The sequence below is a fragment of the Streptomyces sp. V4I23 genome (genome assembly GCF_030817975.1).
Lineage (GTDB): Bacteria > Actinomycetota > Actinomycetes > Streptomycetales > Streptomycetaceae > Streptomyces.
In genome coordinates, this window is record NZ_JAUSZW010000004.1 from 5,930,814 (window position 1) to 6,045,902 (window position 115,089).

Here is a 115,089-nt window from a genome sequence, read left to right on the forward strand (position 1 = left end):
GCACCCAGCGGCCCACCGGGGCGTCCCCCGGCGCGCCGGCCTCCTGACCGCCTCCGCCGGTCCGCGGCCCCGGCGCACGACCGGGAGGCGCGCGCTCGTTACCCATACGTTGCCGGGTGGGTTGCCGTACGTCCCACCCGGCACGGTAGCGTCGGTGCTGCCATGGACATCGCCTACATTCCCAGCCCGTCGACCGGAGTGGTGCATCTCGGACCGCTTCCGCTGCGCGGCTATGCCTTCTGCATCATCATCGGCGTCTTCGTAGCCGTCTGGTTCGGCAACAAGCGCTGGATCGCCCGGGGCGGCAAGGCCGGTACCGTCGCCGACATCGCCGTGTGGGCCGTGCCCTTCGGCCTCGTCGGCGGCCGGCTCTACCACGTGATCACCGACTACCAGCTGTACTTCAGCGAGGGTGAGAACTGGGTCGACGCCTTCAAGATCTGGGAGGGCGGCCTCGGTATCTGGGGCGCGATCGCGCTCGGCGCCGTCGGCGCCTGGATCGGCTGCCGCCGCCGGGGCATCCCGCTCCCGGCGTGGGCCGACGCCCTCGCACCCGCGGTCGCCTTCGCGCAGGCCATCGGCCGCTGGGGCAACTGGTTCAACCAGGAGCTGTACGGCAGGGAGACCGACGTCCCCTGGGCCCTGAAGATCACCGAGGGGCCGAACCGCGAGGCGGGCCTCTACCACCCGACGTTCCTCTACGAGTCCCTGTGGTGCATCGGCGTCGCGCTGCTCGTGATCTGGGCCGATCGCCGCTTCAAGCTGGGCCACGGCCGGGCGTTCGCGCTCTACGTCGCCTCGTACTGCGTGGGCCGCGGCTGGATCGAGTACATGCGGGTCGACGAGGCGCACCACGTGCTGGGCCTGCGGCTCAACGTGTGGACCTCGATCGTGGTCTTCCTGCTGGCCGTCGTCTACATGGTGGTCTCGTCCCGGCTGAGTCCGGGCCGCGAGGAGATCGTGGAGCCCAGTGCGGTGGACCTGGCGAAGCCGTCGGGGGACGCCGATCCCGAGTCCGCGGCCTCCGACCCCTCGAGCGCCGATGACTCGGAGGCGGACGGCGTCACCGACGACGCGGCAAAGGACACGCCCACGGACGCCGCCGGGGCGCCGGACGGCGAGGACCCCGCGAGTGCGGACGCGGACGCCAGGCCGGCCGGCAAGGGCTGACGACCGACCCGTGACGAAGACCGCCGGAGGCGATGCCTCCGGCGGTCTTCGCGTTTCCCGGCGTCGGGCCCGCGGGGCCCGTCAGGGATCCCAGTCCCGTGCCGCGAGGTCCAGCGTGCGCTGCGCCGCCGCCACGACCGCCGCGTCGACGAACCGCCCGTCCGGCAGGGCCATCGCGCCCGCGTCCGACGCGGCCGCCTTCACGATCTCCTCGGCTGCCTCGATCTCCTGCGGCGTCGGCCGGTACGCGCGCTCGATGACCGGCAGCTGACGGGGATGGATGGCCGCGCGGCCCAGGAAGCCGAGGGAACGGCCGTGGGCGCACGAGGCGTGCAGCGCGTCGAGGTCGACGATGTCCGGGAACACGGACTGCGTCGGAGGCGTGAGCCCGGCCGCGCGGGCCGCGACCACCGTGCGGGTGCGCGGCCAGTCCAGGCCGGTGTCGCCGCGTACGCCGAGGTCGGCGCGGAGATCGGACTCGCCGAGTGCGATGCCCCGGACCGCGTCGTGGGCCGTGGCGATGGCGTACGCGTGCTCGACGGCGAGCGCCGACTCCAGCAGCGCGTACAGGGGGACGCCCGGTGCCGCGGCCGCGACCTGCTGGATGTCAGTGGCGTATGCGACCTTGGGAACACGCAGAGCTGTCAGACCGGGCAGCCCTGCGAGGGTCTCGACGTCCAGGGGGGAGTTGATGCGGACATGGACCGGCAGGGGCAGGTGGGAGGCGAGCAGTTCGGCCGTGGCGGCGAGGGCGTAGTCCTTGCGGCCCTGGGCCACCGCGTCCTCGAGGTCGACGATGACGACGTCGGCGCCGGAGGCGATGGCCTTGTGGACGACGTCGGGGCGGTCTCCGGGGGCATAGAGCCAGGTCAGGGGGAAGGTCATAGCGCTCCTTCGGTGCGGAGTGCGGTGATGTCGGCCGGGGTGAGGCCCAGTTCGGCGAGGACCTCCTCGGTGTCGGCGCCGTGCGGCCGGCCGGCCCAGCGGATGGCGCCGGGGGTGTCGGAGAGCCGGAAGAGGACGTTCTGCATACGCAGCGGGCCGAGCTCCGGGTCCGGGACCTCGGTGATCGTCCCGAGCGCCTGGTACTGGGGGTCGGAGACGATGTCGCGGATGTCGTAGACCGGGGCGATCGCCGCTTCGGCCTTCTCGAAGGCTGCCACGGCGTCGGCGCGGGTGTGCCGGGCGATCCATCCGCCGACCGCGGCGTCGAGCAGATCGGCGTGCTCGGCGCGGCCGCTGCCCGTGGCGAACCAGGGTTCGTCGACCAGCTCGGGACGGCCGACCAGGTGCATGACCCGTTCGGCGACGGACTGGGCGGAGGTGGAGACGGCGAGCCAACTGCCGTCCGCCGTGCGGTAGATGTTGCGGGGGGCGTTGTTGCGGGAGCGGTTGCCGGTGCGCGGCTGGACATAGCCGAGCTGGTCGTACCAGAGCAGCTGCGGCCCGAGCACGGCGAGGATCGGCTCGATGATCGCCATGTCGACGACCTGGCCACGGCCGGTGGTGGTACGGGCGGCGAGCGCGGTCATGACGGCGTAGGCGGTGGCGAGCGCGGCGACGGAGTCGGCGAGGCCGAAGGGGGGCAGGGTGGGCGGGCCGTCGGGCTCGCCCGTGGCGGCGGCGAATCCGCTCATCGCCTCCGCGAGCGTCCCGAAGCCGGGCCGGCGGGAGTACGGCCCGAACTGGCCGAAGCCCGTGACCCGGGTCAGGACGAGACGGGGGTTGGCCTCGTTCAGTTCCTCCCAGCCGAGGCCCCACTTCTCCAGGGTGCCCGGGCGGAAGTTCTCGACGACCACGTCGGCGGTCCGCGCGAGCCGCAGCAGCGTGGCCCGGCCGCCGGGGGTGGACAGGTCCAGGGTGACGTTGCGCTTGTTGCGGCCGAGGACCTTCCACCACAGCCCGACGCCGTCCTTGGCGGGACCGTGGCCACGGGACGGATCGGGGCGGGTGGGGTGCTCGACCTTGATCACCTCGGCGCCGAAGTCGCCGAGCAGCGTGGCGGACAGCGGACCGGCGAAGAGGGTGGCCAGGTCGAGGACGCGGAGGCCGGCCAGGGGAGCGGACAGGGTGTCCGGTGCGGAGGGCGGGGTCATGAGGCGGCGTCGATCTCGGGACGGTACGGCATGGAGGTGGACGCTCCTGGGCGTTGGACGGACAGGGCGGCGGCGGTGGAGGCCCATGCCAGGGCCTCGGGGACCGGTTTGCCTTCCCCGAGGGCGACGGCGAGGGCCCCGACGAAGGTGTCGCCCGCCGCGGTGGTGTCCACGGCGGTGACCTGCGGTGCGGGGACGGCGACGGGGTCGGCGTCGCGGGCGGCGTACAGGCAGCCCGCCGCGCCGAGGGTGATGACGACCTCGGGGACCTGCCGCAGCAGGGCCTCGGCGGCTCCGTGCGGGTCCGCGACTCCGGTGAGCGTGGCCGCCTCGTGTTCGTTGGGGACCAGCAGATCGGTGACGGCGAGGAGGTCGCGCGGCAGCGGCTGTACGGGAGAGGGGGTGAGCACGGTGCGTACGGCATGCCGGTGAGCGGCCTCGGCGCCGTCGAGCACGGCGCTGAGCGGAAGTTCGAGTTGCAGGAGGAGGATGCCGGCGGTGGCGATGAGGGCTTCGTCGCCGGGGGTGAGACCGGTCACGGTGCCGTTGGCGCCGGGGATGACGACGATGGAGTTCCCGCCGTCGTCGTCGACGACGATGTGCGCGGTGCCCGAGGGGCCCTCCGCGGTGCGCAGGAGGTCGATGTCGACGCCGGACGCGTCGAGGGTGTGACGGAGCACGTCGCCGAACTCGTCGGAGCCCACGGCGCCGATCATGGTGACGTCGCCGCCCGCGCGGGCGGCGGCCACGGCCTGGTTCGCTCCCTTGCCGCCGGGGATCGTACGGAACTCCCGTCCCGTGACGGTCTCTCCCCGCTTCGGGGCCTGCGCGACGTAGGCGACGAGGTCCATGTTGGTGCTGCCGAGCACCACGATGCCGGTCATGGGCGGAGTGCCTCCTTCAGCGTGAGACGGGCGAGGGCGTCGAAGCCGGTGCCGTCGAATCCGGCGACGGACGTGGACAGCCGGTTCTTCAGCGGGGCCGTCCAGCGGTCCGGCAGCCGGTCGGGGTGACCGGCGAGCAGCCCGGTGAGCGAACCGGCCGTCGCACCGTTCGAGTCGGTGTCGAGTCCGCCGGAGACGGCACGGCAGATGGAGCCGGTGAAGTCGCCGTCGGCGTGGGTGAGGGCTGCGGCGAGCAGAGCGGCGTTGGGCAGGGCGTGCACCCAGTGGTACGAGCCGTAGGCCGCGTGGACGAGGTCGACGGCACGGTCGAAGTCGGCTTCCGCACGGGCCGCCCGGACGCCGAACCGCACGGCGCGGGCGAGTCGGGAGCGGGGCGGGACGACGGTCAGGCCGGCGGCGATCGCCTCGTGCACGTCGGCGGTGCCGCCGGCTGCCGCGGCGATGGCGGCGGCGGTGAACATCGCGCTGTACACGCCGTTCGCGGTGTGGGTGAGGACGGCGTCGCGGTACGCCTGCTCGGCCGCGGCTGCGGGATCGCCGGGGTTGGTCCAGCCGTGCGCGTCGGCCCGGATCGCGGCGCCGATCCATTCGCGGAAGGGGTTGCGGAAGGTGGCGGTGAGCGGCGGCTCGATGCCGGAGAGGAGGTTGCGGTAGGCGACGCGTTCGGCGGTGAAGGTCCGTCCGGCGGGCAGCTCGTCCAGCCACAGGGCGCCGAGCTGCGCCGTGGTGAACGCACGGCCGTGGCGCCGGAGGAGCACCAGCGCGAGGAGGGGGTGGTTCAGGTCGTCGTCCTCGGGCATGCCGTCGATGTTCTCGGCGAGTGAGGTGGCGGCGCTGCGCCGGTTCCACGGGTGGGCGGCGGCGAGTTCGGCGGGCAGGCCCCTGGCGGTGAACCAGGTGGTGAGCGGCCAGTTGCCGGTGGCGCGGCCGATGTCGCGGATGGCGTGGAGGGGCAGCTTCTCGACGGGCTTTCCCAGCAGGCATCCGACGGCTCGGCCGAGCCAGGCGGCGTGCAGGGCGTGCTCGTCCACGGCCGGGCGCGCTGCCCCGGCGGACGGATGCCCGTCGGCGTCGCGGACCGAAGGGCCCGCCGGACGGGGTGCGGTGCCTGCCGGGTGGGGTGCGGGCCACTCCGGGCAGGCCGCGACGACCGACGGCCAGTCCGTCGGCTCGTCGTCCGCCGACGGCGAGGGGAGCATGGCCAGTTCGTCGAGCAGCGCTTCCGCGAGCGTCCTCAGTTCCGGGCGCGGGGCCGGGGAGGCGCCCGCGCGGGGCGGGGCGAGCATGCCGCCGGCGGCCAGCCAGCGGGCGCGGACGGCCGTCGTGTCGCGGCCGTCCTGTTCCGCCTGCCGCAGCTCGTGCCCGACGAGGTCCTCGGGCTGCACCCAGGACAGACGCAGCAGACCGGTCATCGCGCGTCCGTCAGCTCGGCGAACGCCGCCTCGTGGGCACGGCGGCGGGCCAGGTCCCGGAGGTGGATCTCGCGGGCCACGGCCGTCAGCTCCAGGGCGGGCGCGTGCAGGTCCACGCGGCTGGCCTCGGCGACCCGCTCCGCCCACTCCCGCGGCACCGCCGCCTCGCCGTGCAGCGCGCCCGCGATCGCGCCCGCCATCGTCGCGATGGAGTCGCAGTCCCGGCCGTAGTTGACGCAGGACAGGACCGTACGGCGGAAGTCGCCGTCGCAGACCAGCAGCATGCCGAGGGCGATCGGCAGCTCCTCGACCGCGTGCAGACGGGACGGCCTCCGGGCCCCCAGGGAGGGGGAGCGGTAGTCGGGACCGACGGTGTCGAACGGGGCCACCGCGGCCCGCAGGGGGCCGAGCGCCGACTCGAAGTCCGAGTGCCCGGCGGCGGCTTCGGCGACGGCCTCGATGGCGGCCTGGGTGCCGTCCTTGGCGAGGGCGAGCGCCGCGTCGACCACGGTGGCGGGTGTCGCCTCCGGCAGGCAGGCCGCGGCGACGGCGGCCGCGAAGACGCCCGCCGCCTCGCGGCCGTACGAGGACTGGTGCGCGCCGGCGATGTCGAGGGCCTCGTGGTAAGCCGCCGTCGGATCGGCCGCGTTGACGAGGCCGACCGGGGCCATGTACATCGCGGCACCGCAGTTGACGATGTTGCCGACGCCCGCCTCGCGCGGGTCGTTGTGCCCGTAGTGCAGGCGGTGGACGATCCATTTCTCGGCGAGGAAGACCCGGTGCAGGGGGAGGGTCTCGGCTTCGAGTTCGGGGATCCAGCGGGTGTTGGAGATCAGGTCCGGGACGAGGTGGTCGGCCACGGCGTAGGCGTCGAGGTGGTCGCGGACGGTGGCGTAGACCCGGACCAGGGCGTGGGTCATCAACGTGTCGTCGGTGATGTGGCCGTTGCCCTTGTGGTACGGGGCGAGAGGGCGTGCGGTGCGCCACTCGTCGCCGTTCCAGGGCCCGACGATGCCGTCGATGCGGCCGCCGTGCCGTTCGACGATCTGCTCGGGGCTGTAACCCTCGACGGGGCCGCCGAGCGCGTCGCCGACGGCGGCGCCGACGAGGCTGCCCGTGAACCGGTCGTCGAGTGAGGGGGGCGGGGGAGTCGTCCGCTCTGCCGGGGTCGCGCTCGTCCCGCTCGTCCCGCTCGTCGCGGTCGCCGCGGTCGCCGCGGTCGCCGTGTTCGCCGTCGCTGTCGTCATGCCCGGATTGTCCCCCTGGTGCGACGGTTGGCGGAGCACCGCGCGCCCGGATTCGGCCGTGGCCCCTCGGCTGCCCTACAGCGCGTCGTCGAGCAGACCGGCGAGTTCGACGAGGTCGGTGCCGGCGAGGTGGGGCAGGGCGCAGCCCGCCAGGGTGCGGCAGGTGTCGCGCCACGTGCCGGGTACGCAGTCGCCGCCGCCGAGCACGCCGGTGAGCGCGCCGGCCAGCGCGGGGGCGGAGTCGGCCACACGGGAGAGGCAGGCCGCGGCGGGCACGGCCTCGGCGACCCGGCCGCGGGCTGCGGTGGTGACGGCGAGCGCGACGGGGACGGTCTCGGCCGCGGCGATGCCGTAGCTGTAGACGTGGTCGACGATCTGATGCTCCAGCAGGGGCACGAGCTCGAACGCGCCGTCGGCCTCGCGGGCGAGTTCGACCGCGTGGCGCGCGTTGCGGCCGATCTCGGTGGACTCCGGGAGCTGGGCGAGGGCGGCCCCGACCGTGGCGTCGACGGACGCGCCGCCGAGCGCCGCGGCGACGGCGGCGGCCATGGCGCGGGCGCCGTGCACGCCGTCGCCGTCCTGGGTGTAGCGGGCGTCGAACTCGGCGAGTTCAGCGGCCGCGGCCGGGTCGCCGGGGTGCACGACGGCGAGTACGGCGGCCCGTACGCAGGCCGCGTCGTCGAAGTAGTGCGGGTTGTCGTGACCGGTGGCGGGCGGGCGCAGTCCGGTCGCGAGGTTGCCCAGCCCGGCGCGTACGGAGATGCGGGCGCGCAGGGGGAGTACGGCGGACTCGACCTCGACGGCGCGGTCGGCGGCCGCGGCGACCTGGCTGGCGAGGGAGTTCCAGGCCAGGTCCACGGCGGCGCGCAGGCGGCGGCCGGGGGCGAGCCCGCGGAAGTGGTCCCCGCAGGCGGTGAGCACGGTCCCGGCGGCGAAGGCGGCCCATTCGGCGTCGTCGGAGGGGCCGAGCCGCAGGGGCTCGGGGGGCTGGTTGAGGGCGATGGGGACGGGGAGGGTGGTGGTGGCGTTGTACTCGGCGAAGGTGTCGAGCTCGCGGGTGAGCCGACGGGTCCACTCGGGCATGCGGCCGGCGCGGTGCCGGGCGGCGGGCCAGCCGGCGGCGTCACCGGCGGCGAGCCCGAGGAGCAGCCCTTCGACGGGGCGCGGGGAGGTGGGGGTGGCGGGCGGCGCCGCGTGGCTTTCCCCCACCCCGCCCCTTGCCGAAACCGGGGTCGGGCCCCCGGACACCCGTGGCCTCCCCGCCGGGCCCGCACCGAGCCGGCCCCCGCACCCCGGGGAGTGCGTTGCGTGCGCTGCCGGCAGCGGGTCTTCGGGTGGGTGCGTGTCGAGGGGGCCGCCGGGCCGCCGGGGGGCGTGGGCGGTGTGCGCCGCCGACGGCGCGTCCGCGCCGAGCCGGCCGCGGGGCCCCGGGCGCCTGGTGTGTGTCGCCGACGGCGCTCCTTCGGACGCCCCCGCGAGCCGGCCCCCGGGCCCCGGGGGCTTCGCGTCCGCCGCCGGCGCCGCGTCCGCGACGGGATGGTTCCCCGAGCCCCGGGGGTTGCGCGCCGGCGGCCCGTCCTCGCCCTGACCGTCCCCGGGGGCCCGGGCCCGCTGCTCGCCGCGGGGGCTGTCGGGCCGGGGTGTCATCGGGCCGGGGGCGGGGTCAGGAGCGTCGCCACGTCCAGGACGTGGTGGCCGCGCATGGACGGGAGGCAGGTGCCGCGGACCGGGCCGATCGCCGACGACCATGCGTCCGGGATCGCCCCCGCCCCGGACACCGCTCCCGCCAGCGCGCCCGCCACCGCCGCCGTCGTGTCCGCGTCGCGGCCCATGTTCACCGCCGTGAGCACCGAGCGGCGGAAGTCCCCGCGCGCCGCCGCGAACGCGCCGAAGGCCAGGCCCACCGCCTCGGGGGCCAGGTCGGTCCAGGGGTAGCCGCCGATCACCACCGTCGAGCGGATCGCCCGTTCCATGGACAGCACGTCCGGGTAGGCGCGGCCCGCCGCCACGACCGCGCGGCGCATCGAGCGGGCCGTCCACGAGTCCATGGGGACCACCGACAGCGCCGCCCCGATCACCCCGGCCGGGCCCGCCCCGCCCATCGCCGCCGCGACCCCGGCCGCGACCGCCCGGCCTCCGTAGATGCCCTCGCCGTCGTGGCTGACGCTGCCGTCGATCGTCACCAGCCGGGCCGCCTCCTCGGGCTGCCCGGCCGCGAAGACGCCGAACGGCGCCGCCCGCATCGCCAGGCCGTCGCTCCACGCGTGCCGGTGCTGCGCCGAGATCGGGGCGGCGAGTCCGCGGCGCAGGTTCTCCAGCGTGCCCCGCTCGCTGAAGCCGGCCCCGCGGAAGGGGCCCTCGTCCAGGTCCGCGATCCACTCGTGCCAGGCCGACTCGACGTGCGCGACGGTCAGCTCCGAGCCGTGCCGGGCGAGCAGCAGGCCCGAGAAGATCGCGTACTCGGTGTCGTCCGTGCCCGCGGGGTCGTCGCTGACGAAGCCCTCGATCCGGCCCCAGCGGCGGCGGATCTCGGAGGGCCGCAGGTTCTCGGCGGGCGCGCCGAGCGCGTCGCCGACCGCGAGGCCGAGCAGCGCGCCGCGCGCGCGGTCGTGCAGGTCCGCGGCGGGAGGCGCGGCGGCGGCCGCCTCGCCCGTGACCACCGGGGCGGCCGTATACGACTCGGTCAGCAACTCCATGGAAGGGGCCCTTTCGCGCGCGCGAGCCTGTTCCCGGATGTCTGCCACGCCCCGCCCGCGAAACAGCCAGAGAAACGTTTCTGTCACCCGGGTTGCCGCACCCTCCCGGTCCGGGTAAGTAAAGCCTGCCTTGCTGGCGCGCCCCTTACATCCTGCGTATTTTCGTGGGTGTTGAGGGGGCGCGGGCCCGTCGGGTCCGCTGCCGGAGAGGGGAGAGCTGTGTCCATCATCGAAACCGAGGCCACGCTTCACGAGGCGCACCGCGACAATCACACGCACCGTGACGTGAACGGCGGCTGGCTGCGCCCGGCGGTGTTCGGCGCGATGGACGGGCTCGTGTCCAACCTCGCCCTGATGACCGGCGTCGCGGGCGGAGCGGTCTCGCAGCAGACCATCGTCATCACGGGACTGGCCGGACTCGCGGCGGGAGCGTTCTCGATGGCCGCGGGCGAGTACACCTCCGTCGCCTCGCAGAGGGAGCTGGTCCAGGCCGAACTCGACGTCGAGCGGCGGGAGCTGCGCAAGCACCCGGTCGACGAGATGGAGGAGCTCGCCGCGCTCTACGTCGCCCGCGGCGTCGAGCCCGCGCTCGCCCGCGAGGTGGCGATGCAGCTCTCCCGGGACCCCGACCAGGCGCTGGAGATACACGCCCGCGAGGAGCTGGGCATCGACCCCGACGACCTGCCGTCGCCCACCGTCGCCGCCGTCTCGTCCTTCGGGTCGTTCGCGCTCGGCGCGCTGCTGCCGGTCCTGCCGTATCTGCTCGGTGCGAGCGCCCTGTGGCCGGCCGTGCTGGTCGCCCTCGTCGGGCTCTTCGCCTGCGGCGCGCTGGTCGCCCGGGTCACCGCCCGCAGCTGGTGGTACAGCGGGCTGCGCCAGCTCGCGCTGGGCGGGGCCGCCGCGGCCGTCACCTACGGTCTGGGCATGCTCATCGGCGGCGCGGTCTGACCCCGACCATGCGGAATCATCCGCACCGGCCCAAGTCAAGGGCCGGTGCGGTGGCATTTTCGGGCTCCGTCACGGACCCTGTGACGTACGTCCTCTCCTCGAACAGGGCTCGGGATGAGACACTATGCACAGAGCTACATAAGTAGCCGTTACCCGGCGGTTTCAATGCTGTAATCGCGGGGCATGAGCCGTAGGCGCTGCGGGCAACGAAGCCCGCTCCTGCGATGGTCCTCCGAATCCCGATCTGTCCGGTTCCTCGGCTGTGACCCACCCTTCACCGCTTGGCGCGGTGTCCGCATGCTGGAATGAGCTATCCGCTTTCCGAGAAGCACTCCATCATGTAACCTGCACGAAATTTCGCGGAGGGCCAACGTCGTCCCTCGGCACTGCACATGCCACGACGACGACGGGAGAGCCGATGCGTTCCGACGCCTGGTCGCCCATGGACGGTCGCCCCGCCCCCCAGGGGATGTACGACCCCCGTAACGAACACGACGCCTGCGGTGTCGGGTTCGTGGCCACCCTCACCGGTGTAGCCAGCCATGAGCTGGTCGAGCAGGCGCTGACCGTACTGCGGAACCTCGAGCACCGCGGCGCCACCGGATCCGAGCCGGACTCCGGCGACGGCGCCGGCATCCTGATGCAGGTACCGGACGCCTTCCTGCGCGAGGTCGCCGGGTTCGACCTCCCCGAGGCCGGCTCCTACGCCGTCGGCATCGCCTTCCTTCCCGCCGACGGCTCCGCCCAGGCCGTCTCGCGGATCGAGACGATCGCCGCCGAAGAGGGCCTGAACGTCCTCGGCTGGCGCGAGGTCCCCGTCACGCCCGACCTCCTCGGCAACGGCGCCCGCGCCACCATGCCCGCCTTCCGCCAGCTCTTCGTCGCCGACGGCGAGAGCAGCGGCATCGCGCTGGACCGCAAGGCCTTCGTCCTGCGCAAGCGCTCGGAGCGCGAGGCCGGGGTGTACTTCCCCTCCCTCTCCGCCCGCACGATCGTCTACAAGGGCATGCTGACCACCGGCCAGCTGGAGCCCTTCTTCCCGGACCTGTCCGACCGGCGCTGCGCCACGGCCGTCGCGCTCGTCCACTCCCGGTTCTCCACGAACACCTTCCCGAGCTGGCCGCTGGCCCACCCGTACCGCTTCGTCGCGCACAACGGCGAGATCAACACGGTCAAGGGCAACCGCAACTGGATGCGCGCCCGTGAGTCCCAGCTCGCGACCGGACTGTTCGGCGAGGGCGCCCTGGACCGGATCTTCCCGGTCTGCACCCCCGACGCCTCCGACTCCGCCTCGTTCGACGAGGTCCTGGAGCTGCTCCACCTCGGCGGGCGCTCGCTGCCGCACTCCGTGCTGATGATGGTCCCCGAGGCGTGGGAGAACCACGACTCCATGGACCCGGCCCGTCGCGCCTTCTACCAGTACCACTCCACGATGATGGAGCCCTGGGACGGCCCGGCCTGCGTCACCTTCACCGACGGCACGCAGGTGGGCGCCGTGCTGGACCGCAACGGTCTGCGCCCCGGCCGCTACTGGGTCACCGACGACGGACTCGTGGTCCTGTCGTCCGAGGTGGGCGTGCTGGACATCGACCCCGCGAAGGTCGTCCGCAAGGGCCGCCTGCAGCCCGGCAAGATGTTCCTCGTCGACACCGCCGAGCACCGCATCATCGAGGACGACGAGATCAAGTCCGCCCTCGCCGCCGAGGCCCCCTACGCCGAGTGGCTCGAGGCCGGCGAGATCGAGCTCGAGGACCTCCCCGAGCGCGAGCACATCGTCCACACCCATGCCTCGGTCACCCGCCGCCAGCAGACCTTCGGCTACACCGAGGAGGAGCTGCGCGTCCTCCTCGCACCGATGGCCCGCTCCGGCGCCGAGCCGATCGGCTCCATGGGCACCGACTCGCCGATCGCGGCCCTCTCCGAGCGCCCGCGGCTGCTGTTCGACTACTTCACCCAGCTGTTCGCGCAGGTCACCAACCCGCCGCTGGACGCCATCCGCGAGGAGCTCGTCACCTCGCTGTACTCCTCGCTCGGCCCCCAGGGCAACCTGCTGGAGCCGACCGCCGCGTCCTGTCGCAGCGTCACGCTGCCCTTCCCGGTGATCGACAACGACGAGCTGGCCAAGCTCATCCACATCAACGCCGACGGCGACATGCCGGGCATGACTGCCGCCACGCTCGCCGGCCTCTACCGGGTCTCCGGCGGCGGCGACGCGCTGGCCGCCCGGATCGAGGAGATCTGCGCCGAGGCGGACGCCGCCATCGAGAACGGCGCGCGCCTGATCGTGCTCTCCGACCGGCACTCGGACGCCGAGCACGCGCCGATCCCGTCGCTGCTGCTCACCTCCGCCGTGCACCACCACCTCATCCGCACCAAGCAGCGCACCCAGGTGGGTCTGCTGGTCGAGGCCGGCGACGTCCGCGAGGTGCACCACGTTGCGCTGCTCATCGGCTACGGCGCCGCCGCGGTCAACCCGTACCTGGCCATGGAGTCCGTCGAGGACCTGCTGCGCGCCGGTACGTTCATCGAGGGCATCGAGCCCGAGAAGGCCATCCGCAACCTGATCTACGCCCTCGGCAAGGGCGTCCTCAAGGTCATGTCCAAGATGGGCATCTCCACGGTCGCCTCCTACCGCGGCGCGCAGGTCTTCGAGGCCGTCGGCCTGGACGAGGCGTTCGTCGAGAAGTACTTCAACGGCACCGCCACCAAGATCGGCGGCGCCGGTCTCGACGTCGTCGCCAAGGAGGTCGCCGCCCGCCACGCCAAGGCGTACCCGGCCTCCGGCGTCCCCTCCGCGCACCGCGCGCTGGAGATCGGCGGCGAGTACCAGTGGCGCCGCGAGGGCGAGCCGCACCTGTTCGACCCCGAGACGGTCTTCCGCCTGCAGCACGCCACGCGCAACAAGCGGTACGACATCTTCAAGAAGTACACGGACCGCGTGAACGAGCAGTCCGAGCGGCTCATGACGCTGCGCGGCCTGTTCGGCTTCAAGAGCGACCGTGAGCCGATCTCCATCGACGAGGTCGAGCCGGTCAGCGAGATCGTCAAGCGCTTCTCGACCGGCGCCATGTCGTACGGCTCCATCTCCAAGGAGGCGCACGAGACCCTCGCCATCGCCATGAACCAGCTGGGCGGCAAGTCCAACACCGGTGAGGGCGGCGAGGACCCAGAGCGCCTGTACGACCCCGAGCGCCGCTCGTCCATCAAGCAGGTCGCCTCCGGCCGCTTCGGTGTCACCAGCGAGTACCTGGTCAACGCGGACGACATCCAGATCAAGATGGCCCAGGGCGCCAAGCCCGGCGAGGGCGGCCAGCTGCCCGGCCACAAGGTCTACCCGTGGGTCGCCAAGACCCGGCACTCCACCCCGGGCGTCGGTCTGATCTCGCCGCCGCCGCACCACGACATCTACTCCATCGAGGATCTGGCCCAGCTGATCCACGACCTCAAGAACGCCAACCCGGCCGCGCGCATCCACGTGAAGCTGGTCTCCGAGGTCGGTGTCGGCACGGTCGCCGCGGGTGTCTCCAAGGCGCACGCGGACGTCGTCCTCATCTCCGGCCACGACGGCGGTACGGGCGCTTCCCCGCTCACCTCGCTGAAGCACGCGGGCGGCCCCTGGGAGCTCGGCCTCGCCGAGACCCAGCAGACGCTGCTGCTCAACGGCCTGCGCGACCGGATCGTCGTGCAGACCGACGGCCAGCTGAAGACCGGCCGCGACGTCGTCATCGCCGCGCTGCTCGGCGCCGAGGAGTTCGGTTTCGCGACCGCGCCCCTCGTCGTCTCCGGCTGCGTCATGATGCGCGTGTGCCACCTGGACACCTGCCCGGTCGGCATCGCCACGCAGAACCCGGTGCTGCGCGAGCGGTTCTCCGGCAAGGCCGAGTTCGTCGTGAACTTCTTCCGGTTCATCGCCGAAGAGGTCCGCGAGATCCTCGCCGAGCTGGGCTTCCGCAGCGTCGAGGAGGCCGTCGGCCACGCCGAACTGCTCGACACCACGCGTGCCGTGAACCACTGGAAGGCGCAGGGCCTCGACCTCGCCCCGCTCTTCCACGTGCCCGAGCTGCCCGAGGGCGCCGTGCGCCACCAGCTGACCGAGCAGGACCACGGCCTGGAGAAGGCCCTGGACAACGAGCTCATCGAGCTGGCCGCCGACGCGCTGAACGCGGCGAGTGCCGAGGACGCCCAGCCGGTGCGCGCGCAGGTCGCGATCCGCAACATCAACCGCACCGTCGGCACCATGCTCGGCCACGAGGTGACGAAGAGGTTCGGCGGCGCTGGTCTGCCCGACGACACCGTCGACATCACGTTCACGGGCTCCGCGGGCCAGTCCTTCGGCGCCTTCGTGCCGCGCGGCATCACGCTGCGCCTGGAGGGCGACGCCAACGACTACGTCGGCAAGGGCCTGTCCGGCGGCCGGATCGTCGTCCGCCCGGACCGCGGCGCCGACCACCTCGCCGAGTACTCGACCATCGCCGGCAACACCATCGCGTACGGCGCGACCAGCGGTGAGCTGTTCCTGCGCGGCCGCACCGGCGAGCGGTTCTGCGTCCGCAACTCGGGCGCGACCGTCGTCTCCGAGGGCGTGGGCGACCACGGCTGCGAGTACATGACCGGCGGCCACGCGGTGGTGCTCGGCGAGACGGGCCGCAACTTCGCGGCCGGTATGTCCGGCGGCATCGCGTACGTGATCGACCTCGACCGGGACAACGTCAACTCCGGGAACCTGGAGGCGATCGAGGCCCTGTCCGACGCCGACAAGCAGTGGCTGCACGACGTCGTGCGCCGCCACCACGAGGAGACGGGCTCGACCGTCGCCGAGAAGCTTCTCGCCGACTGGACCGCGAACGCGGACCGGTTCAGCAAGATCATCCCGACCACGTACAAGGCAGTGCTCGCCGCCAAGGACGCCGCTGAGCTCGCCGGTCTCTCCGAGCAGGAGACCACCGAGAAGATGATGGAGGCGGCGACCAATGGCTGACCCCAAGGGCTTCCTGACCACCGGGCGCGAGGTCGCCAAGACCCGTCCGGTCGAGGAGCGCGTCAAGGACTGGAACGAGGTCTACCAGCCCGGCTCCCTGCTGCCGATCATCAGCAAGCAGGCCGGCCGCTGCATGGACTGCGGCATCCCGTTCTGCCACAACGGCTGTCCGCTCGGGAACCTCATCCCCGAGTGGAACGACTACGCCTACCGCGAGGACTGGTCCGCCGCGTCCGAGCGGCTGCACGCGACCAACAACTTCCCGGAGTTCACCGGTCGTCTGTGCCCCGCTCCCTGCGAGGCGGCGTGCGTGCTGGGCATCAACCAGCCCGCCGTCACCATCAAGAACGTCGAGGTCTCCATCATCGACAAGGCGTGGGACTCCGGTGACGTGACCCCGCAGCCGCCGGAGCGCCTGTCCGGCAAGACCGTCGCGGTCATCGGCTCGGGCCCGGCGGGCCTGGCCGCCGCCCAGCAGCTGACCCGGGCGGGCCACACGGTCGCCGTGTACGAGCGTGCCGACCGCATCGGCGGCCTGCTGCGGTACGGCATCCCCGAGTTCAAGATGGAGAAGGTGCACATCAACCGGCGCATCGAGCAGATGCGCGCGGAGGGCACCAAGTTCCGCACCGAGGTCGAGATCGGCCGTGACATCGACGCCGCGAAGCTGCGGCGGCGGTACGACGCGGTCGTCATCGCGGCCGGTGCGACCGTCTCGCGCGACCTGCCCGTTCCGGGCCGGGAGCTCAAGGGCATCCACTTCGCGATGGAGTACCTGCCGCTCGCCAACAAGGTGCAGGAGGGCGACTTCGTCGCTCCTCCGATCACCGCCGAGGGCAAGCACGTCGTCGTCATCGGCGGCGGCGACACCGGCGCGGACTGCGTCGGCACGGCCCACCGGCAGGGCGCGGCGTCCGTCACGCAGCTGGAGATCATGCCGAAGCCGGGCGAGGAGCGGTCGGCGGGGCAGCCGTGGCCGACCTTCCCCATGCTCTACAAGGTCACCTCGGCGCACGAGGAGGGCGGCGAGCGGGTCTACTCCGTCTCGACCACCCACTTCGAGGGCGACGAGGACGGCAACGTCCAGTTCCTCCACCTCGTCGAGGTCGAGTTCGTCGACGGCAAGCTGGAGCAGAAGCCGGGGACGGAGCGGAAGATCCCCGCGCAGCTGGTCACCCTCGCCATGGGCTTCACCGGCACGGACCGGGCCAACGGTCTGGTCGAGCAGTTCGGCCTGGAGCTCGACGAGCGCGGCAACATCGCGCGCGACGCCGACTTCGCGACGAACGTCGACGGTGTGTTCGTGGCGGGCGACGCGGGCCGCGGCCAGTCGCTGATCGTGTGGGCGATCGCCGAGGGCCGCTCGGCGGCGCGCGGAGTGGACCGCTACCTGACGGGGGCGAGCGAACTGCCCGCCCCGATCCGCCCGACGGACCGAGCGCTGACGGTCTGACGCGGATCCCTTGATCGTCCCGTACAACGGCGTGCGGAACTGATCGCGGCGCCTGCCCCTGTCCCCGACCGGACGGGCAGGCGCCGCGGTGCGTCCGGGCCCGGGGCGGTTGCCCCGGGCCCCTGCGTCGAGGGGGCTGCCCCCGCGGGCCCCACCTGCCGGGCTCGGCCCCCGGGCGCCGGTGCCGGCGGGGCTGTGCGCGGGACGAGGGAGCCGAGGAGGACGAGTACGGGACGGGAAGGACGGCGTGGCTCGGTCATGCGCATCACCCTGATCCCTCAACCTTGCTCGAGGTCAACGGGATTGGGGTGCGGACGCCGGGAAGGTACCCTCGGCACGATCTCCCCGCGCACCTGCGCCCTCGCACGGCACGACGAACGGAGCGCCGCATGGCCCTCGCCGGCACCACCCCGGGCCCGGCCATCAGCCTCCGCAAGGTCGAGGAGCGGGCTCCCGCGCTCGTGAGCCTCTACAAGTCCGCCGGCGTCAGTCTCCACAAGCACGGGCTGCACGGGCAGCGCGCCGCCGTCTATCTCGTCCTCGACTACTCCGGCTCCATGAGGGAGTACTACGAGGACGGCAGCGTCCAGGCGCTCGCTGACCAGGTCCTCGGGCTCTCCGCCAACCTCGACGACGACGGCCGCGTCCCCGTCGTGTTCTTCTCCACGGACGTCGACGCCGTCACCGACATCGCCCTCGACCGCCACCACGGCCGGGTCGACGAGATCGTCGCCGGCCTCGGCCACATGGGCAGGACCAGCTACCACCTGGCCATGGACGCCGTGATCGACCACTACATCGACAGCGGGTCCACCGCCCCGGCGCTGGTCGTCTTCCAGACCGACGGCGGCCCGATCAACAAGCTCGCCGCCGAGCGCTACCTGTGCAAGGCGGCACGGCTGCCCCTGTTCTGGCAGTTCATCGGCTTCGGCAACAAGCGCAGTTCGCAGTTCGACTTCCTGCGCAGGCTCGACGAACTCGCCGTCCCCGCCAGGCGTCCCGTCGACAACGCCGGTTTCTTCCACGCCGGGTCCGACCCGCGCCAGGTGCCGGACGCCGAGCTGTACGACCGGCTGGTCGGGGAGTTCCCGCAGTGGCTCGCCGCCGCCCGCGCCCAGGGCATCGTCCGGTGACCGTGCGCGTCCTGCGTGCCGCGGGCCGCACCGCCGTGCCGTGGAAGAACGGCGGCGGCGTGACCAGCGAGATCGCCGCCTCGCCCGAGGGCGCGCCGATGGACGCCTTCGACTGGCGGATCAGCCTCGCCGACGTCGCGGCGGACGGTCCCTTCTCCGCGTTCCCCGGGGTGGACCGCACGCTCACCGTGGTGGAGGGCCCGGGCATGGACCTCACCGCCGGTGGCGAGAGGCTGCTCGTCGACGAGCGGTTCGTGCCCCGGGACTTCCCCGGCGACCGCGCCACCGAAGGCCGGCTCCTCGGCGGCCCGGTGGTCAACTTCAACGTCATGCACCGCCGCGACCGCGCCGAGGTCGTCACCGCGGTCGTGCGGGGCAGCCTGCCCCTCGTCGTCCCGGACGGCTCGGTCGTCGTGGTCGTGGCCCTGCGAGGGACGACGGTGCTGGAGGCCGGACGCCCCGAAGCCGGGCGCGTCACGCTCGAACGGTACGACGCGGCCGTGGTGGACGGCCGTGCGGGCGTCCTGCGGACGGACGGCGACGCGGCGGTGGTCACGATCCGCGTCCCGGCCGCCTGAGCCCCCATTGGGGCGGACCGCTGCCCGCCGGGCGTTCCAGGCCGCCGGGCCGAACGCGATCCGTACGGATGACGCGGTTCAAAACCCGACAGAAGATGTCCGGTTTCCCTGATGGGATGGGGTCATGACCTTCGCCCCCTGGTCCGCCTTCCGGACCGCCGAGCCCGCCTTCGCCGAGACCGTCCAGCACCGCTTCGAGCACTACAGGCACCATGTGCTCGCCACCCTGCGCAAGGACGGATCGCCCCGCCTGACCGGCCTGGAGGTGGACTTCCGCTTCGGTGAGCTGTGGCTCGGCATGATGCCCTGCTCCCGCAAGGCGCAGGATCTCCAGCGCGATCCGCGCTTCGCCCTGCACGCCAATCCGGGGGCCGACGACTCCATGGACGGCGGTGACGTGCGCGTCTCCGGGCGGGCGGTCGAGGTGACCGACCCCGAGGAGGTGGCGCGCTTCGCCGCCGAGGCCAAGCCGCCCGAGCCCTTCCACCTCTTCCGGGCCGAGCTCGGCGAGGTGGTGCGCACTTGTGTCGAGGGCGACGAACTCGTCGTGCGGACCTGGCGGCCGGGCGCGAAGGTCAGGACGATCCGGCGTCGCTGACCGGCGCGGAGTTCCGGACGATGCGGCGTCGCCGACCGGCGTCTCAGCCGGACAGCACCCGTGCCCGGCACACCGGCGGGCTGCCCCGCACGTCGCAGGTCCGGCTCGTCGGGCGTACCTGACCGGCGAGGTCGTCTCCGTCAGCAGCCGGCATGCGCAACGGGACGGACGGGCGGGACGACAATGGACGCGTGCCCCCGACGAAGAAGAACCAGGTGAACCCGGCCCCGCCCGAGCGGCGCGCCGAACTCCTCGCCACGGCGGCCGAGGTGTTCGCCGCACACGGCTACAACGCGACCACCGTCCGCCGCATCGCCGACGAGGCCGGCATGCTCGCCGGCAGCCTCTACTACCACTTCGATTCCAAGGAGTCGATGCTCGACGAGATCCTCTCCACCTTCCTCGAGGAGCTGTGGGCCGGATACGACGCCGTGCTCGCCGCCGGCCTCGGACCGCGCGAGACCATCGAGGCGCTCGTCACCGAATCGTTCCGCGAGATCGACCGGCACCGGGCGGCCGTCGCCATCTACCAGAAGGAGTCCCGGCACCTGGCCGCGCAGCCGCGCTTCGGTTATCTCACCGAATCCCAGGCCAGGTTCGAGAAGGCCTGGCTCGGAACGCTGGAGCGCGGGGTCGCCGAACGCGTCTTCCGCGCCGACCTCGACGTCCGGCTCACCTACCGCTTCGTGCGCGACACCGTGTGGGTCGCCGCGTCCTGGTACCGGCCGGGAGGACAGCACAGCCCCGAGGAGATCGCCCGCCAGTACCTGTCGATGGTGCTGGACGGTATCGCCGTGCGCACCTGATGCAGGCGCGGAGGTCCGGGGCGGAGCCTTCGGCTAGGTCCCGGCCGCCGGCAGGCCCATCGGGTTCGGGAAGGGCAGCGCACCCGCGCACGCCCGTGACAGCGGCGTCAGCGTCTTCAGCAGCTCATCGGCCGCCCCCGCCCCCACCGCCGCCGCGTCCGTCGCCGCCTCCACCGCGCGGTGGACCTCGCGGCCGGCGTCCGTCGCCGTACCGTCCGGTCCCAACAGCCCGCGGTCGGCCAGGCGTTGGCAGGCCGCCGACCACTGCGCGTCCGACCACCCGCGGTGCGGCTGGAGTTCGGAGCGCGGCAGGTCGATACCCGCCCGCAGCGCCAGGATCTCGCAGCCGTCGAGCCCCGCTGCCACCAGCGTCGCCACATGCCCGTCCCCGCGGTGCTCGCGCAGGAGCGTGGCGCAGTGCCACAGCCGGTCGACCGGGTCGTCGGGCCAGGGCAGACCGGCGTTCGCCGCGGCCAGCGGACGGCCCGCGACGCCGAGGTCCCGGGCGTACGGGGTCAGGAGTTCCGCGGCCCGGGCGGTCTCCGTCTCCAGGCCGGCGAGCAGGCGGCGCAGCGCCTCCCGCGCCCCCGAGCGGCGTACGGTGAGCGCGTCCGCGGGGGAGATGAGGTCCCACACGGACGGCAGCGCGCGGGCCACCATCGCGGGGGCGAACGAGAAGAACGCCGCCACCACCGGCCCCGGGCCGACCGGCCCCAGCGGCGCGGCGCGCCCGGCGAAATAGCCGCGCCAGAATCCGCGCAGCCCGGCCTCCTCGAAGGCGGCGTGGGACTCGGGCGCGAAGTAGGTGACGGCGTGGACCGGTTCGATCAGGGACCAGATCGTACGGGCGGTGTTCTTCGTCGTGTCCATGTCCATGGAGAGATTCTGCCCGAGGAATCCCGACCTTCGCCGCCGATACGTGCTACGGTGAAGGCGTTGCAGTTTTGGTACCCATGAACTTTGTGTGCGCCTGACGGGAATGCTTCGTCAGGCGCATGTTTTGTTTCCGGCACTCTCCGGATGGGGTCAATGCAGCGACAGGGAGTCCGCGCAGTGTGGATTCTCGGCTTGCCCCGTTTTAGGAGAATGACATGGCAACTGGCACCGTGAAGTGGTTCAACGCGGAAAAGGGCTTCGGCTTCATCGAGCAGGACGGCGGCGGCGCCGACGTCTTCGCCCACTACTCGAACATCGCCACCTCGGGCTTCCGCGAGCTCCAGGAAGGCCAGAAGGTCACCTTCGACGTCACGCAGGGCCAGAAGGGCCCGCAGGCGGAGAACATCGTCCCGGCCTGATCGCTGGACGTACACCTCGGCCGGGGCCCGCACCGCACGGTGCGGGCCCCGGCTCGTTCTGTCCACAGGGACCAGGAAGGCACTGCCCATGAACCGCTCCGAACGTCCGGTAAGCAAGCGACCGGCAGGCACCCGCGCCACCTCGCGTGCCAAGGCCCCGGCGAAGGGCGCCGCGAAGTCCGCCGCCCGCCGGCCGGCCGCGCCGCAGGAATTCACGCTGCCGGAAACCGTCACCCCGGCGCTGCCTGCCGTCCAGGCGTTCGGTGAGCTGGACATGCCGGCCGCCCTGCTCAAGACCCTGGACGCACAGGGCGTCACCGCTCCCTTCCCCATCCAGGCGGCGACCCTGCCGAACTCCCTGGCCGGACGGGACGTCCTCGGCCGCGGCCGCACCGGCTCGGGCAAGACGCTCGCCTTCGGGCTCGCGCTGCTCGCCCGCACCGCGGGCCGGCGCGCCGAGCCGAAGGCGCCGCTGGCGCTCGTCCTCGTGCCGACGCGCGAACTGGCGCAGCAGGTCACCGACGCGCTCGCCCCGTACGCGACCTCCGTGCAGCTGCGGCTCGCCACGGTCGTCGGCGGAATGTCGATCAACAAGCAGGCGGGATCGCTGCGGCGCGGCGCCGAGGTGCTCGTGGCGACGCCCGGCCGGCTGATCGACCTCGTCGAACGCGGCGACTGCCGCCTCGACCAGGTGTCCGTCACGGTTCTCGACGAGGCCGACCAGATGGCCGACATGGGCTTCATGCCGCAGGTCACGTCGCTGATGAAGCAGGTCGAGCCGGACGGCCAGCGGATGCTGTTCTCCGCGACGCTGGACAAGAACATCGACCGGCTGGTGCGGCTGTACCTCAGCGACCCCGTCGTGCACTCCGTCGATCCGTCCGCCGGTGCGGTGACGACGATGGAGCACCACGTGCTGCACGTGGCCGACGAGACCGACAAGAAGGCCGTCGCCGTACGCATCGCTGCCCGCGACGGCCGGGTGATCCTCTTCGTCGACACCAAGCGGGCCGCCGACCGGTTCGCCAAGCGGCTGCTGGCCAGCGGCGTGCCCGCGGCGGCCCTGCACGGCGGCCGTTCGCAGCCGCAGCGCAACCGCACGCTGGACCAGTTCAAGAACGGTCAGGTCACCGCGCTGGTCGCGACGAACGTGGCGGCCCGGGGCATCCACGTCGACGACCTCGACCTGGTCGTCAACGTGGACCCGCCCGTCGATCACAAGGACTATCTGCACCGCGGCGGTCGCACCGCCCGTGCGGGTGAGTCCGGCAGTGTCGTGACGCTGGTGCTGCCCGAGCAGCGCCGCGAGATGACGCGGCTGATGGCGGACGCGGGCATACAGCCGCGGACGGCCAGGATCAAGTCCAGCGACGAGGAACTGGTGCGCCTCACGGGGGCGCGGGAGCCGTCGGGTGTGCCGGTCACGATCGAGGTCCCGCAGCCGCCCGCGCCGGCCGCGAAGCCGTCGTCGGCGTCCCGCCGGCGCCGCCCCGCGCCGCGCCACCGCACGGACGTCCCGCGGGCGCAGCGCGACGACTCCCCGACGACGCGGGCCCGTGGTCGCGGACCTGCACAGGGCGAGACGGGCGGCCGCGGTCGTGCGCGTGCGCAGGGCGAGCCGGGTGGCCGTGGCCATGCGCGTGCGCAGGGCGAGGGGCGCGGGCGTGGCCGCGCGCGTCGCGGGGGCGGCGGCGCGGGGGCCTGACGGGCCGTTTCCGCACCGCCCTCCCCCCTGCGGCCTGGCGGCCGTGCGGAGGGGCCCGTCCCGGACCGGGGCTCCGCCCCGGGCTCCTGCACCGCGCCTCGCGCGGTGTCCTCGAACTCCCTGCAGCATGGCGGCCGTTGAAGGGAACCCCGGACGGGCTGGAACATCCAGCCCCGCCGGCGTGTGAGGCGCGCGGGGTTCGGGGGCGGAGCACCGACGGGTGCGCAAGCGCGCAGGAGGCACCTCGCGCAGGCGGCCGAGCCGAGGCCGGTGTGCGGGGCGCGGTGATGCTGTGCGGGGTTCGCGACCGCCCCGCGGACGACGCGTGAAGGCTCGCGGGAAGGTAGCCCGGATCCCGTTGACTCCCGGGAAATTCAACTTAGTTGTCGTTGACGCGGCCGGGTCTACGCGCATCAATGGTTGCCATGCGAATCCCCCCACGAATAGCCGCGGCCGGCGGTGTCGCCGCCCTCGTCTCGACCCTTCTCCTCGGCGGCCAGGCCGCCACCGCCGCCCCCGCGTCCCCCGCGGCGGTCGGCGAGATCTGCTACTCCGCCCTGCCCTCCCAGGCGCACGACACGCTCGACCTGATCGAGCAGGGCGGGCCTTTCCCCTACGAGCAGGACGGCACCGTCTTCCAGAACCGCGAAAGCATCCTGCCGTCGCAGTCGTCCGGCTACTACCACGAGTACACCGTCGTCACGCCCGGTTCCCCCACACGCGGCGCGCGGCGGATCGTCACCGGAGAGGCGGCACAGGAGGACTACTACACCGCCGACCACTACGAGTCCTTCGACCTCGTCGACCACGGCTGCTGACCGCTGAACGGCAGCCCGCCACCGGTATCCTCCGCCCCGTGACGACCACTTACGTGATCGACGGGGCGGAGGTCACCGACCTGGAGAGCTTCTGGACGGTGATCGGCGAAGCCGTGAACGGCCCCGGCGGATACTTCGGCCGCAGCCTGGACGCCCTGGCCGACTGCCTCGGCGGCGGCATGGGCACCCCCGACGACGGCGACTTCGTCGTCGAATGGCACCACCACGAGCTCTCCCGTCGCGCCCTCGGCCGGGAGGAGACTGTACGGCAGCTGGGACTGCGCGCCGGACGTGCGCATCCCGACAACCGCGCCGAGGTCCTCGACCGGCTCGCGCGCGCCCGCGCCGGAGCGGGCCCCACCGTCTTCGACTGGATCGTCGACGTCTTCGAGGAACGCGCGCCGGGCAGGCTCCGGCTGTTGTGAGCCTGCGCGGGTGTCCCGCCGGCCCTACGGCCGCCGTGGCACCGTCGCCTGCAGGCGCCGCCGCAGCCGGTCGTCCCTGATGTGGCGCACCGCGTCCGTCGCCGTACCGTGCGCGGGACTCTCCGGGTCCCCGTCGGCCAGCAGCCTCACCAGCGCGCCCTCGGCGCGCGGATCCTGACGGATCGCCAGCCCGCGTGCCGCCTCCGCGGCGGTGTCCGCGTCGGGGTCGTCGATCCGGTCCGCCAGTGCCTCGCGGATCTCCGGGGTGTCGGCGTCCAGCTCGGCCAGCGCCGTCGTGGACCAGTCCCTGACCTCACGGGCCGCGTCCCGGCTGAGCGCGATCAGCGTCGCGACCGCCTCCGCGTGGTCACCCGGAACCAGTCCGCACAGCGCCAGCGCCACCCGGTGGCGTACCGCCGCGTCCGGGTGCCCGGTGTGCCGCAGGACGTCGTCCAGCGCCGACGGGTCGGCGTGGTGCCCGAGCGCCGTGACCGCCGCCTGGATCAGCTCGGGGTCGCGCGCCTCCCGCGACAGCTCGCGCAGCAGGGGCAACGCCCGCGCCGCGAACGGCCGCGCGATACCGTCCGCGTGCCGGGCGTTGCCCGAGCGGGGTGCGTCGCCGTCCTCCTCCTCCCGCGCGGTGTCGCCGCCGGCTCCGTCCGTGCCGGTGTACGCGAACCCCAGCTGGCCCAGCACGTCCGCGGCGAACGCCTGGTGCAGCGGATCGTCGCTCCCGCACCACGCGGCCGCGGCCTGGAACGTCTCCTCGTCGCCGCGCCGCCACAGCGCCGTCACCGACTCGATCCAGTCGTCCCGGTCCGGGTCGCCCTCGCGCAGAGCCCGTTCGGCGAGACTCGCGTACGGGGTGAGGATGCCGAGTTCCTCCTCCAGGAGGGTGGCGATGGCCCCGTGCCCGGTCTGCTGCTCGTTGCCCGCCGCCGGCCTGCGGTCGCGCAGCACCTCCACCACGACCGTCGCCCCGCCGTCCTCGGCGACGCGCCGCGAGACGGTCTCCGCTCCCGGATCGTGGGCCAGCAGCCCCTCCCGCAGGTGCTGCTCCACGTCCAGGGTCAGCCACCGACGGGCCTCCGCCAGCGCCTCGGGCCGCGCGCTCGCGCCGTACCGCAGCAGCGCCCGCACGGTCGACGGCGACCCCCGTCTGGCCGCCACGACCAGTGGCGGCTCTCCGCTCGGACAGGCCAGATCGGGGTCGGCGCCGTGCTCCAGCAGCGCGTCCGCCGTCCCGGCGTGCCCCTGGGTCACCGCCCAGGTCAGCGCGGTGAAGCCGAGCAGTTCCCGCCGGTCCGGCGTGGCACCCGCGGCGAGCAGGGCCCGCACCACCTCGGTGTGCCCGCCGACCGCCGCCCCGCACAGCGGCAGGTCGTCGCTCTCGGGACCGCTCGCCCGGTCGGGGTCGGCGCCCGCGGCGAGCAGCAGCCGGACGATGCCCGCATCGCCCGCCACGGCCGCCAGGTACAGCGGCGTCTGCCCGTCCTCGTCCACGGTCTCGGCGGGTACGCCCGCACGCAGCAGCCGCACCAGGGCGTCGTCGGCGCCGTCGTACACCGCCGCGAAGAGGGCGCGTGCGTCCGCCGCCCGCTCCGCGTCCGCCGTTTCCCCACCCGTGCGGCCCTCGTCCACGTGACTCTCGTCCATGGCACGACCCTACGGAGGGCGGGTCAGGTGTCGCATTCGAGAATCGTCCGGCACAGGCCGCACCTGGCGCGTACCCGCCCCCGTACGGGCACCCGGATGCGCTGGTGGCACGTGGTGCACGGGAAGGAGACCCGCATCCCTCCGGGGGCCGGCTCGAAGACGTACGCGCCCTCTCCGGCGTGCTGTCGCGAGGGGTCCTCCAGGGCGTGGCGGCGGTCCTTCGCATAGCGGTGGCGGGCGAGGCGGCCGGCCGTGGTGAGCGGCGGGCGGCGGGCGTCGCGCAGGGCCTGTGCGCGTCCGGCGGTGTAGGCGCGGTAGCCCTCGGCGCTGGTGAACCACGGCGAGGGGTCCTCGCCGAAGGTCAGCGCCCGTCCCGCGAGCACGTACCCGAACTCCTCCGGGGTGAGATAGCCGAGCTTCTGGCTGGACACGCCGTCCTCGCGGAACGCGTCCAGCAGCAGCCAGCCCGCGCCGAGGTAGGTGGTCACCGTGTCGGTGAGGATCTCGTTGTCGCGCAGGCCGGGGAAGGAGAGCCCGAGCCGGTGCAGCAGCACATGGGTGATCTCGTGGGCGAGGGCGGCGCCGATGTCGCGCCGGTGCGTGCGGAAGCGGTCGTTCAGTTCGATGAAGTACTCGGGCCCGGCGGCCAGTTCGACGCCGGCCGCGTGATGCATCTCGCGGAAGCTCACGATCATGCGGGCGTCGGGGAGCCCCAGGTGCCGCACCAGGGCGCCGGCGACCCGCTGGGCGCCCAGATGCAGGTCTTCCCGGTCGTCGAAGGCCACGTCGGCCGGCAGCACGCTCGAGGCGTAGGAGTGCACGCCCTCGGGTGAGAGCCGGCGGTACAGGGCGGTGACCGCCGACCGCACCGTGTCGAGGTGCGGGAAGCCGTGCACCACCTCGCTGCCGTTCGCCACGTCCCGTACCCCCATGCACGACAGTCGGCCGCCTTCAACTCTACGGCCGGGCCACGGTCCGCACTCGAGGCCCGGGGCCGGATCAATGGCCGGAATGCACGCCTTGTGGGGTCCGCAACCGGGTGCCCATAATCCGGGACACGACTTGTCGGGCGCATGTCATCCCCCGCACTGCCGCATGCGCTCGGATCCAGGGCGTACACCCAACCCCCCACGGAAGGCAGTCCGTTGAAGCTTCTGAGCGTGCTCAAGAGATGCGCCGCCGCCGGCGCCGTCATGCTCGCCGCGATCAGCCTCCAGCCCACATCCGCGTCGGCCGCCACCCCGCCCGTCGTCGGCGGCACCCGTGCCGCGCAGGGCGAGTTCCCGTTCATGGTCCGGCTCTCCATGGGCTGCGGCGGTGCCCTCTACACCAAGGACATCGTCCTGACCGCCGCCCACTGCGTGAGCGGCTCCGGCAACAACACGAGCATCACCGCGACCGCGGGAGCCGTGGACCTGCAGAGCCCCAGCGCCATCAAGGTCCGCTCCACCAAGGTCCTGCAGGCCCCCGGCTACAACGGCTCCGGCAAGGACTGGGCGCTGATCAAGCTCGCCCGGCCGATCGACCTGCCGACGCTGAAGATCGCCGAGACGACGGCGTACAACAGCGGCACGTTCACCGTCGCCGGCTGGGGCGCGGCCCGTGAGGGCGGCCCGCAGCAGCGCTACCTGCTCAAGGCGCAGGTCCCGTTCGTCTCGGACGCCGACTGCGCGCGGGCGTACGACGAACTCATCCCGGGCGAGGAGATCTGCGCCGGCTACAACGAGGGCGGTGTCGACACCTGCCAGGGTGACTCCGGCGGCCCGATGTTCCGCCGGGACAGCGCGGGCGCCTGGATCCAGGTCGGCATCGTGAGCTGGGGCTACGGCTGCGCCAGGGCCGGCTACCCGGGTGTCTACACCGAGGTGTCGACCTTCGCCTCGGCCATCAAGTCCGCGGCCGCCTCGCTGTAGGCGAACCGCACACGGCGCACCGGGAGGGGCGGGCCGGCGGGCCCGCCCCTCCCCGCCTCCGTCCGTTCCTCTGCTCCGGGGCCGTCAGCCCAGCAGAACCCCGCGGCCGGCCGCGCAGCCCTCCAGCTCCAGCACCCACACCTCGTTCCCGCCCGCGCGCAGCACCGGGCCGGGCACGTACAGCGCCTGCTGCGGACCGTCCGACCGGTAACGGCCGAGGCCGAATCCGTTGACCCACACGAACCCGCGTGTCCAGCCGGGCAGTTCGAGCCAGGCGTCACCCGGCGACGCCACCTCGGCGACGCCCCGGAACAACCCTCTCGCCCCCTCGCCCGGGGGCGCGTCCCGCCACGGCAGCCGTTCGACCGCGCCCGCCGCCTCGAAGGCGTCCAGGCGCAGACCCCGCGCCCGCACCCCGTGCAGATACTGCCGCTCGTGCAGCACCCCGCCCGTGACGCCCTTCGGCTCGCCGGTCCTGGGCCCGTAGTTCACCCGGCCCCAGGACTCCACCCACAGCTCGACCGCGGCCGGACCCGGCACCGGCTCGGGCAGCGTGGCGTCCTCCCCGTCCAGCACCCCGGCCCGCTCCCCGTCGACGTACGCCACGGCCCGGTCCCGCAGGCCCGACACCCGCAGCGGATACGGCCCGCGCGGCCCGGGAACGTCGAACCGGTAGCGCACCAGGCCGCGGTCCACGTCCAGTTCCTCGAACGTCGGCGGCAGCGGGCCCGACCACTCCGGGCCGCCGAGCGCCTCCAGCACGTCATCGGGCGACGCCCACGCGTCGAGGACCGCACGCGCGGGAGCGCCGAGGGAGGCGGGCGGCGGCGGCACGTCCGGCAGCGGACCGTCGTGGTACGCGGCGAGCACCTCGCGGAAGCGCCAGAACTTCTCCGTCGGCCGGCCGGCCTCGTCGACCGGTGCGTCGTAGTCGTACGACGTCACCGTCGGCTGGAGCGCCTCGTCCTGCATCGGTCCCGAACGGTTCGCACCCGCCCAGCCCGCGAAGTTCGTGCCCCCGTGCGCCATGTATACGTTCACCGAAGCGCCGGCCTCCAGGATCTCCCGCAGGGCCCCCGCCGCGTCCTTCGCGTCCCGGACGACATGCTCCTCGCCCCAGTGGTCGAACCAGCCGCACCAGAACTCCATGCACATCAGCGGCCCGCTCGGCCGATGGCGGCGCAGTGCCGCGAACGCCTCGGCCGCCCCCGACCCGAAGTTCACCGTCGCCAGCACCCCCGGCACCAACCCGCCCGTCAGCATGTGGTCCTGCGGCCCGTCGGACGTGAACAGCGGGACCGTCACACCGCAGCCGCGCAGCAGCTCCACCAGGAACCGCAGGTGGTCGACGTCCGAGCCGTAGCTGCCGTACTCGTTCTCGACCTGCACCATCACCACGGGCCCGCCCTCCGGCAGCTGGCGCCGCACCACCTGCGGCAGCAGCCGGGTGAACCAGCGCTCCACGTGACCCTCGTACTCGGCGTCCGACGTGCGCACCCGGCGCCCCAGCCGCCCGGTCAGCCAGTGCGGCAGCCCGCCGTTCTCCCACTCGGCACAGATGTACGGCCCCGGGCGGACGATCGCCCACAGGCCCGCCTCCTGGGCCGCGTCAAGGAACCGGCCGAGCGCCCCCTCGTCCGAGCAGCGGTCCGGCTCCGGTTCGTGCAGGTTCCACGGGACGTAGGTCTCGACGCAGTTGAGTCCCATCGCGCGCAGCATCGCCAGCCGGTGCCCCCACTGCCCCTCGTGCACCCGGAAGTAGTGCAGCGCGCCCGACAGCAGCCGCACCGGCCGGCCGTCCAGCAGGAAGTCCCTGTCACCCACCGTGAACTCGGGCACCGGCCCCCCGTTCGTCCTTCGCTCGTTCATCTCGGAACGATCGCCGTCTGGCGTGCGGCCGGTCCATGGACAAAGATCGGCCTTTCTTGGACTGGGGCCCGAGCGGCGGCCTTCCCGATCGGGTGATCCGGCGGAAGGGTCCTGGGGGAGGGAGCGGAAACGGCATGTACCACACCTGGATGCGATATTTCACCCCGAGGCCGGTCCATCACCGGCTGGGCCTCGTGTGCCTCGGCGTCGGCCTCCAGCACGGGCAGCTGCCCACCGTGGGTCCGCGCACCCTCGATCACCACGTCGCCGTCGTGATCAGCGCCGGCAGCGGCTGGTACCGCGGCGCCGACGGACGGCGCACCAGCGTCACCGCGCCCGCCCTGATCTGGCTCACGCCCGGCGTCCCGCACCATTACGGGCCCGACCCCGCCGCCGGCTGGGACGAGAGCTTCGTCGACTTCACCGGGCCCGCCACCGCCACCTACACCGAGCTCGGCTACATCGAACCCGACCGGCCCGTCGTGCCCCTGGCCGACGCCGCGGGCGCCCGCGCCGCCGTCGGCCGCATCACCCGCGCCGCCCGCCGCGGCAACCCGCTCCTGGAGGTGGAGACCGGCGCGGCCGTCCACGAACTGCTCGTCGCCCTGCGCCGCGCCCGCGCCGACACCAATGCCGACGGCGACCCCGTCCTCACCGCGCTCGCCCGCGACGCCTTCCAGCCCCTGTCCGTCGCCGAGCACGCGGCCCGCCACGGCATGACCCCCGCCGAGCTGCGCACCGTCGTCCGCCGCGGCGCCGGATGCAGCCCGAAGGACTACCTCCTCGCCATCCGCCTCGGCCACGCCAAGGAGCTCCTCGCGACCACCGACCTGCCCGTGGCGGCCGTGTCCCGCCGGGTCGGCTACGAGGACCCGGCCTACTTCTCCCGGCTGTTCACCCGCCGGGTGGGCCTCGCACCGATCCGCTTCCGCGAACAGCAGAGACGCAACGTCCCCGGCGGCTGGAGCAACCGCGTCCCGGACCCTGAACACCCCCCGACCATCGTCGGCACCTGGACGTAAGCTCCATGACCATGACCACGAAGGACATCGACGCGAACGTGCGCGCCGAACTGACCCGCCTGCGCGAGAGCATCGACAACATCGACGCGGCGGTCGTGCACATGCTCGCCGAACGCTTCAAGTGCACCCAGCAGGTCGGCCACCTCAAGGCCGAGCACCATCTGCCGCCCGCCGATCCGGCCCGCGAGGCCCGCCAGATCGAGCGGCTGCGCCAGCTCGCGGAGAGCGCGAAGCTGGACCCCGCGTTCGCCGAGAAACTGCTGAATTTCATCATCGCCGAGGTGATCCGCCACCACGAGACCATCGCGGGCGGGCCGCCGCCGGCGCAGGAGGAGTAGGGCCGGGGCCCCGCACCCGGGCGCGCGGTGTTCCGCGCACGGGGCGCACAGTGTGCGCTGACAGCGGAACACGCCCCCCTGTGCCCTCCCGGGGCCATCGGGCAGCATGGCCCCCATGTCCGTACTGACGCGCGACGAAGCGCAGACCCGAGCCCAGCTGATCGACGTACACCGCTACACGATCGACCTCGATCTGACGACAGGCGAGGAGACCTTCGACTCCCGCACCGTCATCCACTTCACCGCGCGCGCGGCCGGGGACACCTTCGTCGAGCTCAAGCCCGCACAGCTGCGCTCCCTCACCCTCGACGGACAGCCGCTCGACCCCGCGGCGCTCGACGGCAACCGCTACGCGCTGACCGCCCTCACCGCCGGGGACCACGAACTGCGCGTCGACGCGAGCATGCGCTACTCCCGCACCGGCGAAGGCATGCACCGCTTCACCGACCCCACCGACGGCGAGCGGTACGTCTACACGCAGCTGTTCATGGAGGACGTCCAGCGCGTCTTCGCCGCCTTCGACCAGCCCGACCTGAAGGCCGTCTTCGCCCTCACCGTCACCGCGCCCGAGGGCTGGACCGTCCTCGGCAACGGCATCGCGACCCACGACGGCAACGGCCGGTGGACCTGTGCCCCCACACCGCTGCTGTCCACCTACCTCGTCGCCGTGGCCGCCGGCCCCTGGCACTCCATCCGCACCGAGCACGCCGGGCTGCCCTTCGGCCTCCATGTGCGCCGCTCGCTCGGCGCCTACCTCGACGCCGACGCGGACGAGCTGTTCGAGATCACCCGCCAGTGCTACGACCGGTACCACGAGAAGTTCGAGGAGCCGTACCCCTTCGACTCGTACGACCAGGCCTTCGTGCCCGAGTTCAACGCGGGCGCCATGGAGAACCCCGGGCTCGTCACCTTCCGTGACGAATTCGTCTACCGCTCCGCCGTCACCGACACCCAGCGCCAGACCCGCGCCATGGTCATCGCCCACGAGATGGCCCACATGTGGTTCGGCGACCTCGTCACCCTCAGGTGGTGGGACGACATCTGGCTCAACGAGTCCTTCGCCGAGTACATGGGCTACCAGACGCTCACCGAGGCCACCCGCTTCACGGACACCTGGGTCGACTTCGGCATCGCCCGCAAGGCATGGGGCTACGACGCCGACCAGCGGCCCTCCACCCACCCCGTCGCCCCCGACCCGGACGCCGTCCCCGACACCGCGTCCGCGATGCTGAACTTCGACGGCATCTCCTACGCCAAGGGCGCCTCCGCGCTGCGCCAGGTCGTGGCCTGGCTGGGGGAGAAGGACTTCCTCGCCGGCATCAACATCCACTTCAAGCGGCACAGGTTCGGAAACGCCACCCTCGCCGACTTCATCGACTCCCTCGCCCAGGCCACCGACCGGGACGTGCACGCCTGGGCCGACGTGTGGCTGCGCACCACCGGCGTCGACACGCTCACCCCGACCGTCACCGAGACCGGGGGCGGCTGGACGCTCGGCATCGACCGCGACGGCAGCCGCCCCCACCGCATCACCGTCGGCGCCTTCGACGCCGACCCGATCGAGCCGGGCCGCCTGGTCCTGCGGGACCGCTTCGACGTGGACGTACCGCTCACCGAGCACGACGTCCACCCCGGGTGCCGCCCCTCGCTCGTCGTCCTCAACGACGGCGACACCACCTACGCCAAGGTCCGCCTCGACGCCGCGTCCTGGGCCATCGCGCTCCGCTCCCTCTCCGGCATCCCCGACCCGCTGACCCGCGCCGTCGTGTGGAACGCGGCACGCGACATGGTCCGCGACGGCGAACTGGCGCCCACCGCCTACCTGGAGGCCGCCCGCGCCCACCTCCCCCGGGAGACCGACCTCGCCGTCGTCCAGGGCGTCCTGGCCTTCGCCGCCGGACAGATCGCCGACTGCTACCTGCCCGCGGAGCAGCGCCCCGCCGCGCTCGCCACGCTCACCGACACCTGCCGGGCCCTGCTGCGCCACACCGAGGACGGCAGCGACCCCGGCCTGCGCCTGACCGCCGTGCGCCACTTCATCGACGCCGCGTCCCAGCCCGCGTCGATCCAGGAGTGGCTCGCCGACGGCAGCGTCCCCGGCGGCCCCGAACTCGACCCCGAGCTGCGCTGGCGCATCCTCACCCGCCTCGCCGTCCTCGGCGCGGTCGGCGAGAAGGAGATCGCGGCCGAACTGGACCGCGACCCGAGCGCGACGGGCCAGGAGGGCGCGGCCCGCTGCCGCGCCGCCCTGCCGACGGCGGAGGCGAAGGCGGAGGCCTGGTCCCGGCTGTTCGCGTCGGACGACCTGTCGAACTACCTGTTCACGGCGACGGCCCAGGGCTTCTGGCAGCCCGAACAGGCCGCGCTCGTACGGGAGTACGTCCCCCGCTACTACCCCGACGCCGTCGCCCTCGCGGCCCGCCGCGGCCCGGCGATCGCGGAGGCCGCGGGCCGGTACGCCTTCCCGCTCCACGCGGTGGACGCAAAGGCGCTGGCCCTGGGCGAGGACTGCCTGCGCGAGGCGTCCCCGATCCCGGCCCTCCGCCGCAAGCTGGTGGACCAGCTGGACGACCTGTCGCGGGCCCTGCGGATCCGCGGCGAGTGACGCCGGGGGCGGGCGGCGCCCCCGTCGGGGCTCCGCCGCGAACCCCCGGTTTCGGGACGGGGGCGCCTCCCACGGCCGCCAGGCCGTGGGAGGAGGGCGGGGTGGGGAACAGCCCGCCGCCGGCGCCACCCGCCCGCCCCCACTTCGCACCCAATACCCCTTCCGCTCCGGATCGTTGAGCCTGCCGGGCGCGCCCCGCCCCGCCCCCGATCCGTCGCGAAGGACCCGCATGCCCACCCCGCCGCTCCCACCCCTCGCCGGCGGGCCCGCCGGACCCGACGCCCTGCGGCCGCTGGTCGGCGCCGTGCTCGGCGCCCTCCAAGAGGGCGCCGAGGCGCGCGGCGGGCCGCTGCCCCGCGGCGGTCCGGATGCCGTCGCCGAGCACGTCCGCGACGCACTGAAAGACGCCCTCCCCGACCAGGGCCACGGCCCCGAAGAGACCCTCCACACCCTCGTCCGCGCCGTCGCCCACGGCTCGGCCGACCCCGCCGACCCCCTGTGCGCGGCCCACCTGCACACCCCGCCCCTCGCACTCGCCGTCGCCGCCGACCTCGCGGCCTCCGCGCTCAACCCGTCAATGGACTCGTGGGACCAGGCACCGGCCGCCTCCGCGCTGGAGAGCGCCGTCACCCGGGCCCTCGCCGCCGAGGTCTACCCGCACGCCCCCGCCCCCGACGCCCTCGTCACCACCGGCGGCACCGAGTCCAACCAGCTCGCCCTCCTCCTTGCCCGCGAACGCCACAGCGCCCCGCTCCAGGTCGTCTGCGCCGACTCCGCCCACCACTCCGTGCGCCGTGCCGCCTGGCTGCTGGGCCTGCCCGGCCCGGTCACCGTCCCGGTCCACGACATCGCCGCCCTGGACGCCGCCCTGACCGAACTGCCCGGTCCCGTCCTGGTCGTCGCCACCGCGGGCACCACCGACACCGGCCGCATCGACCCGCTCCCGGAGATCGCCGACCTGACGGCACGGCATCGCGCCGAGCTGCACGTCGACGCGGCCTACGGCGGACCCCTGCTGTTCAGCCGGACCCTGCGTCCCCTCGTCGCGGGCCTGGACCGCGCCCAATCGGTCACCCTCGACCTGCACAAACTCGGCTGGCAGCCCGTCGCGGCCGGACTCGTCGCGGTGTCCGACACGGCCCGCCTCGCCCCCCTCGCGCACACCGCCGAGTACCTCAACGCCGAGGACGACACGGACGCCGGCCTGCCCGACCTCCTCGGCCGCTCCCCGCGCACCACCCGACGCCCCGACGTCCTCAAGATCGCCGTCACCCTCAGGGCCCTCGGGCGCACCGGACTCGGCGCACTCGTGGACCGGGTCTGCGCCGCCGCGCAGGACCTCGCCGACATGGTCGAGAAGCATCCCGGTCTGGAGCTGTACGAGCGGCCCACCCTGTCGACGGTCCTGTTCCGCCCCGCCGGCGCCACCGACGAGCAGACCGCCGGTATCCGCCGCACCCTCCTCACCGGCGGCCGCGCCGTCCTCGGCCGGGCCCGCGCCGACGGCCGCGTCTGGCTCAAGGCGACCCTGCTCAACCCACACGCCACCCCCGCCCACCTGCACGCCCTGCTCGCACTCGTGGAAGGCAGCACCCCCCGATGACCGCCACGCCCGCTCCCGAGGCCGCCACGGCGGCGGCCGCCCTCGACCGCCCCCACGACCTCGTGGGCATCGGCATCGGCCCGTTCAACCTCTCCCTCGCCGCGCTCGCCCACGGCGTACCGGGCGGCCTCGCCACCGCCTTCTACGAGCAGCGGCCCGCCTTCCACTGGCACCCCGGCCTGCTCATCGAGGGCGCCACCCTCCAGGTCCCGTTCCTCGCCGACCTGGTCACGCTCGCCGACCCGGCGAGCCCCTGGTCGTTCCTCAGCTACCTGCGCGCACGCGAGCGGCTCTTCCCGTTCTATTTCGCCGAAACGTTCCACATCCAGCGCGCCGAGTACGACGCGTACTGCCGCTGGGTCGGCGAGAGCCTGCCGGGACTCCACTTCGGCCACCAGGTCGACACCGTCCGCTGGAACCCCGAACGCGCCCTGTTCGAGGTGGACTTCACCCAGCTCGACGCCGACGGCGAGGCCGAGGCCCTCGGCCGCGCGTACACGCGTGCCATCGCGCTCGGCATCGGCACCGAGCCGTACGTCCCCGAACCGCTGCGGCCCCTCGCCGACGCGCCCGGTGTGCCCGTCATCCACTCCGCCGACTACCTCGACCACCGCGACGCCCTGATCGCCGCCGAACACGTCACCGTGGTCGGCTCGGGCCAGTCCGGGGCCGAGGTCTTCCTCGACCTGCTGCGCGCCCGGCCCGCCGGGGCCGAGAGGATCCACTGGCTGGCCCGCACGGAGGCGTTCGCGCCCATGGAGTACTCCAAGCTCGGCCTGGAACACTTCACGCCCGACTACACACGCTACTTCCACGCCCTGCCCGAGCAGGTCCGCAACGACCTCGTCCCGCGCCAGTGGCAGCTCCACAAGGGCATCGACGCCGACACCATCGCCGCCGTCCACGACGAGCTCTACCGTCGCACCCTGCACGGCGCCTGGCCCGAAACCGTCCTGACGCCCGGTGTCACCGTCCGCACCGCCGGCCGCGTCGCCACCACGAAGATCGAACTGCACCTGGAGCACCTCCAGCAGGGCACCCGCTCCCGGCTCGTCACCGACGCCGTCGTCCTCGCCACCGGTTACCGCGAACGGCCGCTGGACCGGCTGCTCGCCGGTCTCGACCGGTACATGCGCCGCGACGGCGCCGGCCGTCCCGTCGTCGACGAGCAGTACCGGATGAAGCTCGCCCCCCCCGTCACGGGAACGGTCTACGTGCAGAACGCCGAGCGCCACACCCACGGCGTCGGCGCCCCCGACCTCGGCCTCGCCGCCTGGCGCAGCGCGTCCATCCTCAACTCGCTCACCGGCAAAGAGCCCTACCCCCTGCCACGCCGCACCGCCTTCACCAGCTTCGGTCTCGAACGGCGCGAGGCGCCCGGCATCCCCGGCCAGCAGCCGCAGCCGGCCCGCCTGGCCCAGGGACGCTGAGCGCCTCGCGGCTCCCCCGTCCGAAAGCGGCTAGAAGACCGGCGCGCCGTCCCGCGTCAGCTTCCACCCCACCGAGGCGAACGACGCCGGGTCGACCGTGCCCTTCGCCTGCACCCAGGAGATGATCGTGTTCCTGATCTCCTCGGAGTTCGCCCACAGCTGCTGGGCGCGGGCGATGTGCGGGAAGTTGCCGCCGCCGCTCGCCCGGTAGTTGTTGACGGCCAGCACGAACCGGGCCGCCGGGTCGATCGGACGGCCCTCGAAGGACAGGTTCACGATCCGCGAACCGGCCGGCTTCGCGATGTCGATCTCGTACGTCACGCCCGACACGGCGTCGTAGTTGTAGTCGGGCGTGCCGCCCGCGTTCGTCAGCTTCGACGTGTCGACCGGAGCGCCCGCGGGCGTCTGCACGTAGTAGCGCGCGGAGAACTCCAGGTACTCCTTCAGCTGCGCACCCGTCATCAGCCGGGCCTCGAGGGTGTTCTCGAACGGGTAGAGCCCGGCCGCGTCCCGGATCGTCACGTCACCGGCCGGGATGGCGGCCGTACGGGAGAAGCACGACGCCTGCGACAGCACCGGAAGCGCCGCCCACTGGCCGCCCGCCAGGGCCGCCTTCACCGTCTCGGCCTGCACGTGGTTGATCAGGTCGATGATCGGCTCGTCCTTCCAGGGCGCGTCGGCCGTCGACATCGCGACGGTGGACGTGCCGATGACCTGGTTGACGTACGCGACCACCTTCTTGTGCTCGTCGCCGAGCAGCCGGGTGATCCCCTCGTCCTCCGCGACCGTGTTCGAGTTCAGGACCTGCGCGCCCACCTTCTCGACGGTCCAGCGGCCCTTCTCCCACACCAGGTCGAAGTCGAACAGCGTGAGCCGCTGGCCCCACTTCAGCGGCTCGGAGAGCACGACCTGCTTGCCGGTCTCCTTGTTGGCGACGAAGTACTCGGCAATCTCGGTGTGCGCGTGGCCGACCAGGATCGCGTCGATGCCCGGCACCTGCTCGGCGACCAGACCCGCCGCGTTCTCGATGTACGGCAGCTGGTCACCGTACGAGGAGGTGCCGCTGGAGCCCGAGTGCGCGGAGACGATGACGACGTCGGCGCCCATCGACCGGAGCTTCGGCACCCACTTCGCCGCCTGCTCCTCCAGGCCGGGGAAGACCATCTTCCCGCTGACGTTCTGCTTGTCCCAGATCGCGATGCCGGGGTTGGTGAGCCCGAGGACCGCGACACGCACGTCACGCCCGTGCGGGGTGCGCAGCCGGTGCATGCTGTACGGCGCGAACGCCGGACGCAGCGTCTTCGCGTCCAGCGCGTTCGCACCGAGCAGCGGGAAGTCGCACTGCTCCTCGAACTTCCGCAGCACCGGGATGCCGTAGTTGAACTCGTGGTTGCCGAGCGCCGCGGCGTCGTAGCCGATGGCGTTCATCGCCTGCGCCATCGGGTGCACCGGGCCGCGCTCGGCGGTGATCGGGTCCACCTTGGCGTAGTAGTACGACAGCTGGGTGCCCTGAATGGTGTCGCCGGCGTCTATCAGGAGCGTGTTGCGGCGCCCCTTCTCCTCGCGGACGCGGTTCACCAGCGTCGAGATCTTCGCCAGGCCCACGTCGTTGTGCGCCTTGTCGTCGAACTCCTTGTCGGTGAAGTAGTCCCAGTTGAAGACATTGCCGTGCAGGTCCGTCGTCCCCATGACGGTGAACGAGTACCGCTTCGGCGGACGTCCGTGGCCGTGCCCCCGTCCCGGCTCGTCGGCCACGGCGGGTGCCGCGGCGCTGCCGGCGATCGCCACACCGGCCCCGGCGGCGGCCGACCGCTCCAGGAACGTCCTACGGTTCAGCGGCATTTCGTCTCCCTCGATCATGTGCACAACGCGCGTAGATTCTGGCGTAGGACCGTCCCGTGCGAAAGGGTTCGACCACAACAGTGAGGGAGACCGCATGACCAGCGACAGCGCAGTCCCGTACGGCACACCCGAGGCGCCGAGGGTCTCCGTGCGCGGCGAGGCCAGGCTCGAGTTCGACCCCGAGATCGCCAGGATCGGCGTCCAGGTGAGCGCCCGCGGCAAAGACCGGCGCACCGCCCTCGAGGACCTGACCCGGCGCAACAACGCCGTGCTCGATCTGATCAAGTCGTACGGCGACGCCGTCGAGAAACTGGCGACCGGCGCCTTCTCCATCAGCCCCGAACTCGCCCAGCACGGCCGCGGCGAGAGGGTCCGCGCCTACCACGGCGGCGTGTACATCACCGCCACGCTCACCGACTTCACCGCCCTCGGCGAACTCACCACCCGGCTCGCCGACATGGAGCTGACCCGGGTCAGCGGCCCCTGGTGGTCGCTGCGCCCCGACTCGCCCGCGCACGGCGAGGCCCGCCGCGAGGCCGTACGGGACGCGGTGCAGCGCGCCCGCGAATACGCCGCGGCGCTCGGCAGCCGGCTCTCGGCCCTGGTGGAACTCGCCGACATCGGCGCGGAGAACCCCGTGCCGTACGGCATGCCGGCCGCACCCGGCGGAATGCGGGCGGCGGCATTCGAGGCGGCCCAGACCGAAATGGCACCCGCACTGGATCTCGAACCGCAGCGCCAGACGGTGAGCGCACAGGTGAACGCGCGTTTCACCATGACCCCGCCGGAGTTCTAGACGAGCACATTTTCATGAAGTGGCGAGCGCTCATCGGAGCACCCCTGCGCACAATTCAACAGTTGTCAATAACGCTTCACGCAAAGGTTGTTGAGCAGTCATGCCCGGCCAATTCTCTACCGGTCGGTAAGCCATAGGCTCGAAGCATGCGCCGAGCAAAGATCGTTTGTACCCTGGGGCCCGCCACCGACACATACGACCAGATCAAGGCCCTGGTCGAAGCCGGAATGGACGTCGCCCGCTTCAACCTCAGCCACGGCACGTACGCCGACCACGAGGAACGTTACGGGCACGTGCGGAAGGCCTCCGACGAGACCGGCCGCAGCGTGGGCGTCCTCGCCGACCTTCAAGGTCCGAAGATCCGTCTCGGGCGTTTCCGGGAAGGCCCCGTACTGCTCGAACGCGGCGACGAATTCACCATCACCGTCGAGGACATCGAGGGCGACCGCCACATCTGCGGGACCACCTACAAAGGACTGGCCGCGGACGTCACGCGCGGCGAGCGCATCCTCGTCGACGACGGCAAGGTCGCCCTCGAGGTCACCGAGGTGGACGGCACCCGCGTGCACACCGTCGTCGCCGAAGGCGGCATGGTCTCCGACCATAAGGGGCTCAACCTCCCCGGTGTCGCCGTCTCCGTCCCCGCGCTCTCCGAGAAGGACGTCGAGGACCTGCGCTGGGCCCTGCGCATCGGCGCGGACGTCATCGCCCTCTCCTTCGTCCGCAGCGGCCGCGACATCGACGACGTCCACCGCGTCATGGCGGAGGAGGGCCGGCGCATCCCGGTCATCGCCAAGGTCGAGAAGCCCCAGGCCGTGGAGAACATCGACGACATCGTCGCCGCCTTCGACGGCATCATGGTCGCCCGCGGCGACCTCGGCGTCGAAATGCCGCTGGAGCAGGTGCCCATCGTCCAGAAGAGGGCCGTCAAGCTCGCCAAGCGCAACGCCAAGCCGGTCATCGTCGCCACCCAGATGCTCGACTCGATGATCGACAACAGCCGTCCCACACGCGCCGAGGCCTCCGACGTCGCCAACGCCGTCATGGACGGCACCGACGCCGTGATGCTCTCGGGCGAGACCAGCGTCGGCAAGTACGCCGTCGAGACGGTCAGGACCATGAGCCGCATCGTCGAGGCGGCCGAGGAGGACGTCCTCACCAAGGGCCTGCCGCCCCTGACCGAACGCAACAAGCCCCGCACCCAGGGCGGCGCCGTCGCCCGCGCGGCCGCCGAGATGGGGGACTTCCTCGGCGCCAAGTTCCTCGTCGCCTTCACCCAGTCCGGCGACACGGTCCGCCGCCTGTCGCGCTACCGCTCCCCGATCCCGCTCCTCGCGTTCACCCCGGACCCCTCCACGCGCTCGCAGCTCACCCTCACGTGGGGCGTGGAGACTTTCCTCGGCCCGCACGTGGAGTCGACCGACGCGATGGTGGCGCAGGTGGACGAGGAGCTGCTGAGGATCGGCCGCTGCCAGAAGGGCGACATCGTGGTCATCACGGCCGGCTCCCCGCCGGGCGTCCCCGGCTCGACGAACCTGGTCCGGGTGCACCGCATCGGCGAGGGCCTCGCCTGAGGTTCAGTACTTCGGCCCGACGTGCGCGTCCATGAGAAGGTACGCGTAACGAGGGGGGTCGTCCGGCAGGCCGGGAACATCGCGGCAGCGCGGACACGGCGTGGTCTTGTGGACAGGGGAGAGGCGTACTTGCCACGAGCGGATGGCCGCGCGGGATACCCCGGTCTCCCTGCTCACGGAATTCAGGCTGCGGCCTTGAGTGACGAGTGCGAGGACTCGTCTGCGTGTTTCCACGTCGTACATGTAGGCGAGTCTCGCGTCATGGCATGGTGACCTGGGGAGAGTCCTCGCCCTGATCACACGTTCTCGTGAGTTTTCGCGAGTTCCGCTCGACCTTCGGATCTAAGGGAAAGTGCCCCAGGTGGGATTCGAACCCACACTGTCCGCTGTTTGAGAGCGGCCTCTCTAACCAATTGGAGTACTGGGGCCTTAGAAAGGCGCGGATACTTCGATCCGGCTGAGCAACACCCTACCGCAGCTAGGTAGGCTCAGGAGGAGCAGCACCTGACCCGCCCCAAGGAGCCCCGTGACCGCCCCCGAGTCGCCCCAGCCGATCGCCGATGACGACGACAAGTCGCACGTACCGCCGCTGACGACCCGCGTCGTCATCGCCGAGGACGAGGCCCTCATCCGGCTCGACCTCAAAGAGATGCTCGAGGAAGAGGGGTACGCGGTCGTCGGCGAGGCCGGTGACGGCCAGCGAGCCGTCGAGCTGGCCCGTGAGCACCGCCCGGACCTCGTGATCCTCGATGTGAAGATGCCGGTCCTCGACGGGATTCTCGGCGGCCGAGAAGATCGCCGAGGAGTCCATCGCCCCGGTCCTCATGCTCACCGCCTTCTCGCAGCGCGACCTCGTCGAGCGGGCGCGCGACGCCGGTGCCATGGCGTACCTCGTCAAGCCGTTCAGCAAGAGCGACGTCGTGCCGGCGATCGAGATGGCGGTCTCCCGCTTCACGGAGCTGAAGGCCCTGGAGAAGGAGGTCGCCGACCTCTCCCAGCGCCTGGAGACGCGCAAGCTCGTCGACCGTGCCAAGAGCATCCTGCAGACGCAGTACGGGCTGACGGAGCCGGCCGCGTTCCGGTGGATCCAGAAGACGTCGATGGACCGGCGCCTGTCGATGCAGCAGGTCGCGGAGGCGGTCATCGAGGACGCGGAGGAGAAGAAGGCGGCCAAGGGGCAGTAGCCGCGGGACGCGGGAAGGGCCCGCACCCCCTCGGGGGTGCGGGCCCTTCCGTCTGCCGGGAGTCAGTCCTCGCCGAGGTAGGCCTTGCGGACCGACTCGTCGTGGAGCAGGTCCTGGCCGGTGCCGGAGAGCACGACCTTGCCGACCTCCATCACGTAGGCCTGATCGGCCAGCGACAGCGCGGCCTGGGCGTTCTGCTCGACGAGGAGGATCGTCGTGCCCTGGGCCTTCAGCTCCGAGATGGTCGACATGATCTTCTGCATCATGATCGGGGAGAGGCCCATGGAGGGCTCGTCGAGCATGAGCAGCTTGGGCTGCGACATCAGCGCGCGTCCCATGGCGAGCATCTGCTGCTCACCGCCGGACAGCGTTCCCGCCGCCTGCTTGCGGCGCTCGCCGAGGATCGGGAAGAGATCGTAGGCACGCTGGATGTCCTTCTCGATCCCGTCCTTGTCGCTCCGCAGGAACGCTCCGAGGTGGAGGTTCTCGGCGATGGTGAGGCGGGGGAAGATGTGCCGTCCCTCGGGGGAGTGGGCCAGGCCCAGCGACACGATCTTGTGCGCGGGGATGCCGCTGAGCGGCTTCCCGTCGAACAGGATCTTCCCTCCGGACGGCTTGAGCAGTCCGGACAGCGTGCGCAGGGTCGTGGTCTTGCCGGCGCCGTTGGTGCCGATGAGGGTGACGACCTGTCCGGCCTCGACGGAGAAGGAGATGCCCTTGACGGCCTCGATCTTGCCGTAGGCGACCCTCAGGTCCTCGACTTCGAGGAGTGCGGTCACTTCGCCTCTCCTTCCTTGCCGGTGGTACGTGTTTCGTCGTCCGCGGGAGCGGTGGGGGAGTCGTCGCCGTCGGCGGATGTGTCGTCGGCGGAGTCGTCCGACGCGGTGTCGTCCGTGTCGGGTTCGTCCGACGTGGGTTCCTCCGGTGCGGACCGGTCCGCGGCATCCTGCGCATCGGCCCCGGCGGCGTCAGCCGCCGGCTTGGCCTCCGCCTCGGCGGCGGCGACCTCGGCCGCTTCCGCCTCACCGGGCTCGCCCTCGAACGGCGTACCGAGGTACGCCGCCACGACGCGCTCGTCGCCCTGGACGACGGCCGGTGTCCCCTCGATGAGCTTCTCGCCCTGGACGAGACAGGCGACGCGGTCGCAGAGGTTGAAGATGAAGCGCATGTCGTGCTCGATGACGAGCACGGCGATGCCCATGTCCCGGATGGCGAAGATGAGTTCCTCGGCGGCCCGGGTCTCCTGGGGGTTCATGCCCGCGGTGGGCTCGTCGAGGAGCAGCAGACCGGGGTCGCTCGCGAGCGCGCGGGCGATCTCCAGCTTGCGCTGCTCGCCGTAGGGCAGGTTGCGGGCGAGGTGGTCGGCCTTGTGCTCCAGGCCGATGAACTCCAGGAGCTCCATGGCCCGTGCGTGGGACGCGGCCTCCGCCTTCTTGAAGCCCGGTCCGCGCAGGAGGGCGGACCAGAGACCTTCCTTGGTCCGGGTGTGCCGGCCGACCAGGACGTTCTCCAGGACGGTCATGTTGGCGAACAGCCGGATGTTCTGGAAGGTACGGGCGATGCCCGCCTTGGTGACCAGGTGCGGCTTGGGCGGCAGGACGGTGCCCTTGTAGGAGACGGTGCCCTCGGTCGGGATGTACAGGCCGGTGAGGCAGTTGAAGAACGTCGTCTTGCCGGCGCCGTTGGGGCCGATGAGGCCGACGATCTCGCCCGAACGGACGGTCAGGTCCACGGACTTGACGGCGGTGAGGCCGCCGAAGCGCATGGTGACACCGCTGGCCTCGAGGACCGTCTGCGTGGTGGTGTTGGTGGTGGTCATGTCCTTCACGCCCCCGCCTTGGCGACGCCGACGCCGGAGTCGGGGAGTCCCTTGTCCGGGACGTCGAGTTGATCGGTCTCGTGGTACTCGAGCTGGGCGCGCCGGTTGGCGATAAGACCCTCCGGGCGGAAGCGCATCAGCAGGATGAGGGCGATGCCGAAGCCGAGGAGCTGGTAGTCCTGGAGGAACTGCAGCTTGGCCGGGATCATGTAGAGCAGCGTGGCGCCGAGGAGCGGTCCGCTGATGGTGCCCATGCCGCCGAGGATGACGGCGGCCAGCAGGAAGGCCGAGTTGGGCGGCACGGGGCCGGCGAACTGGTACATCTCGGGGACCACGGTGTGCTGGACGTGTGCCTGCACGGTGCCGGCGAGGCCGGCGAGCGTGGCACCCAGGGCGAACGCGATGAGCTTGACGCGGAAGCCGTTGATGCCCATGGCGGTGGCGGCCGTCTCGTCCTCGCGGATGGCGACCCAGGCACGGCCGATGCGGGAGCTGCCGGCGCGGCGGAAGACGAGGACCACGAGGACCGTCGCGAGCAGCATCAGCAGGTAGTAGTTGGCGTAGGCGCCGAGTTCGAATCCGAGCACCGTGTGGGCCTGCCCGAAGTTGAACCCGAAGAACTCCAGGTCCGGGATGTTCGGGATGCCGTTGGGGCCGTTGGTGACCTGCGGGCCGGAGGTGCCGTCGAGGTTGAGCATGACGATGCGGAAGATCTCACCGAAGCCGAGCGTCACGATGGCGAGGTAGTCGCCGCGCAGCCGCAGGGTGGGGGCACCGATGACGACGCCGAAGATCAGCGACACAACGGCGCCGGTGAGGACGGCCGCCCAGAAGGGGAAGTGCACGTCGAAGGCGGAGGCCGTCGATCCGGAGACGAGGGCGGCGGTGTAGGCGCCGACGCCGAGGAAGGCGACGTATCCGAGGTCGAGCAGGCCGGCGAGGCCGACGACGACGTTCAGACCGAGAGCCACGGTCGCGAAGATGAGGATGTTGACCGCGACGAGCGTGTACTGGTCGGTGCTCTGGGTGAAGGGGAAGGCCGCGGCGGCGACGAAGGCGGAGATCACCGTGACCTGGCGGTACTTGGCCGTGACGGCCGAGAGCCGGGCGACGAGACCGGCCTTGAAGAGCGCGGCGACGGCGAACCCGACGGTGATCAGGTAGCCGGTGAAGAGCTCGGCGTACTCGGTGTCGATGCCGTAGGTGATGACGTACAGCCCGACCGCGAACGCGGCGACGATGACCAGGATCTCGGCCCAGGAGGGCAGCTCCTTGGCCTTGGGCAGTGGGCGGTCCGCCTTGCCCAGCCGGATCCAGCGGTAGATCTGGTAGAGCACGGCCAGGACGCCGACGCCCAAGACGACCATGATGATGATGGCCCGTCGGCGCAGGGGGCGCATCGACTCCTTGGTGCGACGGTCGAGCGGAAGCCCCAGGGCCCCGACGAGGGTGATGAGCGTAGCCACGGCCGCGACGAAGCCGCCGGGTTCCACATTGACGAGGCCGCCGAGCTGCACGGTGATCGCGGTGATCGTGTACCACGTCGTGGTGAGTGTGCCGAGGGCGAGGAGCGCGACCGTGTTGTTGCTGCCCGACGGGGTGAGCCAACGGAGGCCGCGTATTCCGTAGCCGGCGACGGTGAACAGGAGGGTGAGGATTCCGCCGACCAGGGTCAGGACCTGGAGTCCTCCGGGATAGCCGGTGACGGTGAGGTCGCCAGGGAAGGCCGCCGTCCAGGTCCACGCCAGGAAGGTGGAGGCGATGGTCGCGGCGGCGCCGGCCACGGTGACCGCGCGTGCGACGGGCGTGGGGATCGCGATGACTGGGGTCGTCTCAGTGGTGTTCGTGGTCATCGTTCTCACGCCCGATCCGCGACGCGCTCACCGAGCAGACCCTGGGGCCTGACGAGCAGCACGACGATGAGGAGTACGAAAGCCCAGACGTTGGACCAGGCGCCACCGCCGAGCTGCTGCATGCCGGGGATTTCCTCGATGTAGGCGATCGACAGCGCCTCGGCGAGGCCGAGCACCACGCCGCCCACCATGGCGCCGTAGATGTTGCCGATGCCGCCGAGGACGGCGGCGGTGAACGCCTTGAGGCCGAGGATGAAGCCCATCTCGAAGTTGATCTGGCCCCGGTCGAGGCCGTACGCGACCGCCGCCACCGCGGCGAACGCGGCGCCGATGGCGAACGCCATCACGATGATGCGGTCGGTGTTGATGCCCATCAGCTTCGCCGTGTCGGGGTCCTGGGCGGTGGCCTGCATGGCGCGTCCGCTGCGGCTCTTGGAGACGAAGAGGCCGAGGCCGAGCATGCACAGCGGCGCGAGGATCAGCACGAAGGCGTCGGCGCGCTGGATGGCGAGGTTGTCGAAGATCTTGAAGGATTCCCCGGTGAACTCCGGGAAGCTGCGGGCTTCCTTGGCGTCCGGGTAGAAGCCCCAGACCAGCTGCTGGAGCGCGATCGACAGGCCGATCGCGGTGATGAGGGGGGCGAGCCTGGGTGCGTTGCGGAGCGGCCGGTAGGCGAAGCGCTCCGCGGCCGTGGCGACGGCGACGGAGGCTATGGCGCCGCCGATGATCATGAGCGGTATCGCCACCAGCAGGCTCGTTCCGCTGGGGAGCCAGATGTAGGTGGTGAGGGCGCCGAAGCCCCCGATCATGAAGATCTCGCCGTGGGCGAAGTTGATGAGCTGGACGATGCCGTAGACCATGGTGTACCCGATGGCGATCAGACCATAAAGGGCGCCGAGGGCAAGGCCGTTGGCCAGCTGTTGCGGCAGTTCGTTCACCGCAGGGCCTCCGATGAGCGTGTCGGATATGAGTCCGCGCGAGGGCGCTGTTTGCGCCCTCGCGCGGCTGTGTTCAATTCGGTGGGGGGCCGGCGGAGCGGCTCGCGGCCGGTCCGTCGTGGGTCAGTACTTGGTCAGTCCTCGAAGGTCGCGGACTTGACGTCGGTCCACTTGCCGTCCTTGACCGCGTAGACGGTGAGCTGCTTGTTGGTGGTGTCGCCGAACTCGTCGAACGAGACCTTGCCGGTCACACCGTCGAACGAGACCTTGGACATGGCCTCGGTGACCTTCTTGCGGGCGTCGGCCGGCACCTTGCCGTCGTTGGCCGCGACGACGGCCTTGACCGCCTGGATGATGCTCCACGCGGCGTCGTAGGAGTAGCCGCCGTAGGCCGCGTACGGGTCCTTGTAGCCGCCGGCGTTGTAGTCCTCGATGAACTTCTTGGCCGTCGGGAGCTTCTCGACCGGGTAGCCGACGGAGGTCGCGAGGTCGCCGTCGTTCGCCGTGCCGGAGGCCGCGATGAACGCCGGGTCGTAGATGCCGTCGCCACCCATGGTCGGGACGTTGGCCCCGGCCTTCTTGACCTGGTCGGCGAGCAGGCCGCCCTCGGGGTACTGGCCGCCGAAGTAGACGGAGTCGGCGCCCTTGCCCTTGACCTTGTCGGCGGTGGAGGAGAAGTCGGTCTCCTTCACGGTGACGTGGTCGGTGCCGACGACCTTGCCGCCGAGGCGCTCGAACTCCGCGGAGAAGATCGCGGCGAGGCCGGCGCCGTAGGTCTGCTTGTCGTCGACGACGAAGACCTTGCGCTTCTTGGCGTCGTTGTACAGGTACTGGGCGGCGAACTTGCCCTGGATGACGTCCGTGGTGGCGGTACGGAAGTAGGTGGCGAACGGCCGCTTCTTCTCGCCCTTGGCCCAGTTGTCGCCCTGGCTCAGCGCCGGGTTGGTGTTGGCCGGCGAGACCTGGGTGAGGTTGGCGGAGTTGAACACACCCTGCATCGACTGGGACACGCCGGAGTTCAGCGGGCCGACGACGCCGAGGACGTCCTTGTTGCCGACCAGTTTGGTGGCGTTGGCCTGACCGGAGGCGGGGACTGCCTGGTCGTCGAGAGCCTCGATCTTGAACTCGACGCCCGGGACCTCGTTGTTCTTGTTGGCGGTCTTGGCCGCGAGGTCCACGGAGTTCTTGATGCCCTGACCGAGCGCCGACAGGGAGCCGGTGAGCGGCGCGTCGACACCGATGACGACGGTGGTCTTGCCGCTGCTCTCGCCACCGCCCTTGTTGTCGTCGCGCGAGCCGCAGGCGGAGAGGGTGAGCGCTCCCGTGGTGACCACGGTGGTGAGGATGAGCAAGGAACGGTGTCGCACGATTAATCCTTTCCCTGGCGCGGCCCCCTCTGCTGAGGTGCCGTTTTGTCGCCGGGCCGTACTGGGGGATCCACGGCCTTCTGAAGGCGCGCCCTTCGGCGCGGTGACTGGCGGTGACTCTAGGCGGAGGTGAGGGAGCCCGGGAGACGGGAACTCAGGATGTGACGCTCTTGTTATGCCGAGGCCAAAGATCTGTGGGGGGAGTATGGACAGATCGGGCGTTTGGATACGGCACGGAATGCCCACATGGTGAGAATCTGCAGTTCCGCTAAGGTGCTTAGGTGGTCCATGGTGCTGACGCCCGTTCGGAGTTTGCTCGGGTTACTCGAAGAACGGGGCCACGGGGGTGCGTGAGGGTGAAACCGAATTCCGGACACGATCTCCGTTACTCAAAGTGACGATCATGGAGATGTTGATCATGTTGCGGAGGCGTGTCGGGGGCGTGAACCGATCGGACATTGCAGCGCTGAGTAATCAGCCATTGTCCGAATTCCGGACGCTTCTTCGTGTAATCCGGCGCGGGGCTCACCTCGGCGGTCGCCAGTTCTCGGAACTGCCCGTCGCTCCGTTCTGCTCCGCGCAGTCCCGCTCGGCCTGGCGGTCGATCAGTTCCAGGGCCTTCCGACGCCCTTGGCGCCTTTCCTCGGCGCGGGCCGCGGCGACGATTTTCTCGTGGAGGGCGTACTGATCATTGGAGAGCCCCTTTTGTTCCCAGTCGATTCCGGCCCATTTGCCGCCCTTGAGCATCTCTTTGGCCCAGTACGAGACGAGACTTGTGCATATCTGGGCAGGAGAGCTGGTTCGTGGTGCGGGAGTTGGGGTCCGCGGGTGGCCGGGGGAGGGGGCGGTCGAGCAGGCGGCCGCGGCCAGTGAGAACAGGAGGGCGCCGACGGCGTACATGGCCCGGCTGCGCGGCTTCATGCCCATGGGCAAACGCTAAGCCGTAACCATCGGTGACACAACGGTCCGGAACGCCGATGCATCCGCAAAGCGTGACCTTGGGCCGTAAAGCGGCGCAGGCGGGCGCCGGCGGTGTGCGGCGCCCGCCCGGCGGAGGGACGGAGGGCGGCGGCCGGGGCGGCGGCCGCGCGTGGTGCCGGTGGTCAGCCCTGGGCGTCGCGCAGGAGGCACGTCAGCCGCGCCGTGCACACCCGCCTGTCCTGCTCGTCCGTGATCACGATCTCGTACGTGGCCGTCGAGCGTCCCCGGTGCACCGGCGTCGCCACGCCCGTGACGTGGCCCGAGCGCACTCCGCGGTGGTGCGTGCAGTTGAGGTCGACGCCCACGGCGATCTTGGAGGAGCCGCCGTGCAGCATCGAGCCCACCGACCCCAGGGTCTCCGCCAGCACGGCGGAGGCGCCGCCGTGCAGCAGTCCGTACGGCTGCGTGTTGCCCTCGACGGGCATCGTGCCGACGACCCGCTCGGCCGACGCCTCGGCGATCTGCACGCCCATGCGGTTGCCGAGGCTCCCGGCGGAGAAGAGCGCGGGCAGGTCGATACCGAGCTCCGCGTACTCGTCGATGACCTCTTGCGGGAACTTCACGGTGGTCTGCTCGCCCATGGGCCGGCTCCGATCGTCGTACGGCGTTTTCCCTGACTGCCTGAGCAAACGCTTAGGCGGACGGAGATTGTTCCAGACGCACGATCACGGACTTGCTGGCGGGGGTGTTGCTGGTGTCCGCCGTGGAGTCCAGCGGCACCAGCACGTTCGTCTCCGGGTAGTAGGCGGCGGCGCAGCCGCGCGCCGTCGGATAGTGGACCACCCGGAAGCCGCGGGCCCGGCGCTCCACGCCGTCCTTCCACTCGCCGACCAGATCGGCGTACGAACCGTCCGCCAGGCCCAGCTCGCGCGCGTCCTCCGGGTGGACGAGCACCACGCGGCGGCCGCCCTTGATGCCGCGGTAGCGGTCGTCGAGACCGTAGATCGTGGTGTTGTACTGGTCGTGCGAGCGCAGGGTCTGCAGCAGCAGCCGGCCCTCGGGCACCTCGGGATACTCCACGGGGGCCGCGGTGAAGTGGGCCTTGCCCGTCGCCGTCGGGAAGCGGCGGTCGTCGCGCGGGCCGTGCGGGAGGGTGAAACCGCCCGGCCGGGCGATCTTCTCGTTGAAGTCCTCGAAGCCGGGAACGACCCGGGCGATCCGGTCGCGGATCGTCCCGTAGTCCTTCTCGAACTCCTCCCAGGGCGTCGTCGACGCCGGCCCCAGCACCGCGCGCGCCATCCGGGCGACGATCGCCGGCTCGGAGAGCAGATGCGGGCTCGCGGGCGGCAGATTCCCGCGGGAGGCGTGGACCATGCCCATCGAGTCCTCGACGGTGACCAGCTGACGGCCGCCCGCCTGGACGTCCTTGTCGGTGCGGCCCAGCGTCGGCAGGATCAGCGCCCGCCGGCCGGTGACGGCGTGCGAGCGGTTCAGCTTCGTCGAGACGTGCACGGTCAGCCGCGCCCGGCGCATCGCCGCCTCGGTGACCTCCGTGTCCGGGGTCGCCCCCACGAAGTTGCCGCCCATGGCGAAGAACACCTTGGCCCGGCCGTCGCGCAGCGCCTCGATCGAGCGGACGACGTCCAGCCCGTGGTGGCGCGGCGGCGCGAAGCCGAACTCCCTCTCCAGCGCGTCCAGGAACGCCTCCGAGGGACGCTCGAAGATTCCCATCGTGCGGTCGCCCTGCACGTTCGAATGGCCGCGCACCGGGCACACGCCCGCGCCCGGACGGCCGATGTTGCCCCGCAGCAGCAGGAAGTTGACCACCTCGCGGATGGTCGCCACGGAGTGCTTGTGCTGGGTCAGACCCATCGCCCAGCACACGATGACGCGCTTCGACTCCAGCACCATGGCGAGCGCACGCTCGATCTCCTCGCGCCCCAGGCCGGTCGCGGCGAGGGTGTCCGCCCAGTCCGCCGCCCGCGCGGCGGCGGTGAACTCCTCGTAGCCATGCGTGTGTTCGCGGACGAACTCCTCGTCGACCGCGCCCTCCGTCTCCAGGATCAGCTTGTTGAGCAGCCGGAAGAGCGCCTGGTCGCCGCCGATGCGGATCTGCAGGAACAGATCGGTCAGGGGGACGCCCTTGACCATGCCGCGCGGAGTCTGCGGGTTCTTGAACCGCTCCAGGCCCGCCTCGGGCAGCGGATTGACGGAGATGATCCTCGCGCCCGAGCCCTTGGCCTTCTCCAGTGCGGAGAGCATCCGGGGATGGTTCGTACCGGGATTCTGACCGGCCACGATGATCAGATCGGCCTGGTGCAGGTCCTCCAGTGAGACGCTGCCCTTGCCGATGCCGATCGTCTCGGTCAGCGCGGAGCCGGACGACTCGTGGCACATGTTCGAACAGTCGGGCAGGTTGTTCGTCCCGAATTCGCGGGCGAACAGCTGCAGCAGGAACGCCGCCTCGTTGCTCGTGCGCCCCGAGGTGTAGAAGAGCGCCTCGTCCGGGGACGACAGCGCGCCCAGCTCCTCGGCGATGATCGCGAACGCCCGCTCCCAGGTCACCGCCTCGTACCGGTCGGCACCCTCGGGGAGGTACATGGGCTGGGTGATACGGCCCTGCTGGCCCAGCCAGTAACCACTGCGGCTCGCGAGATCGGCGAGCGAGTGCGCCGCGAAGAAGTCCGGTGTCACCCGGCGCAGCGTCGCCTCCTCGGCGACGGCCTTCGCCCCGTTCTCGCAGAACTCGGCGACGTGGCGCTTGTCGCCCTCGGGCCAGGCGCAGCCGGGGCAGTCGAAACCGTCCTTCTGGTTGACCTGCAGCAGTGTCTGCGCGGTGCGGCGCACACCCATCTGCTGCCGGGCGATGCGCAGCGTGTGCCCGATGGCGGGCAGGCCCGCAGCCGCGTGCTGCGGCGCTGCGACCTCGGGCGCGTCCTGGACCGGGTCACCTGCGGGCGGCTTGCTGGGCATCGCGCTCTCCTTCGAGCGTCGTTCCTGCTGTACGGACCGATCCTTTCACGTACCACCGACAGCGGCCCAGGCCCGGCAGGACCGGGTGCCGACAGCCGCGGGTCGGGAATGTCAGTGGTCCGTGGCAGGATCGGGTCCGTGGCTGAGACGGCATCGAAGAAGACGGCAGACAACCGACCGCGCCTGCTCCTCATGGACGGGCACTCCCTGGCGTACCGGGCGTTCTTCGCGCTGCCCGCGGAGAATTTCACGACCGCTGGTGGCCAGACGACGAACGCGATCTACGGCTTCGCCTCGATGCTGGCGAACACGCTGCGCGACGAGGCGCCCACGCATTTCGCCGTGGCCTTCGACGTGTCCCGCAAGACCTGGCGCTCGGCGGACTTCCCCGAGTACAAGGCGAACCGCTCGACGACCCCGGACGAGTTCAAGGGGCAGGTCGAGCTGATCGGCGAGCTGCTCGACACGATGAACGCGCACCGGTTCGCGGTGGAGGGCTTCGAGGCGGACGACGTGATCGCCACGCTCGCCACGCAGGCCGAGGCCGAGGGCTTCGAGGTGCTGATCGTCACCGGCGACCGGGACTCCTTCCAGCTGGTCTCCGACCATGTGACCGTGCTGTACCCCACGAAGGGGGTCTCCGAGCTGACCCGCTTCACCCCGGCGAAGGTCCAGGAGAAGTACGGCCTCACCCCTCAGCAGTACCCGGACTTCGCCGCCCTGCGCGGTGACCCGTCGGACAACCTGCCCGGCATCCCCGGCGTCGGCGAGAAGACGGCCACGAAGTGGATCAATCAGTTCGGCTCGTTCGCCGAGCTGGTCGAGCGCGCCGACGAAGTCAAGGGCAAGGTCGGCCAGGCGCTGCGCGACCACCTGGAGTCGGTCAAGCTCAACCGCCACCTCACCGAGCTGGTGCGCGACGTGGAGCTGCCGAAGTCCGTCGCCGACCTGGAGCGCGCTCCCTACGACCGCACCGCGCTCAAGGGTTTCCTGGAGGTCCTGGAGATCCGCAATCCGAGCCTGCGCGACCGCCTGCTCGCCGTGGACCCGGGCGCCGAGGCGGAGGAGGCCCCCGCCCCCGCCGCCGGGGTCGAGCTCGACGGCAGCGTGCTGGGCACGGGCGAGCTGGCGTACTGGCTGGACCAGCACGGTCATCAGCCGCTCGGCGTGGCCACCGTCCACAGCTGGGCGCTGGGCGTCGGCAGCGTCAGCGAGATCGCCCTGGCCGCCGCCGACAGCAAGGCGGCCTGGTTCGACACGACGCAGCTGGACGAGCCCGACGAGAAGGCGTTCACCGCGTGGCTCGCCGACGCGTCCCGCCCCAAGATCATGCACAACGCGAAGGAGGCCCTGCGGGTCTTCCCGGAGCACGGATGGGAGCTCGCCGGCGTCACGATGGACACCGCGCTCGCGGCCTATCTCGTCAAGCCCGGGCGCCGGTCCTTCGCGCTGGACGCCCTGTCGGTCGAGTACCTGCACCGTGAGCTCGCGCCCGCCGCGGCCGACGGGCAGCTGGCCTTCGGCGCCGACGAGCAGGCCGAGGCCGACGCGCTGATGGCACAGGCCAGGGCGGTCCTCGATCTGGGTGAGGCGTTCGGCGAGAAGTTGAGGGAGGTCGGAGCGACCGACCTGCTCCACGACGTGGAGCTGCCCACCTCCCTGCTGCTCGCGCGGATGGAGCGGCACGGCATCGCCGCCGACCGCGCGCACCTGGAGGCGATGGAGCAGCAGTTCGCCGGCGCCGTGCAGCAGGCGGTGAAGGAGGCGCACGCCGCGGTGGGCCACGAGTTCAACCTCGGCTCGCCCAAGCAGCTCCAGGAGGTCTTCTTCGGCGAGCTGAACCTGCCCAAGACCAAGAAGACCAAGACCGGTTACACCACCGACGCGGACGCGCTCGCCTGGCTCGCCGCCCAGACCGACCACGAGCTGCCGGTCATCATGCTGCGCCACCGTGAGCAGGCCCGGCTGCGGTCCACGGTCGAGGGCCTGATCAAGACCATCGCGTCCGACGGTCGCATCCACACCACCTTCAGCCAGACCGTCGCCGCGACGGGCCGCCTCTCGTCCACCGATCCGAACCTGCAGAACGTGCCGGTGCGGACGGACGAGGGCCGCGCGATCCGCCGCGGTTTCGTGGTCGGCGAGGGCTTCGAGTCCCTCATGACCGCGGACTACAGCCAGATCGAGCTGCGCGTGATGGCGCACCTGTCGGAGGACGAGGGCCTCATCGAGGCGTTCACCTCCGGCGAGGACCTGCACACCACGGTCGCCTCCCAGGTCTTCGCGGTGGAGCGGTCCGCCGTCGACGCGGAGATGCGCCGCAAGATCAAGGCCATGTCGTACGGGCTCGCCTACGGTCTCTCGGCGTTCGGTCTCTCCCAGCAGCTGAACATCGAGCCGGCCGAGGCGCGTGTCCTGATGGACACCTATTTCGAGCGGTTCGGCGGCGTCCGCGACTATCTGCGCCGCGTCGTGGACGAGGCGCGGGCGACGGGCTACACGGCCACGATGCTGGGCCGCCGCCGCTATCTGCCCGACCTGAACAGCGACAACAGGCAGCGCCGGGAGGCTGCCGAGCGGATGGCGCTGAACGCGCCGATCCAGGGCACGGCGGCGGACATCGTCAAGGTGGCCATGCTGAACGTGGACCGCGCGCTGACGGAGGCGAAGCTGAGCTCCCGCCTGCTGCTCCAGGTCCACGACGAAATCGTGCTGGAGGTCTCCCCGGGCGAGCGGGAGCAGGTCGAGGAACTGGTCCGCCGGGAGATGGCCTCGGCGGTGTCCCTGCGGGCGCCGCTGGACGTCTCGGTGGGCGTCGGCCCGGACTGGGAGTCCGCCGCCCACTGAGCTTTCCGGGAGAGCTGCCCCGGGGCCTTCGGGCCCCCGGGGCGGCCGGCCTCACCCGCGGGTACGGACGCGAATCGCCGCCCCGTAGAGCAGCAGACCCACCGCAAGCCCGGCCCCCGCACCGAAGCACACCGTCGGGATCAGGTGGAGCGGTGTCTCGACGCGGCCCCAGTGCGCGTACCAGCGCACACAGCGGTGCACGATCCCCGCGAGCACGCACACTCCCAGCACCGCCCCGGCGATGCGGCGCTCGCGGCCGCCGAGTCGCGGCAGTGCGTGGCCGGGCGGCAGCGCCGGCTCCGCGCGGCGCAGGGCCGACACCAGGAACCACGTCAGCGCGACAAGCGCCACGGCCGAACTCCCGTACTGCGCGTACGTGTAGAGCGGGAGCCCGGCGACCACCTCGCTCAGCACGGGCACCTGCCGCACGCCCCACCGGTCGAAGTGGGTGAACGCGTCCCACACCATATGCGTCGTCGCACCGAGCACCGCCGAGACGTAGAACCAGACTGTGGCGACCAGCGGAGGCCGGTCGCCCCAGGCGCGCCCCCGCAGCACCGTGTGCACCCTGGCCCGCCAGCTGTCCGGCAGGAGCGCGACCAGCGGATCGCGCACCATCAGCCAGGCCGCGAGCAGCACCGCGGTGATGGCGACGTCGACCGTGAGCACACCCACGGGCCTGTGGGTCATGCCCCCCAATGTCATCGCGCCCGGTACGAAACTCGCCGCGAAGTACGTCATGTCGGGTGCGAACGACCCCAGGACGAGTGCCGAGGCGAACAGCGGTCCGCGCGCCGTCCCGTCCGTCCGGATGCCCGGCAGCACTGCCGCGGCGTGGCTCAAGGTGAATGGCATGGTGTCAGTCCCCTGTGACGACCGCTGGTGATCGATCCCGCCCATTATGCGTGATTTCCTTGCACCGCCTTGCGCACATCGGATCCGGAATTCGGAATACAGGTAGGTGGCGAACGGGTGAATACCGGTCAGGTGACGGTTTTACGGCGCGCGGAGTTGCACTAGGGTCGCGAGAGACTTCGCGCAGGGGAGCGCGAGCAGCCGCCGACGGGGAGGGACCATACCTATGGCAGCGCAATTCGGCCGCCGACTGCGCAGGGGGGCTACGACAACCGCCGTCGCCGCGGCCGCAGTGGCCGCACTTTCCGCCTCCCAGGCGCCGGGCGTCGCGCCCGCCACGTCGGGCGGGAGCCAGGAGGCGGCCGACGCCACCCCTCCGCCCGGGACGCCGGTGACCGGCAACTCCCCGTACTACACGGACCTCCCTCCCCTGAACGCCCCTGACAGTCCGGGTACTTCGGGCGATGCTCTGGTGACCGGGCCGGGTGAGGCGGGCATACCGGCGACCGTCCTCGCCGCCTACAAGCAGGCGGAGAAGACCCTCGCCGAGACCGATCCCGCGTGCCGTCTTCCGTGGCAGCTGCTGGCGGCCATCGGCAAGGTGGAGTCCGGTCAGGCGCGCGGCGGGCGGGTGGACGCGAACGGTACGACGCTGACCCCGATTCTGGGTCCGGTGCTGAACGGCGTCGGTTTCGCGAACATCTCGGACACCGACAACGGCGCCTTCGACGGCGACACCGTGCACGACCGGGCCGTCGGCCCCATGCAGTTCATCCCCTCCACCTGGGCCACCTGGGGCCAGGACGCGAACGGCGACGGCCGCAAGGACCCCAACAACATCTACGACGCCGCGCTCGCCGCCGGCCGCTACCTTTGCCACGGCGGCCGGGACCTGACGGTCCAGGACGATCTGGACAGGGCCATCCTCGGCTACAACCACTCGCGGGAGTACCTGCGCACGGTGATGTCGTGGTTCGAGTACTACAAGCGCGGCACCCACGAGGTCCCGGACGGCACCGGAGTGCTGCCCGGCGGCGACGGACCCGACAGCGCCGGCCCGCTGCCCACCCCGACGCCGACTCCCAAGCCGACTCCCCCATCCAAGCCCTCGGAGCCCGGGACGACGCCGACTCCCGGGCCCACCCCGCCCGGTGGGGGCACCGGCGGCACGCCCACGCCGACGCCGCCCCCCACCCCCGCGCCCGTCTCACACATCGAGGACGCCGGCACCGGACGGATGACGGCGACGGCCGGTCAGGACTTCGCCGCGCGCGCCAAGGTCCGGGTGGAGAACTCCCGTGGCGAGGGCGTGGCACGGGAGGCCGTACGGTTCTCCGTCATCGGTGACACCGACACCCGCTTCCCGGACGGCAGGACCAGCGTCGTCCTGCTCACCGCCGCGGACGGCACGGTCACCGCCCCGGCCTTGCGCGCGGGAGAGAAGACCGGCACCTTCACCGTCCGCGCCACCGTCGAGGGGCGCGACCTGGCTCCCCGCGACTTCATCGCCACCGTGACCGAGCGGATCGCGGACACGATCGTGAGGACTGGCAGCGAGGCCCAGACGGCCGAGCCCGGCGCCGAGTTCGCGCACGCCATCCAGGTCAAGGCCACCTGCAGGGGTGCGGCGGCCGCCGGCGTCGAGATGACCGCCACGATGATCAGGTCCGCCGACGACCCGGCCGAGAACGACAAGGGCCCCTATTTCAAGGACGCCCAGGACAACCCCCTTCGCACTCTCACCGGCCTGAAGGCCGATGCCAACGGCCTCCTGACGCTCCCGAAGATCTACGCGGACGGCAATCAGGGCACCTACCGCCTGCGCCTCACCAGCCCCGGCGGCGGGTCCCTCGACATCGAACTGCAGGTCGTCGCCCCGGCCGAGTCGTCTCCCTCCCCGTCCCCGACGCCCACCGGCTGATCCCGATGGTCGTCACCGCCCCGCCCCGCCCCGCCCCTCCGCCCCCTCGGGCCGAGGGGCGGTCGCATGTGTTTTCCTCCTGTTCTCCTGTCACCGGCTGTTCTCATCTCACGGCCGCGTTGCTACGGTGCCCCACCCCTGACGCTTCATCAGATCAGACCATCCGGGAGGCCGAGCATGCGCGCCCTCGCCGCCGCTGCCATCGGACTGGCCGCCGCGTTCGCCCTGGTCCTCACCGTGACGGCGATCGGCGCACCCGCCGGTGAGACCTCGCCCAAGCCGCTGCTGACCACCGTCCCCGGCCCCAAGAAGTAGGGAGAGGGCCATGCGCCGCAGAGCCGGACTCGTACTCCTCGCCCTCGCCGTCTTCTTCGCCGCCCTCGCCCCCCTGCTGCGCTGGTACGCCTTTCCCCGGCTCGCCAAGATCCCCGCCGGGCAGTACCAGGAGATGGTGCTCGAGGCGAAGCCGGCGACCCTCCTCGACTACGGCACCCTCACGGCCAAGGAGGTCGAGAAGGTCACCATCGTCCAGACCCTCAAGGGCGACGTGGAGGAGTCCGAGCGGATCGAACGCAGCGCGGGCCGCGACGTGGTGGTCTGGGACTCGCTCTCCTACGTCCAGGGCCCCGACGGCCAGATGGTCTCCCAGATCCCCGAGCGCTACATCTTCGACGCCCACAGCCAGGAACCCGTGCATGCCACCGGCGAGTCCGTCGACGGGGACGCGGTGCGACGCGAGGGCATCGAGTTCAAGTGGCCCTTCCTCACAGAGAAACGGGACTACACCTACTTCGACGCCCAGGCCCGGACCTCCGCTCCCATCCACTACAAGGGGACCCGTACCTTCCGCGGCCTCGAGGTCTACTACTTCGAGCAGACCATCCCGTGGACGAAGGTGCCCTACCCCAAGAAGATGCCCATCCCCGGCGTGGACGCAACCACCCTGGAGAAGCAGACCGGCACCACCCGCTGGTACACCACCAAGCGCATGTTCTGGGTGGAGCCGGTCACGGGTGCGCCCGTGACCGGCGAGGAGGTCCACAAGGAAGAACTGCGAGGCGGCACCCTCCTCGGCGGCCGCGAGAAGGTCACGGCCTTCGCCGGCCACGTGAAGATGCGCGACGACTACATCGACCACACGGTCGAGCTTGTGAGCTCCCAGCGCCGGCTCGTGCTCCTGATGACCTCCCGTCTTCCGTGGGGTCTTCTCACGCTGGGCGGCGGCCTGATGACACTGGCCCTGATCCTCGAGGCCCGGGGCCGCCGGCCTCACGGCCCCGCTCTGGCGACCACGACAGCGGACGCGGCACCCGCCCGCACCTCCTGACCCGCCCTGGCCGCCCGCTCGGCCTGAGCTGCGTCCTCCGCCCGATCCGGTCCTGAATCACATCCGCGTCCCGGGCGACGAGCGCGCCGCCCGGGCCTTCGTGTGCCGAGTGGGCTCGGCCGTCGCCGGGTCCTCGGGCCACGGATGCTTGGGGTAGCGCCCCCGCAGCTCCGCCCGCACGGAGCGGTACCCGTCCCGCCAGAACGAGGCCAGGTCCGCCGTGACCGCGGCAGGCCGCCCTGCGGGGGACAGCAGGTGCACCACCACGGGCACGCCAGCGACCTTCGGTGTCTCCCGCAGACCGAACAACTCCTGGAGCTTCACGGCCAGCACCGGCTGCTCGCCGCCGTACTCGACCCGTATGCGTGACCCGCTCGGCACCTCGATCCGCTCCGGCGCCAGCTCCTCCAGTCGCGCCGCGTCGCCTGTCGCCCACGGCAGCAGACGCTGCAGGGCCTCGCCGGCCCGGATGCGGCCGAGGTCCCCCCGCCGCGCGGCCCGGGACAACTCGGGCTCCAGCCAGTCCCCGGCCCGTTCCACCAGTGCGGCATCCGAGACGTCCGGCCATGGCGCCCCCAGCACGCGGTGCAGGAACGCAAGCCGCTCCCGCAGCCCGTGCGCCTCACGGGTCCAGTGCAGCAGAGCGGGCCCTTCCCGGCTCAGCCCGTCCAGCAGCGCCTGTCGCACGAGGCCCGGATCGGCGTCCCCCAGCGGCCGTACGGACAGCTCCACCGCCCCCAGACGCTCCACTCGCCGGGCGACGACGTCCCCGTCCTCCCAGTGCACCTCCTCCTGTTCCGACAGCAGATGAGAAGCGGCCGCACGCGCCGCCTCCTCGTCGACGACCGCCGCCAGCCGCACCCGCGCGGAGGCCGCATGCGCGGGCCGATCGGCGACCGCGACGGCCAGCCACGGAGCCCGCCGCAGGCCCGAGGACTCGCCGACCTCGGCCCCAGTGCCGGAGACCATGAGGAACGACCGCTCACCGCGCGCCTTCGCCACCCGCTCAGGGAAGGCGAGGGCAGCGACGAGCCCCGCGGCGGCGTCCTGCCCCATGGCTCCGGCTCCGGCTGGGCCTCCGGCCGCAGACTCGCCTCCGGCCGTGCCGAGGCCGACGAAGGTCTGCCCCGCTGCCCGCCTCCCGCCCGCCTGGCCGCCGGCCTCTTCGGTCGCCCTCCCCGGCTCCGGGCGGTCCGCCGCCGACAGCGACGACATCAGGCGGTCCGCCTCGGCCCGCCAGCGTGCGCCGTAGGCGTCGCCGCCGCGCCGCGCCGTACGCCACGCCGCCGCGAGGTCGTCGCCGTACTCGCGCGGCGGCTCCTCACTCAGTACCGCCACGATCTCCGCCGCGCGCCGCGCGCCGACCTCCGGTGCACCGTCGAGCAGAGCGCGCGCCAGCCGGGGATGGACGCCGAGCCGTGCCATGCGCATCCCGCGCTCCGTCGCCAGGCCGCTGTCGTCCACGGCGCCGATGGCATGCAGAACCGACCGCGCCGCGGCCATCGCGCCTGCCGGAGGCGCGTCCAGCAGGGCGAGACCGCCTGCCTCCGGGTCGCCCCAACAGGCTGTCCGGAGCGCGAAGGACGCGAGATCGGCGATCTTGATCTCAGGGGAGGGGTGGCGCGGTCGCCGGACGTCGTCCGCTTCCGACCAGCAGCGGTACACCGTGCCGAACGCCTCCCGGCCCGCCCGGCCCAGCCGCTGCGTCGCCCCGGCCACGGACACCGGCACCGTCGCCAGCGAGCCCAGCCCCCGTGCGTGATCGACCCGCGGCTCCCGGGCCAGGCCCGAGTCGACGACGATCCGCACACCGGGCACGGTCAGGCTGGACTCGGCGACCGAAGTCGCCAGCACCACCCGCCGCCGGACGCCCCCGCGCAGCACCGCTTCCTGCACGGCCGTCGGCGCCCGTCCGTGCAGCTGCAGGACCTCGGCGTCCACTCCGTCGAGCATCCCGGCCGTGCGCGCGATCTCGCCCGTGCCCGGCAGGAAGCAGAGGACGTCACCCTCGTGACGGTCGAGCGCCTGCCGCACGGTGGCCGCCACATGCCGAAGCAGCTGTGGATCGACCCACGTGCCGTGCGCCGGGCGGACACCGGCGGGCGGCGGCGCGAAGCGGACCTCTGCCCCGTGTCCCTGACCTTCGCTGCGGACCACAGGCGCGGGCTCCGAGCCGTCGAGCCGCGTCAGCAGCTCGGACCACGCCTCCGCGTCGCTCGTCGCCGACGCCGCGATCAGACGCAGCTCCGGGCGCAGCGTCGCCCGCACGTCCACCAGGAAGGCGAGCGCGGTGTCCGCGTCCAGATGCCGCTCGTGGCACTCGTCGAGCAGGACCACGTCGACGCCCGGCAGTTCCGGGTCGCGCTGCAGCCGCTGGAGCAGCACGCCCGTGGTGACCACCTCGACCCGCGTGCGGGGACCGGTCCTCCGCTCACCGCGGACCGAGAACCCGACGCCGTCGCCGAGCTCCTGCCCCAGCAGCCACGCCATGCGGCGCGCCGCGGCCCGCACGGCCATCCTGCGCGGCTCGGCGACCAGCACCCGGCGCTGAGGGCCGTTCCCTATGAATCCCGCGAGCGCCAGCGGCACGAGCGTCGTTTTGCCGGTGCCCGGCGGGGCGTGCAGGACGGCCGTGCCGCGCTCGTCGAGCGCGGTCAGCAGCTCGGGCACGGCATGGCGGACGGGAAGGCGGTCGACAGCTTCGGTTCGGATCACGCCATCAGTCTCGTACGGACCGCCGCGCGCCGTTCCGGGTTGTCCACAGGCAGCGCCGCTCATGCGTTCATATGACCGCGGTTGGTGAGCGGGCGGTCCGGCGGCAGCCGCGGCCTCGGACCGGCGCCGCCGCCATGGACCGGTGCAGCCGCTGTCGGCCGGCCGAGGGCGCCCGCAGTCGCCCCGTCGTGCGCTTGCTGCCTCCCCGGCCGACCGCTCAGTCCCTCAGCCTGTGACCGGCGGAGCCTCCGCCTCGTTCCGCTCGCAGACGAAGATGGCGGTTCCCGGGATCAGGTTCCCCCGCAGAGGCGACCAGCCGCCCCATTCCTGGCTGTTCCACGCCGGCCACTCCGGCTCGACCAGGTCCACCAGCCGGAAGCCGCCCGCGACCACGTCGCGCACCCGGTCGCCGAGCGTGCGGTGGTGCTCGACGTAGACGGCGCGGCCCGCCTCGTCCTGCTCGACGTACGGAGTGCGGTCGAAGTACGAGGCGGCCACCGAAAGCCCCTCGGGTCCGGGCTCGTCGGGGAAGGCCCACCGGATCGGGTGCGTCACCGAGAAGACCCAGCGCCCGCCCGGCCGCAGCACCCGCCTGACCTCGCGGAAGACCCGCACCGGGTCGGCCACGAAGGGCACCGCGCCGTAGGCGGAGCAGGCCAGGTCGAAAGAGCCGTCCCGGAAGGGGAGCGTCCCTGCGTCCGCCTCCACGAGCGGGACGTCCCCTCCGATGCGCAGAGCGTGCTGCAGCTGGCGGTGGGAGAGGTCCATGGCCACGGGCCGCGCGCCCTGAGCGGCCAGCCAGCGCGAGCACTGCGCCGCGCCGGCCCCGATCTCCAGGACGTCGAGTCCCTTCAGCGACCCGGCGGGCCCGAGCAGTCCTGCCTCCGCCTCGTCGAGCCCCTCGGGGCCCCAGACGAAGCGGTCGTCGCCCAGGAAGGCGCCGTGGTCCTGCTGGTACTCGTCGGCGTTCCGGTCCCACCAGCCACGGCTTGCCCGGCTGCTCTCCGCGTCCCCGGCGTCACGGCGGGTGGCTTCCGGTTCGAATTCTTGGCTCATCGTCACCGTCGTTGTAGTTTGCGTACCGCGCCGGTCGGAGGGCTCGATACGAGGCCATTGTGGCCTCGGCAAACATTAGTTGTGCCGGGTATGCGGCGTTCCGCCCCGGGTGTGCGGCTTCGCGCATTGACCGTGTCCGGCTGCCCCCGTATGCTACAAGTTGCGCTGCGGGCCTGCGCGCCTCAGACGGAGCAGGTCGCGCTCGCATCTGTATGTATGTCCCCTCGGTTCACGAGGCGCCTCCGGAATCCTGGTCGGCGCTTCCTAGGCTGTCCGGTCTTCTGCAGCTGCGATACGGGCTCTCGGCGTAGCAGTACCTACGACTTCAATGTCCGTACCGGAGCCCTTTCCCACATGACGAGCAGCACCGAGACCACCGCCACCACCCCGCAGGTTGCGGTCAACGACATCGGTAACGAGGAAGCCTTCCTCGCCGCGATCGACGAGACGATCAAGTACTTCAACGACGGCGACATCGTCGACGGCGTCATCGTGAAGGTCGACCGGGACGAGGTCCTGCTCGACATCGGTTACAAGACCGAAGGTGTCATCCCGAGCCGCGAGCTCTCGATCAAGCACGACGTCGACCCGAACGAGGTCGTCAAGGTCGGCGACGAGATCGAGGCCCTGGTTCTCCAGAAGGAGGACAAGGAAGGCCGCCTGATCCTCTCGAAGAAGCGCGCCCAGTACGAGCGTGCCTGGGGCACCATCGAGAAGATCAAGGAAGAGGACGGCATCGTCACCGGCACCGTCATCGAGGTCGTCAAGGGTGGTCTCATCCTCGACATCGGCCTCCGTGGCTTCCTGCCGGCCTCCCTCGTCGAGATGCGTCGTGTCCGCGACCTCCAGCCCTACGTGGGCAAGGAGCTCGAGGCCAAGATCATCGAGCTGGACAAGAACCGCAACAACGTGGTCCTGTCCCGCCGCGCCTGGCTCGAGCAGACCCAGTCCGAGGTTCGCCAGACCTTCCTCACCACCCTGCAGAAGGGGCAGGTCCGCTCCGGCGTCGTTTCCTCGATCGTCAACTTCGGTGCCTTCGTGGACCTGGGCGGCGTCGACGGTCTCGTCCACGTCTCCGAGCTGTCCTGGAAGCACATCGACCACCCGTCCGAGGTTGTCGAGGTCGGCCAGGAGGTCACCGTCGAGGTTCTCGACGTGGACATGGACCGCGAGCGCGTCTCCCTGTCGCTGAAGGCGACGCAGGAGGACCCGTGGCAGCAGTTCGCCCGGACCCACCAGATCGGTCAGGTCGTCCCGGGTAAGGTCACCAAGCTCGTTCCGTTCGGTGCGTTCGTCCGCGTCGACGAGGGCATCGAGGGTCTGGTCCACATCTCCGAGCTGGCCGAGCGCCACGTGGAGATCCCGGAGCAGGTCGTCCAGGTCAACGACGAGATCTTCGTCAAGGTCATCGACATCGACCTCGAGCGTCGTCGCATCAGCCTCTCGCTGAAGCAGGCCAACGAGTCCTTCGGTGCCGACCCGGCCTCGGTCGAGTTCGACCCGACCCTGTACGGCATGGCCGCGTCCTACGACGACCAGGGGAACTACATCTACCCCGAGGGCTTCGACCCGGAGACCAACGACTGGCTGCCGGGCTACGAGGCCCAGCGCGAGGCGTGGGAGACCCAGTACGCCGAGGCGCAGCAGCGCTTCGAGCAGCACCAGGCTCAGGTCATCAAGTCCCGCGAGGCCGACGAGGCCGCTGCTGCCGAGGGTGGCGCCGCCGCTCCGGCCGCCGCGCCGACCGGCGGTTCGTACTCCTCGGAGTCGGACGACAACTCCGGCGCCCTGGCGTCGGACGAGGCGCTGGCCGCCCTGCGCGAGAAGCTGGCCGGCGGCCAGAGCTGAGGCTCTGACCCCGCGCTGCTGAACGGCTGACGTAAGGCCCGCTCCCCATGGGGGGCGGGCCTTGCCGCGTTCCCGGGACCACCCGGTTCGGACGAGCGGCGGAGCCTACGGGGTGACGGGGATGTTCGTCAGTCCCTTGCCGCCGGTGACGGTGTTGCTCGCGTACACCGTGGTCGGACAGCTCGTACTGTGGTTGGTGACGTTGATGGCCAGCTGCTTCGAGCCCGTGGCACCTGTCAGGTTGGAGCGGTTGCCGCGGAAGACCGTGCCGCACCCCCAGCCCGACTGCTGGGTGTGGGTCTCGAAGCCGTTGTTGGTGGTGTTCTTGCCGGTGTTGTTCTCGACCAGGACCTTGTTGCCCTTCACATCGACCCAGGAGTCGTCGTAATGGGCGCCCGTCAGGCCCCGGCCGTCGAAGGTGTTGCCGATGATCCTCGCGCCGGTCGTGCCCTCCTTGATGTCGATGGCCTCGCCGCCGACGTCCGGGCCGATGGTGTTGTGGAGGATCTGGGCGTTGTCGCTCCTGTCCGAGGTGCCGCCCGCCGAGCCGACGTAGACGCCCTCGCCCATGCCCCGGCCGTCGTTGCCGGTGTCGTAGATCCGCGAGTTCCTGATCACGCCGTTGCGGCTGGAACTGCGGAAGTGGACGCCCTCCATGTCCAGGCCGTGCACGGTCACGGAGTCGATGACCACGCCGTCCGCCGTGTCCGTCATGATGCCCTTCTGGCCGCCGGTGACGGTGATGCCCTTGACCGTCCAGTACGACGCGCCGTTGAGGTGCAGGCCATAGCCGCCGCCGGCCCTGAGCACGGCCCTGGACGAGCCGGTCAGGGTGATCCGGGCGCTGGAGGAGCCGTCCACAGTGGTCTTGAAGTTTCCGGTGTACGTGCCGTCGGCGAGCTGGATCGTGTCGCCCGGACGAGCGGCGGTCAGGGCGGCCTTGAGCTCGGCCGCCGTATCCACGTTGATGACCGTGGCTGCCTCGACGGGCGCGGCGAGCAGGGACAGACCCCCGGCGGCGATGGCGGAGGCCATCAGCGCGGGGAGGAGGTTTCGGGTACGCATGGGGGGTGCCTTCCCGTGGGGGACCGGAGTAAGAGCGTTCTCGTACATGGACGATGGGCGTGTTCGTGAACAGGTATTGCCCGCAGACGCTAGGGACGGCCACAGGGGGTGTCAAGGTCTGTACCAGAAGCGGAGGCGTTCTCGGTGTGCCGTGAACTGACCGGACACAGAGCGCCCTTCGCAGGCGGAGCGGGAATGACCGGGCGCCAACAGACGTTCTTCCTCACGGACACGAGGAGGAGCGGTAATCGTGCTTGATCCGCAGGGTTTGTACGAATGGGAGCCGAAGGGCCTCGCGGTCGTCGACATGGCGCTTGCGCAGGAGTCGGCCGGCCTGGTCATGCTGTACCACTTCGACGGCTACATCGACGCGGGCGAGACCGGCGAGCAGATCGTCGACAGCCTGCTCGCATCGCTTCCCCATCAGGTGGTGGCGCGCTTCGACCACGACAGGCTGGTGGACTACCGTGCCCGCCGCCCGCTGCTGACCTTCCGCCGCGACCGCTGGAGCGGCTACGACACGCCCTCGCTGGAGGTGCGGCTCGTCCAGGACGCCACGGGTGCGCCCTTCCTCCTGCTGTCGGGGCCCGAGCCGGACGTCGAGTGGGAGCGTTTCGCGGTGGCGGTGAGGCAGATCGTCGAACGGCTCGGCGTACGCCTCTCGGTCAACTTCCACGGCATCCCCATGGGCGTCCCGCACACCCGTCCTGTCGGCCTCACCCCGCACGGCAACCGCACGGACCTCATGCCGGGCCACCGCAGCCCCTTCGACGAGGCCCAGGTGCCGGGCAGTGCCGAGTCGCTCATCGAGTACCGCCTCATGGAGGCGGGCCACGACGTGCTCGGCGTCGCAGCCCACGTCCCGCACTACGTCGCGCGCTCCGCCTATCCGGACGCCGCGCTCACCGCGCTCGAGGCGATCACCGCCGCGACCGGTCTGGTCCTCCCCGGAGTCGCGCATTCGCTGCGTACCGAGGCGCACCGCACCCAGACGGAGATCGAGAGGCAGATCGGCGAGGGCGACGAGGAGCTCGTGGCGCTCGTCCAGGGACTTGAGCACCAGTACGACGCGATGGCCGGCGCCGAGACCAGGGGCAGCCTGGTCGCCGAGCCGGTCGAGCTGCCCTCCGCCGACGAGATCGGCCGCGAATTCGAGCGGTTCCTCGCCGAGCGGGAGGGGGACGCGTAGCCGGGGCGGGGGCCCGAGGGGGAGGAACGCGGCGCTCGCGTAGGCTGCGCGCATGCTGAAAGTGGGCCTCACCGGTGGAATCGGCGCCGGAAAGAGCGAAGTGTCCCGGCTTCTCGCTTCGTACGGCGCGGTGCTCGTGGACGCCGACAAGATCGCACGCGAGGTGGTCGAGCCCGGCACTGAGGGGCTCGCCGCCGTCGTCGAAGCCTTCGGGGCGGAGATCCTGACGCCCGAGGGCACGCTGGACCGGCCCCGGCTCGGGGCGATCGTCTTCAACGACCCCGAGCGCCTCGCCACCCTGAACGCGATCGTCCACCCGCTGGTCGGCGCACGCTCCCGTGACCTGGAGGCCGCCGCAGGGCCGGACGCCGTGGTGGTCCACGACGTACCGCTGCTCACCGAGAACGGACTGGCGTCGCTGTACGACCTGGTCGTCGTGGTGGACGCGGCGCCCGAGACCCAGCTCGACAGGCTGGTACGGCTACGGGGTATGAGCGAGGCCGATGCGCGGGCGCGGATGGCGGCGCAGGCGACCCGCGAACAGCGGCGGGAGATCGCCGACCTCGTGATCGAGAACGACGGGCCGCTCGAGGAGCTGGAACCGCAGGTCCGCAAGGTGTGGGACGACCTCACCCGCAGGGCGTCCGCCGAGCGGTAGCCGCCGCCCGCGCGCTGTCCGGAATACCGCTGCCTCAGGCGGTGTTGGAACCGGACAGCAAGGGGAAGGATCGCAGCGTGCCCAACAGCAACCCGGAGACGCATGTCATCGACTATCGCGCGGCCGAGCAGTTGCTGGCCGCGCGAGATCCGCGCGGCGCCGTGAAGCTTCTCGACTCCGTGATCGCCGCCCACCCGGAGAACACCGCCGCCCGGCTGCTGCGCGCAAGGGCCTTCTTCGCAGCGGCGCAACTGCGGCCCGCCGAGCTCGAATTCGAGCTCGTCCTGGAGCGGGAGCCGGACAACGCCTTCGCCCACTTCGCACTGGCCCGCACCTTCGAGCGCTCCGGACGGCCCGAGCAGGCGAAGCGGCATTTCCGTCTGGCGGCGGCGCTGGACCCCAATCCGGAGTATCTCCGGGCAGCCCGCTTCGACGGCGATTCCTGACCCAGGTCGCTGATTGCCGGCGCCTGTCCGCAGCGCCGCCGGCACCGTACGTCAGCCGTGGTCCGGTTCGTACGGAGGGACGTCCCGCCCGGGCTGATAGTGCGGTCCCTGCCGGATGTGCCGGACGATCATCACCACATCCACGGCGACGACCAGGAACAACGCGCCGCACGCGACCGCCCAGCCCGGACGGCCCGCCCAGGCGAAGGCAGCGGTGCCGGAGGCCGTCCAGATCAGACCCCAGATGCCGAGCCAGAGCCGCAGACGCAGCGGGCTTCGCGCGGTGATCGGTTCGTTCCCAGTACGCATGGCAGTCGCATCTCCACCTCCAGCGTGCACCCGCTCGGCGAAAAGATGTCAACGCGGCGGGCCGAGAACTCGGGGCGACGGCGATGAGTCCTGGGGGCGGAAACAGTCAGACCCGGTGACAGATGCACACGCCTCACCGAGGAGATCACGATGTCCGTCACGACGACCACCACGACCAGCGCTGCCGCCTCCCCGACGACCGGCCGCCGCACGGACATCGCGGTCCGCGTCCTGCAGATCGTCCTCGCCGTGTTCTTCGCGATCGCCGGCGCGGCGCCGAAGCTCGTCGCCCATGCCTCGGCGACCGAGAGCTTCGACAAGATCGGGTACGGCGACTGGTACATGTACCTGGTCGGTGCTCTGGAGCTCGCGGGGGCCGTCGCGCTCGTGATCCCCGTCCTCTCCGGTGTCTCCGCGATCGCCCTGATGGGCCTGATGACCGGTGCCTTCGTCACCCAGATCACCGTGTTCGACGGCCAGTACGCCATCACCCCCGTGATCTTCTTCGTTCTCCTCGCGATCGTGGCGCGCGTCCGTCGCGACCGCACGGCGTGGCTGGTCGCCACCGTGCTGCGCAGGCCGTCGGCCGGCACCCGTGGATGAGTGCTCGTCCTCGGGGCATAACGGTCATACGGTGGTAATGCAATCTGCGGCCCGACGACAGGGGGTGCCCCCATGGTCGAGGAGCTGGTGGTGGCCGGCACTGCCGCCCTGACGGGATGCGTCGCCTACGCGATGGCGGCCGCCCGGGTGGTCAAGCAGTACGAGCGGGGCGTGGTTCTCCGGCTCGGGCGGCTGCGCAGGGAAGTGCGGTCGCCGGGGTTCACCTTGATCGTTCCGGCGATCGACCGGATGTACAAAGTGAACATGCAGATCGTGACCATGCCGGTCCCCGCCCAGGAGGGCATCACCCGGGACAACGTGACAGTGCGCGTGGACGCGGTCGTTTACTTCCGGGTCGTCGACGCGGTCAACGCCGTCGTCGAGGTCGAGGACTACCGCTTCGCGGTGTCGCAGATGGCACAGACGTCACTGCGTTCCATCATCGGCAAGAGCGACCTCGACGATCTGCTCTCCAACCGCGAAAAGCTCAATCAGGGGCTCGAGTTGATGATCGACAGCCCCGCCGTCGGGTGGGGCGTCCAGATCGACCGCGTGGAGATCAAGGATGTGTCGCTGCCGGAGGCCATGAAGCGGTCGATGGCGCGGCAGGCCGAGGCCGACCGCGAGCGCAGGGCCCGGGTCATCAACGCGGACGCCGAGCTCCAGGCGTCGAAGAAGCTGGCTGAGGCCGCGGGGGAGATGTCGAAGCAGCCCGCCGCCCTGCAACTGCGACTGCTCCAGACCGTGGTCGCCGTCGCGGCGGAGAAGAACTCCACGCTGGTTCTGCCGTTCCCCGTGGAGCTGCTGCGCTTCCTGGAGCGTGCTCAGCAGCCCGGTCCGGCGGACCAGGCCGCTGCGCCGAAGCCGGAGGTGACGGCGGGCGGCACCGCGCCGGAGTCTGTCCCGCTGGACGTGGCGAGCGGGTCGGGTGCGCCCGAGGGCTCTGACGCCTCCGACCTCTCCGCTGCCCCCGGCGTCCGCGGCGGGCTCCCCGTGCCCGGTGCGACCGAGGAGCCGACCGACGTGGCCGGTCCGACGGAGGGACAGGTCCAGGAGCAGCGCGGCGCTCCGCCGGCCGAGGAGCCGTTCGGCAGCGAGGCCCCGCCGCCCACGACGCACACCGCTGCCGGCTGAGCGCAGGCACGGGCTCCGGTGGGTGCGGCCCGTCGCGGTACCGGCTGCGGCCCCCGGCGCCCGGGGCACGACGCCCGCGCTTCACGGTGAACGCGCAGGTCAGGCCGGCAGCGGCGTCGATTGTCAGACCCCGCCCGTAAGGTCGTAGTCCAGTGACTCCTACGTTGCTGCCGACCTGCGGGAGGAGGTGACCCATGGCCCCGAACCTTGCGCTCTTCACCGAGACGCCCCCTGACCTGGCGCGCCCGCTGCTGCGCTGCGCGGCAGTCTTCCTGCCCGGGGCCCTGCCCCGCGAGGGCCGGGTCGCCTTCTGGGATCCGGACGGCGCGGAAGTCCCCGGCGCCGACGGCGAGCTCACCGTCGTCGGCGTGGACGAGGAGGACAGCCGCACGAACGGCGCGGGCGGTGAGGGAGTCCGGAGCCGCACCGTCCCCGCGCGGACGCTCTCCGTCGCGGATGCGGTCCCGTTGCTCATGCAGGCCCGCCACGACCCCCTCGCCCACCCAGCAGCCGCCTGCTGGGGCGCCGCCGCCCTGCACGCGCTCCACCTCGTGGCGCGTGGCCGCGTCATGCCGGGCCTGACCGCGACGGACCACGACGCGTGGCGGGCCGGTCCGCTCGACGCTGACGACATCGCCCAGCTGCGTGCCATCGCGGCCGCCATGCCGTACGAGGCGCATGCCACCCCCGTCCCGGGGATGCGGCCGTTGTCCCTGCCCGAGCCCGAGGCGCTGGTGCGGCAGTTCTTCGACGCGGTCGCCGACACGCTGCCGCGCACACCGGCTGCCGCGCACGCCGCGGGCGCGCCGTTCGCCGCAGCCGGAGCGCAGCATCTGCCCGGCGCGCGTGAGTGGGCGGCGGAGGCCGCCGCGGGCATGGACGCGGGCGTACGGGTGTCGCTGCGCCTCGACCTCTCCGCGTTCGAGCTCTTCGACCTGGCCGAGGAGGAGGGGGCCCGGCGCAGCGCCGGGGCCGCGCTGGTGCAGGTGCACAGCCTCGCCGACCCGACCCTCGTCATCGACGCGGCCCGGCTGTGGGCCGGCGGCGGGGACGAGCAGTTCGGGCCGCGGGCACGGATCGACGCGATGCTGGCGCTGCGCCGCGCCGCTCGTGTCTGGGCGCCGCTCACACGGCTGCTGGAGATGGACGTGCCGGACGTCCTTCCTCTCACCGAGGACGAGCTGTACGAACTGCTGGGACCCGGGGCCGCGCGTCTGGACGCGGCAGGTGTGGAAGTGCACTGGCCGAAGGAGCTCGCGCGGTCGCTCAGTGCGGCCGCCGTCGTGCGGCCCGCGCCCGGCTCGGCGACCGACGGCACACCGTTCTTCGACAGCGAGGAACTGCTCAGGTTCAACTGGCAGTTGGCCCTGGACGGCGACCCGCTGACCGAGGGCGAGATGGACGCGCTGGCCGAGTCCCACCGGCCCATCGTGCGGCTGCGCGACCGGTGGGTGGTGGTGGACCCCGACCTCGTCCGCAAGGCGCGCAAGCGCGAGTTGGGGCTGCTGGAGCCGGTCGACGCGCTGGCCGTGGCACTGACCGGTACGGCAGAGGTGGAGGGGGAGACGGTCGAGGCCGTGCCGACCGGGGCACTCGCCGCACTGCGGGACCGGCTCACCGCGGCCTCGGACCCCGTGAGCCCACCGGACGGTCTCGCCGCCACCCTCCGCGACTACCAGCTGCGTGGCCTCGCCTGGCTGGACCTGATGACCTCGCTCGGCCTCGGCGGCTGCCTCGCCGACGACATGGGCCTCGGCAAGACCGTCACCGTCATCGCCCTGCACCTGCGGAGAGCGCGCAGGGAGGCGACCCTTGTCGTCTGCCCGGCCTCCCTCCTCGGCAACTGGCAGAGGGAGATCGCGCGGTTCGCGCCCGGCGTCCCCGTGCGCCGCTTCCACGGCGCCGACCGCACCCTGCCGGCCTCCGGCGGCGGCTTCGTCCTCACCACGTACGGCACGATGCGCACCAGCGCGGAGCTGCTCGCCGGCCACCCCTGGGGCATGGTCGTCGCCGACGAGGCCCAGCACGTGAAGAACCCCTTCTCCGCGACCGCCAAGGCGCTGCGCACGATTCCCGCGCCCGCGCGGATCGCCCTCACCGGCACGCCCGTGGAGAACAACCTCTCCGAGCTGTGGGCGCTGCTGGACTGGACGACGCCCGGCCTGCTCGGGCCGCTCAAGGCGTTCCGGGCCCGGCACGCCCGCATCGTCGAGAACGGCGAGGACGCGGAGGCGGCCGAGCGCCTCGCCCGCCTGGTGCGGCCGTTCCTCCTGCGCCGCAGGAAGTCCGACCCGGGCATCGTGCCGGAGCTGCCGCCGAAGACCGAGACCGACCACCCCGTCCCGCTCACCCGCGAACAGGCGTCGCTGTACGAGGCGGTGGTGCGCGAGGCCATGGCGGCCATCGAGGGCGCGGAGGGCATGGCCCGCCGCGGCCTGGTGATGAAGCTGCTGACCGCGCTGAAGCAGATCTGCAACCACCCCGCCCAGTTCCTCAAGGAACACGCCCCGGGGCACGGCCACGGCACCGGCTCGCCCAGGCTCTCGGGCCGATCCGGCAAGCTCGCCCTCCTCGACGAACTGCTCGAGACCATCCTGTCGGAGGACGGCTCCGTCCTCGTCTTCACCCAGTACGTCGCCATGGCCCGCCTGCTCTCGGAGCATCTGGCCGCCCGGGCGATCCCGAGCCAGCTGTTGCACGGCGGCACCCCGGTGGCGGAGCGGGAGCGGATGGTCGACCGCTTCCAGTCGGGCGAGGCGCCGGTGTTCATCCTGTCCCTCAAAGCGGCGGGCACCGGGCTCAATCTCACGAGAGCGGGGCACGTCGTCCACTTCGACCGCTGGTGGAATCCGGCGGTCGAGGAGCAGGCGACCGACCGGGCCTACCGCATCGGCCAGACACAGCCCGTGCAGGTCCACCGGCTCATCGCCGAGGGCACCGTCGAGGACCGGATCGCCGAAATGCTCGCCTCCAAGCGGGCCCTGGCGGACGCGGTGCTCGGTTCCGGCGAGGCCGCGCTGACCGAGCTGACCGACCGCGAGCTCGCCGACCTGGTTTCGCTGAGGAGGCCCTCATGAGCCCGCCCATGCTGCCACGCCCCGGCCACAGGTCCACCGCCCGCACCGACCCCCGCCACGACGACCTGCGCCGCACGTTCCCCGCCCTCGATCCTGTCCAGGGCGAGGAGATCGCCTCCACCTGGTGGGGCAACGCCTGGGTGGAGGCACTCGAGGACACGGCCCTCGACCGCGCCCGCCTGGAGCGCGGCCGCGCCTACGCCGGCCGGGGCAACGTCGCGTCGATCACCGTCACCCCCGGCCGGGTCACGGCGTACGTCCACGGCAGCAGACCGCGCCCGTACCGCACCGAGATCCGGCTGCGCACCCTCGCCGACGATGACTGGGACGACTTCCTCGCCGCCGCCTCGGCACGCCCGGACCACATCGCCGCCCTGCTCGACAAGGACGTCCCCCACGCCCTGGCGGACGCCGCCGACCTGCTGCCCACACCCGGCGACCTGATCCCCGACTGCTCCTGCCCCGACAACGGCTACCCCTGCAAGCACGCGGCCGCCCTGTGCTACCAGACGGCCAGACTGCTCGACGAGGACCCGTTCGTCCTCTTCCTGATGCGCGGCCGGGGTGAGCGGGACATCCTCTCCGCCCTGTCCCACCGCAACGCGACCCGTTCCGCGGCAGAACGCGCCGCTGCAGCGGCCGAGGCCCCCGTCACCACCGTGCCCGCCCGCGAGGCGGTCGCCGAGCGGGCGCGGCCATCGCTGCCCGCGCCGTTCCCGCTTCCCGCCCGGCCCGGCCGTCCGCCCGCCTATCCGCACGCGCCCGGCGCCCCCGACCCGCTCGCCCTCGACCTCCTCGCGGGTGAGGCGGCGGCCCGTGCCCACACCCTCCTCGCCACCGGCAAGGACCCCGTCGCCCGGCTCACCCCCTGGCAGGACGCGGTCCGCCTGGCCGCCGCGCACCCCGGCTCCGGGCTGACCGCCTCCACCCGCGCGCTCTACCGCGACCTCGCCGCAGCGGCCGACCGCACCCCCACCGACCTGGCCAGGGCCGTGGCCGCCTGGCGTCAGGGAGGACTGGCCGCGCTGCGCGTGCTGGAGGAGCCCTGGGACCCGCCCGCCGGACCCTTCGACCGGGCGAGGCCCGCCCTCGCCGCGGCCGACTTCCCGCACTTCCGCCCCTGGCGCAACCACCTCTCCTCGCGGTCCCTCCAGCTCCGCCTCGGGCGCGACGGACTCTGGTACGGCTACGAGTCGGACCCCGACCGTGAGGACTGGTGGCCTCGCGGCACCCCCGACACGGACCCCGTCGGAGCTCTCACGACACTGGTGGGCGGATGATCCCCCTCCAGCCGTCACCCGGCCCCGCGCTCAGAAGTCCGCAAGAGTCGGTTCGTCGAGCCGCGCCACCGCATCCTGCGCGTACGCCTTCACGTACGCCTCGCGTACGGCCTCGATGAGTGGATCACGCTGACGCGCCTCGGTGGCCGGGTAGAGCAGGGTCAGTTCGTACGAACGCTCCCGCTCGATCGTGCCGTTGGAGTCGCGCCATTGCCCGCTGCCCTCCTGGATGGTGAGACCGTCGGGGAAGCCCGGCGTCACATGGCTGTCGATGAAGGACATGAACTGCGCGTCCGTCACGGCCGGGCCGCCGTCGGGGCGCTCGGTGCCGAAGAACAGCCGTGTCTCGACGTAGCGTTCGCCGCGTTGCACCTGGGTGGTGGCGGAGGAGGCGATGGACACGGTCCGCTCGCCGTCGAGTCCGTCCCGGGCGGTGGGCGCGGCGACGGCGAGTACGGCGATGACGGTGCCCAGGGCGGTGAGCAGCGTCCGGTGCTTCACGGAGCGGGCGTGGGGGCGCGACGGGTTCGGGGTGGACAACGGATGATCCCTTCGTTCGGTTCGGACCGCGGCGACAGGGCCGCCGCGCCGTGGGCCGGAGCCGCAGGCGCGGCGCCGCACGGCCCGGCGGCGGACGGCCTCACTGTGGCAAGCGCGCCCGGTGCCGCGGCGGGTGGATCACCTACGTCGTCCGGAAACCACCCGCATGAGCGCAAGGGCCCCTCGACGGTGGCGCGGTGAGGTCGGACCGGGGCCGCCGCCCCTACGTCGCGGAAGGAACACCGATGTCCGGAACACCGGCCGGCAGCCCTCGCCCGGATCGCCGCAGCGGCCGGCCGATCTCGTGATCTCCGGCTGCACCGATGACCCATGACAGCGGCCGGGAGCTCATGAGGGACCGCCGGCCACCGGCGCTGGGCGGCGTTCCCGTCGTCGCCGCCGAACTCCCCGCGAAGCGGCCTGAGCTGACGCGTCGCAAGGAAGGGCAGGGCATCCAGCGGTACGACACCTGACCCACCGGCGCGCGGGCCGTGGGGCATCGTGCGTTCGAAGCCTCACGCGCCCGAACGGGTGAATACCTCAAACGGCAGAACCGATGGGGCCTCGTGACGTTAATTCCGGTGCGGGCGAGTGCCCCGCGATTCTTTCCTGAAGGCAGGGAGCCCATGAGGCAGGTTCACCGAAAGGGCCTGGCCACCGTGATGCTCACGGGTGGCGCGCTGGCCATGGCCACCGGCTATGCGCACGCCGACTCGAACGCGGACGGCGCCGCCGTCGGATCACCCGGCGTACTGTCCGGCAACGCGGTGCAACTGCCCGTCGACGTCCCGGTCAACGTCTGCGGCAACACCGTCAATGTCGTCGGGCTGCTCAACCCGGCGGCGGGCAACTCTTGTGCCAACGGCTCGCCCTCGGGCGGCGGGCAGTCCGGCGCGCAGAGCGGCGCTTCGCACAGCTCCGGCGGTGCCGTCGCCGACGGCGACACCGCAGGCTCGCCGGGCATCCTGTCGGGCAACGGCGTCCAGCTGCCCGTCGAGGTCCCGGTCAACGTCACCGGCAACTCCGTGAACGTCGTCGGCATCGGCAACCCGGCCGACGGGAACACCTCGACGAACGTGTCCGGCAAGCCGCCCGTGAAGGCCGCAACGCCGCCGAAGGCCGACCGGTCGCAGAAGCCGTCCGAACGGGCCTTCGCCCCGAAGGCGGCCGGCGGGTCGCTCGCAGAGACCGGCGCCGCCACGTCGGCGTTCGCCGCGTCGGCGGGCGCGGCCATGGTGCTCGGTGGTGTGGTGCTCTACCGCCGCTTCCGCCCCGCCCAGGTCTGACGCTCCGCACCACTGTCCGCAGTCCGGCGTGCCCCTCCCGATGAGGCTCGCCACGACTCCAGGACGGCATCGATGTCCGCCGCCACCCGGACCCGTGCCTGGTGGCGGTCGACTCCGGCCGCGAGCAGGGCGTCGTACTCGGTGTCGAGGTGCCGTACCGACGCCCTGACCGCGGCCGTGACCGCTCCTTCGTCCAGAGACCGGCCGGCCGCGGTCCTCCCCACCCGGCCGCTGCCGCGCATCGACGCGTGCGCCGCGATGCCGGCGGCCCGCTCGGGGGGACACAGGGGGAACAGCCGCAGGATCTCCGCCGTCAGGGCCGCGGTGAACCGCACGTCCTCAGCCGACCGGCGCTCGGCGTCCCGGGCACGCCGACGGGCACGCGCCTCCGCGTCGGCCAGACAGGCCGACTCCGCGCGGGCGAGCGCCGCCTCCTCGACCAGCAGTCCCTGGCGCTCGTAACGGCTGTGGCGGCGGTTGAGGCGGACCACGACCGCGAACAGCGAACTGCCTTCGCGCGCCCGGCGGGTGAGGGCCGCGCTGCCCCGCGGCAGATACACCAGGTGCCCCAGATCGGCGCAGTCCAGGCAGACGGGGACACCGGACTCCAGCACATGCATCTCCAGCGGCCCTTGACGGCACTCCCCGCAGTGCCTGCCCCTGAGCGGCTGGACGACCACCAGGCCCATATCGGCAGCGTACCCAGCAGGTACGCTCCGCTCCCATGACGCTTCACTGTGCCGTGCTCGACGACTACCAGGACGTCGCGCTCACCCTGGCCGACTGGTCCTCACTCCCCGGTTCCGTCGAAGTCCGCTCCCTCCAGGAGCACTTCACCTCGGAAGAGGCTCTCGCCGCCGAAGTGGGCGACTGCGAGATCCTCGTCGTGATGCGCGAGCGGACACCTGTCACCGCGTCGCTGCTCGCACGGCTGCCGCGGCTGAGGCTCCTGATCACCTCGGGCATGCGCAACGCGTCCATCGACGTCGAAGCGGCGGCGCGCCACGGCGTCACCGTCTGCGGAACGGCCAGCAACTCCGAGCCGCCCGCCGAGCTGACCTGGGCGCTCATCCTGGGGCTCGCCCGGCATGTGACGGCGGAGAGCACGGCGCTGCGGGAGGGCGGACCGTGGCAGTCCACCCTCGGCACGGATCTGCACGGCAGCCGGCTCGCCCTGGTCGGTCTCGGGAAGATCGGTGCCAAGGTCGCCCGGGTCGGTCAGGCCTTCGGCATGGACGTCGTGGCGTGGAGCCGCAATCTCACGGACGAGCGGGCAGCGGAACACGGCGTGGAGCGGGCGGCATCGCTCGAAGAGCTCCTCGAGGCGGGGGACTTCGTCTCGGTGCACCTGCAACTCTCCGAGCGCACACGCGGGCTGATCGGCGCCCGTGAGCTCAGGCGGATGCGCCGCACCGCCTACCTGGTCAACACCTCGCGGGCCGCGATCGTCGACCAGGCGGCCCTGGTGCAGGCGCTGCGTGAGGGGTGGATCGCGGGCGCCGGCTCCGACGTGTTCGCCCAAGAGCCGCTGCCGGCCGACGACCCGCTGCGCACCGCGCCGAACTTCGTGGGCCTGCCCCACCTCGGATACGTCACGCGGCGCAACTACGAGGGGTACTTCCGGCAGGCGGTCGAGGACATCGCCGCCTACCTCGCCGGCAGCCCCGTCCGTACGCTCGCGGAACCGGCGGCGCGGGTCTGAGGAGCGACCGGGCGGGCCGCGTCGCCACCCGCCGTCCGGGCCGGATCCTCTAGCGCACGCCGGGCGCCGCGGCGCCGATGAACTCGGACAGCGTCTCGCGCGCCTGCTCCGAACGCTGCGCGCGGTCCGCCTCGTCCGGCGCCTCGTGCATGCAGTTCGTGACCTCGAAGGCGGCGGCGGCCAGGTCCAGCGCCTGCGTGTCGTCGCACACCAACTGCACCCGGATCAGCGCCTGATGGGCGCTGGAACGCAGCCGGTACGAGTCGATGCGCGCCTCCTCGGCGGCGGCGCTGCCCGGGGCCTCCTTCGCCCGGTGCCAGCGGTCGTTCTGGCCGCGCCGGTAGTCGACGAGGGCCCCGGCGAAGGCGCTGTACGCCGTGATCCGTTCCTGGCGCAGCTGCTCCGCGCGGGCGAGGGCGGCGCTGCGCTCGGCCGTCTGGCGCTGGAACAGGTGCGTCGCCACCGATCCGAGCAGAGTGCCGATGACGGCGATGACGGCTGTCCACATGTGCGCGCTCCAGAGCTGCGGTGAATCGTGGGGGCGGGCGCGGGCCGTGGTGGCCGGCTTCGCCCGGTGGCGGAACCCATCAGATCATCGCAGTGGACAACGGCGTCAAGAGAAAGGTCCGGCCGTCACGTGCAGCAGTCGTCCCCCTCGGCCTACTGGCGGTAGCCGCTCAGGAAGCGGCCGATGCGGCTGATCGCGGCGTCCAGGTCGTCGGCGTGCGGCAGGGTGAGGATCCGGAAGTGGTCGGGGCGGGGCCAGTTGAAGCCCGTGCCCTGGACGACCTGGATCTTCTCGCGCAGCAGCAGGTCCAGGACGAACTTCTCGTCGTCGTGGATCGGGTGGACCTTCGGGTCGAGCCGGGGGAAGGCGTAGAGCGCGCCCTTGGGCTTGACGCAGGAGACGCCCGGGATCTCGTTCAGCTTCTCCCACGCACGGTCGCGCTGCTCGTGGAGCCTGCCGCCGGGCGCCACCAGCTCGTGGATGGACTGCCGGCCGCCGAGTGCGGCCTGGATGGCGTACTGGGCGGGCGCGTTGGCGCACAGCCGCATCGAGGCCAGCATCGTCAGGCCCTCGAGATAGTTGCGGGCGTGCTGCCGCGGGCCGGAGACGACGAGCCAGCCGGAGCGGAAACCGGCGACGCGGTACGTCTTGGACAGGCCGCCGAAGGTGAGGACGACGAGGTCGGGGGCGAGCGCGGCGGCGGGGTGGTGCACCGCGTCGTCGTACACGATCCGGTCGTAGATCTCGTCGGCGAACACCATCAGCTGGTGGCGGCGGGCCAGGTCGAGGATGCCCTCCACGACCTCGCGCGGATAGACCGCGCCGGTGGGGTTGTTCGGGTTGATGATGACGACGGCCCGGGTACGATCGGTGATCTTGGACGCCATGTCGTCGAGGTCCGGGTACCAGTCGGACTCCTCGTCGCACAGGTAGTGCACCGCTGTGCCGCCCGCGAGCGTGGTCACGGCGGTCCACAGCGGGAAGTCCGGGGCCGGGATGAGCACTTCGTCGCCGTCCTCCAGGAGCGCCTGGACGGCCATCGAGACCAGTTCGGAGACGCCGTTGCCGAGGAAGACGTCGTCGACGTCGACATCGGCGAGACCCATGGCCTGATAGCGCTGGGCGACTGCGCGGCGGGCCGAGAGGATGCCGCGCGAGTCGGTGTACCCGTGGGCCTGGGGCAGCATCCGGATCATGTCCTGGACGATCTCCTCCGGCGCCTCGAAGCCGAAGAGCGCGGGGTTGCCGGTGTTCAGCCGCAGGACGCTGTGGCCCGCTTCCTCCAGCGCGTTGGCGTGTTCTATCACCGGACCGCGGATCTCGTAGCAGACCTCGCTGAGCTTGCTCGACTGCCGGAACTCCATGCCGTGCCTCCCGGGCTCAATGGTGTACTTGGTTTTACCAAGTACGAGCTTGGAAAGTCCAACGACATGTCTAGACTGCGTCGCATGCCACGTGAGACGCGCCGCCGGAGCTATGACCAGTACTGCGCCGCAGCCCGCGCCCTGGACGCGGTCGGCGACCGCTGGACGCTGCTCGTCGTCCGGGAGCTGCTGGCCGGTCCCCGCCGCTACACCGACCTGCACGCCGACCTGCCGGGTGTCAGCACCGACGTCCTGGCGTCCCGGCTGAAGGACATGGAACGGGACGGCCTGGCGACCCGGCGCCGGCTGCCGCCGCCGTCGGCCGCGTACGTCTACGAGCTGACCGAACGGGGACGGGGCCTGCTGCCCGTCCTGACCGCGCTGGCCGGATGGGGCGCACCGGCCCTCGCCGAGCGCAGACCCACCGACGCCGTCCGCGCGCACTGGTTCGCCATCCCGCTGCTGCGCGCTCTCCAGGCGCGGGGAAGGGCAGGGGTGGTCGAAGTGCGGCTGGACGAGGGCGTGTTCCATCTGCGGCCGGGGGAGGCAGAGACCTCCCCGTACGGTGACGGGCCCGCCGACGCGCCCGACGTGTGCCTGACCCTCGACGCCGAGACCTGCGTCGCGATCGGCAGCGGGGACCTGACGGTCGAGGAGGGCGTACGGGCCGGCCGGATCAAGGCGGAGGGCGACGCGGCGCTCGTCGGGGTGCCGGGGGCCTGAGGGAGACGGAGCCGGCCACGCCGCTGCCGCGTCGCACGATGTCGCCACCGCGCCGACGGTCCGGTTCTCGCCCGGGTGATGATGGGGCCGTGCGACTGGAAGCGATCACCTGGGAGCGGCTCGCGGAGGCCGTGGCCGAGCGGGTGCTGACGACCACCGCTCAAGACGGCAGTCCCTGGCTGCGCGTCGGCGTCGACGGCGCACCCGCCGCCCGGCCCGGTGAACTGGCGGAGCGCATCGGCGACGTGCTCCGGCTGCGCGGACGCGGCGTGCTCGTCGTCGGCACGGGCGGTTTTCTGCGGCCGGCGTCGCTGCGCTACGAGTACGGTCGCGAGGACCCCGACGCGTACTACGGCTCCTGGTTCGACACGGGCGCGCTGTGGCGCGAGGTCTTCGGGCCTCTGGAGGCGGGCGGCAGCGGGCGGGTGCTGCCGGACCTGTGGGACCCGGCGACGGACCGCGCGACCAGGTCGGCGCCTGTCCGACTGCCCGCGGGCGGTGTGCTGGTGCTGCACGGGCCGTTCCTGCTCGGCCACTGGTTCCCGTTCGACCTGACCGCGCATCTGCGGCTCTCGCCGGGCGCGCTGGAGCGCCGCACCGACGAGCGGGAGCGCTGGACGCTGCCGGCGTACGCGCGGTACGAGGACGAGGTCCGTCCCGCCGAATCGGCCGACGTCCTCGTACGCGCCGACGATCCGCGCCACCCCGCCTGGGGCGGACTGCCCTGAGACCACTCCGTCACGGGCGACCGCCGACCAGCGTCACCGCCCTGGAACCGGCCCGGCAGCCCTCCGCCGCTGCCGTGGCGGCGTCCGCTCCCGCGAGGCGCGCGGCGAGGAAGGCGCCCGTGAACGCGTCCCCCGCCCCCGTCGTGTCCACCGCCTCGGCCGGTTCGGCCGGGACGTGTGCCGTGACCCGGCCCGACTCGGCGACCAGGGCGCCCCGTCCGCCCAGCGTCACCACCGTGAGCGGCACGATCCGGCTGAGCTTCGCCGCCGCGTCCGCCGAGTCGGGCAGGCCGGTGAGGAGGCGGGCCTCGTCCGCGTTGGGGAACAGGACGTCCGCGCAGTCGAGGGCCGACAGCACGTGCTCGACGCCCACTTCGGCGATGAAGCCCGCCGACGCCGGGTCCACGCTCACCGGGATGCCCCGTTCCCGTGCCGAGCGCATCGCCAGGCCGGCGGCCCGCCTGCTCGTGGCGGAGAACAGGAGGTAGCCCGACAGGTGCAGATGCCCGACCCCGTCGAGCAGCGACGGCGCCCAGTCCTCGGGGCCCAGACGCAACACCGCGCCGCTGTCCGTGAGGAAGGTGCGCTCGGCGCCCTCGTCGACGAGGGCCACGACGGTGGCGGTCGGCGCCTCGGCGTCGGGCACCAGAAGCGGACGCACGCCCGCCGCCGTCAGCCGCTCGGCGTGCCACGCCACGTCCGCCTCGCCCGCGCGGGCGAGCAGCCGCACGTCGGCGCAGCCCCAAAGGGCGGCCCAGCAACAGACGTTGGCCCCCGCACCACCCGGCAGGATACGGATACGGGCGGCCGTGTCCGTGCCCCGCGCGAGCGGCGTCCGATGACGTGCCACGACGTCCGTGACGACGTCCCCGACGACGAGCAGCCCCGGCGAGCCGTCCACCGGCCCGGTCCCGTCCGCCTCTCCCGTCCGGCCGGGAGCCCTCGTGCCGCCCGTCACGCGTACGCCGCTGCGATGCGTGCGGCGAGCCGCACGTTGCCCCGCACCGCCGCCAGGTTGGCCTCCAGCGAGGCCCCCTCGGTGTAGCGCATCAGCCGCTCCAGCAGGAAGGGGGTGACGGCCTGTCCGGTGACGCCCTCCTCCCGCGCCTCGCCGAGCGCCCGTGCGAGCACCCGGTCGTGCAGCGCGGGGTCCAACTGGTCCTCGACGGACACCGGATTCGCCACGACCAGGGCGGAGTACGGCTCGGCCAGCAGGTCCTTGGCGTGCATCACCGCGGCGACCTCCTCGGGCGTGCGGAGGGTCCAGTCGACCGGTTCGCCCGAGGACGTCAGGTAGAAGCCGGGGAACCGGTCGGTCCCGTAGCCGACGACGCCCACCCCGAGCGTCTCCAGTCGCTGGAGGGTGGCCGGGACGTCCAGGATCGACTTGACGCCCGCGCAGACCACGGTGAGGCCGACCTGCGCGAGCAGTCGCAGGTCGGCCGACTCGTCCTGCGTCTCGGTCCAGCCGCGGTGCACACCGCCCAGCCCGCCCGTCGCGAAGACGGGGATGCCCGCCCGGTCGGCCAGGAACGCCGTGGCGGAGACCGTCGTCGCCCCGCTCGCCCCGGTCGCGAGGGCGGGGGCCAGATGGCGGTGGCCCAGCTTGCGCATGTCCGGATCGCCGGCGACGCGCTCCAACTCGGCCTTCCCCAGGCCGATGTGCGCCCGCCCGTCGAGCACGGCGATCGTGGCCGGCACGGCTCCCTCGGCCCGTACCAGCGCTTCCAGTTCTTCGGCCACGGCCAGGTTGCGGGGGCGCGGCAGTCCGTGCGCGATGATCGTCGACTCCAGGGCGACGACGGGCGCGCCGGCGTCGAGCGCCTCCCGTACCTCTTCGGACACCGTTATCGCGGTCTTCACCATGTCCCCATCCCTGGCACGGCGGCGGGCCGCCCAAACGTGGGCCGCGGGGCGCACGGGTGCCTTGGCCGTGCGCCGCGTGCTCCCGTCCGACCTGTTCGCTCGCGACGACAACCGCTTCTACGCGACCGTCTCGAGCCGCGCAGCGTGGACGACCGGGCGGCGTGGCTGGACGACGGCACGGTGGCGTACGGGCTGTCCCCGGGCCACGTCTGGCCGGTCCCGGCCTTCGGCACGGGCCCCCGTCTCGCCCCGCCGCCCGCTCACGCCCGCGTCATCGCCCGCCGTACCGCCAGCGCGGCCATCGGCAGCAGCAGCACCGCCGCGATCGCGTTCAGCCAGCCGTATCCGGCCTGCGCGACCACGAGACCCGCGGCCGCCCCGCCCAGACCGGCCGTCGTGTTCATCGTCAGGTCCGACAGGCCCTGGACCGCCGCCCGCGCCGGCTGCGGCACGGAGTCCGTCAGCAGCGTGGAGCCCGCGACCAGACCCGCCGACCAGCCGAGGCCCAGCAGGAACAGACCGAGCGCCGTCCGGCCGTGGCTCGGTCCCGCCGTACCGGCCAGCAGCGCGGCCGTGCTGAGCAGGCCGGCCGCCAGTCCGATCACGGCCAGCCGCCCGATACGGTCCGCCAGCCAGCCCATCAGCGGCGAGAACGCGTACATGCCCGCGATGTGCCCGCTGATGACCAGGCCGATCAGCTGGATCCCCGCACCGTGGTGGCTCAGCGCGACCGGGGTCATCGACATGATCGACACCATCGCCGTGTGCGAGACGGCTACCGTGACCAGCGCCAGCTGCGCCATCGGGGAGTCCTGCACGGCCCGCACCCCCGCACGCAGCGAACGTCCCTCGGGAGAGCGGTCGGCGGGCGACAGCGCGCGGGCGGTCAGCAGCGGGTCGGGCCGCAGCAGGACCAGGACCAGCACCGCCGAGACCAGGAAGACGCCCGCCGCCCACAGGAAAGGGCCCGCGGCCGCCGGTATACCGATGCCGGACACACTGCGTCCGGCGGGCGAGGCGATGTTCGGCCCCAGCACAGCCCCGATCGTCGTCGCCCACACCACCGTGGAGATCGCCCGCCCGCGCCGCTCCGGCTCGGCCAGGTCGGCGGCCGCGAACCGGGCCTGCAGGTTGGCCGAGGAGGCCGCGCCGAAGCCCGCCATGCCGAGCAGCAGGAGCGGGAAGCTGCCGGCGACGGCCGCCAGCACGACCACACCCGCACCGAGCGCGCCGATGAGATACGCGAGGACCAGGCCCGGCCGCCGCCCCCGGGCGGTCATCAGGGCGGCCAGCGGTACCGAGAGCAGCGCGGTCCCGGCCACGGTCGCGGTCGGGGCGAGGCCGGACAGGGCTTCCGTACCGCTGACTTCCTGCGCCAGGACGGCGGCGAGCGCGATTCCGGTGGCGACTCCGAGGCCGCCCAGGATCTGGCTGGCGATCAGCACGGCGTTGACACGGCGCCGCAGTGCCGGGAGCTCGGCCGCCCCGATCACCGGGGTCTCTGATATGTCAGGAGCGTCAGGGCTGGTGGTCACTGACGCAGTGTGCCAGCGGCCGCGCCGGTGCGAAACCGCGACGGCGCCCGGTCAGAACAGCGGCTCCGGCAGCACGCCCTCCAGCGCCAGCAGCCTGCGCTTCGTCTCCAGGCCCCCGCCGAAGCCGCCCAGCCCCCCGTCGCTCTCCACCACCCGATGACACGGCACGACGACCGGCAGGGGATTGGAGCCCATCGCCGCCCCGACCGCCTGGGCCGCGCCCGGCTGGCCGACCCGTGCCGCGAGATCGCCGTAACCGACGACCGTCCCGAACGGCGCGGCGGCCGGCAGCTCTCGCAGCACCTGGCGGTTGAAACCCGCCGACAGCGACCAGTCCAGCGGGAGATCGAAATCCCGCAGCCTGCCCTCGAAGTACGCGTGCATCGGCTCGGCGAGACGCCCGGTCCCGGTCTCGGCGGGCGGCGCACCGAGCCGGTCCGCCAGCTGCTTCAGCGCCCGGTCCCGTATCGCGGGCCGCGCGTGGAACACCACGCTCACCAGGCCGTCGCCGGTCGCGGCGAGCAGCAGCGGCCCGATGTCCGTGGCGACGACGCTCCACTCCAGGGTGTTCCTGCCGGTGGTGTTCATGCGGACCACGGTACGACCGGGCACTGACAGTCCGTCCGGGAGCGGACGTCAGCTCACCGCGTTCCGCACGACGTCCGGGTTGTTGGTGATGATCCCGTCCACCCCGAAGGCGTCCACGCGCGCCGCGCCCGCCGCGTCGTTCACCGTCCAGGTGTTGACCCGCAGCGGCTTGCCGTGCGCGCCCTTGAGCGCGTGGACGGCGGCCACGTACTCGGCGGTCAACGAGGTGTGCGTGGGGTTGATCTGGTCGGTGAACGCCGCGTACGCCGGCAGATCGGCGACCGCCGGCGTACCGAGGAAGCCGGTGGTGAGGTCCGGCCGCTGCTGGTGAACGGCCTTCACGCTGTCCGCGCCGAAGCTCTGGATGACGAGCCGGCCCGCCACGTGCCGGCGGTCCAGCCAGCCCTCCTTGCCGAGCACCCGGAGGGTGTCCTTCTCGATGCCCGGGTACAGCTCGGGCTTCTTGATCTCCAGAAGGAGCTTCTGGTTGTTCTCGTCGACGCGGTTCAGGTACTGCTTGAGCGTCGGCACGCGCGCCCCGGCCCACTCGGCGCCGCGCCAGCTGCCCGCGTCGAGGCGGGCGATCTCGGCGGCGGTGAAGTCCTTGACCTTCCAGGGCGCGCGGTCGGGGAAGACCTGCTCCACGTCGGTGGTCCGGGCGAGTGAGTCGTCGTGGACGACGACGAGCTCGCCGTCCTTGGTGCGCTGGACGTCGTTCTCCACCCAGACGAAGCCCATCCGGTCCGCGAGGTCGACCGCCGCGAGGGTGTTCTCGGGCGCGTATGCGGAGGCGCCCCGATGGGCGATCACGAGTGGTTCGTCCTGCTGCGCCACGGCTTCCGGGGTGCCGGAGGCCGAGCCGGGCGCGAGGAACACGGCGATTCCGAGGGCAGTGGCGGCCAGGGCTGCGACGGGGCGTGCGTGCACGGGGGATTTCCTCACGTCGTCGGATCACGGACGGGCCGAGGGTGACAGTTGTCGGCCAACGCGGGACAGGCGAAGTATGGCCACAACCTGAACGGACCGCGCGCTGGGAACCACCCGTGTCTCGCATGTCGACAAATCGCCGCCCCGGCGTTTGCATCCCGTTCCCCGGGCCGTACTCTCGCCCACAACCGGACGTTCGCTCCCGGATGCGCGGGGGATCGGGGGATCGGGGGATCGCGGGGATCGCGGAGGGGGCAGGGGGCACCGGGCACAGGGGATCACACGGGGCGAAGGGCGCAGGGGATGCAGGGCACGGTGGACGGTTTCGGCTATGGCCTCGTCACCCCGGTGGCGGCCTATCTCATGGCCTGCCTGGGCGGCGCCCTGGGCCTGCGCTGCACCACGCGGTCCGTGCGCCACGGCCGCGGCTTCAAGGCGGCGTGGCTGGCGCTCGGCGCCACGGCCATCGGCTCGGGGATCTGGACGATGCACTTCATCGCGATGATGGGGTTCACCGTCCAGGAGGCCCCCATTGGCTACGACAGGCCGACCACCTTCGCGAGCCTCGCCGTGGCCGTCGTCATGGTCGGCATCGGGATCTTCATCGTGGGCTACCGCGGCGCGACCTTGATGGCGCTGGTCACGGGCGGGACGCTCACCGGACTCGGCATCGCGTCCATGCACTACCTCGGCATGGCCGGAATGAGACTGCAGGCCGTCCTGGAGTACGACACCCTCACCGTCGCGCTCTCCGTGGTGATCGCCGTCGTCGCGGCGACCGCCGCGCTGTGGGCGGCGGTGTCCGTGCACGGCTTCCTGGCGAGTCTCGGCGCCGCCCTCGTGATGGGCATCGCGGTGAGCGGGATGCACTACGTCGGGATGGCGGCGGTGAGTGTCCATCTGCACCCCACGATCGACCTGACCACCGCCGGCGACTCCCCGGTCGGCGTGCTCGCGCCCGTCCTCGTGGGCCCCGCGGTCTTCCTGCTGCTCGCCGCCGTCGTGGTGATGTTCGACCCGCTCCTGGTGCTGGGCGAGCCGGAACACGGGTGGCCCGCCCGCGACGAGGGCCGGCGCGCGGGAGTCCCGGCCCGGGCAGGGGCGCAGGCGGGGCGCCGCCCGGCCCTCCTGGGCCGCCGACGGCGGCCGCCGCCGGCGCTTCGCGGACCACGACAGCCGCTGAGCGCGGTTCCGCGGGGCCGGCAGGCGCCGGACCACGGGCAAAGCTGCTGGTCGCAGCGGCTCCGGCCGGTGGCCGGGACCCTGCGTGGACCCGGCGTCCGCAGCGGTTCACCCCCGGCTGTCAGTGGCGGGTCGTACGGTGGATTCCATGCGGCCCGTTTCCAAGATCGAACGTACGGTGGCGCCTTTCGAGGTCGTCAGCCCCTACCAACCCAGCGGCGACCAGCCGACGGCCATCGCCGACCTGGAGCGGCGTATCCGCGCGGGCGAGAAGGACGTCGTCCTGCTCGGCGCGACCGGCACCGGCAAGTCGGCGACCACCGCGTGGATGATCGAGAGGCTTCAGCGCCCCACCCTGGTGATGGCGCCGAACAAGACTCTGGCCGCCCAGCTGGCGAACGAGTTCCGCGAGCTCCTCCCGAACAACGCGGTGGAGTACTTCGTCTCGTACTACGACTACTACCAGCCCGAGGCGTACGTCCCGCAGTCGGACACCTACATCGAGAAGGACTCCTCGATCAACGAGGAGGTCGAGCGCCTGCGCCACTCCGCGACGAACTCGCTGCTGACCCGCCGCGACGTCGTCGTGGTCGCCTCCGTCTCCTGCATCTACGGCCTCGGCACCCCGCAGGAGTACGTGGACCGCATGGTCCAGCTCAAGGTCGGCGACGAGATCGACCGTGACCAGCTGCTGCGCCGCTTCGTCGACATCCAGTACACGCGCAACGACATGGCGTTCCAGCGCGGCACCTTCCGGGTCCGCGGCGACACCATCGAGATCTTCCCGGTCTACGAGGAGCTCGCCGTCCGCATCGAGATGTTCGGCGACGAGATCGAGGCACTGTCCACCCTCCACCCGCTCACCGGCGAGATCCTCACCGAGGACCAGTCGCTGTACGTCTTCCCCGCCAGTCACTACGTGGCCGGCCCCGAGCGCATGGAGAAGGCGGTCAACGGCATCGAGGCCGAGCTGGAACAGCGCCTCGCGGAGCTCGACAAGCAGGGCAAGCTGCTGGAGTCCCAGCGGCTGCGCATGCGCACGACGTACGACATCGAGATGATGCGCCAGATCGGCTCGTGCTCGGGCATCGAGAACTACTCGATGCACTTCGACGACCGCGAGCCCGGCTCCCCGCCCAACACCCTCCTCGACTACTTCCCCGAGGACTTCCTGCTCGTGATCGACGAGTCCCATGTGACGGTCCCGCAGATCGGCGCGATGTACGAGGGCGACGCCTCCCGCAAGCGCACGCTCGTCGACCACGGCTTCCGGCTGCCGTCCGCACTCGACAACCGCCCCTTGAAGTGGGAGGAGTTCAAGGAGCGGATCGGCCAGACCGTCTACCTGTCCGCCACCCCGGGCGCCTACGAGCTCTCGCGCGGCGACGGTTTCGTGGAGCAGATCATCCGGCCCACGGGTCTCGTCGACCCGGAGGTCGTCGTCAAGCCCACCGAGGGCCAGATCGACGACCTGGTCCACGAGATCCGGCTGCGCACGGAGAAGGACGAGAGGGTCCTCGTCACCACCCTCACCAAGAAGATGGCCGAGGACCTCACCGACTACTTCCTCGAACTGGGCATCCAGGTCCGTTACCTCCACAGCGACGTCGACACCCTGCGCCGCGTCGAGCTGCTGCGTGAACTGCGCGCCGGCGAGTACGACGTCCTGGTCGGCATCAACCTCCTGCGTGAGGGCCTGGACCTCCCCGAGGTCTCGCTGGTGGCCATCCTGGACGCGGACAAGGAGGGCTTCCTGCGCTCCGGCACCTCCCTGATCCAGACCATCGGCCGCGCGGCGCGCAACGTCTCCGGCCAGGTCCATATGTACGCGGACAAGATCACGCCCGCGATGGAGAAGGCCATCGACGAGACCAACCGCCGCCGCGAGAAGCAGATCGCGTACAACACGGAGAACGGCATCGACCCGCAGCCGCTCCGCAAGAAGATCAACGACATCGTCGCGACGATCGCGCGCGAGGAGGTCGACACCGAGCAACTGCTCGGCACCGGCTACCGCCAGGGAAAGGCCGACAAGGCGGGCAAGGCCGTCAAGGCCCCCGTGCCCGCGCTCGGTACGTCGGGTGCCAGGAAGGGCGAGGTGGTCAGCGACCGTCCCGCGGCCGAACTGGCCGGAATCATCGAGGAGATGACCGAGCGGATGCGCGCGGCCGCGGCGGAGCTGCAGTTCGAGGTGGCCGCGCGACTGCGCGACGAGGTGAGCGAGTTGAAGAAGGAGCTCCGCCAGATGAAGGAGGCGGGCCTCGCCTGAGACGGCAGCGGACGCTGTGTTGCAAGACCGACACAAAATCGGGCGGACGGTCCTGCTCCGCCGTCCCGACTGCGTAGGGTGCAGGTCAACCGCACATTTGGGCGGTGGCAATTCTCAAGAAGGGGACAGCGCGTGACGGTCAACATGACCAAGGGCCAGGCCATCAGCCTGCAGAAGAGCGACGGGGGCACCCTCACGGCTGTGCGGATGGGGCTCGGCTGGCAGGCGGCCCCGCGCCGCGGTCTGTTCGGCTCGCGCACCCGCGAGATCGACCTCGACGCGTCGGCCGTGCTGTTCGCCGACAAGCAGCCGGTGGACGTGGTCTTCTTCCGCCACCTCGTGAGCGACGACGGCTCGGTCAAGCACACCGGTGACAACCTGGTGGGCGGCGCCGGTTCCGGCGGCGACGACGAGGCGATCCTCGTCGACCTGCAGCGGGTACCGGTCCACATCGACCAGATCGTCTTCACGGTGAACTCCTTCACCGGCCAGACGTTCCAGGAGGTGCAGAACGCCTTCTGCCGCATCGTCGACGAGACCAACGGCCAGGAGCTCGCCCGCTACACGCTCGACGGCGGCGGCCAGTACACGGCGCAGATCATGGCCAAGGTGCACCGCGCGGGCGGCGGCTGGCAGATGACCGCCCTGGGCAACCCGGCCAACGGCCGTACGTTCCAGGACCTGATGCCGGCGATCCTGCCGCACCTGTAGACGTTCACCGCAGGCCCGGACCGTATCGACGGACCCGCAGCTCCCGGAGGCATCGCCGCCGGGAGCTGCACCGCTTGCACCGCACGACGCGAACCGCCGGCCGCCCGCGCACCGGCGACGCCGCACGACATCCGACGCACACACCACGCGTACCGCAGAACACCGAGGGGACAGAGCGATGACGGCCGAGCTGGTCCGGGGGCAGAACCACCCCCTGCCGCACACCCGGCTGGAGGTACGGGTGTCGGCCGGTCATCCGGTCGTGGCCTGCGCCAGCTACGTCGACGACCGCGGCACAGGGCGCGAGGAGTGGGTCGCCCATCCCGGCGCCCGCGCGCTGCCCGGCGTCGAGGTGCCGGGACAGGCCGACCGGTCGCCCCGGTTCACGCTCCAGCTGGACGCCGTGCCCGAGGCGGTGCAGCAGATCAACGTGCTCCTCGCGCTCGCGGGCGGGGGCGGTCCCGACCGCTTCGGCGCCACTGCGGCGCCCTTCGTCGCCGTCGTCGGCGACGACGCGGACGAGATCGCCAGTTTCACCATCACCGGCCTCGACACCGAGACCGCGCTCGTCGCCGTCGAGGTCTACCGGCGCCAGGGCGCCTGGAAGATCCGTGCGGTGGGCCAGGGCTACGAGGGCGGCCTCGCGGACCTCCTCGCCGACCAGGGCCTCATCCGCGCCCGGGAGGTCGCCGCCGGCATCCAGGCGACCGTGGCCCTCCCGGCCCCCCGCACCGAACCGGCGCGGCTGGCCACGAGCGCCGAGGCGGGTCCGGCCGCGCCCGCCGCACCCGACCAGTCCTCCGCCCCCGACGCGACGCCGTCCGGCGGCCGTTCGCTCTCCGACGGGCTGTCCGTGCCCGCGGCCCAGGCCGCGGCGGCCTCCGCGGGCCCGCAGCACACCCCGGGGCCGGACGCGCCGCAGGTCCCGAGCGGCCCGGTCGACTACACGCACCCCCGGCGTCAGTCGGCGGCCCCGCCGCCGCCCCCGGCCGCACCGCCGGCGGAGCCCGGCCGCCCCTCCGCGCCCGTCGCGGGCGACGCCACGGGCTGGTCGATGGAGGAGCGCCTCTACAACCAGATCTGGGGCATGTTCGAGGACCTGGCCAGGACCGTCGCCGCGTACCGCAGTGCGGTCGAGTTCGCCGAGAACCGCATGGACAAGGAGCTCGACCAGGTCCTGTCCGACCCGCGCAGCCGCATCGGCAGCGGCGGGGACGCGGCGCGGGCCGCGGCCCGCGCCAAGTGCGAGGAGCTGACCGATCAGGCCCGGCAGGTCCTCGACCGCGATCTGGCCCAGCTCACCGCCGAGGCGGAGGTCGTCGAGCCCGCGCTGCCACCGGCCTTCGCGCGCTGGGACAACCCGGTCTGGCACGCCTACCGCGTCCCGATGGAGATCCCCATGGCGCTGCGTATCGGGGACATCCACCTGCCCGAGAGCCCCGAGTTGCGCCTCCCGCTGCTCGTACGGCTTCCGTTGGAGCGAGGGTTGTGGGTGGACAGCGGACGGTCGAGCTCGGACGCGGCCATGGCGCTGGACGAGGGAGTGCTGCGCCGGCAGGCCGCCGACACGGCGGTCGCGCTCGCGGCCCGGCTCGTCGCGGTGTATCCGCCCGGCGAGTTCTCGGTGCATGTGATCGACCCCGCGGGGGCGGCGGCCGGGTCCCTGGCCCCGCTGGTGGGCTCGGGCGTGCTCGCCGGGCCGCCGGCGGCAGGAGCCCAGGGCGTGAGTTCCGTCCTCGCCCGGCTGACCCAGCGGGTCGACCTGGTGACGATGGCGCTGCGCGGTGACGCGGCCGACTCCCTGCCGCCGGATCTCGACCGGGCCGAGCAGCTCCTGATCGTCAACGACTTCCCGCACGGCTTCGACGACCGGGCGGTCACCCAGTTGCGGTACCTCGCCGATGAGGGACCGGCTGTCGGAGTCCATCTGCTGATGGTCGCCGACCGCGAGGACGCCTCCGCCTACGGCCCGGTGCTGGATCCGCTGTGGCGCTCGCTCCTCCGGATCACGCCCGTGCCCGACGACCACCTCGCCGACCCCTGGGTGCGGCACGCGTGGACGTACGAACCGCTGCCCGTGCCGCCGGGCAGTGCCGTGCTGCGTCAGGTGCTGGACCAGGTGGCCGACGCCCGCCGATCGTGGGGCCGCTGACCTGGGCACTTGGTAGCCGCTTTACCCTTCGCTTTACCTTTCCTTGGTCTTTCCTGTACTGTTCCTTGGGCGGAGGGGAGTACTCCCGACTCGCGGCGTGCCCGTCAGTACGGACCGACAGAGAAGGTCCCGGGGCGCCGGCCCGTGGTGCGGCACGACACCGCACGGGGTGGAGGAGACCTCCGGCAGCGACGACGCTGATCAGTAGCCGTACGAAGCCGGAGGCACAGTGGACGTTTCCATGACCCTTTGGGTGCTGACCATTCTCGGTCTCAGCGCCCTGATCGCGGTCGACTTCTTCATCGGGCGAAAGCCCCATGACGTGTCGATCAAGGAAGCCGGTATCTGGACGGTCGTCTGGATCGTGCTGGCCGCGCTCTTCGGCGTGGGCCTGCTCGTGTTCGGCGAGAGCCAGGCGTCCGGCGAGTTCTTCGCGGGCTTCATCACCGAGAAGTCGCTGAGCGTCGACAACCTCTTCGTCTTCGTCCTGATCATGGCGAAGTTCTCGGTGCCCTCCCACCTCCAGCAGCGGGTGCTGCTGATCGGTGTACTGATAGCCCTCGTGCTGCGGGCGATCTTCATCGCCGCCGGCGCCGCCATCATCGCCAGCTTCTCGTGGGTGTTCTACCTCTTCGGCGCCTTCCTCATCTACACCGCCTGGAAGCTCATCCAGGAGGCGCGCTCGGACGAGGAAGAGGAGGAGTTCGAGGAGAACAGGCTCCTCAAGTCCATCGAGAAGAAGTTCGGCGTCGCCGACAAGTACCACGGCACGAAGCTGTTCATCCGGAACAACGGCAAGCGCGTCCTGACCCCGCTGATGGTGGTCATGCTCGCCATCGGCACCACCGATGTGCTCTTCGCGCTGGACTCCATCCCCGCGATCTTCGGTCTGACCCAGGACCCGTACATCGTCTTCACGGCCAACGCGTTCGCGCTGATGGGTCTGCGCCAGCTGTACTTCCTCATCGGCGGACTGCTGAGGAAGCTGGTCCACCTCAGCTACGGCCTGTCGGTGATCCTCGGCTTCATCGGCGTCAAGCTGGTGCTGCACGCGCTGCACGAGAGCGGGGTGCACGTCCCCGAGATCTCGATCCCGTTCTCGCTGGCCGTCATCTGCGGCGTGCTGGTCGTCACGACGATCACCAGCCTGATCGCCTCCAGGAAGCAGGCCGAGCGGGAAGCGGCCGAGTCCGGGCAGGCCGCCGGCGAGGATCGTGCCGAGAAGGACAGCATCGACGCCTGACCCACCAGGCCCGGTCATCCGCGGTGACAGCCCGGCCGGGGCGAGGACGAAAGCCCTCGCCCCGGCCGGCTGTGTATCCCGCATCCGGACCGGTCCCTTTCCGCGGACCCCGGGGCTGGGGTGAGCGCGCCGGGTGCCGGGGATTTCCGCAGGGTCGGTGCCGCCTCCACGGCTGTCTCCGGCTCCGCATACCGTGGCGTGCGACAGCCCCGAGCGCCGAGGACGTGAGAGCCATAGCCGCACGCCGAGACCAGACCGCGTCCTCCGCCCTGGTGCCGCTGCGCGCCGTCGAAGCGCCCCGGGGTGCCGTCCTGCTGTTGCACGGCGGCCGGGCCGACGCCCTGGAGCCGCCGCCGGTCGTCAATCTGCCCGCGGTCCGGATGCGTCCCTTCGCCAGGTCCCTCGCACGAGCCACCGTCGGCCACGCCATCGCCCTCGGCCGGGTGCGCTACGTCCACCGCGGCTGGAACGGGGAGCGCGCCGACGCGGCGCGGGACGCGACGCGAGCTCTGGAGGAGCTGTCCCGGGTGACGGGTCCCGTACCCGTCGTCCTGGTCGGCCATTCGATGGGGGGCCGGGCAGCCCTGCGCGTCGCCGGGCACCCCCTGGTGTCCGCCGTGGTCGGGCTCGCGCCCTGGTGCCCTGCGGACGAACCTGTCGATCACCTGGCGGGCCGGCGTGTCGTCCTGCTGCACGGCGACCGGGACCGGGTGACCGACCCCGCCGACACCTGGGCTCTCGCCGCCCGTGCCCGGACCGCGGGTTCGGAGGTCTGCACACTGCCGGTGTCCGGCGGTGACCACGCCATGCTGCGCGGCGCCGCCGCCTGGCACGCCCTGACCACCGCGGCGGTCACCGGCCTGCTGGGCCTGGGGCCGCTGCCGGGGCGCGTCGCAGAGGGCTTCGCCGCGCCCGCAGCCGCCCCGCACGTGCCCGCTCAGGCGCCGGAGCTGCCCGGTACCGCACCCGCTCAGGCGCCGGAGCCGCCCGGAACCGCACCCGAGCCGACGGCCTGAGCGGCCTGAGCGGGAAGGCCGGGTACTACCAGCCGCGTTCGCGCCACTCCGGAAGCTTCGGGCGCTCGTCGCCCAACGTCGTGTCCTTGCCGTGGCCCGGGTAGACCCACGTCTCGTCGGGGAGCCGGCCGAAGAGCTTCTCCTCGACACCGTTCAGCAGATCGGTGAACGCCTTCGGATCGTCATGGGTGTTGCCCACACCGCCCGGGAAGAGGCAGTCCCCGGTGAACACATGGGGATGCCCGTGCGGGTCGTCGTAGACCAGCGCGATCGACCCCGGGGTGTGGCCCACGAGGTGACGGGCGGTCAGTTCGACGCGGCCCACCCGGATCGTGTCCCCGTCGTCCACCAGGACATCGGTGGGGACCGGGATCCCCTCGGCGTCGTGGCGTCCCGCGTACGTCCGGGCGCCCGTCGCCGCGACCACCTCGGCGAGTGCCTGCCAGTGGTCGCCGTGGCGGTGCGTGGTGACCACCGACGCGATCGAGTCGTCGCCGATGAGCCGCAGCAGGGTGTCGGGCTCGGCGGCGGCGTCGATCAGCAGCTGCTCGCCGGTGGCCCGGCAGCGCAGAAGATAGGCGTTGTTGTCCATCGGGCCGACCGCGACCTTGGAGATCATCAGGTCCGTCAGTTCGTGCACGTCCGCGGGCCCGCCGACCTTCACCACTCCGCTGTAAGTCATACGTCTCAGCCTATAGCGGGGGCAGTACGGGCAGCGGTCCTCCCGACAGCTCCAGCGCCGCGCCGTCCCGCCGTCCCGCGAGCCAGCCCAGCACGTCCGCAGGCGGCCCGGACACCGTCACCTCGGGTCCTTCGTCGCCACCCGTGCGCCACTCGCCCCCGGTGGTGCGGACCCGCGTGGGCGGGACCTTCGCGGCGCCGCGGAAGCGCTGGGCGAGGAAGTCGGTCTCCCGCTGGGTGAACTCCTTCGACAGGTCCTCCAGCTCGTAGCCGATGCCCAGGTCGACGTGGTGCAGCTCCACCTCGATCAGGCGGCGGAACGGCACCCGTGCCGCCCGGTCGGTGATGCCGTTGCGCAGCTCGACCGTGCGGTCCCAGTCCGCGGGCACGGAGCCGGCGTCCTGGAAGCGTGCGGCGCTCTCCCGCAGGTCGTCGAGCTGCACTGCGAGGGGCCGGGGTGCGTCGCGCTCGATGTCGGCGTTGCGCGCCTCGCCGCTGACGTACATCGGGCGGCCCTGGAGAACATTCACGAGCGCGTCGGCGTTACGGGAGATGTGGGCCAGTACATGGCCGAGGGTCCAGCCCGGCAGCCGTGACGACCGTGCCACGGCGGCGTTGTCCAGTGCGGCGACGGCGGTGAGGAGCCGGTCGGTCGCTTCACGTACGGAGCGCAGGTCGTTCAGAGGATCGATCACGAGGCAGACCCTAGCCCTCGGTTCTCGTTCGGGTGAAGGAATCGGCAGGCGTCCGTAAATCGAATGCGCGTGCTATACGCTCGGTGGAGGCATCCTTGAAAGTCAGGCATTCATCCATCTGGCGGCCCCCCTAGGCTTGGAACAGTCTGGGACGGGGGCCGTGCCCCCGCTTCTCTCAAGAAAGGTGCGGACCGGCGTGGCCGACCGTCTCATCGTCCGTGGCGCGCGCGAGCACAATCTGAAGAACGTCTCGCTCGACCTCCCGCGCGACTCCCTCATCGTCTTCACCGGGCTCTCGGGGTCGGGCAAGTCGTCCCTCGCGTTCGACACGATCTTCGCCGAGGGGCAGCGCCGCTACGTCGAGTCCCTCTCCTCGTACGCCCGGCAGTTCCTCGGTCAGATGGACAAGCCGGACGTCGACTTCATCGAGGGCCTGTCGCCGGCCGTCTCGATCGACCAGAAGTCGACCTCGCGCAACCCGCGCTCCACGGTCGGCACGATCACCGAGGTCTACGACTACCTCCGTCTGCTGTTCGCCCGCATCGGCAAGCCGCACTGCCCCGAGTGCGGCCGTCCCATCTCGCGCCAGTCGCCGCAGGCGATCGTCGACAAGGTCCTGGAGCTGCCCGAGGGCAGCCGCTTCCAGGTGCTCTCGCCGCTGGTGCGCGAGCGCAAGGGCGAGTTCGTCGACCTCTTCTCCGACCTCCAGACCAAGGGCTACAGCCGTGCCAGGGTCGACGGCACGACGATCCAGCTCGCCGAGCCGCCCACACTGAAGAAGCAGGAGAAGCACACCATCGAGGTGGTCGTGGACCGCCTCACCGTCAAGGACAGCGCCAAGCGCCGGCTGACCGACTCCGTCGAGACCGCGCTCGGCCTCTCCGGCGGCATGGTCGTGCTCGACTTCGTCGACCTCCCCGAGGACGACCCCGACCGCGAGCGGATGTACTCGGAGCACCTGTACTGCCCCTACGACGACCTGTCCTTCGAGGAGCTCGAGCCCCGCTCCTTCTCGTTCAACTCGCCGTTCGGCGCCTGCCCCGACTGCACCGGCATCGGCACGCGCATGGAGGTCGACCCCGAGCTGATCGTCCCCGACGAGCAGAGGTCCCTCGACGACGGCGCGATCCACCCCTGGTCGCACGGCCACACCAAGGAATACTTCGGGCGCCTGATCGGCGGGCTCGCCCAGGCGCTCGGCTTCTCCACCGACATGCCCTGGGCCGGTCTGCCGCAGCGCGCCAAGAAGGCCCTGCTGTTCGGCCACAAGACCCAGGTCGAGGTCCGCTACCGCAACAGGTACGGCCGGGAGCGCGCGTACACGACCCCCGCCTTCGAGGGCGCCGTCCAGTTCGTGAAGCGGCGGCACTCCGAGGCCGAGAGCGACTCCAGCAGGGAGCGCTTCGAGGGCTACATGCGCGAGGTCCCCTGCCCGACCTGCGAGGGCACCCGCCTCAAGCCGATCGTCCTCGCGGTCACCGTGATGGAGAAGTCCATCGCCGAGGTCTCCGCGATGTCGATCAGCGAGTGCGCCGAGTTCCTCGGCCGCCTCAAGCTGGGCGCCCGCGACAAGAAGATCGCCGAGCGCGTCCTCAAGGAGGTCAACGAGCGGCTCCGCTTCCTCGTCGACGTCGGCCTCGACTACCTCTCCCTCAACCGTGCGGCAGGCACCCTCTCCGGCGGCGAGGCGCAGCGCATCCGGCTCGCCACCCAGATCGGCTCCGGCCTGGTCGGTGTGCTGTACGTGCTGGACGAGCCGTCCATCGGCCTGCACCAGCGGGACAACCACCGGCTCATCGAGACGCTGGTGCGCCTGCGGGACATGGGCAACACACTGATCGTCGTCGAGCACGACGAGGACACGATCAAGGTCGCGGACTGGGTCGTCGACATCGGCCCCGGCGCGGGTGAGCACGGCGGCAAGGTCGTCCACTCCGGCCCGTTGAAGGAGCTGCTGGCCAACAAGGAGTCCATGACCGGGCAGTACCTCTCCGGCAAGCGGTCCATCCCGACGCCCGAGCTGCGCCGCCCGGTGGACCCGACGCGCCGGCTCACCGTGCACGGCGCCCGGGAGAACAATCTGCGGGACATCGACGTGTCCTTCCCGCTCGGCGTTCTCACCGCGGTCACCGGTGTCTCCGGCTCCGGAAAGTCGACCCTGGTCAACGACATCCTCTACACGCACCTGGCCCGCGAGCTGAACGGTGCCAAGTCGGTGCCGGGACGGCACACCCGCGTCGACGGCGACGACCTCGTCGACAAGGTCGTGCACGTGGACCAGTCGCCGATCGGCCGCACCCCGAGGTCGAACCCGGCGACGTACACCGGCGTCTTCGACCACGTCCGCAAGCTCTTCGCCGAGACGATGGAGGCGAAGGTCCGGGGCTATCTGCCCGGCCGCTTCTCCTTCAACGTCAAGGGCGGCCGCTGCGAGAACTGCTCCGGCGACGGCACGATCAAGATCGAGATGAACTTCCTGCCGGACGTGTACGTCCCGTGCGAGGTCTGTCACGGGGCGCGGTACAACCGCGAGACGCTGGAGGTCCACTACAAGGGCAAGTCCATCGCCGAGGTGCTGGACATGCCGATCGAGGAGGCGCTGGACTTCTTCGAGGCCGTCCCGACGATCTCCCGCCACCTGCGCACGCTCCACGAGGTCGGCCTCGGGTACGTCCGGCTCGGCCAGTCCGCTCCGACGCTCTCGGGTGGTGAGGCACAGCGCGTGAAGCTGGCCTCCGAGCTCCAGAAGCGTTCCACCGGGCGCACGGTCTACGTGCTGGACGAGCCCACGACCGGTCTGCACTTCGAGGACATCAGCAAGCTGATCAACGTGCTGTCCAACCTCGTCGACAAGGGCAACTCGGTGATCGTCATCGAGCACAACCTCGACGTGATCAAGACGGCCGACTGGGTCGTCGACATGGGCCCCGAGGGCGGCAGCGGCGGCGGACTCGTCATCGCCGAGGGCACCCCGGAGCAGGTCGCGGGCGTCCCGGCGAGCCACACCGGTAAGTTCCTGCGGGACATCCTGGACGCGGAGCGCATCAGCGACGCGGTGTCGGTGCCGGCGGCGCGGAAGCCCGCGCGGAAGGTGGCGGCGAAGAAGACGGCGACGGCGGCGCGGGCCCGTCGCGCCTGACGGGGCGGCCCCGCCGTTGCGGGTGCGTTCTTCCGGGGTTCCGGCTCCGGAAGAACGCCTTCAAGCACCAAGGGCCCGTGCGTCCCAGACACCCGTGGCTCGGACCTCGCGCCTCAGGCGCCGGCGGGGCTCGAATGACCCGGCGCAGGATCTGCGGCTGTTCCCTGGCTCAGTTCCCAGGCGTACGGCGGCTCCGCACCCGTACGGGAGCACGTCACCGCCGCCGCGCGCGCCGCGAACGTCAGCACCTCGGTCCAGGCCGCGGCGTCCAGCGCGGACAGCGCGGCGGGTGACAGCGCGTCCCGGGCCGCGAGCCCGTGGAGCAGCGCCGCGTTCACCGTGTCGCCCGCCCCGATGGTGTCCGCGACGGTCACCGGCGCGGCCGGGACCGAGACCTCGACACCGGCGCGGGTCCGCACCGTCAGCCCCGAGCCGCCCCGGGTCAGCACCACCGCCTCCGGCCCTTCGGGCACGCCGCCCAGCCACTCGGCGTCGTCCTCGGAGAGCTTCAGCAGCGAGACGAACGGCAGCCACCCCGCGAACCGCGCCCGGTAGGCGTCCGCGTCGGGGATCAGACCGGCCCGGATGTTCGGGTCGAGCAGTGTGAAGACCCCGCGCGCCGCTTCCCGCCGCAGCAGCGCCTCGTACGCGGTCGCGCCCGGCTCCAGCACCAGCGAGCACGTGCCCAGCGTCAGCGCCCGCACGGCCTCGGGCAGAGCGCCGGGCAGTTCGAAGAGGCGGTCCGCGCTGCCCTGCGCGTAGAAGCCGTACCCGGCCGAACCGTCCGAGCCGATCGCGGCCACCGCCAGCGTCGTCGGCTCCGGGCCGCGCTGGACCAGGGAGACGTCGACACCCGCCGCGCGCAGCCCGCCCAGCAGTGCCTCGCCGAAAGCGTCCGTCGACACCCGAGAGCAGAACGCAACCGGGGAGCCCAGCCTGCCGAGCGCCACCGCCGTGTTGTAGGGCCCGCCGCCGAGGCGGGGCAGCAGCGCGGGCAGGGGAGCGGCGGCCCCCTGCGGGACCAGGTCGATCAAGGACTCACCGGCGACGACGATCACGGGCCAGAACGTAGCCGATGCCCGCGCGCCCGACCAGGGAGCCCGCCCCGGGCACCGCCGATCTCCGCCGGTATCGTCGTTTCTGTCACCGACACGCGCCCTCGGACGCACCCGACGCTCTGAACAGTGGAGTTCCCATGCCCGGCCAGCCGCCCGCCCGCCGTACCGTCCTGAAGGGCGCTGCCCTCGCCGGGGCCGCCGGGCTGGGCGTCGCCGCCTGCTCCACCGAGTCCAAGGTCGGCCACGCGGAGAACCCGACGCCCACCGCGCCCGTCGACCTCGGCGCCGCCGACGCCGTCCCGGTCGGCGGGGCCAAGCTCTACCGCGAACAGCGACTGGTCGTGCACTGCCCGGCGAAGGGGCAGTACAAGGCGTTCAGCGCCCAGTGCACGCACGCGGGCTGCGTGCTCGACAAGCTGGAGGGCACGGAGGGCAACTGCCCCTGCCACGGCAGCCGCTTCGACGTGACGACCGGCAAGGCGCTCGTGGGCCCGGCCACCGTGCCGCTGCCGGAGGTCCCGGTCAGGACGGAGGGCGGCAGGCTCGTCGCCGGCCCCGACGCCTGACGACGGCTCCGACGCCCGGACCCGTACGCATCGCCCGGCCCCGGCCCCACGCGCGGTCGGCCCACAGGTCGGCCCTGGTCCGGCCCGGCCCGGACTGGTCCGTGCGCCGTCAGTCCCAGTCCCAGTCGATCCCGAGGATCCCCGGCCGCACCCCCTGCTCCACCAGGTGCACCGTGCGATGGCGCCCGCTGAGCGCGAGACGCGTCCGGGCTCCCCGCGGCGCACCCGTCGTCGCATGGGCGAACCGGTGGCAGCGCACCGGCAGCGCGCCTTCGTCGAACCGCACCTGGAGCAGGTACTGCCCGCCCGCGAAGCCGAATCCGCGCACGTACTCGCTGCCCGGACCGCCGGTGCCGTCCTCGAAGCCGTAACCGAAGACGTACGTCTCTCCGGCGCGCAGCCGGGTGTCGAAGAGGAGCTCGGCGACCACCACGCGGGTGTCGGTGTCCCACCGCACCCGGCCCGTCCGGCAGTTCTCCAGCGCGCTCACCCGCACGCGCGCCGGGTCACAGCCGGGATCGCCTTGGTGGACGGCCAGATAGCGGTCGACGCCGTCCCGCTGTGCGCGGACGACGTGGTGGGAGTCGCGTCCCGCGAGGCGCCGGTCGGCGTCGATGCGCACCCGGTCCTGGTGTCCGACCGTGTGCAGTCCGCCGTCCCCGGGCGGCGTGAGACCGGCGAACAGCCGTTCCGCCGTGCCGGCGGCCTCCGCGAGCGAGCGGTAGGAACGTGCCCCGGGACGGTGCGCGCCGGCGGGGGCGCTGTCCGTCCCCGGGCCGAGCAGCCGGACCAGTGACTGCGCGGGCAGCTCCAGCACGTCCTCCAGCGCGCGCACGGCCCGCAGCGACTCGGGGCGCTGCGGGCGGCGCGCGCCCTGCTGCCAGTAACTGAGGCTGGTCACCCCGACCTTGATCCCCCGGTGGGCGAGGTGGTGCTGGACGCGCTGGAGCGGCAGGCCGCGCGTCGCGAGGGCGGCGCGCAGGGCCAGGTGGAACGGGCCGGTGGTCAGCACCTGTGCCAGGTCTGCCTCGGTGTGGCCCATGGACTCCTCCGGGGGCTCATGGCGTGCGGTGAACGATCACGGAGCGGTGGCTGCCGCTGGGGGTGGGCGGCGGCCTTCCGGGCGGGGAGGGACGGAGGTCTTCACATCCGGGCCGTACCGATCACAGCGCCGCGTCACTCCGCATTGAAGCGTGTTGATCTTCCCGCGACAAGGATGGATGCAGGGCTCATGGCCGGGAACGAGGCCCCCGGCCGCCGTCGCGGCCGGTTTCCGCGCCCGCCCTCGTCCGGCCCGCGGCGTCCCGCTCAGCGCTGGTCATGTCCCCCCGGAGATGACCACGCTGTCACCTGCCGCCAGTAGGGTGGTCGGCATGGCAGACCCCTCCAGTTACCGCCCCAAGCCGGGACAGATCCCCGACTCGCCGGGGGTCTACAGGTTCCGCGACGAGCACCGCCGGGTGATCTACGTCGGCAAGGCGAAAAGCCTGCGCCAGCGCCTCGCCAGCTACTTCCAGGACCTGGCCAATCTGCACCCGCGCACCCGCACCATGGTCACCACCGCCGCCTCCGTCGAGTGGACGGTGGTCTCCACCGAGGTCGAGGCGCTCCAGCTGGAATACTCCTGGATCAAGGAGTTCGACCCCCGGTTCAACGTCAAGTACCGCGACGACAAGAGCTATCCGTATCTCGCGGTCACGCTGAACGAGGATTTCCCAAGGGTCCAGGTCATGCGCGGCGCCAAGCGGAAAGGCGTGCGCTACTTCGGTCCGTACGGGCACGCGTGGGCGATCCGCGAGACCGTCGACCTGATGCTCCGCGTCTTCCCCGTGCGCACCTGCTCCGCGGGCGTGTTCAGGAACCACGTGCAGAAGGGCCGACCCTGCCTGCTCGGCTACATCGGCAAGTGCTCCGCGCCGTGCGTCGGCCGGGTCACCCCCGAGGAGCACCGCGAACTGGCCGAGGAGTTCTGCGACTTCATGGCCGGCCGCACCGGCACGTACATCCGCCGCCTGGAGAAGCAGATGACGGCGGCCGCCGAGGAGATGGAGTACGAGAAGGCGGCCCGGCTGCGCGACGACATAGAGGTGCTCAAGCGCGCCCTGGAGAAGAACGCCGTCGTGCTCGCCGACGCGACCGACGCCGACCTGATCGCCCTCGCCGAGGACGAGCTGGAAGCCGCCGTGCAGATCTTCCACGTCCGCGGCGGCCGGGTGCGCGGCCAGCGCGGCTGGGTCACCGACAAGGTGGAGAACGTCGACACCGCCGGCCTGGTCGAGCACGCCCTCCAGCAGCTGTACGGCGAGGAGAGCGGCGACGCCGTGCCCAAGGAGGTCCTCGTCCCCGCGCTGCCCGAGGACGACAGCGCCGTCACCCAGTGGCTGAGCGGCCGCCGCGGGTCGCAGGTGTCGCTGCGCGTCCCGCAGCGCGGCGACAAGAAGGCGCTCATGGAGACCGTGCAGCGCAACGCCCTGCAGGCCCTCGGCCTCCACAAGACCAAGCGCGCCAGCGATCTGACCACCCGCTCGCGGGCCCTGGAGGAGATCGCGGAGGCCCTCGGTCTCGACTCGGCGCCCCTGCGCATCGAGTGCTTCGACGTCTCCCACCTCCAGGGCGAGGACGTGGTGGCGTCGATGGTGGTCTTCGAGGACGGCCTCGCGCGCAAGAGCGAGTACCGCCGCTTCCAGATCAAGGGTTTCGAGGGCCAGGACGACGTCCGGTCCATGCACGAGGTGATCACCCGGCGGTTCAGGCGGTATCTCGCCGAGAAGGACAGGACAGGGGAGTGGATCGGCGGCGACGACCCCGGGAGCCAGGCCCCCGAGGACGACGGCCGCCCAAAGAAGTTCGCCTACCCGCCCCAGCTCGTCGTCGTCGACGGCGGAAAGCCGCAGGTCGCGGCCGCTCAGCGAGCCCTTGACGAGCTCGGCATCGACGACGTGGCCGTCTGCGGCCTCGCCAAGCGCCTCGAAGAGGTCTGGCTGCCGCACGACGACGACCCGGTCGTGCTGCCCCGGTCCAGCGAGGGCCTCTACCTCCTCCAGCGGGTCCGTGACACGGCTCACGATTTCGCCATCCGCTATCAGCGCTCCAAGCGGACGAAGCGGATCAGGACCAGCCCGCTGGACGCCGTGCCCGGCCTCGGGGACACCCGCAAACAGGCTCTGATCAAGCATTTCGGCTCGGTGAAGCGCCTGCGGCAGGCGACAATCGAGCAGATCTGCGAGGTCCCCGGCATGGGCCGCAAGACGGCCGAGTCGGTCGTCGTGGCCCTTGCGCAGTCGGCTCCGGCCGCACCCGCCGTGAATACGGCGACAGGAGAGATCATGGAAGAGAACGACGGGGGCAGAACGACATGACCGAGCACGACGGAGACGGAGCAGCAGACGTGAGTACGGGCAATACGGCCGAGCCCGCCGACGCCGCGGCGGACGTGGCCATCCCGGAGCTGGTGATCATCTCCGGCATGTCCGGAGCCGGTCGCAGCACTGCGGCGAAGTGTCTGGAGGACCTGGGCTGGTTCGTCGTGGACAACCTGCCCCCCGCGCTGATCCCCACCATGGTGGAGCTCGGCGCCCGCTCGCAGGGCAATGTCGCCCGCATCGCCGTCGTCGTGGACGTGCGCGGACGGCGCTTCTTCGACAATCTCCGCGAGTCCCTCGCCGACCTCGACGCCAAGCAGGTCACCCGCCGGACGGTCTTCCTGGAGTCCTCCGACGACGCCCTCGTGCGCCGGTTCGAGTCGGTCCGCCGCCCGCACCCGCTCCAGGGCGACGGCCGGATCGTCGACGGCATCGCGGCCGAGCGCGACCTGCTGCGCGAGCTGCGCGGCGACGCCGACCTGGTGATCGACACCTCCAGCCTCAACGTGCACGAGCTGCGCGCCAAGATGGACGCCCAGTTCGCGGGCGAGGAGGAGCCGGAGCTGCGGGCGACGGTGATGTCGTTCGGGTTCAAGTACGGACTCCCCGTCGACGCCGACCTCGTCGTCGACATGCGCTTCCTGCCCAACCCGCACTGGGTCCCCGAGCTGCGCCCCTTCACCGGCCTGAACGAAGAGGTGTCGAACTACGTCTTCAACCAGCCCGGAGCCAAGGAGTTCCTGGACCGCTACACCGAGCTGCTCCAGCTGATCGCCTCCGGCTACCGCCGCGAGGGCAAGCGGTACGTGACCATCGCGGTGGGGTGCACGGGCGGCAAGCACCGCTCGGTCGCCACCTCCGAGAAGCTCGCGGCCCGCCTGTCCTCCGCCGGAGTCGAGACCGTGGTCGTGCACCGGGACATGGGGCGCGAGTGACCGGACGAACCCTCCGTCTGCGGCGGGTGCGCAGGTCCACGCGTACCGTGTCGACACGGAAGCGCGGCGCGCAGCCCAAGGTCGTCGCCCTCGGCGGCGGCATGGGCCTGTCCGCGTCGCTCGCGGCCCTGCGCCGCATCACCGGCGACCTGACGGCGGTCGTCACCGTCGCCGACGACGGCGGCTCCAGCGGCCGGCTCCGCGAGGAGCTCGGCGTGCTGCCGCCGGGCGACCTCCGCAAGGCGCTCGCGGCCCTGTGCGGCGACGACGACTGGGGCCAGACCTGGGCCCGCGTCATCCAGCACCGCTTCCAGTCCAAGGGCGACCTGCACGAGCACGCGGTCGGCAATCTGCTGATCGTGGCGCTGTGGGAGCAGTTCGGCGACCATGTGCAGGCCCTCGACCTGGTCGGCAAGCTGCTCGGCGCCCAGGGCCGGGTGCTGCCCATGTCGGCCGTCCCGCTGGAACTCCAGGCGCTCGTGCGCGGGCACGACCCCGCGCGCCCCGACGAGGTGTCCACGGTCCGCGGCCAGGCGACCGTCGCGCTCACCCCGGGCGAGGTGCAGTCCGTGCACCTCGTGCCGAACGACCCGCCCGCCGTCCCGGAAGCGGTCGAGGCCGTCCTGGACGCCGACTGGGTGGTTCTCGGGCCCGGCTCGTGGTTCTCCTCGGTCATCCCGCACCTGCTCGTGCCCGAGCTGCTCGATGCCCTGGTCGAGACCAAGGCGCGGCGGGTCCTCTCCCTCAATCTCGCGCCGCAGCCGGGCGAAACAGAAGGCTTCTCCCCGCAGCGTCATTTGGAGGTTTTGGGACGACACGCGCCTAAACTCGCCCTGGACGTGGTGCTGGCCGACGAGGCCGCCGTGCCCGACCGCGAGTCCCTCGACGACGCCGCCAGGCGGCTCGGCGCCGCGGTCGAGCTGGCGCCCGTGGCCTCGGTCGGGGGCCCCTCCCAGGGCGAAGTCTCCGGGGGAGGCGCTCCGAAGCATGACCCGGAGCTGTTGGCTGCCGCGTACGACCGTATTTTTCGGATGCATGGAAGGATCGGCCCATGGCGATGACGGCAGCGGTGAAGGACGAGATCTCCCGGCTTCCCGTCACCCGGACCTGCTGCAGAAAGGCGGAGGTCTCGGCGATCCTGCGGTTCGCGGGCGGTCTGCACCTGGTCAGCGGCCGCATCGTGATCGAGGCGGAGCTCGACACCGGGATCGCGGCGCGCCGCCTCAAGCGCGACATCCTGGAGATCTTCGGCCACAGCTCGGAGCTGATGGTGATGGCCCCCGGCGGGCTGCGCCGCGGCTCCCGTTTCGTCGTACGGGTGGTGGCCGGCGGCGACCAGCTCGCGCGGCAGACCGGCCTGGTCGACGGCCGCGGCCGCCCGATCCGCGGCCTGCCGCCCCAGGTCGTCTCCGGCGCCACGTGCGACGCCGAGGCCGCCTGGCGGGGTGCGTTCCTCGCGCACGGCTCCCTGACGGAGCCCGGCCGGTCCTCCTCGCTGGAGGTCACCTGCCCCGGCCCGGAGGCCGCCCTGGCACTGGTCGGCGCCGCCCGCCGGCTCTCGATCGCCGCCAAGGCCCGCGAGGTGCGGGGCGTGGACCGAGTGGTCGTCCGGGACGGTGACGCGATCGGCGCGCTGTTGACCCGCCTCGGGGCGCACGAGTCGGTGCTGGCGTGGGAGGAGCGGCGGATGCGCCGCGAGGTGCGGGCCACCGCCAACCGCCTGGCGAACTTCGACGACGCCAACCTGCGGCGGTCGGCCCGCGCCGCCGTCGCGGCCGGGGCCCGGGTGCAGCGCGCCCTGGAGATCCTCGGCGAGGAGGTGCCCGAGCATCTCGCCGCCGCGGGCCGGCTGCGCATGGAGCACAAGCAGGCGTCCCTGGAGGAGTTGGGCGCCCTCGCCGACCCGCCGCTGACGAAGGACGCGGTCGCCGGCCGTATCCGGCGGCTGCTGGCGATGGCCGACAAGCGGGCTCAGGACCTCGGCATTCCGGGTACGGAGTCCAATCTGACCGAGGAGATGGCCGACGGGCTCGTCGGCTGAGCCCTCCCCGGCATGCAGCTCAAGAGCTTTGCTGCCGACGCCCGTTCGGGCGTCGGCAGCGGCGTTTCCGCAGACCGTCCCGGGCATCCCGATGCCCTATTGACATGATCATGGAGAGTCATGAGCCTGGCGCGTGTTCACTCATCGGGCAGACAACAGCAAGGGGGGCGCATGAGACGCAGGGCGAGATCGATCCTCGCAGCGGCTTCACTGCTCGTCGCGGGACTGTCGGCGGCGCCGATCGCGCAGGCCGAACCGGGGGGAGGAGACGGTGACGAACTCTCCGTGTGGCATGCGAAGGTCACCCGGGCGCAGGTCCCGCTGATCCTCGCGGCGGGCGCCGACGGGCACGAACTCACCGAGCAGGTGCCGAAGAAGGGCTCCGCCACCGTCGAGCTGTACCTCACCGAACGGCAGGCGGACGAACTGCGCGCGCAGGGCGTCGGCATCACCGAGCACACCGTCCCCGCCGAGGCCGAGCGGCGCGTCGCCAAGGCGGGCGACGGCGTCTACCGGCCGTACAGCGGCGAGGGCGGCCTCAGGAGCGAGATCCTGGCGACCGCCGCCGCCCATCCCGGCCTCACCAAGGCCGTCAGCATCGGCAAGACGGTCAAGGGCCAGGACATCCTCGCCCTCAAGATCTCCAAGGGCGCCGCGAAGCACCGGGACGGCAGCAAGCCGGCCACGCTCTACATGTCGAACCAGCACGCCCGGGAATGGATCACGCCGGAGATGACCCGGCGGCTGATGCACCACTACCTCACGAACTACGGCAAGGACCCGCGGATCACGAAGATCGTGGACTCCACCGAGCTGTGGTTCGTGCTCTCGGCCAACCCCGACGGCTACGACCACACCTTCACCGGGACCGCCGAGCGCCAGTGGCGCAAGAACATGCGCGACAACAACGGCGACGGGAAGATCACGCCCGGCGACGGCGTCGACCTCAACCGGAACTTCGCCTACAAGTGGGGCTACGACAACGAGGGTTCGTCCCCCGACCCGTTCGACGAGACCTACCGCGGCACCGGCCCGGCGTCCGAGCCCGAGACCCGGGCCATCGACGCCTTCCAGAAGCGCATCGGCTTCGAGTACGGCATCAACTACCACTCGGCCGCGGAGCTGATCCTCTACGGAGTCGGCTGGCAGGTCGCCACACCCACGCCCGACGACGTGCTCTACAAGGCGCTCGCCGGCACCCCCGAGAACCCGGCCGTCCCCGGCTACCGCCCCCAGGTCTCCTCCGAGCTGTACACCACCAACGGCGAGGCCGACGGCCACGCGGCCAACGTCAACGGGATGATGATGTACACCCCGGAGATGTCGACCTGCGCCACCGCGTCCCGCATCGACCCGAACGACCCCTGGAACGCGGCCGACTGCGCCTCCGTCTTCACCTTCCCCGACGACGAGAAGCTGATCCAGCAGGAGTTCGCGAAGAACATCCCGTTCGCGCTCTCCGTCGCCGAGACCGCCGCCCACCCCGACCGGCCGTCCTCCTCGCTCGGGCTCGACGCGGCGGACTTCACCCCCGACACCTTCACCACCTCCTACGCCCTCGGCGGGGATCAGGAAGTGTCCGTCGTCGCCCGTAAGTCGCTACGGGGCAAGCAGCTCAAGTACCGCGTCAACGGCGGTCGTACGCACAACCAGGTGCTGCGGCCCTGGAAGGGCGGCGAGACCTTCGGCGGCGACGACAACATCCGCTTCGACGAGTACCGCGCCGGCATCCGGGACGGCGACGTCGGCGACACGGTCGAGGTCTGGTTCACCGGCCGTACGAGGGAGGGCAAGCGCACCTCCAGCGAGCACTTCACCTACCGGATCGCCGAACGGCCGCGCGCCTCGACCCTCGTGATCGCCGAGGAGGGCGGCAGCGCACCCGCGCAGCACACCGCCGTCTACACCGGGGCGCTCGCCGACAACAAGCAGCGCAGCGCGGTCTGGGACGTCGCCACGCAGGGCACCCCGCATCCGCTCGCGGTGCTCGGCCACTTCGACACGGTCGTCTGGTACACCAGGGCGAAGGCGCCCACCTGGGCCACCACGCAGGCCGTGCGGGCCTACCTCAACGAGGGCGGCAAGCTCGTCACCACCGGCGAGCGGGCCGGCGGCGCCGCCGACCTCGGCGGCGCGCTGAGCGACGACTTCTCCCAGTACTACCTCGGCGCCTCGGGCCGTGCCTCGCTCGCCGGAGCGGGCGGCTTCCTCGGCGCGGGCCGCCTCGCGGGGGCCTCGGGAGCGCTCGCCGGGGCGCCCGGCAACCCACTGGACGCGGCCGGTGCGTACACGATCACCTCGGACACCCTGCCGTCCGACAAGTTCCCGCAGTTCAGCAGCGTTGCCGCGGGCGACTACCCCGGCGTGAAGATGCCCTTCTCGCCGTACGAGGGCGACTGGTACGCGGCGGCGAGCCACCGCAACGCCTCCTGGATGCGGCTCACGCGCACGCTCGACCTGAGCGGCACGAGCGCGGCCGACGCGCCCGCGCTGAATCTGCGCCTGAGCTACAACACCGAGCCCGGCTACGACAACGCCGTCTTCGAGGTCCACACCGTGGGCCAGGACGACTGGACGACGCTGCCCGACGCGAACGGCTCCACCTCCACCACCGTCCCCACCCAGTGCGACGGCGGCTTCTACGTCGCCATGCACCCCTTCCTGCGGCACTACCTCACCGTGGGTCCCGGCGGATGCACGGCGCGGGGCTCCACGGGCGCCTGGAACTCGTTCACCGGGGCCTCCGACGGCTGGCGGGCCGCCTCGTTCGATCTCAGCGCCTATGCGGGCAAGAAGATCGAGGTCGCCGTCTCGTACATCACCGACCCCGGCGACGGCGGCCGGGGCGTCTTCGTCGACGACACCCGGCTGGTGACGGCGGGCGGCGAGCAGGGCGCCGAGGGCTTCGAGACCTCGCTCGGACCCTGGGCCGTCGCGGGACCGCCGCAGGGCAGCCCCGCTCTGCGCGGGAACTGGACACGCAGCCAGGACCTGCACCCGTCCGCCGCGGCGGTCACCGCGCGTGACAGCGTGCTGATCGGCTTCGGACTGGAGCACGTGCCCTCCGCGGCCGACCGGGCCCGGATCATCGGCAGGGCGCTCGCCGCACTGCGGCGCTGACACAGTCGGAGCGGCCGGATCCGGGCCGTGACCCGATCAAAAAACGGCCGGAAAAGCGGCGGTCCGTACCCCTACTGGTGGGTACGGACCGCCTTGCCGTACACGGCCCGCTCTGGATGTCACCACGAGCACTCCGGAGAGGTAGGGTCGTAGGCGGTCGGGGACATCCCAAATAAAGCTCGCCGGCGTCGAAACCCGGCGTACCAACGAGGAGATCGGTTTCGTGACGATCCGCGTAGGCATCAACGGCTTCGGCCGCATCGGTCGTAACTACTTCCGCGCGCTGCTGGAGCAGGGTGCAGACATCGAGATCGTGGCTGTCAACGACCTGGGTGACACCGCGACCACGGCCCACCTGCTGAAGTACGACACCATTCTCGGCCGTCTCAAGGCCGACGTGTCCCACACCGCCGACACGATCACCGTCGACGGCCACACCATCAAGGTGCTCTCCGAGCGCAACCCCGCCGACATCCCGTGGGGCGAGCTGGGCGTCGACATCGTCATCGAGTCGACCGGCATCTTCACCAAGAAGGCCGACGCCGAGAAGCACATCGCCGGTGGCGCCAAGAAGGTCCTGATCTCCGCCCCCGCCAGCGGCGAGGACATCACCATCGTGATGGGTGTCAACCAGGACAAGTACGAGCCGGCCAACCACCACGTCATCTCCAACGCCTCCTGCACCACCAACTGCGTGGCGCCGATGGCCAAGGTCCTGGACGAGAACTTCGGCATCGTCAAGGGCATGATGACGACGGTCCACGCGTACACGAACGACCAGCGCATCCTGGACTTCCCGCACAAGGACCTGCGCCGCGCCCGTGCCGCCGCGGAGAACATCATCCCGACCTCGACCGGTGCCGCCAAGGCCACCGCCCTGGTCCTCCCGCAGCTCAAGGGCAAGCTGGACGGCATCGCCATGCGCGTCCCGGTCCCCACGGGCTCCGTCACCGACCTCGTCCTCGAGCTGGACCGCGAGGTCACCAAGGACGAGATCAACACCGCCTTCCAGAAGGCCGCCGAGGGCCAGCTGCAGGGCGTCCTGGAGTACACCGAGGACCCGATCGTCTCCTCGGACATCGTGAACTGGCCGGCCTCCTGCACCTTCGACTCCTCCCTGACCATGGTCCAGGGCAAGCAGGTCAAGGTCGTCGGCTGGTACGACAACGAGTGGGGCTACTCCAACCGCCTCGTCGACCTGACGGTCTTCGTCGGCAACCAGCTCTGATCAGTACTCTCTGATCCGAACTGCAACGAGAGCACCAAGATGTGAGTGGCAGGGCTCGGGCAGCGCGACGCAGCGCCCGAGCCCTGCCGCGCGTGCAGAGCCCTTCGAGGAGTCGCAGAACATGAAGACCATCGACCAGCTGCTGGCCGACGGGGTCACGGGCAAGCGGGTATTCGTCCGCGCCGACCTCAACGTCCCGCTCGACGGCACCACCATCACCGACGACGGGGCGCATCCGCGCCGTCCAGCCGACGATCGCGAAGCTCGCCGAGGCCGGCGCGCGTGTCGTCGTCGCCTCGCACCTCGGCCGCCCCAAGGGCGCCCCGGACCCCGCCTTCTCGCTCGCCCCCGCCGCGGCGCGGCTCGGCGAACTGCTCGGGACCGACGTCGCCTTCGCGACCGACACGGTCGGCGAGTCCGCCCAGGCGGTCGTGGCGGGCCTGGCCGACGGCCAGGTCGCGGTCCTCGAGAACCTCCGCTTCAACGCCGGCGAGACCTCCAAGGACGACGCCGAGCGCGGCGCGTTCGCGGACCGGCTCGCCGCCCTCGCGGACCTCTACGTCGGCGACGGCTTCGGCGCCGTGCACCGCAAGCACGCCTCCGTCTACGACCTCCCGGCCCGGCTGCCGCACGCCGCCGGCTACCTCATCGCCACCGAGGTCGGCGTCCTGAAGAAGCTCACCGACGAGGTGAAGCGGCCGTACGTCGTCGTCCTCGGCGGTGCCAAGGTCTCCGACAAGCTCGCGGTCATCGACCAGCTCCTCGGCAAGGCCGACCGTCTGCTCATCGGCGGCGGCATGGCCTACACCTTCCTCAAGGCCAAGGGCTACGAGGTCGGCATCTCCCTCCTCCAGGAGGACCAGATCCCGACCGTCACCGAGTACATGGAGCGCGCCGAGAAGAACGGCGTCGAGCTCGTCCTTCCGGTCGACGTCCTGGCCGCCTCGGAGTTCCCCGACCTGAAGACCAAGGCCCCGGCCGACTTCATCACGGTCGACGCCGACAAGATCCCCTCCGACCAGGAGGGCCTCGACATCGGCCCGAAGACCCGCGAGCTGTACGCTGCCAAGATCGCCGATGCCGAGACCGTCTTCTGGAACGGTCCGCTGGGCGTCTTCGAGCACCCCGACTACGCGGGCGGCACCCGCGCGGTCGCCCAGGCCCTCGTCGACAGCTCCGCCTTCACCGTCGTCGGCGGCGGCGACTCGGCCGCCGCCGTGCGCACGCTCGGCTTCGACGAGAACGCATTCGGCCACATTTCGACCGGCGGTGGCGCGAGCCTCGAGTACCTCGAGGGCAAGACGCTTCCCGGCCTCGCCGCACTGGAGGACTGAAAACCTGTGAGCACTCGCACCCCGCTGATGGCGGGCAACTGGAAGATGAACCTCAACCACCTCGAGGCCATCGCCCACGTCCAGAAGCTCGCCTTCGCGCTCAATGACAAGGACTACGACGCCGTCGAGGTCGCCGTCCTGGCGCCCTTCACCGACCTGCGGTCCGTGCAGACCCTGGTCGACGGCGACAAGCTCAAGATCAAGTACGGCGCCCAGGACATCTCCGCGCACGACTCCGGCGCCTACACGGGCGAGATCTCGGGCCCGATGCTGGCCAAGCTGAAGTGCGCCTACGTCGCCGTGGGCCACTCCGAGCGCCGCCAGTACCACGCCGAGACCGACGAGATCTGCAACGCCAAGGTGAAGGCCGCGTACAGGCACGGCCTGACCCCGATCCTGTGCGTCGGCGAGGGCCTGGACGTCCGCAAGGCCGGCAACCAGGTCGAGTACACGCTCGCCCAGCTCGACGGCGGTCTGAAGGACGTCCCGGCCGAGCAGGCCGAGTCCATCGTGATCGCGTACGAGCCGGTGTGGGCCATCGGCACCGGCGAGGTCGCCACGCCCGAGGACGCGCAGGAGGTCTGCGGGGCCATTCGCGGCCGTCTCGCGGAGCTGTACGGCCAGGAGCTGGCCGACAAGGTCCGCATCCAGTACGGCGGCTCGGTGAAGGCCGGGAATGTCGCCGCGATCATGGCTCAGCCCGACGTCGACGGCGCCCTGGTGGGCGGCGCGGCGCTGGACGCGGACGAGTTCGTCAAGATCGTCCGCTTCCGCGACCAGTGAGCGACAGGTGAGCGACCGGTGAGTATGCGCTAGCGCGGATCCGGCGTACCCTTGCGGGGGCCGAGGCTCACAGTGCCACTCTGCGGCTCCGCCGCGTGGCGAGCCCGGCCCCCGCAGTACATATCGGTGTCAGTCCTGATCAGTCCGAGGAAGTTGGTCCAGCCGTGGTTATGGGGTTCTCGATCGCCCTGATCGTCTTCAGCCTGCTGCTGATGCTGCTGGTGCTGATGCACAAGGGGAAGGGCGGCGGCCTCTCCGACATGTTCGGTGGCGGCATGCAGTCGTCCGTCGGCGGCTCGTCGGTCGCCGAGCGCAACCTCGACCGCATCACCGTCGTGGTCGGTCTGCTGTGGTTCGCGTGCATTGTCGTACTTGGCCTGCTGGTGAAGCTGGACAGCTGACCCGTCTCTTTTCCCGTCCCGGCCTGGGGTGTAACTCCAAACACTGGACGAGCGTTGGGCCTTACGTAGACTGGGGCACTCGCGGCGCAGCCGCTGTGAGACGCTGTGCAGCACCATCACGCAGGGAGTTACGACCGTGGCAAGTGGCAACGCGATCCGGGGGAGCCGGGTCGGAGCGGGGCCGATGGGCGAGGCAGAGCGGGGCGAGTCCGCACCGCGCCTCCGCATCTCCTTCTGGTGCTCCAACGGGCACGAGACGCAGCCGAGCTTCGCCAGTGACGCACAGGTCCCCGACACCTGGGACTGCCCGCGGTGCGGGTTCCCGGCAGGCCAGGACCGGGACAACCCGCCGGACCCGCCGCGTACCGAGCCGTACAAGACGCACCTCGCGTACGTGCGCGAGCGGCGCAGCGACGCGGACGGCGAGGCGATCCTCGCGGAGGCGCTCGCCAAACTGCGGGGCGAGATCTAGACGTTGAGTCCGGCCGGCACCGAGGGGTGCCGGCCGGACTTCGTCGTTCCGAGCCCTGGCCCGGCCGCTTCTCGCCGTCCCGCGTCCCGCTGACACGTCATCCGCCCGCCTGATCAATTAGGTTGGAGACGCAGCGGGGCATGCAGGCAGGTACGAGAAGAAGTGGGCTGATGTCCGAGATGAACGCAGAACGTCCTACGAGGCTCCACCAGATGTCGCCATGGGTCGCTCTCGGCAAGCACCGCGAGCAGTTGGGCGACACCCACCTGCGGGAGCTCTTCGCCGCCGACGCCGGGCGCGGCAGCGGGTACACCCTCCAGGTCGGTGATCTGTACCTCGACTACTCCAAGCACCTCGTCACCGACGAGACGCTGGCGCTGCTGCGCGAGCTGGCCGGGGCCACCGGAGTGTTCGAGCTGCGCGACGCCATGTTCCGCGGCGAGAAGATCAACACCACCGAGGACCGCGCGGTCCTGCACACCGCGCTGCGCGCCTCGCGCGACGCCGTCATCGAGGTCGACGGCGAGAACGTGGTCCCCGCCGTGCACGCCGTGCTCGACAAGATGGCCGCCTTCTCCGACCGGATCCGCTCCGGCGAGTGGACCGGCCACACCGGAAAGCGCATCCGGAACGTGGTC

General features: G+C 71.8%; 93 protein-coding genes, 1 tRNA gene and 4 pseudogenes (2 of these 98 running past the window's edge). 58 read left to right on the top strand and 40 right to left on the bottom strand.

Going from position 1 to position 115,089, the window contains the following annotated elements; all coding sequences use genetic code 11:
• Positions 1–47, top strand: partial view of a thioredoxin domain-containing protein gene (locus QFZ82_RS29255; protein ID WP_307715992.1) — the 3' portion only. Its footprint begins 793 nt before the window's first position; the window shows 47 of its 840 coding nt (coding positions 794–840); the start codon falls outside the window, past its left edge; its stop codon occupies positions 45–47.
• 115 nt (positions 48–162) lie between these two features.
• Entirely contained in the window at positions 163–1,170 is a 1,008-nt protein-coding gene (gene lgt / locus QFZ82_RS29260) for a prolipoprotein diacylglyceryl transferase (RefSeq protein WP_307715993.1), read from the top strand.
• Positions 1,171–1,251: 81 nt separating this feature from the next.
• Here lgt and QFZ82_RS29265 read toward each other — a convergent pair whose 3' ends face one another.
• From QFZ82_RS29265 to QFZ82_RS29295, 7 genes are all read right to left on the bottom strand, one after another.
• Positions 1,252–2,055, bottom strand: coding sequence for a CoA ester lyase (locus QFZ82_RS29265; protein WP_307715994.1), 804 nt, complete (start codon positions 2,053–2,055; stop codon positions 1,252–1,254).
• Positions 2,052–3,266 (bottom strand): CaiB/BaiF CoA-transferase family protein, encoded by a 1,215-nt coding sequence (locus tag QFZ82_RS29270; RefSeq protein ID WP_307715995.1) that lies wholly within the window; start codon positions 3,264–3,266, stop codon positions 2,052–2,054. The genes QFZ82_RS29265 and QFZ82_RS29270 overlap by 4 nt, the downstream gene beginning before the upstream one ends.
• Positions 3,263–4,150 (bottom strand): ribokinase, encoded by an 888-nt coding sequence (rbsK, locus tag QFZ82_RS29275; RefSeq protein ID WP_307715996.1) that lies wholly within the window; start codon positions 4,148–4,150, stop codon positions 3,263–3,265. Before rbsK ends, QFZ82_RS29270 begins: the two co-directional genes overlap by 4 nt.
• Complete coding sequence (locus tag QFZ82_RS29280) at positions 4,147–5,583, bottom strand: ADP-ribosylglycohydrolase family protein (RefSeq protein ID WP_307715997.1); 1,437 nt, start codon at positions 5,581–5,583, stop codon at positions 4,147–4,149. Before QFZ82_RS29280 ends, rbsK begins: the two co-directional genes overlap by 4 nt.
• Positions 5,580–6,830 carry an ADP-ribosylglycohydrolase family protein gene (locus tag QFZ82_RS29285; protein WP_307715998.1) on the bottom strand — a complete coding sequence of 417 codons (1,251 nt, stop codon included), beginning with the start codon at positions 6,828–6,830 and terminating at the stop codon, positions 5,580–5,582. Before QFZ82_RS29285 ends, QFZ82_RS29280 begins: the two co-directional genes overlap by 4 nt.
• Before the next feature lie 75 nt (positions 6,831–6,905).
• Positions 6,906–8,039 carry an ADP-ribosylglycohydrolase family protein gene (locus QFZ82_RS29290; RefSeq protein WP_307715999.1) on the bottom strand — a complete coding sequence of 378 codons (1,134 nt, stop codon included), beginning with the start codon at positions 8,037–8,039 and terminating at the stop codon, positions 6,906–6,908.
• A 434-nt stretch (positions 8,040–8,473) separates the two neighbouring features.
• Entirely contained in the window at positions 8,474–9,526 is a 1,053-nt protein-coding gene (locus tag QFZ82_RS29295) for an ADP-ribosylglycohydrolase family protein (RefSeq protein ID WP_307716000.1), read from the bottom strand.
• Positions 9,527–9,745: 219 nt separating this feature from the next.
• Here QFZ82_RS29295 and QFZ82_RS29300 point away from each other — a divergent pair, with 219 nt between their 5' ends.
• The 7 genes from QFZ82_RS29300 to QFZ82_RS29330 all read left to right on the top strand — a co-directional run bounded on the left by QFZ82_RS29300 (position 9,746) and on the right by QFZ82_RS29330 (position 20,020).
• Positions 9,746–10,474, top strand: a complete 729-nt coding sequence (locus tag QFZ82_RS29300) for a VIT1/CCC1 transporter family protein (protein ID WP_307716001.1) — start codon at positions 9,746–9,748, stop codon at positions 10,472–10,474.
• A gap of 418 nt (positions 10,475–10,892) precedes the next feature.
• Complete coding sequence (gene gltB / locus QFZ82_RS29305) at positions 10,893–15,452, top strand: glutamate synthase large subunit (protein ID WP_307716002.1); 4,560 nt, start codon at positions 10,893–10,895, stop codon at positions 15,450–15,452.
• Positions 15,445–16,905, top strand: coding sequence for a glutamate synthase subunit beta (locus QFZ82_RS29310; protein WP_307716003.1), 1,461 nt, complete (start codon positions 15,445–15,447; stop codon positions 16,903–16,905). Before gltB ends, QFZ82_RS29310 begins: the two co-directional genes overlap by 8 nt.
• A gap of 389 nt (positions 16,906–17,294) precedes the next feature.
• A complete protein-coding gene (locus QFZ82_RS29315; RefSeq protein ID WP_307716004.1) occupies positions 17,295–18,038 on the top strand; it encodes a VWA domain-containing protein in 744 nt (247 codons plus the stop codon).
• Complete coding sequence (locus QFZ82_RS29320; protein ID WP_307716005.1) at positions 18,035–18,616, top strand: HutD family protein; 582 nt, start codon at positions 18,035–18,037, stop codon at positions 18,614–18,616. Before QFZ82_RS29315 ends, QFZ82_RS29320 begins: the two co-directional genes overlap by 4 nt.
• A 124-nt stretch (positions 18,617–18,740) precedes the next feature.
• Positions 18,741–19,214 (top strand): pyridoxamine 5'-phosphate oxidase family protein, encoded by a 474-nt coding sequence (locus QFZ82_RS29325; protein ID WP_307716006.1) that lies wholly within the window; start codon positions 18,741–18,743, stop codon positions 19,212–19,214.
• Between the two features lie 191 nt (positions 19,215–19,405).
• Positions 19,406–20,020 (top strand): TetR/AcrR family transcriptional regulator, encoded by a 615-nt coding sequence (locus tag QFZ82_RS29330; RefSeq protein ID WP_307716007.1) that lies wholly within the window; start codon positions 19,406–19,408, stop codon positions 20,018–20,020.
• A 33-nt stretch (positions 20,021–20,053) separates the two neighbouring features.
• On the opposite strand, the gene QFZ82_RS29335 is transcribed toward QFZ82_RS29330, so the two are convergent.
• Positions 20,054–20,890: a hypothetical protein gene (locus QFZ82_RS29335; protein WP_373429450.1), complete on the bottom strand. Its 837-nt coding sequence runs from the start codon at positions 20,888–20,890 to the stop codon at positions 20,054–20,056.
• 221 nt (positions 20,891–21,111) lie between these two features.
• On the opposite strand from QFZ82_RS29335, the gene QFZ82_RS29340 reads away from it, so the two are divergent.
• From QFZ82_RS29340 to QFZ82_RS29355, 4 genes are all read left to right on the top strand, one after another.
• Positions 21,112–21,315, top strand: a complete 204-nt coding sequence (locus QFZ82_RS29340; protein WP_020871138.1) for a cold-shock protein — start codon at positions 21,112–21,114, stop codon at positions 21,313–21,315.
• An 88-nt stretch (positions 21,316–21,403) separates the two neighbouring features.
• Positions 21,404–23,020 carry a DEAD/DEAH box helicase gene (locus QFZ82_RS29345; protein WP_307716009.1) on the top strand — a complete coding sequence of 539 codons (1,617 nt, stop codon included), beginning with the start codon at positions 21,404–21,406 and terminating at the stop codon, positions 23,018–23,020.
• A 425-nt stretch (positions 23,021–23,445) separates the two neighbouring features.
• The gene (locus QFZ82_RS29350) at positions 23,446–23,838 is read left to right on the top strand and encodes a ribonuclease domain-containing protein (protein WP_307716010.1); all 393 of its coding nucleotides are present in this window, start codon (positions 23,446–23,448) and stop codon (positions 23,836–23,838) included.
• A 38-nt stretch (positions 23,839–23,876) separates the two neighbouring features.
• Positions 23,877–24,263, top strand: coding sequence for a barstar family protein (locus QFZ82_RS29355; protein ID WP_307716011.1), 387 nt, complete (start codon positions 23,877–23,879; stop codon positions 24,261–24,263).
• Positions 24,264–24,287: 24 nt separating this feature from the next.
• Here the strand turns inward: QFZ82_RS29355 and QFZ82_RS29360 are convergent, their stop codons facing one another.
• Positions 24,288–25,919 carry an ankyrin repeat domain-containing protein gene (locus tag QFZ82_RS29360; RefSeq protein ID WP_307716012.1) on the bottom strand — a complete coding sequence of 544 codons (1,632 nt, stop codon included), beginning with the start codon at positions 25,917–25,919 and terminating at the stop codon, positions 24,288–24,290.
• A gap of 23 nt (positions 25,920–25,942) precedes the next feature.
• Positions 25,943–26,851 carry a hypothetical protein gene (locus QFZ82_RS29365; protein WP_307716013.1) on the bottom strand — a complete coding sequence of 303 codons (909 nt, stop codon included), beginning with the start codon at positions 26,849–26,851 and terminating at the stop codon, positions 25,943–25,945.
• Between the two features lie 261 nt (positions 26,852–27,112).
• Here QFZ82_RS29365 and QFZ82_RS29370 point away from each other — a divergent pair, with 261 nt between their 5' ends.
• The gene (locus QFZ82_RS29370; protein ID WP_307717880.1) at positions 27,113–27,832 is read left to right on the top strand and encodes a trypsin-like serine protease; all 720 of its coding nucleotides are present in this window, start codon (positions 27,113–27,115) and stop codon (positions 27,830–27,832) included.
• 84 nt (positions 27,833–27,916) lie between these two features.
• On the opposite strand, the gene QFZ82_RS29375 is transcribed toward QFZ82_RS29370, so the two are convergent.
• The gene (locus tag QFZ82_RS29375) at positions 27,917–29,701 is read right to left on the bottom strand and encodes a beta-galactosidase family protein (protein ID WP_373429341.1); all 1,785 of its coding nucleotides are present in this window, start codon (positions 29,699–29,701) and stop codon (positions 27,917–27,919) included.
• Between the two features lie 134 nt (positions 29,702–29,835).
• On the opposite strand from QFZ82_RS29375, the gene QFZ82_RS29380 reads away from it, so the two are divergent.
• The 5 genes from QFZ82_RS29380 (at position 29,836) to QFZ82_RS29400 (ending at position 36,699) form a co-directional block, all read left to right on the top strand.
• Complete coding sequence (locus tag QFZ82_RS29380) at positions 29,836–30,723, top strand: AraC family transcriptional regulator (protein ID WP_307716014.1); 888 nt, start codon at positions 29,836–29,838, stop codon at positions 30,721–30,723.
• An 11-nt stretch (positions 30,724–30,734) separates the two neighbouring features.
• Positions 30,735–31,061 (top strand): chorismate mutase, encoded by a 327-nt coding sequence (locus QFZ82_RS29385; RefSeq protein ID WP_307716015.1) that lies wholly within the window; start codon positions 30,735–30,737, stop codon positions 31,059–31,061.
• Between the two features lie 115 nt (positions 31,062–31,176).
• Positions 31,177–33,666: an aminopeptidase N gene (gene pepN / locus QFZ82_RS29390; protein WP_307716016.1), complete on the top strand. Its 2,490-nt coding sequence runs from the start codon at positions 31,177–31,179 to the stop codon at positions 33,664–33,666.
• A 229-nt stretch (positions 33,667–33,895) separates the two neighbouring features.
• A complete protein-coding gene (locus QFZ82_RS29395) occupies positions 33,896–35,269 on the top strand; it encodes an aminotransferase class V-fold PLP-dependent enzyme (protein WP_307716017.1) in 1,374 nt (457 codons plus the stop codon).
• Entirely contained in the window at positions 35,266–36,699 is a 1,434-nt protein-coding gene (locus QFZ82_RS29400; RefSeq protein WP_307716018.1) for a lysine N(6)-hydroxylase/L-ornithine N(5)-oxygenase family protein, read from the top strand. The genes QFZ82_RS29395 and QFZ82_RS29400 overlap by 4 nt, the downstream gene beginning before the upstream one ends.
• 30 nt (positions 36,700–36,729) lie before the next feature.
• Here QFZ82_RS29400 and QFZ82_RS29405 read toward each other — a convergent pair whose 3' ends face one another.
• Positions 36,730–38,541: a bifunctional UDP-sugar hydrolase/5'-nucleotidase gene (locus QFZ82_RS29405; protein ID WP_307716019.1), complete on the bottom strand. Its 1,812-nt coding sequence runs from the start codon at positions 38,539–38,541 to the stop codon at positions 36,730–36,732.
• A 94-nt stretch (positions 38,542–38,635) separates the two neighbouring features.
• On the opposite strand from QFZ82_RS29405, the gene QFZ82_RS29410 reads away from it, so the two are divergent.
• Complete coding sequence (locus tag QFZ82_RS29410; RefSeq protein WP_307716020.1) at positions 38,636–39,337, top strand: SIMPL domain-containing protein; 702 nt, start codon at positions 38,636–38,638, stop codon at positions 39,335–39,337.
• Positions 39,338–39,483: 146 nt separating this feature from the next.
• Positions 39,484–40,911: a pyruvate kinase gene (gene pyk, locus QFZ82_RS29415; RefSeq protein WP_307716021.1), complete on the top strand. Its 1,428-nt coding sequence runs from the start codon at positions 39,484–39,486 to the stop codon at positions 40,909–40,911.
• Positions 40,912–40,944: 33 nt separating this feature from the next.
• On the opposite strand, the pseudogene QFZ82_RS39840 reads toward pyk, so the two are convergent.
• Positions 40,945–41,154 (bottom strand): annotated as a pseudogene (locus QFZ82_RS39840) (helix-turn-helix domain-containing protein); the annotation flags it as partial.
• A gap of 110 nt (positions 41,155–41,264) precedes the next feature.
• Positions 41,265–41,339, bottom strand: a tRNA-Leu gene (locus QFZ82_RS29420).
• A 98-nt stretch (positions 41,340–41,437) separates the two neighbouring features.
• Between QFZ82_RS29420 and QFZ82_RS29425 the strand changes: the two are divergent.
• Positions 41,438–42,095, top strand: a pseudogene (locus tag QFZ82_RS29425) (ANTAR domain-containing response regulator).
• A gap of 62 nt (positions 42,096–42,157) precedes the next feature.
• On the opposite strand, the gene QFZ82_RS29430 reads toward QFZ82_RS29425, so the two are convergent.
• The 8 genes from QFZ82_RS29430 to QFZ82_RS29465 all read right to left on the bottom strand — a co-directional run bounded on the left by QFZ82_RS29430 (position 42,158) and on the right by QFZ82_RS29465 (position 51,966).
• Positions 42,158–42,874, bottom strand: coding sequence for an ABC transporter ATP-binding protein (locus QFZ82_RS29430; RefSeq protein WP_307716022.1), 717 nt, complete (start codon positions 42,872–42,874; stop codon positions 42,158–42,160).
• Positions 42,871–43,914, bottom strand: coding sequence for an ABC transporter ATP-binding protein (locus QFZ82_RS29435; RefSeq protein ID WP_307716023.1), 1,044 nt, complete (start codon positions 43,912–43,914; stop codon positions 42,871–42,873). Before QFZ82_RS29435 ends, QFZ82_RS29430 begins: the two co-directional genes overlap by 4 nt.
• A gap of 5 nt (positions 43,915–43,919) precedes the next feature.
• Positions 43,920–45,767 (bottom strand): branched-chain amino acid ABC transporter permease, encoded by a 1,848-nt coding sequence (locus tag QFZ82_RS29440; protein WP_307717882.1) that lies wholly within the window; start codon positions 45,765–45,767, stop codon positions 43,920–43,922.
• 5 nt (positions 45,768–45,772) lie between these two features.
• Positions 45,773–46,705, bottom strand: coding sequence for a branched-chain amino acid ABC transporter permease (locus QFZ82_RS29445; protein WP_177148796.1), 933 nt, complete (start codon positions 46,703–46,705; stop codon positions 45,773–45,775).
• 134 nt (positions 46,706–46,839) lie between these two features.
• Positions 46,840–48,072, bottom strand: a complete 1,233-nt coding sequence (locus QFZ82_RS29450; protein WP_307716024.1) for a branched-chain amino acid ABC transporter substrate-binding protein — start codon at positions 48,070–48,072, stop codon at positions 46,840–46,842.
• Between the two features lie 525 nt (positions 48,073–48,597).
• Complete coding sequence (locus QFZ82_RS29455) at positions 48,598–48,999, bottom strand: hypothetical protein (RefSeq protein ID WP_307716025.1); 402 nt, start codon at positions 48,997–48,999, stop codon at positions 48,598–48,600.
• Positions 49,000–49,175: 176 nt separating this feature from the next.
• Positions 49,176–49,634 (bottom strand): PaaI family thioesterase, encoded by a 459-nt coding sequence (locus QFZ82_RS29460; RefSeq protein ID WP_307716026.1) that lies wholly within the window; start codon positions 49,632–49,634, stop codon positions 49,176–49,178.
• A gap of 52 nt (positions 49,635–49,686) precedes the next feature.
• The gene (locus QFZ82_RS29465) at positions 49,687–51,966 is read right to left on the bottom strand and encodes an FdhF/YdeP family oxidoreductase (protein WP_307716027.1); all 2,280 of its coding nucleotides are present in this window, start codon (positions 51,964–51,966) and stop codon (positions 49,687–49,689) included.
• A gap of 138 nt (positions 51,967–52,104) precedes the next feature.
• Here QFZ82_RS29465 and polA point away from each other — a divergent pair, with 138 nt between their 5' ends.
• Entirely contained in the window at positions 52,105–54,813 is a 2,709-nt protein-coding gene (gene polA / locus QFZ82_RS29470) for a DNA polymerase I (protein ID WP_307716028.1), read from the top strand.
• Between the two features lie 51 nt (positions 54,814–54,864).
• Here the strand turns inward: polA and QFZ82_RS29475 are convergent, their stop codons facing one another.
• Positions 54,865–55,668, bottom strand: coding sequence for a DUF4184 family protein (locus QFZ82_RS29475; protein WP_307716029.1), 804 nt, complete (start codon positions 55,666–55,668; stop codon positions 54,865–54,867).
• Positions 55,669–55,894: 226 nt separating this feature from the next.
• Here QFZ82_RS29475 and QFZ82_RS29480 point away from each other — a divergent pair, with 226 nt between their 5' ends.
• The 3 genes from QFZ82_RS29480 (at position 55,895) to QFZ82_RS29490 (ending at position 58,916) form a co-directional block, all read left to right on the top strand.
• Positions 55,895–57,589 (top strand): lytic transglycosylase domain-containing protein, encoded by a 1,695-nt coding sequence (locus QFZ82_RS29480; protein ID WP_307716030.1) that lies wholly within the window; start codon positions 55,895–55,897, stop codon positions 57,587–57,589.
• A 177-nt stretch (positions 57,590–57,766) separates the two neighbouring features.
• Positions 57,767–57,904, top strand: coding sequence for an SPW_0924 family protein (locus QFZ82_RS29485; RefSeq protein WP_177148804.1), 138 nt, complete (start codon positions 57,767–57,769; stop codon positions 57,902–57,904).
• 10 nt (positions 57,905–57,914) lie between these two features.
• Positions 57,915–58,916 (top strand): DUF3068 domain-containing protein, encoded by a 1,002-nt coding sequence (locus QFZ82_RS29490; RefSeq protein ID WP_307716031.1) that lies wholly within the window; start codon positions 57,915–57,917, stop codon positions 58,914–58,916.
• A gap of 57 nt (positions 58,917–58,973) precedes the next feature.
• Here QFZ82_RS29490 and QFZ82_RS29495 read toward each other — a convergent pair whose 3' ends face one another.
• Positions 58,974–61,631, bottom strand: coding sequence for an ATP-dependent RNA helicase (locus tag QFZ82_RS29495; RefSeq protein WP_307716032.1), 2,658 nt, complete (start codon positions 61,629–61,631; stop codon positions 58,974–58,976).
• 225 nt (positions 61,632–61,856) lie between these two features.
• The gene (locus QFZ82_RS29500; RefSeq protein WP_307716033.1) at positions 61,857–62,687 is read right to left on the bottom strand and encodes a class I SAM-dependent methyltransferase; all 831 of its coding nucleotides are present in this window, start codon (positions 62,685–62,687) and stop codon (positions 61,857–61,859) included.
• 354 nt (positions 62,688–63,041) lie between these two features.
• Here QFZ82_RS29500 and rpsA point away from each other — a divergent pair, with 354 nt between their 5' ends.
• Positions 63,042–64,535 (top strand): 30S ribosomal protein S1, encoded by a 1,494-nt coding sequence (rpsA, locus tag QFZ82_RS29505; RefSeq protein ID WP_031072721.1) that lies wholly within the window; start codon positions 63,042–63,044, stop codon positions 64,533–64,535.
• Positions 64,536–64,640: 105 nt separating this feature from the next.
• Here the strand turns inward: rpsA and QFZ82_RS29510 are convergent, their stop codons facing one another.
• Positions 64,641–65,600 (bottom strand): nitrous oxide reductase family maturation protein NosD, encoded by a 960-nt coding sequence (locus QFZ82_RS29510; RefSeq protein WP_307716034.1) that lies wholly within the window; start codon positions 65,598–65,600, stop codon positions 64,641–64,643.
• 250 nt (positions 65,601–65,850) lie between these two features.
• Between QFZ82_RS29510 and QFZ82_RS29515 the strand changes: the two genes are divergently transcribed.
• From QFZ82_RS29515 to QFZ82_RS29525, 3 genes are all read left to right on the top strand, one after another.
• Entirely contained in the window at positions 65,851–66,789 is a 939-nt protein-coding gene (locus tag QFZ82_RS29515; protein ID WP_307716035.1) for a PAC2 family protein, read from the top strand.
• A 52-nt stretch (positions 66,790–66,841) separates the two neighbouring features.
• Positions 66,842–67,447, top strand: a complete 606-nt coding sequence (coaE, locus tag QFZ82_RS29520; RefSeq protein WP_307716036.1) for a dephospho-CoA kinase — start codon at positions 66,842–66,844, stop codon at positions 67,445–67,447.
• A 77-nt stretch (positions 67,448–67,524) separates the two neighbouring features.
• Entirely contained in the window at positions 67,525–67,893 is a 369-nt protein-coding gene (locus tag QFZ82_RS29525) for a tetratricopeptide repeat protein (RefSeq protein ID WP_307716037.1), read from the top strand.
• A gap of 51 nt (positions 67,894–67,944) precedes the next feature.
• Here QFZ82_RS29525 and QFZ82_RS29530 read toward each other — a convergent pair whose 3' ends face one another.
• Positions 67,945–68,202: a DUF6343 family protein gene (locus QFZ82_RS29530; RefSeq protein ID WP_307716038.1), complete on the bottom strand. Its 258-nt coding sequence runs from the start codon at positions 68,200–68,202 to the stop codon at positions 67,945–67,947.
• Between the two features lie 150 nt (positions 68,203–68,352).
• Here QFZ82_RS29530 and QFZ82_RS29535 point away from each other — a divergent pair, with 150 nt between their 5' ends.
• The 4 genes from QFZ82_RS29535 to QFZ82_RS29550 all read left to right on the top strand — a co-directional run bounded on the left by QFZ82_RS29535 (position 68,353) and on the right by QFZ82_RS29550 (position 74,296).
• A complete protein-coding gene (locus QFZ82_RS29535) occupies positions 68,353–68,805 on the top strand; it encodes a DoxX family protein (RefSeq protein ID WP_307716039.1) in 453 nt (150 codons plus the stop codon).
• A gap of 72 nt (positions 68,806–68,877) precedes the next feature.
• Positions 68,878–69,939 (top strand): slipin family protein, encoded by a 1,062-nt coding sequence (locus tag QFZ82_RS29540; RefSeq protein ID WP_307716040.1) that lies wholly within the window; start codon positions 68,878–68,880, stop codon positions 69,937–69,939.
• Positions 69,940–70,133: 194 nt separating this feature from the next.
• Positions 70,134–73,016, top strand: a complete 2,883-nt coding sequence (locus tag QFZ82_RS29545; protein ID WP_307716041.1) for a DEAD/DEAH box helicase — start codon at positions 70,134–70,136, stop codon at positions 73,014–73,016.
• Positions 73,013–74,296 carry an SWIM zinc finger family protein gene (locus QFZ82_RS29550; RefSeq protein WP_307716042.1) on the top strand — a complete coding sequence of 428 codons (1,284 nt, stop codon included), beginning with the start codon at positions 73,013–73,015 and terminating at the stop codon, positions 74,294–74,296. The genes QFZ82_RS29545 and QFZ82_RS29550 overlap by 4 nt, the downstream gene beginning before the upstream one ends.
• Before the next feature lie 30 nt (positions 74,297–74,326).
• Here QFZ82_RS29550 and QFZ82_RS29555 read toward each other — a convergent pair whose 3' ends face one another.
• The gene (locus QFZ82_RS29555) at positions 74,327–74,836 is read right to left on the bottom strand and encodes a DUF3574 domain-containing protein (protein ID WP_307716043.1); all 510 of its coding nucleotides are present in this window, start codon (positions 74,834–74,836) and stop codon (positions 74,327–74,329) included.
• Between the two features lie 323 nt (positions 74,837–75,159).
• Here QFZ82_RS29555 and QFZ82_RS29560 point away from each other — a divergent pair, with 323 nt between their 5' ends.
• Positions 75,160–75,309, top strand: coding sequence for a hypothetical protein (locus QFZ82_RS29560; protein ID WP_307716044.1), 150 nt, complete (start codon positions 75,160–75,162; stop codon positions 75,307–75,309).
• 153 nt (positions 75,310–75,462) lie between these two features.
• Positions 75,463–76,122: a chaplin gene (locus QFZ82_RS29565; RefSeq protein ID WP_307716045.1), complete on the top strand. Its 660-nt coding sequence runs from the start codon at positions 75,463–75,465 to the stop codon at positions 76,120–76,122.
• Here QFZ82_RS29565 and QFZ82_RS29570 read toward each other — a convergent pair.
• Positions 76,092–76,811: a DUF2293 domain-containing protein gene (locus tag QFZ82_RS29570; RefSeq protein WP_307716046.1), complete on the bottom strand. Its 720-nt coding sequence runs from the start codon at positions 76,809–76,811 to the stop codon at positions 76,092–76,094. The two genes, QFZ82_RS29565 and QFZ82_RS29570, sit on opposite strands and share 31 nt — an antisense overlap.
• Before the next feature lie 35 nt (positions 76,812–76,846).
• On the opposite strand from QFZ82_RS29570, the gene QFZ82_RS29575 reads away from it, so the two are divergent.
• A complete protein-coding gene (locus QFZ82_RS29575) occupies positions 76,847–77,824 on the top strand; it encodes a D-2-hydroxyacid dehydrogenase family protein (protein ID WP_307716047.1) in 978 nt (325 codons plus the stop codon).
• Positions 77,825–77,873: 49 nt separating this feature from the next.
• Here the strand turns inward: QFZ82_RS29575 and QFZ82_RS29580 are convergent, their stop codons facing one another.
• On the bottom strand, positions 77,874–78,332 hold the full coding sequence (locus tag QFZ82_RS29580) for a hypothetical protein (protein WP_307716048.1): 459 nt from the start codon (positions 78,330–78,332) through the stop codon (positions 77,874–77,876).
• 152 nt (positions 78,333–78,484) lie between these two features.
• Complete coding sequence (locus QFZ82_RS29585; RefSeq protein ID WP_177148820.1) at positions 78,485–79,696, bottom strand: pyridoxal phosphate-dependent aminotransferase; 1,212 nt, start codon at positions 79,694–79,696, stop codon at positions 78,485–78,487.
• Between the two features lie 66 nt (positions 79,697–79,762).
• Here QFZ82_RS29585 and QFZ82_RS29590 point away from each other — a divergent pair, with 66 nt between their 5' ends.
• Together QFZ82_RS29590 and QFZ82_RS29595 are read left to right on the top strand one after the other, a co-directional pair.
• Positions 79,763–80,419, top strand: a complete 657-nt coding sequence (locus QFZ82_RS29590) for a winged helix-turn-helix transcriptional regulator (protein ID WP_307716049.1) — start codon at positions 79,763–79,765, stop codon at positions 80,417–80,419.
• Positions 80,420–80,508: 89 nt separating this feature from the next.
• Positions 80,509–81,147, top strand: coding sequence for a uridine kinase (locus QFZ82_RS29595; protein WP_307716050.1), 639 nt, complete (start codon positions 80,509–80,511; stop codon positions 81,145–81,147).
• A 10-nt stretch (positions 81,148–81,157) separates the two neighbouring features.
• Here QFZ82_RS29595 and QFZ82_RS29600 read toward each other — a convergent pair whose 3' ends face one another.
• The 5 genes from QFZ82_RS29600 to QFZ82_RS29620 form a co-directional block, all read right to left on the bottom strand.
• Positions 81,158–82,048, bottom strand: coding sequence for a carbohydrate kinase family protein (locus QFZ82_RS29600; protein WP_307717883.1), 891 nt, complete (start codon positions 82,046–82,048; stop codon positions 81,158–81,160).
• Between the two features lie 53 nt (positions 82,049–82,101).
• Entirely contained in the window at positions 82,102–83,013 is a 912-nt protein-coding gene (locus tag QFZ82_RS29605) for a pseudouridine-5'-phosphate glycosidase (RefSeq protein WP_307716051.1), read from the bottom strand.
• 260 nt (positions 83,014–83,273) lie between these two features.
• Entirely contained in the window at positions 83,274–84,548 is a 1,275-nt protein-coding gene (locus QFZ82_RS29610; protein WP_373429342.1) for an MFS transporter, read from the bottom strand.
• Between the two features lie 51 nt (positions 84,549–84,599).
• Positions 84,600–85,136, bottom strand: coding sequence for a methylated-DNA--[protein]-cysteine S-methyltransferase (locus tag QFZ82_RS29615; RefSeq protein WP_307716052.1), 537 nt, complete (start codon positions 85,134–85,136; stop codon positions 84,600–84,602).
• Between the two features lie 48 nt (positions 85,137–85,184).
• On the bottom strand, positions 85,185–86,063 hold the full coding sequence (locus QFZ82_RS29620; protein WP_373429343.1) for a glycerophosphodiester phosphodiesterase: 879 nt from the start codon (positions 86,061–86,063) through the stop codon (positions 85,185–85,187).
• Between the two features lie 303 nt (positions 86,064–86,366).
• Between QFZ82_RS29620 and QFZ82_RS29625 the strand changes: the two are divergent.
• From QFZ82_RS29625 to QFZ82_RS29650, 6 genes and pseudogenes are all read left to right on the top strand, one after another.
• Positions 86,367–87,236, top strand: a pseudogene (locus QFZ82_RS29625) (MHYT domain-containing protein); the annotation flags it as partial.
• 157 nt (positions 87,237–87,393) lie between these two features.
• A complete protein-coding gene (gene uvrB, locus QFZ82_RS29630) occupies positions 87,394–89,514 on the top strand; it encodes an excinuclease ABC subunit UvrB (protein WP_307716053.1) in 2,121 nt (706 codons plus the stop codon).
• Between the two features lie 132 nt (positions 89,515–89,646).
• Positions 89,647–90,225 carry a TerD family protein gene (locus QFZ82_RS29635; RefSeq protein ID WP_124277026.1) on the top strand — a complete coding sequence of 193 codons (579 nt, stop codon included), beginning with the start codon at positions 89,647–89,649 and terminating at the stop codon, positions 90,223–90,225.
• A gap of 178 nt (positions 90,226–90,403) precedes the next feature.
• Positions 90,404–92,377: a TerD family protein gene (locus QFZ82_RS29640; protein WP_307716054.1), complete on the top strand. Its 1,974-nt coding sequence runs from the start codon at positions 90,404–90,406 to the stop codon at positions 92,375–92,377.
• A 229-nt stretch (positions 92,378–92,606) separates the two neighbouring features.
• Positions 92,607–93,620 carry a TerC family protein gene (locus QFZ82_RS29645; RefSeq protein ID WP_307716055.1) on the top strand — a complete coding sequence of 338 codons (1,014 nt, stop codon included), beginning with the start codon at positions 92,607–92,609 and terminating at the stop codon, positions 93,618–93,620.
• 224 nt (positions 93,621–93,844) lie between these two features.
• Complete coding sequence (locus QFZ82_RS29650; protein WP_373429344.1) at positions 93,845–94,636, top strand: alpha/beta hydrolase; 792 nt, start codon at positions 93,845–93,847, stop codon at positions 94,634–94,636.
• Between the two features lie 25 nt (positions 94,637–94,661).
• Here the strand turns inward: QFZ82_RS29650 and QFZ82_RS29655 are convergent, their stop codons facing one another.
• Positions 94,662–95,318 carry an MBL fold metallo-hydrolase gene (locus QFZ82_RS29655; protein WP_307716056.1) on the bottom strand — a complete coding sequence of 219 codons (657 nt, stop codon included), beginning with the start codon at positions 95,316–95,318 and terminating at the stop codon, positions 94,662–94,664.
• A gap of 10 nt (positions 95,319–95,328) precedes the next feature.
• Positions 95,329–96,012: a maleylpyruvate isomerase family mycothiol-dependent enzyme gene (locus QFZ82_RS29660; protein ID WP_307716057.1), complete on the bottom strand. Its 684-nt coding sequence runs from the start codon at positions 96,010–96,012 to the stop codon at positions 95,329–95,331.
• A gap of 196 nt (positions 96,013–96,208) precedes the next feature.
• Between QFZ82_RS29660 and uvrA the strand changes: the two genes are divergently transcribed.
• The gene (uvrA, locus tag QFZ82_RS29665) at positions 96,209–99,151 is read left to right on the top strand and encodes an excinuclease ABC subunit UvrA (RefSeq protein ID WP_307716058.1); all 2,943 of its coding nucleotides are present in this window, start codon (positions 96,209–96,211) and stop codon (positions 99,149–99,151) included.
• 113 nt (positions 99,152–99,264) lie between these two features.
• Here the strand turns inward: uvrA and QFZ82_RS29670 are convergent, their stop codons facing one another.
• Positions 99,265–100,209 carry a carbohydrate kinase gene (locus tag QFZ82_RS29670; protein WP_307716059.1) on the bottom strand — a complete coding sequence of 315 codons (945 nt, stop codon included), beginning with the start codon at positions 100,207–100,209 and terminating at the stop codon, positions 99,265–99,267.
• A 137-nt stretch (positions 100,210–100,346) separates the two neighbouring features.
• Here QFZ82_RS29670 and QFZ82_RS29675 point away from each other — a divergent pair, with 137 nt between their 5' ends.
• Positions 100,347–100,775, top strand: coding sequence for a Rieske (2Fe-2S) protein (locus QFZ82_RS29675; protein ID WP_307716060.1), 429 nt, complete (start codon positions 100,347–100,349; stop codon positions 100,773–100,775).
• 109 nt (positions 100,776–100,884) lie between these two features.
• Here the strand turns inward: QFZ82_RS29675 and QFZ82_RS29680 are convergent, their stop codons facing one another.
• Positions 100,885–101,817: a hypothetical protein gene (locus QFZ82_RS29680; RefSeq protein WP_307716061.1), complete on the bottom strand. Its 933-nt coding sequence runs from the start codon at positions 101,815–101,817 to the stop codon at positions 100,885–100,887.
• 331 nt (positions 101,818–102,148) lie between these two features.
• Here QFZ82_RS29680 and uvrC point away from each other — a divergent pair, with 331 nt between their 5' ends.
• The 11 genes and pseudogenes from uvrC to pgi form a co-directional block, all read left to right on the top strand.
• Positions 102,149–104,134, top strand: a complete 1,986-nt coding sequence (gene uvrC / locus QFZ82_RS29685; RefSeq protein WP_307716062.1) for an excinuclease ABC subunit UvrC — start codon at positions 102,149–102,151, stop codon at positions 104,132–104,134.
• On the top strand, positions 104,131–105,072 hold the full coding sequence (gene rapZ, locus QFZ82_RS29690) for an RNase adapter RapZ (protein WP_177148837.1): 942 nt from the start codon (positions 104,131–104,133) through the stop codon (positions 105,070–105,072). Before uvrC ends, rapZ begins: the two co-directional genes overlap by 4 nt.
• A complete protein-coding gene (yvcK, locus tag QFZ82_RS29695) occupies positions 105,069–106,133 on the top strand; it encodes a uridine diphosphate-N-acetylglucosamine-binding protein YvcK (protein ID WP_307716063.1) in 1,065 nt (354 codons plus the stop codon). The genes rapZ and yvcK overlap by 4 nt, the downstream gene beginning before the upstream one ends.
• Positions 106,124–107,113 carry a DNA-binding protein WhiA gene (whiA, locus tag QFZ82_RS29700; protein ID WP_005318962.1) on the top strand — a complete coding sequence of 330 codons (990 nt, stop codon included), beginning with the start codon at positions 106,124–106,126 and terminating at the stop codon, positions 107,111–107,113. Before yvcK ends, whiA begins: the two co-directional genes overlap by 10 nt.
• Positions 107,114–107,284: 171 nt before the next feature.
• Positions 107,285–110,233, top strand: coding sequence for a M14 family metallopeptidase (locus QFZ82_RS29705; RefSeq protein ID WP_307716064.1), 2,949 nt, complete (start codon positions 107,285–107,287; stop codon positions 110,231–110,233).
• 223 nt (positions 110,234–110,456) lie between these two features.
• Positions 110,457–111,461 carry a type I glyceraldehyde-3-phosphate dehydrogenase gene (gene gap, locus QFZ82_RS29710; RefSeq protein WP_307716065.1) on the top strand — a complete coding sequence of 335 codons (1,005 nt, stop codon included), beginning with the start codon at positions 110,457–110,459 and terminating at the stop codon, positions 111,459–111,461.
• A gap of 121 nt (positions 111,462–111,582) precedes the next feature.
• A pseudogene (gene pgk, locus QFZ82_RS29715) lies at positions 111,583–112,795 on the top strand (phosphoglycerate kinase).
• Between the two features lie 6 nt (positions 112,796–112,801).
• The gene (tpiA, locus tag QFZ82_RS29720; protein ID WP_307716066.1) at positions 112,802–113,578 is read left to right on the top strand and encodes a triose-phosphate isomerase; all 777 of its coding nucleotides are present in this window, start codon (positions 112,802–112,804) and stop codon (positions 113,576–113,578) included.
• Between the two features lie 170 nt (positions 113,579–113,748).
• Positions 113,749–113,979, top strand: a complete 231-nt coding sequence (gene secG / locus QFZ82_RS29725; RefSeq protein ID WP_177148920.1) for a preprotein translocase subunit SecG — start codon at positions 113,749–113,751, stop codon at positions 113,977–113,979.
• A 136-nt stretch (positions 113,980–114,115) separates the two neighbouring features.
• Entirely contained in the window at positions 114,116–114,451 is a 336-nt protein-coding gene (locus QFZ82_RS29730; RefSeq protein ID WP_003957010.1) for an RNA polymerase-binding protein RbpA, read from the top strand.
• Positions 114,452–114,621: 170 nt separating this feature from the next.
• Positions 114,622–115,089, top strand: the start of a protein-coding gene (gene pgi / locus QFZ82_RS29735) for a glucose-6-phosphate isomerase (protein WP_373429346.1). The gene runs 1,194 nt beyond the window's last position; only the first 468 of its 1,662 coding nucleotides appear in the window; the start codon lies at positions 114,622–114,624; its stop codon lies off the right edge, out of view.

What these genes read in the sequence shown, in the direction of transcription:
- lgt (WP_307715993.1), top strand. Translation starts at nt 163, where the DNA reads ATGGACATCGCCTACATTCCCAGCCCGTCGACCGGAGTGGTGCATCTC.
- QFZ82_RS29265 (WP_307715994.1), bottom strand. Translation starts at nt 2,055, where the DNA reads ATGACCTTCCCCCTGACCTGGCTCTATGCCCCCGGAGACCGCCCCGAC.
- QFZ82_RS29270 (WP_307715995.1), bottom strand. Translation starts at nt 3,266, where the DNA reads ATGACCCCGCCCTCCGCACCGGACACCCTGTCCGCTCCCCTGGCCGGC.
- rbsK (WP_307715996.1), bottom strand. Translation starts at nt 4,150, where the DNA reads ATGACCGGCATCGTGGTGCTCGGCAGCACCAACATGGACCTCGTCGCC.
- QFZ82_RS29280 (WP_307715997.1), bottom strand. Translation starts at nt 5,583, where the DNA reads ATGACCGGTCTGCTGCGTCTGTCCTGGGTGCAGCCCGAGGACCTCGTC.
- QFZ82_RS29285 (WP_307715998.1), bottom strand. Translation starts at nt 6,830, where the DNA reads ATGACGACAGCGACGGCGAACACGGCGACCGCGGCGACCGCGGCGACC.
- QFZ82_RS29295 (WP_307716000.1), bottom strand. Translation starts at nt 9,526, where the DNA reads ATGGAGTTGCTGACCGAGTCGTATACGGCCGCCCCGGTGGTCACGGGC.
- gltB (WP_307716002.1), top strand. Translation starts at nt 10,893, where the DNA reads ATGCGTTCCGACGCCTGGTCGCCCATGGACGGTCGCCCCGCCCCCCAG.
- QFZ82_RS29310 (WP_307716003.1), top strand. Translation starts at nt 15,445, where the DNA reads ATGGCTGACCCCAAGGGCTTCCTGACCACCGGGCGCGAGGTCGCCAAG.
- QFZ82_RS29315 (WP_307716004.1), top strand. Translation starts at nt 17,295, where the DNA reads ATGGCCCTCGCCGGCACCACCCCGGGCCCGGCCATCAGCCTCCGCAAG.
- QFZ82_RS29325 (WP_307716006.1), top strand. Translation starts at nt 18,741, where the DNA reads ATGACCTTCGCCCCCTGGTCCGCCTTCCGGACCGCCGAGCCCGCCTTC.
- QFZ82_RS29335 (WP_373429450.1), bottom strand. Translation starts at nt 20,890, where the DNA reads ATGGACACGACGAAGAACACCGCCCGTACGATCTGGTCCCTGATCGAA.
- QFZ82_RS29340 (WP_020871138.1), top strand. Translation starts at nt 21,112, where the DNA reads ATGGCAACTGGCACCGTGAAGTGGTTCAACGCGGAAAAGGGCTTCGGC.
- QFZ82_RS29345 (WP_307716009.1), top strand. Translation starts at nt 21,404, where the DNA reads ATGAACCGCTCCGAACGTCCGGTAAGCAAGCGACCGGCAGGCACCCGC.
- QFZ82_RS29350 (WP_307716010.1), top strand. Translation starts at nt 23,446, where the DNA reads ATGCGAATCCCCCCACGAATAGCCGCGGCCGGCGGTGTCGCCGCCCTC.
- QFZ82_RS29360 (WP_307716012.1), bottom strand. Translation starts at nt 25,919, where the DNA reads ATGGACGAGAGTCACGTGGACGAGGGCCGCACGGGTGGGGAAACGGCG.
- QFZ82_RS29365 (WP_307716013.1), bottom strand. Translation starts at nt 26,851, where the DNA reads ATGGGGGTACGGGACGTGGCGAACGGCAGCGAGGTGGTGCACGGCTTC.
- QFZ82_RS29370 (WP_307717880.1), top strand. Translation starts at nt 27,113, where the DNA reads ATGCTCGCCGCGATCAGCCTCCAGCCCACATCCGCGTCGGCCGCCACC.
- QFZ82_RS29375 (WP_373429341.1), bottom strand. Translation starts at nt 29,701, where the DNA reads ATGAACGAGCGAAGGACGAACGGGGGGCCGGTGCCCGAGTTCACGGTG.
- QFZ82_RS29380 (WP_307716014.1), top strand. Translation starts at nt 29,836, where the DNA reads ATGTACCACACCTGGATGCGATATTTCACCCCGAGGCCGGTCCATCAC.
- QFZ82_RS29385 (WP_307716015.1), top strand. Translation starts at nt 30,735, where the DNA reads ATGACCACGAAGGACATCGACGCGAACGTGCGCGCCGAACTGACCCGC.
- pepN (WP_307716016.1), top strand. Translation starts at nt 31,177, where the DNA reads ATGTCCGTACTGACGCGCGACGAAGCGCAGACCCGAGCCCAGCTGATC.
- QFZ82_RS29395 (WP_307716017.1), top strand. Translation starts at nt 33,896, where the DNA reads ATGCCCACCCCGCCGCTCCCACCCCTCGCCGGCGGGCCCGCCGGACCC.
- QFZ82_RS29400 (WP_307716018.1), top strand. Translation starts at nt 35,266, where the DNA reads ATGACCGCCACGCCCGCTCCCGAGGCCGCCACGGCGGCGGCCGCCCTC.
- QFZ82_RS29405 (WP_307716019.1), bottom strand. Translation starts at nt 38,541, where the DNA reads ATGCCGCTGAACCGTAGGACGTTCCTGGAGCGGTCGGCCGCCGCCGGG.
- QFZ82_RS29410 (WP_307716020.1), top strand. Translation starts at nt 38,636, where the DNA reads ATGACCAGCGACAGCGCAGTCCCGTACGGCACACCCGAGGCGCCGAGG.
- pyk (WP_307716021.1), top strand. Translation starts at nt 39,484, where the DNA reads ATGCGCCGAGCAAAGATCGTTTGTACCCTGGGGCCCGCCACCGACACA.
- QFZ82_RS29435 (WP_307716023.1), bottom strand. Translation starts at nt 43,914, where the DNA reads ATGACCACCACCAACACCACCACGCAGACGGTCCTCGAGGCCAGCGGT.
- QFZ82_RS29440 (WP_307717882.1), bottom strand. Translation starts at nt 45,767, where the DNA reads ATGACCACGAACACCACTGAGACGACCCCAGTCATCGCGATCCCCACG.
- QFZ82_RS29455 (WP_307716025.1), bottom strand. Translation starts at nt 48,999, where the DNA reads ATGGGCATGAAGCCGCGCAGCCGGGCCATGTACGCCGTCGGCGCCCTC.
- QFZ82_RS29460 (WP_307716026.1), bottom strand. Translation starts at nt 49,634, where the DNA reads ATGGGCGAGCAGACCACCGTGAAGTTCCCGCAAGAGGTCATCGACGAG.
- QFZ82_RS29465 (WP_307716027.1), bottom strand. Translation starts at nt 51,966, where the DNA reads ATGCCCAGCAAGCCGCCCGCAGGTGACCCGGTCCAGGACGCGCCCGAG.
- QFZ82_RS29475 (WP_307716029.1), bottom strand. Translation starts at nt 55,668, where the DNA reads ATGCCATTCACCTTGAGCCACGCCGCGGCAGTGCTGCCGGGCATCCGG.
- QFZ82_RS29480 (WP_307716030.1), top strand. Translation starts at nt 55,895, where the DNA reads ATGGCAGCGCAATTCGGCCGCCGACTGCGCAGGGGGGCTACGACAACC.
- QFZ82_RS29485 (WP_177148804.1), top strand. Translation starts at nt 57,767, where the DNA reads ATGCGCGCCCTCGCCGCCGCTGCCATCGGACTGGCCGCCGCGTTCGCC.
- QFZ82_RS29490 (WP_307716031.1), top strand. Translation starts at nt 57,915, where the DNA reads ATGCGCCGCAGAGCCGGACTCGTACTCCTCGCCCTCGCCGTCTTCTTC.
- QFZ82_RS29500 (WP_307716033.1), bottom strand. Translation starts at nt 62,687, where the DNA reads ATGAGCCAAGAATTCGAACCGGAAGCCACCCGCCGTGACGCCGGGGAC.
- rpsA (WP_031072721.1), top strand. Translation starts at nt 63,042, where the DNA reads ATGACGAGCAGCACCGAGACCACCGCCACCACCCCGCAGGTTGCGGTC.
- QFZ82_RS29510 (WP_307716034.1), bottom strand. Translation starts at nt 65,600, where the DNA reads ATGCGTACCCGAAACCTCCTCCCCGCGCTGATGGCCTCCGCCATCGCC.
- coaE (WP_307716036.1), top strand. Translation starts at nt 66,842, where the DNA reads ATGCTGAAAGTGGGCCTCACCGGTGGAATCGGCGCCGGAAAGAGCGAA.
- QFZ82_RS29530 (WP_307716038.1), bottom strand. Translation starts at nt 68,202, where the DNA reads ATGCGTACTGGGAACGAACCGATCACCGCGCGAAGCCCGCTGCGTCTG.
- QFZ82_RS29535 (WP_307716039.1), top strand. Translation starts at nt 68,353, where the DNA reads ATGTCCGTCACGACGACCACCACGACCAGCGCTGCCGCCTCCCCGACG.
- QFZ82_RS29540 (WP_307716040.1), top strand. Translation starts at nt 68,878, where the DNA reads ATGGTCGAGGAGCTGGTGGTGGCCGGCACTGCCGCCCTGACGGGATGC.
- QFZ82_RS29545 (WP_307716041.1), top strand. Translation starts at nt 70,134, where the DNA reads ATGGCCCCGAACCTTGCGCTCTTCACCGAGACGCCCCCTGACCTGGCG.
- QFZ82_RS29550 (WP_307716042.1), top strand. Translation starts at nt 73,013, where the DNA reads ATGAGCCCGCCCATGCTGCCACGCCCCGGCCACAGGTCCACCGCCCGC.
- QFZ82_RS29560 (WP_307716044.1), top strand. Translation starts at nt 75,160, where the DNA reads ATGACCCATGACAGCGGCCGGGAGCTCATGAGGGACCGCCGGCCACCG.
- QFZ82_RS29565 (WP_307716045.1), top strand. Translation starts at nt 75,463, where the DNA reads ATGAGGCAGGTTCACCGAAAGGGCCTGGCCACCGTGATGCTCACGGGT.
- QFZ82_RS29570 (WP_307716046.1), bottom strand. Translation starts at nt 76,811, where the DNA reads ATGGGCCTGGTGGTCGTCCAGCCGCTCAGGGGCAGGCACTGCGGGGAG.
- QFZ82_RS29575 (WP_307716047.1), top strand. Translation starts at nt 76,847, where the DNA reads ATGACGCTTCACTGTGCCGTGCTCGACGACTACCAGGACGTCGCGCTC.
- QFZ82_RS29580 (WP_307716048.1), bottom strand. Translation starts at nt 78,332, where the DNA reads ATGTGGACAGCCGTCATCGCCGTCATCGGCACTCTGCTCGGATCGGTG.
- QFZ82_RS29585 (WP_177148820.1), bottom strand. Translation starts at nt 79,696, where the DNA reads ATGGAGTTCCGGCAGTCGAGCAAGCTCAGCGAGGTCTGCTACGAGATC.
- QFZ82_RS29590 (WP_307716049.1), top strand. Translation starts at nt 79,763, where the DNA reads ATGTCTAGACTGCGTCGCATGCCACGTGAGACGCGCCGCCGGAGCTAT.
- QFZ82_RS29605 (WP_307716051.1), bottom strand. Translation starts at nt 83,013, where the DNA reads ATGGTGAAGACCGCGATAACGGTGTCCGAAGAGGTACGGGAGGCGCTC.
- QFZ82_RS29615 (WP_307716052.1), bottom strand. Translation starts at nt 85,136, where the DNA reads ATGAACACCACCGGCAGGAACACCCTGGAGTGGAGCGTCGTCGCCACG.
- uvrB (WP_307716053.1), top strand. Translation starts at nt 87,394, where the DNA reads ATGCGGCCCGTTTCCAAGATCGAACGTACGGTGGCGCCTTTCGAGGTC.
- QFZ82_RS29640 (WP_307716054.1), top strand. Translation starts at nt 90,404, where the DNA reads ATGACGGCCGAGCTGGTCCGGGGGCAGAACCACCCCCTGCCGCACACC.
- QFZ82_RS29655 (WP_307716056.1), bottom strand. Translation starts at nt 95,318, where the DNA reads ATGACTTACAGCGGAGTGGTGAAGGTCGGCGGGCCCGCGGACGTGCAC.
- QFZ82_RS29675 (WP_307716060.1), top strand. Translation starts at nt 100,347, where the DNA reads ATGCCCGGCCAGCCGCCCGCCCGCCGTACCGTCCTGAAGGGCGCTGCC.
- QFZ82_RS29680 (WP_307716061.1), bottom strand. Translation starts at nt 101,817, where the DNA reads ATGGGCCACACCGAGGCAGACCTGGCACAGGTGCTGACCACCGGCCCG.
- uvrC (WP_307716062.1), top strand. Translation starts at nt 102,149, where the DNA reads ATGGCAGACCCCTCCAGTTACCGCCCCAAGCCGGGACAGATCCCCGAC.
- rapZ (WP_177148837.1), top strand. Translation starts at nt 104,131, where the DNA reads ATGACCGAGCACGACGGAGACGGAGCAGCAGACGTGAGTACGGGCAAT.
- whiA (WP_005318962.1), top strand. Translation starts at nt 106,124, where the DNA reads ATGGCGATGACGGCAGCGGTGAAGGACGAGATCTCCCGGCTTCCCGTC.
- QFZ82_RS29705 (WP_307716064.1), top strand. Translation starts at nt 107,285, where the DNA reads ATGAGACGCAGGGCGAGATCGATCCTCGCAGCGGCTTCACTGCTCGTC.
- secG (WP_177148920.1), top strand. Translation starts at nt 113,749, where the DNA reads ATGGGGTTCTCGATCGCCCTGATCGTCTTCAGCCTGCTGCTGATGCTG.